Source organism: Streptomyces sp. NPDC003038, from assembly GCF_040611115.1.
Lineage (GTDB): Bacteria > Actinomycetota > Actinomycetes > Streptomycetales > Streptomycetaceae > Streptomyces.
Genome location: NZ_JBEXNN010000006.1, coordinates 170,716 through 285,699, shown reverse-complemented (window position 1 = coordinate 285,699; position 114,984 = coordinate 170,716). Strand labels below are relative to the sequence as shown.

Below are 114,984 nucleotides of genomic sequence, written 5' to 3'. Positions count from 1 at the left end.
GGCTCTCAAAGACGTGGCCGAGCGGGCGGGCCGGGACCTTGAGGACGCCTCCGCGCTGGAGATCCTGCGCTGGGCGGCCGACACCTTCGGCAAGAAGTTCGCCGTGACCTCCTCCATGGAGGACGCGGTCGTGGCCCACCTGGCCTCCCGCGTCTTCCCCGGCGTGGACGTGGTCTTCCTCGACACGGGCTACCACTTCGAGGAGACCATCGGCACCCGTGACGCGGTCGACGCCGTGATGGACGTCAACGTCATCACGCTCACCCCGCGCCAGACGGTCGCCGAGCAGGACGCCGAGTACGGCCCGAAGCTGCACGACCGCGACCCCGACCTGTGCTGCGCGCTGCGCAAGGTCAAGCCGCTGGAAGAGGGCCTGACCGGGTACGACGCGTGGGCGACGGGCCTGCGCCGCGACGAGTCCCCGACCCGGGCGAACACCCCGGTGGTCGGCTGGGACGAGAAGCGGCGGAAGGTCAAGATCTCGCCCATCGCCCGCTGGACGCAGGAGGACGTGGACGCCTACGTCACCGAGCACGGCGTACTGACCAACCCGCTGCTGATGGACGGCTACGCCTCCGTCGGCTGCGCCCCCTGCACCCGCCGCGTGGCGGAGGGCGAGGACGCGCGGGCCGGCCGCTGGGCCGGGCGGGGCAAGACCGAGTGCGGACTGCACGGCTGATGACACGGCTGACGGCGCATCACACAGAACCGACGGAGAAGAAGCAGATGAGCGTGAGCGACCAGGGCGCCACCGTGTGGCTGACCGGGCTGCCGAGCGCGGGCAAGACCACCATCGCCTACGCGCTGGCCGAGAGGCTGCGCGCCGAGGGCCACCGTGTGGAGGTCCTCGACGGCGACGAGATCCGCGAGTTCCTCTCCGCCGGCCTCGGCTTCAGCCGCGAGGACCGGCACACCAACGTGCAGCGGATCGGGTTCGTCGCCGAACTCCTCGCGAGCAACGGCGTCAAGGCGCTGGTGCCGGTGATCGCGCCGTTCGCGGACAGCCGGGAGGCCGTACGCAAGCGCCACGCCGCCGAGGGCACCTCGTACCTGGAGGTCCACGTGGCCACCCCGGTGGAGGTCTGCTCGGAGCGTGACGTCAAGGGCCTGTACGCCAAGCAGGCGGCGGGCGAGATCTCCGGTCTGACCGGGGTCGACGACCCGTACGAGGCGCCGGAGACCCCGGACCTCCGTATCGAGTCGCACACGCAGTCCGTGCGGGAGTCGGCTTCGGCCCTGCACGCGCTGCTCACCGAGAGGGGTCTGGCATGACCACCGTCGCCCACCTGCACGACGCCGCGGACAATTCCGCCGCCGCTCCGTACGCGCTGTCGCACCTCGACGCCCTCGAATCCGAGGCCGTGCACATCTTCCGCGAGGTGGCGGGCGAGTTCGAGAAGCCGGTGATCCTCTTCTCCGGCGGCAAGGACTCCATCGTCATGCTGCACCTGGCGCTGAAGGCGTTCGCGCCGGCGCCGGTGCCCTTCACCCTGCTGCACGTCGACACGGGCCACAACTTCCCCGAGGTGCTGGAGTACCGCGACCGCACGGTCGCCGAGCACGGACTGCGCCTGCACGTGGCGTCCGTCCAGGACTACATCGACGCGGGCAAGCTGCGTGAGCGCCCGGACGGCACCCGCAACCCGCTGCAGACCGTCCCGCTGACCGAGGCGATCCAGCAGCACAGGTTCGACGCCGTCTTCGGCGGCGGCCGCCGCGACGAGGAGAAGGCCCGCGCCAAGGAGCGGGTGTTCAGCCTCCGCGACGAGTTCTCGCAGTGGGACCCGCGCCGCCAGCGCCCGGAGCTGTGGCAGCTCTACAACGGCCGCCACGCGCCCGGCGAGCACGTGCGCGTCTTCCCGCTCTCCAACTGGACCGAGCTGGACGTGTGGCAGTACATCGCCCGGGAGTCCATCGAGCTGCCGGAGATCTACTTCGCCCACGAGCGCGAGGTGTTCTCCCGCAACGGCATGTGGCTGACGGCCGGCGAGTGGGGCGGCCCGAAGGAGGGCGAGACGACCCAGACGCGTCTCATCCGCTACCGCACCGTCGGTGACATGTCCTGCACCGGCGCCGTCGACTCCGACGCCGCCACGCTGGACGCCGTCATCGCCGAGATCGCCGTCTCGCGCCTCACCGAACGGGGCGCCACCCGCGCCGACGACAAGATGTCCGAGGCCGCGATGGAAGACCGCAAGCGCGAAGGGTACTTCTAAACATGACCAGCACCACCGAGCAGTTCGCCGATCTGTCGGCGACCACACTGCTGCGCTTCGCGACCGCCGGTTCCGTCGACGACGGCAAGTCCACCCTGGTGGGCCGCCTGCTGCACGACTCCAAGTCGGTGCTGACCGACCAGATGGAGGCCGTCGAGGCCGTCTCCGCCCAGCGCGGCCAGGACGCCCCCGACCTCGCGCTGCTCACCGACGGCCTGCGGGCCGAGCGGGAGCAGGGCATCACCATCGACGTCGCGTACCGCTACTTCGCCACCGCGCGCCGCCGGTTCATCCTCGCCGACACTCCGGGGCACGTGCAGTACACCCGGAACATGGTCACCGGTGCCTCCACCGCCGACCTGGCCGTGGTCCTGGTCGACGCCCGCAACGGCGTGATCGAGCAGACCCGCCGGCACGCGGCCGTCGCCGCCCTGCTGCGTGTCCCGCACGTGGTCCTGGCCGTCAACAAGATGGACCTCGTGGGGTACGAGGAGTCCGTCTTCGCGTCCATCGCCGAGGAGTTCACCGCGTACGCCTCGGACCTCGGCGTCCCGGAGATCACGGCGATCCCCATCTCGGCCCTGGCCGGGGACAACGTCGTGGAGCCGTCCGCGAACATGGACTGGTACGGCGGCCCGACGGTGCTGGAGCACCTGGAGACCGTCCCGGTCAGCCACGACCTCACCGCCTGCCCGGCGCGCTTCCCGGTGCAGTACGTGATCCGCCCGCAGAGCGCGGAGCACCCGGACTACCGCGGCTACGCGGGTCAGATCTCCTCCGGCGTGCTGCGCGTCGGCGAGGCCGTGACCGTCCTGCCCTCGGGCCGTACGAGCACCATCGTGGGCATCGACGCGCTCGGCGAGAGCGTGGACATCGCCTGGGCCCCGCAGTCGGTGACGCTGCGCCTGAAGGACGACATCGACATCTCGCGCGGCGACCTGATCGCCCCGTCCGCGAGCGCCCCGGCGACCACGCAGGACGTCGAGGCGACGGTCTGCCACGTGGCGGACCAGCCGCTGGCCGTCGGCGCCCGCGTGCTGCTCAAGCACACCACGCGCACGGTCAAGGCGATCGTCAAGGAGATCCCCTCCCGGCTGACCCTGGACGACCTGTCCCAGCACCCGAACCCGGGGCAGCTCGTCGCCAACGACATCGGCCGCGTGGTGGTCCGCACCGCCGAGCCGCTCGCGCTCGACGCGTACGCGGACTCGCGCCGTACCGGGTCCTTCCTGCTGATCGACCCGGCCGACGGAACCACCCTCGCGGCGGGCATGGCGGGCGAGTCCTTCGCCTCCACGGCCGAGACCACCGTTCAGGCGGACGAGGAAGGGTGGGACTTCTGATCATGCCTGCCGACATCTTTTCCACCTTCGCCAAGGAGGGCGGCCGCGTGGGCAGTGGCCGCCTCGGCAGCGGCCAGGGGGGAGTGGCGCGATGTGCGCGATGACCGAATTGCCGTCGGGATCCCGCCTACGCGCCCTCACCCCCCACGAGCCGTCCCCGCCCTTGTTTCACAGACGAAGACCTGCGCCGTGACTCCACGGCGCTTCGAGAGGAAGTCCTCCCGTGCCTGCCACCGGTACCACGCGTAACACTCTGCGCCGCAGCATCGTCGCCGCTGCCGCCCTCCCGCTCCTGATCGGCGCTCTCGCCTCTTGCGGCTACGGCTCGCAGGCCGCCGGGGACGAGAAGGCCGACGTCGCCGCGACCGACGGCAAGGCGCTCTCCGCCGCCGAGGTCCGCATCGGCTACTTCCCGAACCTGACGCACGCCACCGCGCTGGTCGGCCTCCAGGAGGGCCTGATCGCCAAGGAGCTGGGCGGCACGAAGCTCAAGCCGCAGGCGTTCAACGCCGGCCCGTCCGAAATCGAAGCCCTCAACGGCGGCTCTCTGGACATCGGTTTCATCGGCCCCTCGCCGGCGATCAACGGTTATGTGAAGTCAAAGGGCTCCAACCTGCGGATCGTCTCCGGTTCCGCTTCGGGCGGCGTCAAGCTCGTCGTGAACCCGGACAAGATCAAGACCCTGGACGACCTCAAGGGCAAGAAGATCGCCACTCCGCAGAAGGGGAACACGCAGGACGTCGCGTTCCTCAACTGGATCTCGGAGAAGGGCTGGCAGGTCGACCCGGAGTCCGGCAAGGGTGACGTCTCCGTCGTGCGTACCGAGAACAAGGTCATGCCGGACGCCTTCAAGCAGGGCTCGATCGACGGCGCCTGGGTTCCGGAGCCCACGGCCTCCAAGCTCGTCTCCGACGGCGGCGCCGTCCTCCTCGACGAGACCACCCTGTGGCCCGACCAGAAGTTCGTGATCACGAACGTCATCGTGTCCCAGAAGTTCCTCAAGGCGCACCCGGACGTCGTCGAGGCCGTGCTCAAGGGCACCGTGAAGACGAACGAGTGGATCAACGCCAACCCGGACAAGGCGAAGGCCTCGGCGAACGCGGCGCTGGAGAAGGAGGGCGGCAAGCCCCTCGAAGCCAAGGTCATCGACCCGGCGTGGCCGAGCATCGCGATCACCGACGACCCGCTGGCCGCGACGCTGAAGACGCAGTCCGAGTGGGCGGTCAAGGCCAAGCTCCTCGAGCAGCACGACCTGGCCGGCATCTACGACCTGACGCTCCTGAACAAGGTCCTGAAGGCCGTCGGCAAGCCCGAGGTCTCCGACGCCGGTCTCGGCGCCAAGTAACCCGTAGTTCAGCAACCCCCAGGAGGTGACGACCATGGCCACCACGCTTGCCAAGGCTGCCGAGGGCACCGTAGCGGAGCAGACGCACCCGCACGCCGCCCGCATCGAGCACGTCTCGAAGTCCTTCTCCGGCCCGGCCGGATCGCAGCTCGTCCTGGACGACATCAGCCTCGATGTCGCTCCCGGAGAGTTCGTCACCATCCTGGGGGCCTCGGGCTGCGGCAAGTCCACGCTCCTGAACCTGGTCGCGGGCCTCGACAAGCCGACCGCGGGGTCGATCGAGACCCCCGGCGGCCGTCCGGCGCTCATGTTCCAGGAGCACGCCCTCTTCCCGTGGCTGACTGCGGGCAAGAACATCGAACTTGCCCTGCGCCTGCGCGGAGTCCCCAAGGCGGAACGCCGTCCGGAGGCCGAACGGCTGCTGGACCTGGTCCGCCTCAACGGCGCCCACGGCAAGCGCGTGCACGAACTGTCGGGCGGTATGCGCCAGCGCGTCGCCCTGGCCCGCGCCCTGGCGCAGGACAGCCAGCTCCTCCTGATGGACGAGCCGTTCGCGGCGCTGGACGCCATCACGCGGGACGTGCTGCACGGCGAGCTCACCCGCATCTGGGAAGCTGCGAACACTAGCGGCTCCGCCGCGGGCAACCTGTCGGTCCTCTTCGTCACCCACAACGTGCGCGAGGCCGTCCGCCTCGCCCAGCGCGTGGTCCTGCTCTCCTCCCGGCCCGGCCGGGTCGCCAAGGAATGGACCGTGGGCATCCCGCAGCCGCGCCGCATCGAGGACGCGGACGTCGCGGAGCTGTCCCTTGAGATCACTGAACACCTGCGTGGGGAGATCCGCCGCCATGGCCAGCACTGACACCACCCCGAAGGTCGCGGCCAAGGGCAAGGGCGACGACCTGGCGGGCCTGGAGGCCGGCCTCGATGCCCTCGACGCGGTCGAGACCCACCGCACGCCGGTCGGCGAGGTCCTCGTCAAGAAGGTCCTGCCCCCGCTCGTGGCCGTCGGCCTCGTGCTTTTGACCTGGCAGATCCTCGTCTCCACCAACGTCACCGAGCAGACGAAGCTGCCCGCTCCGTCCGCCGTGTGGGACGGCCTGTCCGACATGTGGCTCAAGGGCACTCTGCTGGACGTCGTCTGGACCAGCGTCTCGCGCGGTCTGCTCGGCTTCCTGCTCGCCCTGGCCATCGGCACCCCGCTCGGCCTGCTGGTCGCCCGGGTCAAGTTCATCCGCGCCGCCATCGGCCCGATCCTGTCGGGTCTGCAGTCCCTGCCCTCGGTGGCCTGGGTGCCGCCGGCCGTCATCTGGCTCGGCCTGAACGACTCGATGATGTACGCGGTGATCCTGCTGGGCGCCGTCCCGTCCATCGCCAACGGCCTGGTGTCCGGCGTGGACCAGGTGCCGCCGCTCTTCCTCCGCGCGGGCCGCACTCTGGGCGCCACGGGGCTGCGCGGCACCTGGCACGTGGTCATGCCGGCCGCGCTGCCGGGCTACCTCGCCGGCCTCAAGCAGGGCTGGGCCTTCTCCTGGCGCTCGCTGATGGCCGCCGAGATCATCGCCTCCTCGCCCGACCTCGGCCTGGGCCTGGGCCAGTTGCTGGAGAACGGCCGCAACAACATCGACATGCCGGGCGTGTTCCTCGCGATCATCCTGATCCTGTTCGTCGGCATCGCCATCGACCTGCTGATCTTCAGCCCGGTCGAGCGGTGGGTGCTGCGCACCCGCGGCCTGATGGTCAAGAGCTGAGTCCCGTGTCCCGCGCACCCGCACTCCTCGTCATCGCCCACGGCAGCCGCGACCCGCGGCACGCCGCGACCGTGCACGCCCTCACCGGGCGCGCGCGGGCCCTGCGGCCCGGACTGCGCGTGGAGACGGCCTTCCTGGACTTCAACACCCCGTCGGTCGGGCAGGCCCTGTCCGCCCTGTACCTGTCCGGCGTCCGGGAGGTCGTGGCGCTCCCGCTCCTGCTGACCCGTGCCTTCCACGCGAAGTCCGACATACCGGCGGCCCTGGCCGAGTCGACGGCCCGCCTCCCCGGACTGTCCGTGCGGGTGGCGGAGGTCCTCGGCCCGTCCCCGCTCCTCCTCTCCGCCCTCGAACGCCGGCTCGCCGAAGCCGGCCTCACCCCGGCGGACCGCGCCACCACCGCGGTGGTGCTCGCGTCCGCCGGCTCCTCAGACCCGGAGGCGATCGCAGTGATCGCTGAAACCGCGCGGGAGTGGCGGCACACCGGTTGGTGCGCCGTGCGGCCTGCGTTCGCCTCCGGAGCCTTTCCCGTGGGGTTCTCCCGTACGGAGGACGCCGTACGGGCCCTGCGCGCCGAGGGTTTCCGGCGGGTGGCGGTGGCCCCGTACGTCATCGCCCCCGGCCGCCTCCCCGACCGCATCGCAGCGGGCGCCGAGGCCGCGGGCGCGGACATCGTGGCCGGCGTCCTGGGCGCGGCCCCGGAACTGGCCCGCCTCCTGCTGCGCCGCTTCGACGCAGCCGCCTCGGCCCCGGCCCTGGTCCCCGCCCTCACGGCCTGAGCCCGGGCGCCGCCTGGACCCATGGGGCTCCGCCCCGGACCCCGCGCAGAGCCCGGGAGGCCTGCGCGCAGCGGACCCGGCGTCCCCTACCCGCGGGCGGCGGCCTCGTCGGCCAAGGCCGTCAGGTCCGCGATCGACATCGCACCCGGCGGCAGCGACTCCCGCGCGAAGATGTTCGCCGCGTGCCGCAGGACATCGTTGACCGGCGTGGGGACACCGTGCAGGCGGCCCAGCAGCGAGATCTCCCCGTTGAGGTAGTCCGCCTCCACCGACCCCGTCCCCCGCGCCAGGCTCTGCCAGGAGGATCCGCCCCGTACGCCCGGCGGCTGGTCGACCTTGCCGTCGCGGGCCGCCGACTGCTCCGCCTCGGAGGCGTACGCGATGCCCGCGGCCTCGTAGGCCGCCTTCCCCTCGCGGATCGCCCGCAGGAGCAGCGCCGCCTTCGCCGGGTCCGGCTCCGGCCCGGTCGTCGCCTGGATCGCGTTGCCCAGATTCCCCAGCAGCTTGGCGTACTTCCACCGCATCACGTCCTCGACCACCGGCGCCTCGAACCCGGACTTCTCCAGGTCTGCCGCGATCCTGCGGGCGAGGCCGTCCGCGCCGCCCGCCGCCCGGCCCAGGTGCAGGATCCCGGTGAGCGGCGCGCACAGGGCCGAGACCACGCCGGGCTCCAGGAAGGTGGAGGGCAGCCATACGCACAGCCCGTACACCCGGGCGAAGCGCCGTAGGGCGAGCCGCTCGCTCTCCACGCCGTTCTGCGCGCACAGCACGGGCAGCCGTTGCGCCGCCGTGCCGCCGCCCGCGACCTCCGCATCGCCCCACGCGTCGAGCGCGGCGATGGCGTCCTGGGTCTTCACGGTGAGCAGCAGGACGTCGTCGGGCCGCAGTTCGCCCAATTCGGCCGGTCCACCGACCACGGGCAGCCGGTGGACCCGGGCCCCGTCGGCCGTCGTGAGCCGCAGACCGTCCGCCCGCAGGGCCTCCGCGTGCGTGCCACGTGCGACGAGTACGACGTCGCCGCCCGCCTCCGCGAGCCGTCCGCCGATGGTGGCGCCCACCGCGCCCGCGCCGATGATGATGTACCGCATGTCCGCGAGCCTGTCACATCCGGCGCCCTGCGTTACCGTCGGGGCATGGTGGAAGAGACGTTCAGCCTGGGTGGGGACCTGCCGGTACGGCGACTCGGCCTCGGCACGCGAGGCCTGGTCGGACCCGGCTACTGGGGCCCGCGCGGCGAGCGCGGCGAGGCCCGGGCGCTGCTGCGCACGGCGGTTGAGCGCGGAGTCACCCTCATCGACACCGCCGACAACTACGGACCCGAGCTCGCCGAGGAACTGATCGCCGAGGCCCTGTACCCGTACGGGGAGCAGCTCGTCATCGCCACCAAGGGCGGTGTGGTACGCACCGGGCCGGACCAGTGGCACCGGGCGGGGCGCCCGGAACAGTTGCGGGCGATGTGCGAGGCGAGCATGCGGCGGCTGCGCGTGGAGCGCATCGGCCTCTACCAGCTGCACCGCCTCGACCCTTCGGTCCCGATGGCGGAACAGCTGGGCGCGCTGGCGCAGTTGCAGGCGGAGGGCAAGATCCGGCACATCGGCCTGGACACCGTCTCCGCCGAACAGCTGCGTCTCGCCCTGGAGTTGATTCCGATCGCGTCGGTCCAGAACCCCTACAACCTGCTGGACCGGTCCTCGGCGGAGGTGCTCGCGCTGTGCGAGGCCCACGGGATCGCCTTCCTCCCGTACCACCCCTTGGGCAGCGGCGCCCTGACCCGTGAGAGCGCGGCCGCCGTCACGGCGGTGGCCACGGCGCACGGCGCGGGGCCGGGCCAGATCGCCCTGGCGTGGCTGCTGCACCACTCCCCCGTCCTGTGTCCCACGCCGGGCACCGGTTCCCCCGTACACCTGGCGGAGAATCTGGACGCGGCCACCGTCCACCTGACCCCGCGCGAACTGGCGCTCCTGGACGCGCTCGTGTGAACCGGGCCGCCCGGCACCGGGTCAGGCGCCGGTCAGCTCGACGAGCTTGACGACGGTGTTCCAGTTGCGGGTCGTCACATCGATGCCCCTGACGACGGCGGGCCTGGCGAGGGCCTCGGCCAGCTTGGAGCGACCGAGGCCGTTCGGGGCGTAGAGGTAGAGGACGCGGTCGCCGATCCGGTATTCCTCGGGAAGGAACGACGGCGCGTCGAGCGCGGCGAAACGGTCCTCGGCCGGCTGCTCGGAGAAGAAGACGGCGTGGAGCTGCCTGCCCTCCAGCTCGGCGGCCGGGAAGGGGCAGGCGTCGGCGACGGCGCGCAGGTAGTCCCCGTCCACGACCAGGCACGGCACCCGGAAGCCGAAGCGGGCCTCGATGGCCGCCTCCAGCTCCCGGGCGAGCACCGCCGGGTCCTTCTGCGTACTGCTGAAGACGGCATTGCCGCTCTGCAGGTACGTCTGTACGTCGCCGTGGCCGAGGCCCTCCAGCACGGAGCGCAGCTCCGCCATCGGAACCCTCTTGGCCCCGCCCACGTTGACGCCGCGCAGCAGCGCCGCGTATTTCATCATCACGGGCTTCACCGTCACGGCCTTCTTCGTCATGGACGCACCCTAGGCGTCGGCTACGACAGTTGGGCCTCGATGAGGTCGGCCGCCTGGCGGGTGCCGCCCTCGGTGGCCATCTGGGCGCGGACCGCTTCGCAGCGGGCGGCGACCCCGGGTTCGGAGGTCAGGGCGAGGACGGCTTCCCGCAGGGTCGCGGCGTCCGCTTCCTCCATCGGGACGTGCCGGGCCACGCCGAGCGAGGCCAGCATGTCGGCGTTGGAGAACTGGTCGACGGCCTGCGGGACGGCCACCATCGGGGTGCCGGTGGCCAGGCCCTCCTGGCTGCCGCCCGCGCCCGCGTGGGTGATGAAGGCGTCGGCCTGGCGCAGGACGTCCAGCTGGGGAACCCAGCGGTGGACCTCGACGTTGGCCGGGATCTCGCCCAGTTCGGCTTCGTCGGTGAACTTGCCGATCTGTAGGACCACATGCCAGTCGGGGAGGTCCCCGAAGGCCTCGACGCAGGCGCGGTAGAAGGCGGGCTGCTTGGTGAAGGTGGAGCCGAGCGAGACCAGCAGAAGCTTCCTCCCCTCGGCCGCCGGGGGGTGCGGCCAGCTGCCCCGGGTCGCCGTGCGGTCGCCCTGGCAGGCTCCGACGAAGGTGTAGACGGACTCGTCGACGCGGTCGGCGTTCGGCTGGAGGGCGCGCGGGATGAGCACGATGCTGCGGCGCGGGCGGCCGACGAGTCGGTCCGGGTGCTCGTCGATGCCGTTCTCGTCGAGCCAGGCGCGGAAGCGGGCGTAGTACGCCCGGCCGCGCTCGGAGGCACGCAGTGCGGCCGTCATCGGCTCGGCGACCTCCTCCTCGTATCCGGTCCAGGCGACGAGGTTCGGAGAGAGGGAGACGGCCGGGACGCCCCAGCGGCGGGCGAGGACGATCGCGGGGTAGGAGGTGATGTCGTGGATGACGAGGTCCGGCTGGTCGCCCTCGAAGGCGGCTGCGAGTTGCGGAAGCGCCTGGATGGCGTCGTCGAGGAAGGGTTCGATGTTGTCGATGAGTTCGGTGCCCCAGGCCTCGGGCTCGTCGTCGGTGGGGAGCGTGGAGTTCCAGATCACCGGGGTGGCGCCGGTTTCCGTGATCTTCTCGGCGAAGGAGGCGGGGATGGCGTAACTGACGCGGTGACCACGGGCGACGAGTTCCCGGATCACTTCGATGCTCGGGTTCACGTGCCCGTGGGCGGCGATGGAGAACATGGCGATGTGCGCGGGCTTGGCTGAGGTCATGATCCGACCCTAACGAGACGATACGTCTCGTGCAAGGTGTTTATCGTCGGTCATGGCTACGACCCTGGCGCCGGCCCTGCCGCCGACCTCTACCGCTGATACCGCGCCAGCACCCGGTTCCCGTCCACCACCAGGCGTTTCTCCAGCTCAGCGAGGTCGATCGCACCGCTGTAGTACTCCTGCAGGGCCGGGGTCGCGACCTTGTCCTTCCACTCCGGATAGCCGCGGACCGACTGCGCCGGCGCCGGACGCAGCCCGCCGGCCAGCGCCGCGCCGACGGCCCAGCCCCGTTCGGGGGTGCGCAGGGCCGGGTCGGCCAGCGCCCGGGTACCGGTCGGCAGCATCCAGTCGCCGAGGGCGAGGCGGACCATGTTGGCCGGGCTCAGCAGGAAGTCGATGAAGGCCGCCGCCTCCTTCTTGTGCGGGCTGTCCTGCGCGATCGACAGCGTCTGCGGGCTGACCCCCTGCAGCAGTCCGTCCGGGCCGCCCCCACCGGCCGGCGGCGGCAGGACCTGCCACGCGAAGCCGGGCGGGGCCTGCTGGACGATCTGCTGGCGGTACGAGAACCCGAGCGGCACCATCGCGTACTTGCCGCCGAAGAAGCCGGGCAGCGTGTCGGAGCCGCCCATGCCGAGGGTGGTGCGGGAGGCGCTGTGATCGGTGTCCGTCTGGGCCCGGATGGTCGAGGGGACGACGGCGTCGCCCTCGGCCCAGCGGATCACGGCTTTGCCGTCGGCCGCGCGGTGGAAGAGCCGGCCGCCCGCGGACAGGCCGAGGTTGAGGGTGGCGGAGACGGGGTCCTTGAGCGGCCAGGCCACCCCGTACCGGCCGTCGGCGGTCAGCTGCCGGGCGGCTGAGCGGAACTCGGCCCAGCTCCAAGGAGCTGCAGGGGTGGGGATGCGGACCCCGGAGGCCCGCAGCAGCTCGGTGTTGGCCATCAGGACCCGGGGCTCCTGGAGGAAGGGGACCCCGTACACCCCGCCGTCCGCCCCGAAGGTGGTGCTCTCCCAGCTGGCGGCGGGGATGTCTGTCTTGAGCCGGTCCGAGAGCAGCGGCCGCAGGTCGGCGAGGTAGCCCCCGTACGCGAAGTCGGCCAGGTCGTCGGAGGCGTCGTGGATGACGTCGGGCGCCTCGCCGCCCTCGAAGGAGGTCAGCAGCTGGTCGTGGACGCTGTTCCAGCTGCCCTGGACGTACTCGACCTGGATGCCCGGGTGGGCGGCGTTCCACTCGGCGACGAGGGACTTGTTGGCGTCGACGGACTCCTTCTGCCACGCGAGCGACTGGAAGCGGAGCCTGACCGGACCGGACTGCCCGGTGCCGCCGCCGTTGCCGTCCGGCGCCGAGCAACCGCCGAGGGTCCCGGCCGTCAGCGCGAGGCCGAGAGCCACCGCCCACCCGGCCGCGCGCGCCCGCCGCCGTCCGGGCCGGGACCCCGCGGTCCGGAGCGTCCCGGCCCACCCGGGGGCCGTACGGGCCACCCGGGCGCGGGCGCCCGCCGATCCGGGCCGCACCGCTGCGCACAACCGCCGCAGCGCGTCCGTGAGCACCTTCATCAGCTCTTCACCGCCCCTGCCAGCATGCCTCCGGTGATCCGCTTCTGGATGATCGAGAAGACCACCAGGGAGGGGAGGGTCGCGAGGAACGCGGCGGCGGCGAGCGGGCCGAGGTCGGCGGCTCCCTCCGCGCCCAGGAAGTGGGTGAGGACGACCGGCAAGGTCTGTTTCTCCGGGGTCTTGAGGAGGACCAGGGCGAAGAAGAACTCGTTCCAGGCGGTGATGAAGGCGAACAGCGCGGTGGCCACGATGCCGGGCGCCAGCAGGGGCGCGACCACCGAGACGAGCGTGCGCAGCCGCCCGGCCCCGTCCATCGCCGCCGCCTCCTCCAGCTCGGGCGGCACGGCCCGGACGTAGCCCACGAGCATCCACAGCGCGAAGGGCAGCGACCAGACGACGTAGACGAGGATCAGACCGGCCACCGAGTTGATCAGGTGCAGGCTCTTGAGCACCAGGAACAGCGGGATGATCACCAGTACGAAGGGGAAGGCCTGGCTGACGACGACCCAGCCGGTGGCGGCGGCCGACAGCCTGCCCCGCCGCCGGGCGAGGACGAAGGCCGTCGGGGTGGCGAGCACGACCGCGATCAGGGCGGCGCACAGGGCGGCGATCAGGCTGTTCGACGCGGCGATCAGCAGGGGCTGCTCGGCGAAGGCCTGGCGGAAGTTGCCGAGCGTGGGGTCCTTCGGGATCCAGGTGGGGTGCAGGCTGCCGAGTTCGCGCGGCGGTTTGAAGGCCGTGGAGAGCAGCCACAGGAACGGGAACGCGAGGAAGACGAGGTAGGCGGCGAGCGCCGCGTACTGTGCGGCACGGGCCGCGCGGGCGGTGGGACCCGGAGCCGTTCGGCGAGGGGTGGTCCGGCGCGGGGCGGTCCGGCGCGGGGCGGTCCGGCGCGGGGCGGTCCGGCGCGGGGCGCTGTTCACCGTGCCTCGCCTCCTTTCAGCCGTCCGGCGAGGTACACGGCGAGCAGGACCGAGATCACCGCGACCATCACGCACCCCATGGCGGCGGCGTAGCCGAACTGGCCGTAGCGGAAGGCCTCCTCGTAGGCGAAGAGCATGGGCAGCCGGGTGCGGCCGCCGGGCCCGCCACTGGTGAGCACGTAGACCAGCGCGAAGGAATTGAAGTTCCAGATCAGGTTGAGGGCGCTGATGGAGAGGGCCACCGGCTTGATCGCGGGCCAGGTCACGCTCAGGAAGCGGCGCCAGGCCCCGGCGCCGTCGAGGGCGGCGGCCTCGTGGAGTTCGTGCGGGGTGTTCTGCAGGCCGGCCAGCAGGGCGACCGTGGTCTGCGGCATGCCCGCCCAGATGCCGACGACGATGACGGCGGGCAGGGCGGTCGCGAGCCCGCTGAGCCAGTCGGTGTCCCCGGCGAGGCCGAGGCCGGACAGGGTCTCGTTGAGGACCCCCGCGTCCGGGTGGTAGACCAGCCGCCACAAGATCGCGACGACCACCTCGGGCATGGCCCAGGGAATGATCGCGAGCGACCGGGCCAGCCAGCGGAAGCGAAGGTTCTGGTTGAGCAGGAGGGCGAGGCCGAGGGCCAGCAGGAACTGCGGGACGGTCACCCCTACGGCCCACAGCAGGCCGATCCGGAAGGACTCCCAGAAGAGCCGGTCGTGCAGCAGGTCCTGGAAGTTGAGGAGCCCGGTCCACTGGGTGGCGGCGGTCCGGCCGGACTGGGAGTCGGTGAAGGCGAGGGCGATGCCGTAGAGCAGCGGTCCGACACTGAGCAGGAGGATGGGGATGAGCGCGGGCAGGACCAGGAACCAGGCCCCGTGGTCGGCCCGGCGGCGCGCCCGCCCCGAAGACGCCGGGGCCGTGACGGCAGAGGTCACCTTGTACCCGCCTTCCGGGTGGATCACCCGGATCCGGATCCGCCCCGGTCATCGTGCGCAGCCCCTGATGGCGCGTCAAGACACCGCACACCGCGATGCGAGACTTGGCGGATTCACGACGATCCGGCGAAGGACGAGACGAACGGCATGGACGAGGCGCAGGCCAGGGACGTACTGACGGCGGCGGGCCTCACGCGCGACCGGGATCCCGTCCTCCTCGCCTTCGGCGAGAACGCGGTGTTCGCGGTCGGCGAGCTGGTGGTCAAGGTGGGCCGGGAGACGGCACTGCTGGCGCGGGCCGAACGGGAACTCGCCGTGGCGCGCTGGCTCGCCGAGGCCGGGGTGGCGGCGGTCCGCCCGGCCGAGCCGAAGCCGCGGCTGGTGGCCGGACACCCGGTGACCCTGTGGCACCGGCTCCCGGACCCGGTCCGGCCCGCGGGCGCCGAGGACCTCGCGGTACTGCTCCGGCAGATCCACGCCCTGCCCGCGCCGCCGTTCGCCCTGCCCGCGCGGGATCTGCTGGGCGGGGTCGAGCGCTGGCTGCGGCTGGCCGGCGACGCCGTCGACCCGGCGGACGCCGCCTACCTGCGGGCCCGGCGCGATGCCTACGCCGACGAGGTGGCCGCGCTCACCCCGCACCTTCCCCCGGGGCCCATCCACGGCGACGCCCTGCCCCGCAACGTCCATGTGGGCCCGGACGGCCCGGTCCTGCTCGACCTGGAGACGGTATCGGCCGATCTGCGGGAACACGACCTGGTGGTGATGGCCCTCTCCCGCGACCGGTACGGACTGCCCCCCGAGCAGTACGAGGCCTTCGTGACGGCATACGGCTGGGACGTCCGCGACTGGGCCGGCTGCGCGGTCCTGCGCGGCGCCCGCGAAACGGCCGGCTGCGCCTGGGTCTCCCAGCACGCACCGGCCAGCCCGAAGGCACGCGCCGAATTCCGCCGCCGCGTCGCTTCCCTCCGCGACGACGACCGGGAAACGCGCTGGTACGCCTTCTGACCACCGGGGCCGGGCCCGTGTCCTCGCCGTGCGGACCCCCCGGCCGCCCGGCGGTGCGTGACGCCGCCTCATCTCAGGCCGGTACGAGCCCCCGCAACGGCCACGCCGTGTCGATCACCGCGTCCGGAGCGCCCTGGCGGCGCAGGTAGGACTGGAAGTCCCGGGCCCAGCGCGCGTGCCAGGTGCCCTGGCGGGTGTGCAAGTCGGCCGGGGTGAGGGCGGCCACTTCCGGGTGGCGCGCGGCTATCGCGCGGGCCACGTGGACCGCGGCCAGGGCGTCCGCCCCCGCGTCGTGGGCGTCGTCGAGGGTGACCCCGTACACCCCGCAGACCGCCTCCAGGGTCCGCTTGCCACGCCGGTAGCGGTCCACGGCCCGGTCGATGGTCAGCGGGTCGACCACCGGCCCGGTCTCCATCCCGCCGAGCCGGTCGGCCAGCGAGGGCAGCCCGTGCCGGGCCAGTTCCGCCGTGAGCAGGGTCAGGTCGAAGGCCGCGTTGTACGCGACGACCACCGCGCCCCGCCGCCAGTGCCCGACCAGCACCTGCGCGATCTCGTCCGCGACCTCACGCACCGGGCGGCCCTCGGCGACCGCCCGCTCCGTGCTGATCCCGTGGATCGCCGACGCCTGCTCGGGGATCGGTATCCCCGGATCCGCGAGCCAGCCGCGCCGCTCGCGCACCTCACCGCCCCGCACTTCGACCACCGCGGCCGTCACGATCCGCGACTCACCCGGCTCCGTGCCGGTCGTCTCCAGGTCGAACCCGATCAGCACACCGCCGTGCCAGTCCCCCATGCCGTGCCAGCCCTCCACCCCGTGCCCCTCCCCCGTGCGTACGTCAACGGCCTTCAGCCTGACACGGAGCACTGACAGCGGTGCGGCGGCCCCTCCCGGACTGTCAGGACACCGGTGGGGGCACCGGGCCGGGACCAGCGTCGGCACACCGGGGGGACGGCCGGCACGGACGACCCTCAGGACACGGGCCGGGAATCCTCCCACACCGACTCGAATTCCTCCCGGTACGTGCTGAAGAGCCCGTGGTCCGCGTCCTTGGGCACACCCCGCCCGCCGCCCCGCAGCACCAGTACCGGCGCCTCCATGCCCCGGGCCCGCCGCAGGTAGGACTGCACGACCGCGATGCCCGAGGACTCCCCCTCCACCAGATAGGCGGTGAAGCGCGGGGTCTCGTCGAAGACGTGGATCTCGAACCGCGAAGGGTCCCGCAGCCCCGCCCGCACCCGCCGCACGTGCAGGATGTTCATCTCCACCGAGCGGCTCAGCTCGCCCTTGCGCAGTCCGAGTTCCCGCTCGCGCCGTTTGACCGCGCTGCTCGCCGGGTTCAGGAACAGCAGCCGCACCCGGCAGCCGGCCTCCGTGAGCCGGACGAGTCTTCGGCCCGAGAAGTTCTGGACCAGCAGGTTGAGACCTATGCCGATGGCGTCGAGCCGCCGGGCGCCGCCGAAGAGGTCCTCCGCCGGAAGCTGCCGCTGGAGCCGTACCCGGTCCGGGTGGACCGAGATGACGTCCGCGTACCGGTCGCCCACCAAGTCCTCGACGGCGTCGATCGGCAGCCGGTCCGCGGACGGGCTGCCCGCGCCCCCGCCCAGTACCTCCAGCAGCCGCGCCGAGGCCCGCTCCGCCTGCTCCAGCACCGCGCGCGACAGCGCCCGGTTGCGGGAGACGACGTTGCGCGTGACCTCCAGCTCGTCCAGGGCCTGCTCGATCTCGCGCCGGTCGTCGAAGTACGGCTCGAAGCACGGCCAGTGCTGGACCATCAGTTCCCGCAGCTGCGGCAGCGTCAGGAAGCTCAGTACGTTGTCGTCGGCCGAGTCGAGCAGGTAGCCCTTGCGCCGGCTGACCTCGCGCACGGCCACGGCCCGCTGCACCCACTCCTGCCCGGCGGGTCCGGCCGCGGCGACGACCCAGTCGTCGCCGCCGTGCACCGGCTCGTAGATGGGCCGCAGCACCGCCCCGACCACCGACCGAAGCCGCTGTTCGATCAGATTGAGCCAGATGTAGGCCCGGCCCGCGCGCTGCGCCCGGGTGCGCACCTCGCTCCAGGCCTCCGCGCTCCAGTCCAGCTCGGCCCCGGCCCGTACGCCTCCGGCCGCCGCCGGGCCGCCCGCCAAGGAGACCGCCCCCGCCGCGACCCCCGGCGATGCCCCGCCGGGGGCACTCCCTGGGGAGTCCGCCGGGCCACCCTCGTGACCGCTGTCACCAGGGGGCAGCTCCAGACCTCCCGAGCTCACCCGTGCACCGCCTTCTGCGTCTGGACGCCCGTCTCCAGTGATCACGGAAGGGTACTCCGCGCGCGCGGCCCGATGCAGCCCGATGGCCCGTACACCGGCTGCCCGTTGACCCATTATCGGATGCGCGGACAGTCCACTGACCCGCATATCAGCTCTCCGGGTCACCCGGTAGGCGCATCCCATGTCCACGCGTGGCGCCCCTCTTTCGGGGAAGATCTGGCAGTGACGTGGTCCACGCCGGATCAAAGCCGGAGCAGGATGGGAAGAGTCGTTATCTATGCAGGTCTGGCCGGGACAGGCGTATCCGCTCGGCGCCACTTACGACGGCGCCGGCACCAATTTCGCGGTCTACTCCGAGGCCGCCCGACGCATCGAGCTGTGCCTTCTCCACGACGACGGCTCGGAGACCGCCGTCGAACTGCGTGAGACGGACGCCTTCGTCCGCCACGCCTACCTGCCCGGCATCATGCCGGGCCAGCGCTACGGATTCCGCGTCCACGGCCCGTACGCCCCCGAGCACGGGCTGCGCTGCAACGCGGCGAAGCTGCTGCTCGACCCGTACGCGCGGGCCATCAGCGGCAGCGTGGACTGGGGAGAGGAGGTGTACGGCTACCACTTCGGCCGGCCCGACTCGCGCAACGACATGGACTCGGCCCCGCACACCATGAGCTCGGTCGTGGTGAACCCGTACTTCGACTGGGCCAATGACCGGCCGCCGCGGCACGAGTACCACCACACCGTGCTGTACGAGGCCCACGTCAAAGGCCTGACGATGCGCCATCCGGACCTCCCCGAGGAGCTGCGGGGCACGTACGGGGCGCTCGCGCACCCGGCGGTCATCGGGCACCTCACCAAGCTGGGGGTGACGGCGCTGGAGCTGATGCCCGTACACCAGTTCGTCAACGACCACCGTCTCGTCGACGACGGCCTGAGCAACTACTGGGGCTACAACACCATCGGCTTCTTCGCCCCGCACAACGGCTACGCCTCGGGTGACCGGGGCCAGCAGGTGCTGGAGTTCAAGTCGGCGGTCCGGGCCCTGCACGAGGCGGGGATCGAGGTGATCCTGGACGTGGTCTACAACCACACCGCCGAGGGCAACCACCTGGGCCCGACGCTGTCCTTCCGCGGGCTGGACAACGCCTCGTACTACCGGCTGTCGGACGACATGCGGCACTACACCGACACCACCGGCACCGGGAACTCGCTGCTCATGCGCTCCCCGCACGTCCTCCAGCTCATCATGGACTCGCTGCGCTACTGGGTCACCGAGATGCACGTGGACGGCTTCCGCTTCGACCTCGCGGCGACCCTCGCCCGCCAGTTCCACGAGGTGGACCGGCTGTCCTCGTTCTTCGACCTGGTCCAGCAGGACCCGGTGGTCAGCCAGGTGAAGCTCATCGCCGAGCCCTGGGACCTGGGCGAGGGCGGCTACCAGGTGGGCAACTTCCCGCCGTTGTGGACCGAGTGGAACGGCAAGTACCGGGACACCGTACGGGACTTGTGGCGCGGGCAGCCGCGCACGCTCGCGGAGTTCGCGGGGCGGCTGACCGGCTCCTCCGACCTCTACCAGGACGACGGCCGAAGGCCACTGGCGTCCATCAACTTCACCACCTGCCACGACGGCTTCACCCTGAACGACCTCGTCTCGTACAACGAGAAGCACAACGAGGCCAACCGGGAGGGCAACCGGGACGGTGAGACGCACAACCGGTCCTGGAACTGCGGGGTGGAGGGACCGACCGAGGACCCGGAGATCGTGGAGCTCCGGGAGCGCCAGATGCGCAACTTCATCGCCACGCTGATGCTGTCTCAGGGCGTGCCGATGCTCAGCCACGGCGACGAGTTCGCCCGCTCCCAGGGCGGCAACAACAACGCGTACTGCCAGGACAACGAGCTCTCCTGGGTGTGCTGGCCCGAGCCGGGCAAACCGGCCCCCGCCCTGCTGGAGTTCACTCGGCGGATGGTGTGGCTGCGGCGCGACCACCCGGTGTTCCGCAGGCGCCGGTTCTTCCACGGGCGGCCGGTGGAGGGCACGCACGACGAGCTCTCCGACATCGCCTGGTTCACCCCGTACGGCGAGGAGATGCGGGCCCGCGACTGGCAGGCGCAGCACGCCCGGGCGCTGACGGTGTTCCTCAACGGGGAGGCGATCTCCGAGCCCGGCACGCGCGGGGAGCGGATCACCGACGACTCGTTCCTGCTGATGTTCAACGCGGGCGCCGAGCCGCAGGACTTCACCATCCCGGCCGGGCACGGCGCGCAGTGGCGGCTGGTCGTGGACACCGCGCGGGCGGACGTACTGGCACCCGGCACCGGGCCGCAGTATGCGGCCGGGGACCGGGTGGCGCTGGCGGGGAGGTGCCTGGTGGTCCTTCAGCGCCCGGCGTAGGCGGTGCTCTCCCCAGGGGCCCGGTCGGCAGCCGGGGAGGCCGTCGGCGGGGCCGCCGGGGAGGCCTCCGGCGAATCCGTCTGCCGTGCGGGGATGAAGGCCCCGGCATGCGTACGGGCGGCGGGCACCCGGGTGACGAGGGCGAGGGCCAGGCACAGCGCGGCCGCCCCCACCGCGACCGCGAAGGCCCCGGCGGGCCCGTACCGCTCGGCCAGGCGCCCCGAGACGGCGAGCGCGATGGCCTGGCCGGCGACCAGCGAGCTGGCGGCGAAGGCCATCGCCTCGGCGAGCCGGGCCGGTTCCACGGCCCGCTCGGTGAGGGCGAAGGCGGTGATCAGGTGCGGGGCGTAGGCGGCTCCGAGGACGGTGACGACCGCGTACAGCGGCGCCAGGGTGTCGGTGAAGAGGAGCGGCACCGAGAGCACCAGCGCGGCGCCGGTGGCGACCCGCCAGCGCAGCCGCAGCCCGAAGCGGGCCGGCAGCGCGCCGAGCCCGAGGCCCACGGCCGCGCTGACCACACCCATGGCGGCATAGACGATCCCGGCCTGGCCGGGGACGCCCAACTGGGCGGTGAGCGCGGCGATTCCGGCCTGGCAGGCGCCGAACATGGCGCCCTGGAGCGCGAGCGATCCGCGCACGGCGTACACGACGCGCGGGTGCCGGAGCCGGGCCGGGAGCTGGAGCCGGGCCGGGGTCCGGAGCCGGGCCGGGCCCTTGCCTTCCCCGCCCCGGACCCGGGCCGGGCCCTTGCCCTCCTTGCCGGCGGCCCATGCCCGCGTCCCGGCCGTGACGGCGGCGGTCGGGTGCAGCGCGTAGGCGGTGCCGAAGACGGCGACGAGTCCGGCGGCGCCGCCGAGGGCGACGGCCGGGTGCGCGATGAGCGCGGCGAGTCCGACGAGTGCGGGGCCGAAGACGAAGGAAACCTCGTCCAGGGTTCCCTCCAGGGAGTGGACGGCGCCCACGACGCTCTCGTCGGATTCGGCGCGGTGCGCCAGGGCCACGGAGCGGGTCCGGGCGAGGGGTCCGATCAGCGGTACGGAGGCCCCGGTGACAGCGGCGATCGCGGCGAGCGGGACGGTCGCGAGGCCGCCGAGGGCCCCGGCGACGAGGGCGGCGGTGGCGACGGCGTTGACCGCGGCGGCGCTCAGCACGACGGGCCGCTGCCCGTGGCGGTCGGAGATCCGGCCGAGGACGGGTCCGAAGACCACCTGACCGGCGGAGAGGGTGCCGCCGACGATGCCGGCGGTGGCGAGGGAGCCACTGGTCTGGGCGACCAGCAGGACGCTCCCGAACTGGGACATCGCGACGGGCAGTCGGGCGAGGAACGACACGAGCGGGAGTAGGGGCCCGGTCAGGGCGATGACTCTTCGATAGGTGTTGACGGTTCCAACCACCCGAGGGACGTTAACCCGGTGCAGTCACTCGGATGCATTGGGTAATGGCACGGAATCCGGCAGGCTGGGTACGTACGTTCTCATGAGCCAGCCGCAGTCAAACACGCAACCGGAATCCGATGCTCCGACTCCTGTCACTCCAGCGTCGACCTACCGCCTTCAGCTGCGTCCGGAGTTTCCCTTCGCGGCGGCCGAGGCAGCCGTACCGTACCTCGCCTCTCTGGGCGTGTCACACCTGCACCTCTCCCCCGTGCTGGAAGCGGTGCCCGGCTCGGCGCACGGGTACGACGTCACCGACCACTCCCGCGTACGCGCCGAGCTCGGCGGCGAACCGGGCCTGCGGTCACTCGCCGCGGCCGCCCGGGCCCACGGGCTCGGCGTGGTGCTCGACATCGTGCCGAACCACATGGCGGTGCCGACGCCGCTTCGGCTGAACCGGCCCCTGTGGGAAGTGCTGCGCGAGGGGCCCCGCTCGCCGTACGCCCGCTGGTTCGACATCGACTGGGAGGCGGGCGGCGGCCAGGTACTGCTGCCGGTGCTCGCCGGACCGCTTGATTCCAGCGCGCTCAAGGTGGACGGGGAGGTCCTGCGCCACGGGGAGCACGAGTTTCCGCTGCGGGAGGGGACGGCGGGGCTGGAGCAGTCCGCGCTGCTGGCCGCGCAGTGGTACCGGCCGGCCTGGTGGCGGGAGGCCCGGACCGCGCTCAACTACCGCCGGTTCTTCACCATTTCGGATCTGATCGGCGTCCGGGTGGAGGACCCGGAGGTGTTCACCGCCACGCACGCCAAGGTGCTGGAGTTGGTCCGGGACGGGGTCGTCGACGGGCTGCGGATCGACCATGTGGACGGGCTGGCGGACCCGGAGGAGTACCTGCGGCGGCTGCGGGCGGCGGCGGGACCGCACTGCTGGGTGGTGGTGGAGAAGATCCTGGCCCGCCACGAGGGGCTCCCGGCCGCCTGGCCCGTGGCCGGGACGACCGGGTACGACGCCCTGCACCGGGTGGACGGGGTGCTCACCGACCCGGCCGGCGCCGCCGAACTGGCGCGGCGGTATGCGCAGTCCACCGGCCTTCCGGGCTGGGAGGAGACCGCCGCCGCGTGCGCGCGTGAGGTGCTGACCGACGACCTGGCCGCCGAGCTGGCGGCGCTGGAGCGGCAGGCCGGGCCCGAACTGACCGAAGCGGTCCGCGAATTGCTGATCGCCTATCCGGTCTACCGGCCCTACCCCGGCGAGCCGGAGCCGGATCCGCAGGCGCAGGAGCGGGCGGCCGAGGTGGCCGGCCCGGGCGCGGTGGCCGGCGTACGGGAGCTGCTGCGTCGCGATCCCGCCTTCGCCGCGCGCTTCGCCCAGACCTCGGCGGCCCTGCGCGCCAAGTCCCTGGAGGACCGGGCCTTCTACCGGTACGCCCCCCTGCTCTCGGCCACCGAGGTCGGCGGGGAACCGGGCGGACCGGCGGTGTCGCCGGCGGAGTTCCACGCGTACTGCGCCGACCTGGCCCGCCAATGGCCCGGATCCGGGACCGTGCTGTCGACGCACGACACCAAGCGCAGCGCGGACGTCCGGGCCCGGATCGCGGCGCTGTCGCAGGCGCCCGAACTGCTGGAGCGGCCCGCGGGCCCGGATCCCCAGCTGGCGTGGGTGGCCGGGCAGACCGCCCTGGGGCTCGGGCACGCTCCGCAGGCCCTGCCCCGCCTGACACAGGCCCTGCTCAAAGCGGTCCGCGAAGCCGCCCTGCACACCAGCTGGACCGACCGGGACGAAGCGTACGAGGCGACCGTGCCGGGGTACGTCCCGGCCTCCCGGGACCTGCCGCCGGAACTCGCCGAGGCCGCTCGCGCCAACCTCCTCGGCATGACACTGCTGCACCTGGCGATGCCCGGCGTCCCGGAGATCTACCAGGGAGCCGAGACCGAGTTCCGGGCCCTGGTCGACCCCGACAACCGGCGCCCGGCCGTCTTCCCCCGGGAAGACCTGGCCCGCCTCGACGCGGGGGCCGCCCCGCACGGCCAGGCGGACGAGAAGCTGGCGCTCACCTCCGCCCTGCTGCGGCTGCGCCGGGACCGGCCCGGCCTCTTCACCGGCTACACCCCGCTCGCGGCCCGCGGCCCGGCCGCCGACCACTGCCTGGCCTTCGCCCGGTCACCCGGCCTGGTGGCGCTGACGACCAGGCTCTCCCACCGGCTGGCCGCCTCGGGCGGCTGGCGCGGCACGACCCTGCCCCTGCCGCCGGGCCGGTGGACTCCGCTCCTGGCAGCGCCGGGGACGCACGGCACCCCGTACGAGGGCGAGGCCGGACTTGACGAGCTCCTCTCCACCTGGCCGGTGGGTGTCCTGCTCCGGGACGACCAGAGCGTGGCTGTCCGGGGACCCCGGTGACCGGGTACGGCCGGTCACCACACCCGCCGGGCGCGCCCGCACGCCGGACCCGGCGCGGCTGACCGGAGCCGACGCCGCCGACGGACGGCGGCACCTCGGGGGCCGGAGCCCCTCTGGGCGGCGACCCGGCAGCTGCCCCTCCGGTGTGGGCCGCACCGGCGTTCCGGCCGTCATCCGAGGCTAGGCCGTAGCGATCAGCTCGGCGAAGGCCGCCGCCGCACCGGTCAGGGGCACCCGGGAGAAGACTGCCAGGGGCCGGTGCCACGGCGGGTCGAGGGAGAGCAGCACGCAGTCCTCGCCGAGGGCGCCCCGGACCATGTGGGCCGGGGCCACGACGACGCCGACTCCGGCGGCCGCCATCCGTACGGCCGTCGAGGTGTGCTCCGTACGCAGCACCGTGCGCGGGGTGAAGCCGACCGCGCCCGCCGCCCCATCGATGGCAAGTGCGGGGCGCGCGGAGCAGTAGGGGGCGGGCGCGGCGGGCATGGCATCCCATGTGACCCTCCTCCGTGACATGCGCTACCCCACCCCGCACGAACTCGCGCTGGCAGCCCGTGTGCTGGCGGACGCGCATCCCGGCCCGGTCCGGCTCCGCCAGACCGGCACCTCCCGGGCCGGGCAGCCCCTGTGGCTGCTGTCCGTCGCCGCCGCCGACGGCCCGCCGGGGCCGGGCCGCAACGTCCTGGTCGTGGCCGGGGCACACGCCAACGAGCCCGTCGGCGGCGCGACCGTCCTCTCCCTGGCCCGCCGCGTCATCCGCGACCCGGCGCCGCGCGCCGGGTGCGGCTGGCACTTCCTGCTCTGCGCGGACCCGGACGGCGCGGACCTGCACCGCACGCCCCACCCGTACTCGCTCCTCGACTACCACCGCAACTTCTTCCGGCCCCCCGGGCCCGAACAGCCCGAGTGGGCGCCGTCCTTACTGCCCCCGGACCGGCTGCCGCCCGAAACCCTCGCCCTGACCGCGCTCATCGACGAGCTGCGGCCCGTCCTCCAGGTCTCCCTGCACGCCACGGACCTCGGCGGTTCCTGGGTGCAGCTCACGCGGGACATCCCCGCCCTCGCCGAACCCTTCGCCACATCCGCCGCGGAGCTGCACATTCCGGTGGAGACCGGGGCCGCGGACGCGGCGGGCTGGCCCTCCCCCGGGCCCGGGATCTTCGTGATCCCGGAGCCGGGGAGCGAGGCCGCCGGGACCTTCCATCCGGAGGACACGCGGCTGAGCACCTGGTACCACGCCCACCGGTACGGCGGCACCACCGCCATCGTGGAAGTCCCCATGTGGGCCTCGGACCTGGTGGACGATCCGGCGCCGCACCCCGACCCGCGCGGCGTCCTGCGGATGCTGGCCGGGCGGCTCGACCGCGATGCCGCCCTGGTGGCCGGGGTGCGGGACGGGATCCGGCCCGCACCGCCGCTGTCGCCGTACGATGACCCGGCCGCGGCGCCGCTGCTGCGCGCGGTGGACTGGACGCTCGCGCTGATCCCGCGCATCAGCGCCGGGTGGACCGGCGCCGAAGCCCCCGCGGAGGCCACCACCGCGTACATCGCGGGCATCGACGCCTTCGGGCGCCGCCTGTCGCTGCGGGCCGCCGCGATGCTGCTGCGGGTGCTGCGCACGCAGGGACATGCGGCCGCGCCCGGACTGGACCGGCTCGTCACGGGATGGTGCGAGGAGTTCGCGGCCCGGTTCCAGGCACGCTGGGTGCCGGTGACCGCGCAGGTGGAGCACCAGTCCCGCACCGTACTGGCCGCGTACGAACGGCTCGTGGCGGCCGGCCGCTGACGGGGGCGGCGGGCGTGGCCGCGGGCGTCCTCGGTGAGGTGCAGGCAGTCCATGGGGGCCATCCTGCGCGGTGGCTCCCGGCAGCGCGCCGCCGCGTCCACCGCGTCCACCGCGCCCGCCGCGTCCACCGCGTCCGCCGGGCACGACATGCCCCCGCCCCGAGGGACCGCCCCGCCGGCCGTGCCCTCAGGCGGCGTCAGCTCGCCGACAGCCGGAAGCTCACCTTCCCGAAGCTGATCTGGTCACCGTCCCGGACCACGGCCGAGCCGGTCACCCGGCGCCCGTTGACCGTGGTCCCGTTGGTGGACCCGAGGTCCTTGAGCACCCACACCCCGTCCCGCAGTATGAGCTCCGCATGCGCCCGGGAGACGGTCTCGTGGGTGAGCCGCAGCCCGTTGCCGGGATCGCGGCCGATTCCCAGGGCCCCCACGCTCGGGTGCGGGAGCAGCAGCTTGGGCAGTCTCTCGACGGCCCACGCACGCCGGACACCGACGGTCACGGCGGAGGCCCGGCCGACCCAGCCGAACAGTCGTCGGACCCAAGGGTTTTCGGTGCTCTTCCGGCCTTCGAGGTCCGCGGTGAGGACGGCGAGGTCCTCGGGCCGGCGGGCGACCAGCGCCATTTCCATCCGGCGCATGAACGTGTCCTGCGACAGCTTGCCGACGGCCACGCCCTCCCTGAGCTGACCGAGCGCGTGGTCACGCTCCGCATCGGAGAGGCGCGGCACGGGGAAGGCGGGGAACTCGAAACTCGACGTCACAGGGTGATTGTCGGCCCGTCGGGGCCGGAGTGTCCAGAACTCCCGCGCGGTGCCCGGAATGATGGGCAGGATACGCATGCTGGACACCGCCGGAGACGAGGGGACCGTCCGTGCAGTTCGAGGTCTGGGCACCGCTGACAGGTCATGTCGCCATGCGACTCGACGACGCGACGTACGACATGGCGCGCGATCCGGACCGGGACGGCTGGTGGGTCGTGGCGGCCCCCGCCGCCGACGGGGCGCGGTACGGGTTCCTGCTGGACGGCGCCGACGCGGACGCCGTCGTACGGCCGGACCCGCGCGGGCGACGGCTGCCCGACGGGCCCGACGGGTTGTCCGCGGTGGTCGACTTCCGGGAACTCACCCCTCAGGGACCGCCACCGCGCACTCCGCTTCAGGACGCGGTCCTGTACGAGCTGCACATCGGCACCTTCACCCCCGAGGGCACCTTCGACGCCGCGGCAGCCCGCCTCGGGCACCTCAGCGCGCTCGGCGTCACGCACGTGGAGCTGATGCCGGTCTGCTCCTTCCCCGGCCGTCACGGCTGGGGGTACGACGGGGTCGCTCCCTGGGCGGTGCACGAGCCGTACGGCGGCCCGGCCGGCCTCGCCCGCTTCGTGGAGGCGGCCCACACCGCCGGGCTGGGGGTGGTGATGGACGTGGTCCACAACCACCTCGGGCCCTCCGGCAACCACCTCCCCGCCTTCGGCCCGTACTTCACCGACACCCACCACACCCCGTGGGGCACGGCGGTGAACCTGGACGCCCCCGGCTCCGACGAAGTGCGCGCCTACTTCCTCGGCAGCGCGCTGGCCTGGCTGCGCGACTACCGGATCGACGGGCTCCGCCTCGACGCCGTGCACGCGCTGGCCGACGGCCGGGCACTGACCTTCCTGGAGGAACTGGCCGCGGCCGTGGACGAACTGGCGGCCGAGACCGGCCGCCCGCTGTTCCTGATCGCCGAGTCCGACCGGTGCGACCCGCGCACCACCACCCCGCGCGCCGAGAACGGTCTGGGCCTGCACGCCCAGTGGAACGACGACTTCCACCACGCTCTGCACTGCGCGCTGACCGGCGAATCCCAGGCGTACTACGGCGATTTCGCCGCGGCCCCGCTCGCCGCCCTCGCCAAGACCATGACCCGGGTCTTCTTCCACGACGGGACCTGGTCCTCCTTCCGCGGCCGCAGCCACGGCCGACCGGTGGACCACCGACGCACCCCGGCCCACCGTTTCGTCGGCTACACCCAGACCCACGACCAGATCGGCAACCGGGCACTGGGCGACCGGCTCGCCGCCTCCCTCTCCCCCGGGCTGCTGGCGTGCGCCGCGACCGTGGCGCTGACCGGGCCGTTCGTGCCGATGCTGTTCATGGGCGAGGAGTGGGGCGCGGGCACGCCGTGGCAGTACTTCACGGACCATCCCGACCCGGAGCTCGCCGAGGCGGTCCGCACCGGCCGGCGCCGGGAGTTCGCCGCGCACGGCTGGAAGGCCGAGGAGATCCCGGACCCGCAGGACCCGGCCACCCGGGACCGGTCCTGCCTGGACTGGGCCGAGCCCGGGCAGGACGCGCACGCGCGGCTGCTGGCCTGGTACCGCACCCTCGTCGCGCTCCGCCGCACCCATCCGGACCTGCGCGACCCGGACCTGGCGTCGGTGCGGGTGGCCCACGACGAGGAGCGGCGCTGGCTCACCTTCCGCCGTGGTGACGTACGGGTGGTCGTGAACCTCTCCCCCGACCCGGCCACGATCGCCCTGGGGCGCAACGGTGTACGGGTGCTCGCCGCCTGGGAGCCCCTCGAACCCCCGAGTCCGGACGGGCGGATCCACGTACCGGGCGAGTCGGCGGTGATCCTCGGCCCCTAAGGGCTGTGGACGGGGGCCCGGACGGGGTCGGGGGCCGGCAGAAAGGAGCTGCGTTCGCCGGGCCGTGTCGTCACTCGACGACGGCGAGCTCGCGCCGGGCGTTGTTGAGGCGGCGCCCGCCGTGCTCGGTGACGGTCACGATGTCCTCGATGCGGACGCCGAACCGGCCGGGCAGGTAGACGCCCGGTTCCACCGAGAAGCACATGCCGGGGACGAGGGGCTGTTCCTCGCCCTCGACCATGTACGGGGGCTCGTGGGTCGTGACGCCGATGCCGTGGCCGGTGCGGTGGATGAAGCGGTCCCCGTAGCCGAACCCGGTGATCACCGCCCGGGCGACCCGGTCGACCTCCTGGCAGGCGATGCCCGGCCGGACCGCGGCGGTGGCCGCCTGCTGGGCCTCGCGGACGATGTCGTGGACACGCTGCTCCTCGGCGCTCGGCTCGCCGACGTGCACGGTGCGGGAGATGTCGGAGCCGTAGCCGTCGCGCAGGCCGCCGAAGTCGAGGACCACCATGTCGCCGTGCCGGATCACCCGGTCCCCGGCCTCGTGGTGCGGGTTCGCGCCGTTGGGGCCGGAGCCGACGACGGTGAAGTCGACCTGGGAGTGGCCGTGTACGCGCAGCAGGGCGGCCAGGTCGGCGGCGACGTCGGTCTCCCGGCGGCCGGCGAAGGGGACGTGGAGGATCTGCGCGTAGGCGGCGTCGGCGGCCGCGCCGGCCGCCGCGAGGCGTTCCAGTTCCCGCTCGTCCTTGACCGCGCGCAGCATGGGCAGGGCGTCGGTGAGCGGGACGTACGAGGTGGTCGGCAACTCCCGCTGGAAGCCCAGGAGATGCAGGGCCCAGGTGTTGTCGCTCACCCCGAACCGCCCGGCGAGGTCCAGCAGCGGGGCGGCCACCGTGTACGGGTTCTTCCCGTCGGCCCAGTCCCGCAGGGTGAGCGCCGGGGCACCCGGGGCCTTGGCGGCGTCGGGGGCCTCCAGCGTGGGCACGACGAGCACCGGCTCCTGCCCGGCGGCGAGCACGAGGACGGTCAGCCGCTCGGTCTCGGCGGTGGGACGGTAGCCGGTGAGGTGCGCGAGGTCGGGACCGGGGGCGATCAGCAGCCCGGCCAGTCCCGCGTCGGCGGCGCTCTGCGCGGCGGCCTCCATCCGCGCGGCGTAGTCGGCGGCGGTGAAGGGCGCGGGGGCGGGGTCGGAGGCGGACTCGGAGACGGGGTCGGCGACGGGGTCGGCGGGCACGAGGTCAGGGTCGGACGTCATGACGGGATCCTCCCGTAAGCCGTGCCGCCAGGGCAACGGCCGCGCCGGTCGGGGCGCCGGGCGAGAGGAGTTCCGTACGGTGCACCAGGCGCGGCGCGGACAGCGGTACGGCGACCCCCGCCCCGGCGGCCTCGGCGACGCGGCGCGGGAGCAGCACGAGGCCGTGCCCGGCGGCGGCCAGGGCGCAGAGGGCGCGCAGGTCCGTGCCGTCGTAGCGCACGGCGGTGCGGGCGGCGGTGAGCGGCAGGCCCACGTCGGGGGCGTCGAGCCAGCGCGCGTCGGTGAGGTCGTCCAGCCGGAGCGAGTCCCGGCCGGCGAAGGGGTGCCCGGCGGGCAGCAGCACGGCCAGCTCCTCCTCACCCACGCCCGTCACGGTGAGCGGGGCCACGTCGGGCAGCCGCAGCGGATCGCTGGGCGCGGCCAGGCCGTCGACGAGGCCGAGGTCGCAGCCCCCGGTGGCGACGGCTGCGGGCACCTCGGCCGGGGGCAGCACCCGCAGGGTGACGCCGGTGGCGGGCAGGGCCGCCAGCAGCCGGGGCCCGACGGCGAGGGGGGATGCGGCGAGGGTGACCCGCCCGGGCGGCGCGGCGGCCAGTCGCAGCACGTCGGCGCGCGCCGCGTCGAGCCGCAGCAGCAGCGGCCCGGCGTGTTCCAGCAGCCGTACCCCGGCCGGGGTCGGGGCCACGGGCCGGCGGGTGAGCAGTCCGGTCCGGAGGTCGCCCTCCAGCGCGGCGATGTGCTGCGAGACGGCGGACTGGGTGTACCCGAGCTCCCGTGCGGCCGCCGAGAAGGAGCCCAGCCGTGCGACGGCGACGAAAGTCCGGAGCAGGTGCGGATCCATACGGCTCAGCATGCATCAGTCCTGCTTATCGATACAGCAGGAACAATCGTTGGCGCTGAAGTGGAATCGGTCGCACGATGATCCACATGAGCACCGAACCCACCGCACACGCGGCACACGCGGCACACGCGGCACCCACCGCACCTGTCGCACGGCTCGCCCTCATCGGCGACCGCTCCCCGCACGTGAAGTCCCACACCCGGATCCCGATCCTCCTGGACTCGCTCGCCTCCCGCGACGGGCTCGTCCTGGACGCCTACTGGATCCCCACCGGCGACGCCGGGGCCGAGGCCGCCTCCGGGGCGCTGGCCCGCTTCGACGCCGTCTGGGTGCTGCCCGGGAGCCCGTACGCCAGCGAGGCGGGTGCGCTGGAAGCGATCCGCGTGGCCCGGGAGGAGGGCATTCCCTTCCTCGGGACCTGCGGTGGCTTCCAGCACACCCTGCTGGAGTACGGCCGGAACGTCTGCGGGATCGCGGGCGCCGCGCACGCCGAGAACGACCCCGCGGCCGAGGACCCGCTGATCGCGCCGCTCGCCTGTTCGCTCGTGGGGCACGAGGGCCTCGTACGGGCCGAGCCGGGATCGCTCGCCGAGTCCGCGCTCGGCGCGGAGCGGTCGATGGAGCGCTACCACTGCAACTACGGGCCCTCCCCCCGCCACCTGCCGGCCCTCACCGCGCACGGGCTGCGGCTGTCGGGTCACGACGAGGACGGGCAGGTGCGCATCGCGGAGCTGCCCGGGCACCCCTTCTTCCTCGCCACGCTGTTCCAGCCGGAACTCCACGGGGACGGGGCGAAGCCGCACCCCGTCGTGCGGGCCCTGGCCGCCGCCGCGGTCGCGCACGCTACGGCCGCGGCCGCCGTGGCGCGATAACGCGTCGCGGGACCACCCCGCTGATCGGCTATGCTGTGCATGCACATCGAACGGGTGGTCCGCCACCCTTCGTGGTGGGTGTAGCTCAGTTGGTAGAGCACCTGGTTGTGGTCCAGGTGGCCGCGGGTTCAAGTCCCGTCACTCACCCTTTCGGTCCCGTGGGGTACGAGGTCTTCCTCGTACCCCACGGGCCTTTCCACGTTCCCGGGGATGCACCGGCGATCTCCGGGGGCGCTCGCGGCAGCCGCCCCGGGGACCTGCCGGTCCCCGGAAGGGCGGCTGCCGCGCGCGGCGGGACCGCGTCAGACGGTCTTGATCGCCGGGTCCGAGACGCCCGGGGCACCCGTTTCGACGTGGCCCGCGAAGCGGCGGAGGAAGGCGGGGTCGGCGTCGGAGACGACCTTGACGTCGTACCAGCGGGCCGTGGCACGGAGGTCGACCGTGTGGGAGACCGTCCCGCCGGCCGGGACCTTGAAGGTCTGGGCCGCACCGCCGTAGGCGTTGGTCACCGTGAGGTTGACCGCGGCCGCGCCGGAGTTGGTCAGGGTGAGCGTCAGGTTGCCGGTGGCGGCGACGTGGCGGGCCGTGACCTCGGGGCCGGCCTTCTTCGCCGGGCCCTTCCAGGTTCGCAGGAAGCCGTTGGGGCCCCAGACCGTGAGGTTGATCTGGTTGCCGGTGGAGCCGCTGGTGCTCCAGGTGTCCGACAGGGTCTTGCCCGCCTCGACCGTGTAGGGCCAGGGGCCGTCCGTACGGTTGCCCGAGGTGATGTGGAAGTGGGCGCCGAGGGCGGGACCGCCGGCGAAGGTGAGGGTGAACTTGCCGGTCGAGACCGCCGCCTTGCCGTCCACGTACGGGTTGTAGCCCAGGGCGCGCGTCGGCTTGGAGCCCGCCTCCTGCTTCGGGAGGGTGCCCGTGGCCGGCACGGTCGGCACGTAGTCCGGGTGGCGGTTCTTGTCCGGCGGGACGTAGCCGGCGGTGGAGGGGAGCACGGCCGGGGCGGCGTCCGCCCGGCTGAAGTCGAACGCCGAGGTCAGGTCACCGCACACGGCGCGCCGCCACGGGGAGATGTTGGGCTCGCGCACGCCGAAGCGCTTCTCCATGAAGCGGATCAGGGAGGTGTGGTCGAAGGTCTCCGAACAGACGTACCCGCCCTTGCTCCACGGGGAGACGACGATCATCGGCACGCGCGGGCCGAGCCCGTAGGGGCCGGCCGCGTACCCGCCGCCTCCCGGGTACAGGTCGCCCGAGACGGGCGCCGTGGACAGGCCCCAGGCCGAGGAGGCCGGCGGGTACGGGGGGACCACGTGGTCGAAGAAGCCGTCGTTCTCGTCGTAGGTGATGAACAGGGCCGTCTTCGCCCACACCGCGGGGTTCGCCGTCAGGGCGTCCAGGACCTGCGAGATGTACCAGGCACCGAAGTTCGACGGCCAGTTCGAGTGCTCGCTGAACGCCTCCGGGGCGGTGATCCAGGACACCTGCGGGAGGGTCCCGTTCACCACGTCCGCGCGCAGGCGGTCGAAGTAGCCGTCCCCCGCTTTGGCGTTCGTGCCCGTACGCGCCTTCTCGTACAGGGGGCTGCCGGGCTGGGCGTTGCGGTAGGTGTTGAAGTACAGCAGCGAGTTGTCGCCGTAGTTGCCGCGGAAGGCGTCGTTGATCCAGCCCCAGTGGCCGGCCGCGTTCAGACCGTCGCCTATGTCCTGGTAGATCTTCCAGGAGACCCCGGCGGACTCCAGGCGCTCGGGGTACGTCTTCCAGCCGTAGCCGGCCTCCTGGTTGCCGAGGACCGGGCCGCCGCCCACGCCGTCGTTGCCCGTGTAGCCCGACCACATGTAGTAGCGGTTCGGGTCGGTGGCGCCGATGAAGGAGCAGTGGTAGGCGTCGCAGACCGTGAAGGCGTCGGCGAGCGCGTAGTGGAACGGGATGTCGTCGCGCTTCAGGTACGTCATGGTCGCGGCCGTCTTGGCCGGCACCCACTTGTCGTACTTGCCGTTGTTGTACGCCTGGTGGCCGCCGGCCCAGTCGTGGTTGAGCCCTTCGAGGAACTGCATGCCCAGGTCCTCGACCTGCGGGTTGAAGGGCAGGATGTCCTTCGACCCGTTGGACTGGTGGAAGATCGACTTGCCGTTGTCCTGCAGGACCGGCCTCGGATCGCCGAAGCCCCGGACGCCCTTCATCGCGCCGAAGTAGTGGTCGAAGGAACGGTTCTCCTGCATGAGGACGAGGATGTGCTCGATGTCCTGGATGGTCCCGGTACTGCCCTGCGCCGTGATGGCGGCCGCCCGCGCGATGCTCTCGTTCAGCATCGCGACGGCGGCGGTGCCGCCGGCGATCTGCAGGAACCTGCGGCGATTGAGTTCAGTCATGGAGTGACGACCTCTGGGGGGTGAGGGGAGGAGTCGAGGGGCGCCCCAAGAACAGCGGTCCCGGGGTACCGGACGGAGAGCGGTTCGTGACGGTGCGCCGTACAACCGGAGAACGAAGAGCGCGTGGCGGACGGCCGGGGCAGTCCCCCGGGAGGCTCCCGGCCTCTCTTCGGACCTGTCCTCGGGCATGTCCTCGGGCATGTCCTCGGGCATGCCGGCCTGCTGTCTCAGCGCGCTCTGCGGCCTGCTGCTGCCGCCGCTGGAGAAACGGTACGGGGAACCCCTCGCCGCGCAACAGACCCTGGAGCCCCGCTCGTTGAGGCGGACACCGATCGCGCCGGTGCGGATGCCCAGCGGTACTCGACCACGGGTACGACCCCGCTCCGACGGTGATGCGCCCTCCCCCACCGCTGCCGGCCCGCGCTCCTACTCACCACCCCGGGCACCGATCTGAGCATCCGTACTCAGGCCCGGGAGAACGCGGCTGTCATCATGTGAACATGTTCATTCAGCCGTGTGATCCGCCGCCGCGCGCCGGGATAACCGCCGTCGGCAGCCTGCTTCCCGAGGAGGTGCTGTCCTCGGACGGCCTCCAGCGGAAGGTGGCGCTCACCAGTGGACTGGCGCTGCCTCCGAGGCTGCTGACCCAGGCCACCGGGATCGTCTCCCGCCGCGTCGCGGGCGACGGCGTGTACGCCTCCACCCTCGCCGTGGGCGCCGGACGGCGGGCGCTCGCGGCCGCCGGGCTCAGCCCGCTCGACGTCGACCTGCTGCTGTTCGCCTCCGCCTCCCGCGACATGGTCGAGCCCGCCACGGCGCACATCGTGCAGGCGGAGCTCGGGTCGCGGGCCCACGCACTCGATGTCACCAACGCCTGCAACAGCTTCATCAACGGAATCGACCTCGCCCGGTCCATGATCCTCGCCGGGCGGGCGCGCCGGGCCCTCGTGGTCACCGGCGAGACCCCGAGCCGGGCCGTGCGGACCTCCCCGGCCGACTTCGCGGAGTTCCGCAGCGGCTTCGCCGGCTACACCTTCGGCGACGCGGGAGCCGCCGTCGTCGTGGAGGCGGTGGAGCGGGGCGGGATCCTCGACGTGGACACCGAGACCCACTCCGAGCACTGGGAGGTCGGGGGCATCCCGGGCGGCGGGTCACGGCACCCGCGCGGGGACGCGTACACCTACTTCCGCGGTGACGGACACGAACTGCGCGGCGTCTTCGAGAAGGTGGGCACCGCGGTCATCGACCGGACGCTGCACCGGACCGGGATGGACTGGGACGGCTTCGCCAAGGTGCTCGTGCACCAGGTGACGGTGCCGTACCTGGAGCGGTTCGCGGAGCTGACCGGGGTGCCGACGGAGAAGCTGGTGGTGACGGTGCCCGAGCTCGGCAACATCGCGAGCGCGAGCATCGGCGTACAGCTGGACCGGGTCTTCGGCCAACTGGCGCCGGGGGAACGGGTGCTGTTCGTGGGCCTCGGCGGCGGCATCAGCATCATGACGATGGTCTGGGAGAAGGCGTGAACCGGCGGATGTGGGTGGTCCTGCCCGCCCACCAGGAGGAGGCCCGGCTCGCGGGCACACTGCGGGCCCTCGCCGCCCAGCAGGACCGGGACTTCACGCTGCTGGTCGTCGACAACGCGTCGGCGGATGCCACCGGGGCCATCGCCCGGGAGTTCGCCGCGGCGGCGCCGTTCCCGGTGGAGGTGATCGACGAACCGGAGAAGGGCGTCGGCTCCGCCGTGGACACCGGATTCCGGTACGCGATCGAGCGGGGCGCGGTCCTGCTCGCCCGCACCGACGCCGACTGCCTGCCCCGGCCGGGCTGGACGCGCGCCGCGCGGGCCGCGCTCACGCGGAGCCCCGGGCTGGTGTGCGGGCGGATCACCGCCCGGCGCGACGAGCACGGGCCGCTCGGCCGGGCCGGCTTCGCCGCCCTCGTGGCCCTCGCCGCGCTCTTCGGCCGCCTGCGGCCCCGGCACGCCCGCAGGAACGGCTACCGGGCCCCGTACCGCATGCACGCGGGGAACAACATGGCCATCACCGCCGAGCTGTACCTCGCCGTGGGCGGCATGCCGCGGCGCCCCTCGCCGACCGACCGGCTCTTCCTCAACGCCGTACGCCGCCACACCGACCGGATCACCCACTGCCGGGAGATGGTCGTGGAGAACTCGACGCGACGACTGCGGGCGTACGGGATCACGGGCACCGCCCGCTGGTACCTCGACCAGGGCAGCGGTGCGAAGGGGGCTGATCCGCGCTGATGCTCGACCGCCTCGACCACGCGCTGCGCAGCCGCCCCGAGCGGCCCGCCGTCCTCACCACGACCCGTACCGGCGCGACCCGGGTCCGCGCCACCCGCGGCGAACTCGCCGAACTGGCCGACGCCTTCGCCGCCGCCCTGCACGCGCGCGGGCTGCGCGCCGGTGACACCGTCGGTGTCGCCGTACGGCCCGGGCCGCGGGCCCTCGCCGTCCTGCTCGCGCTGTGGCGGCTCGGGCTGCGCGGGGCGGTGCTCGACCCCGGCGCGGGTCCCGACGTGCTGCGCGCCCGCCTCGCCCTGGCCCGGCCCTCCCTCGTCCTCGCCGACGCGGCCGCGCAGGCGGTGGCCGGCTGGGCCCGGCCGCTGGCGCGCCGGGCCGGGCTGGCGCTGCCGGACCTGGCCGGGCTGGGTCCGGTGGCCACCGTCGGGCGCCGGCTGCCGGGCTGCGCGCCCTCGCTGGACCCGGCCGCGCCGCGGCAGGGCGTCCCCGTGCACGGTGACGCGGACGGCGACGCGGTGATCGTCTTCACCTCCGGGACCACCTCCCGGCCCCGGGCCGTGGTCCACACCCGGGCCGGCCTGGCCGCCGGGATGGCCACGGTCGCCTCCCTCTTCGACGCGCGGCCCGATCAGCCGGTCCTCGGCGGCACCTTCTTCGTCCTCGTCCCCTCGCTCACGGGCGGCGCCCCGGTGGCCCTCCCGGCCCGCAACCCGCGGGTCCTGTCCCGGCAGTTGCACCGGCTGCGTCCCCAGGACACCTATCTGACCCCGCCCCAGCTGCGGGACGCCCTCGGCGCGGGAGCGCGCTTCCACGGGCGGGTGTGGACGGGCTCGGCGCCCGCCGACGCCGGGCTGCTGGAACGGGTGCGCGCCGCGGGCGCCGAGCAGGCGTGGGGGGTGTACGCGCTCACCGAGCTGTTCCCGGCCGCCGCGGTGGAGGCCCGCGAGAAGGCCGCCTTCGAAGGCACCGGGGACCTGGTCGGAGCCCCGCTGCCGGGCGTCGTCGCCAAGCCCGACGCGGACGGGGAGCTGCTGCTCGCCGGAGCCGCGGCCCGCCACCGCTACCTCGGGGAGGAACCCGACCCGTGGGTGCGTACGGGCGACCGTGCGCGTCTGGACGGAGCGGGCCGGATCGTCCTCGAAGGCCGGTGCAAGGACATGGTGCTGCGGCGGGCGGAGAACATCTACCCGGGTCTGTACGAGCCCGCGCTGCAGGTTCCGGGCGTGGAGCTGGCCCTGCTCGTCGGAGTTCCGGCGGGCGACGGTGACGAACGGCTCGTGGCCGTCGTTCAGCCGCGGCGCGGCGCCGGCGAACCGGCCCTGCGCGCCGCCCTGTCGGGGCCGATCCGGCGGATGGGCACGGCCCGGCCCGACGCGCTGGTGTTCGCGGACATCCCGCTGTCGGGCCGGTCCCGCAAGCCGGACCGGGCGGCGGCGGCCGCCTTGGCGGCGCGGCGCCTCGGGGTACGGGTATGACGGGCGCGGGCTGCCGCGCCCGTATCCGCCCCGTCTCCCGGACCACCGTGCGGGACGCGTCCAGAACCCCGCCACCGGGCCGGCGCCGCCGGTCCGCCGACTTCACGGAGGTGCGCGCGTGACGCGTCCCGACCCCGCCCACCGACGGGCCCGCCGCCGGGACCGCCTGGTCTACCTGCGCAGCCATCCCCTGCTGTTCGGGCTGCTCGCCGCCACGCGGGGCAGGCCCGTGCGCAGACTCGGCCGGACCCTGCTCGTACACGACGCGGACGCCTACCGGGAGGCCCTGACCCGACTGCCGCTGGACCGGACGGCGGCGGGTACCACGGGCGCCGCGGCGCGCACCGCGCTCTCCGGTGGCACGGGGGCCGGGCGACGCGAGCCCGGCCTGATCGGCACGACACCTCCCGGGGGCGCCGGGGTGCTGTTCGACCAGGAGGGCGGCGGCCACCGGGCGGACCGGCGCGGCCTCGCGGACGGGCTCGGCTCGGCCGGGGTGGAGCAACTGCGGGCGGTGTGGCAGCCGTTGCTCGTCCGCCGGCTGGCGCCGCTCGGGCGGGGCGCCGAGGTGGACCTCGTGCAGCTCGCCCGGGAGCTGGCCGGTTCGGTGGTGTGCGCGCTGCTGGACTCCGCCGCCGATCCACTGGCCGTCGCGGACGCCGCCGCCGAGGCCGCGGCCGCGTCCGTCCGCAGCCATCTGCCCGGCCCGCGCCGCCCGCGCGCGGAGGCCGCCGCCGCACGGGCCGCCGACCGGCTCCGGCGGCTGCTGGGCAGCCCCGGCACGGCTGCCGCGGGCACGGCCTACGCAGGTACGGGCGAGGCGGGCACGGTCGACGCCTTGGCCGCGATGGTGGCGGTGGCCGCCGTCAACACCACCGTCGCCGCGCTGCCCCGGGCCGTGGCGTGGTGCGCCGACGCCGGCCTGTGGGACCAGGCCGCCGACGAAGAGCTGCGCCCGGCGCTGGCCGACGAGCTGCTGCGGGTCACCGCGGCCTCCCCGCTGCTGCCGCGGGTGGCCGCCGCTGACGGCGCCGTCGGCGGCTGTCCGGTGCGCGGCGGCGACCGGCTGCTGCTGGTGGCGCGGCACGCGGCCGAGGCACACCGGCGCGACCCCGACGCCCGCCGCCCGGCCGGCCCTGCCACGGCCCACCTGGTGTTCGGCGCCGGCCCGCACGTCTGTCCGGGGGCGCGGCTGGCCCGCGTACAGCTCGCCGACGTGCTGGGGGCGCTGGCCCCGCACCGGCCGGTGGTGACGCGGGCGCGCGTGGACCGCGGGGCCGCCCTGCCAGGCTGGCGCTGCCTGACGGTGAGGGCCGGCGCGTGACGGCCCGTACGGACCGTACGGACCGGCCGCGGATCGTCGTCACGGGGGCGAGCGGCTTCTGCGGCGGGCACGTGGCCCGCGCGGCCGCCGCCGGCGGGGCGGAGGTGGTGTGCGTGGGCCGCAGGCCCGGCCCCGCCGGAGAACACCGCTTCTGGGACGCCGCCCACGGTGAACCGGACCTCTCCGGCGCCGACCTCGTGGTGCACTGCGCGGCGGCGGTCGGCGATCCGGCGCCCGGCTCGGCGGCCGAGGCACAGATGCGCGCGGTCAATGTCGACGGCGCCGCCCGGCTGCTCGACGCCGCGGGCGGCCGGCCCGTGGTGTGGGTGAGCAGCGCCAGCGTCTACGATCCGCGCCGCAGCCGCGGGCTGATCGGCGAGGACCATCCGCGCACCGGGCAACTGAACGCCTACGGCCGTACCAAGGCGGCGGGCGAGGCCCTCGCCCTGGCCGCGGGCGCGGTGGTGCTGCGGCCGCGGGCCGTCTACGGCCCCGGCGACACCCAGCTGCTGCCCCGGCTGCTCTCCCGGGTACGGGCCGGGACCCTGGCGCTGCCGGGGCCGGACGTGCGGCTGAGCCTGACGGCGGTGGAGAACCTCGCCGACGCCGCTCTCGCGGCGGCCGGCTGGGCGCCGGGCGCGTACAACGTGGCCGACGCGGAGCCGTACGCCCGTGACGCCGCCGTACGGGAGGTCCTGCGGGCACACGGTGTCACCGCCCGCATTCGCCACCTGCCCCTGCCGGTGGCCCGTACGGCCGCCCGGGCGGCCGAGACCCTCGCCCGCCTCACCGGCGCCGAACCGGCCCTCAGCCGCTACGCGGTGGACCAGCTGGCCCACTCGGTGGTGCTGGACCTGAGCCGGGCCCGAGGCCAGGGCTGGGTCCCGCGCCGGACTCTGGCGGACTACACGGCCTCGGTGGTCCCGGCGGGCCAGGTCACCTGAACAGCGTGCCGGGCTTACCGGGAGGGAGGCCCTGCGGCGGCGTGGCCGGGCGGCGGCCGGAGGCGGACGCGCCGGCCAGGCGCATCGGTCACGAGCGTGCTGGACACGCGTGACCGATACCCGCGGCCGGCGCCGGTGGCAGGGGGTCAGCCGTAGGCAGGGGTCGCCGGGGCCGCCGGGGCCTCCGTCTTGGCGATGAGCAGGTCGAGAAGCGCGAGCAGCGAGCTGCGGACGTCCTCACGGGAGCGGGCGTCGAGCATGAGGACGGGCGTGTTCGGGTCACGCAGGTGCAGCGCCGCTCCGATCTCCTCCGCCGTGTACGGCTGTTCGCCGTTGAAGCAGTTCGCACCCACCACGAAGGGCAGGCCCCGGCTCTCGAAGAAGTCGACGGCCGGGAAACTGCGGTCGAGGCGTCGTGTGTCGACCAGCACGATCGCCCCCAGAGCCCCGTTCAGCAGGTCGTCCCACATGAACCAGAAGCGTTCCTGGCCGGGCGTGCCGAACAGGTAGAGGACGACTCCGGCGTCGGTGAGGGTGATCCGCCCGAAGTCCATCGCGACGGTGGTGAGCGTCTTGGACTCGATGCCGTCGAGGTCGTCGACGCCGACACCCGCGGCCGTCAGCCGCTCCTCCGTACGCAGGGGCTCGATCTCGGAGATCGTCTCCACCAGGGTCGTCTTGCCGACTCCGAATCCCCCGGCGATGAGGATCTTGAGGGGGGCCGCTTCCTGCGGGGCAGGAGTGTCATATCCGGGCAAGGTTGTCCCTGATTCTCATGAGCAGGTGGACATTGGTGGTCTCGGCCCCTTCCAGGGGCGGCCGGTGGTGGATCAGCCCTCGGTCGGCGAGTTCGCCGAGCAGAAGCGTCATCGGGGTGAGGCGGATGTGCATCCGCGCCGCTATCTCGGCGACCGCCCGGCCGCCCGGTTCCCCGCTCATGGCGAGGATGGCCTGCCACTCGCTGGGCAGGCCGCCCCAGGCGTCCTCGGCGACCGCCGCCGTGATCGTGGTGTCCATGGTGAGGACGGTGTGCGGAGCGGCCGTACGCCCGTCGGTCAGGGCGTACAGCCGCGTCCTGCGGCGGCGTACCGGCTGTGCCTCGTCGTCCGGCATTACGAGGTCGGCAGTTGGGCGCGCTCGGGGGTGCTCAGCCACTCACCGAGCGCCTGGGCGGTCCGCACGGCCTCGCCGCCGAGCTCGCCGAGGCGCGCCTTGCGGGAGGTCACCACGATGAGCGTGCTTCCCTCCCCGCACCCGACGATGCAGAGGTACCGGTCGTCCATCTCGACCAGCTGGCGGATGACCCGGCCGCCGTCGACCTCCCGGGATATCGCCTTCATCGTGGCCGCGATGCCGGAGGCCGCGGCGGCCATGCGCTCCGCCTGGGGCTGGTCGAGGAGGTAGGCACTGAGCTTGATGCCGTCGTTGGACAGGAGCACCGCGCCCTGGATGCCGGCGATCCTGCTCAGGTTGTTGTCGAGGACGCTGTAGATCACGCTGTTGGATGCCGCAGCGTTGGATGTCGCACTGCTGGATGTCGTAGTCATGGCTGATCCTGTCGGAGCTCTTCTTCCACTGTCTGGGTCCCCTGCTCGTAGTCCGCCCAGGCGTCGGCCACCTCTTCGGGTGTCGACTCGTCCTGGACGACGACTGTTTCCGGTACGCGTGGCGCGCGGAGCTGCTCGGCGATGTGGGTCTGCGGGACGCGCTCGGGCAGGGCCGGCCGCCCGCCGCCGCCCACTGCCGCCGGCCGAGTCGCCGGCGGGGTGTCCACCGGGCGCGCGGGCGTCCGTTCGTGAATCCGTTCGGGCGTCCGTTCGTGCGTCCGCTCCGGCGTCCGGCGGCTCGGCAGCCCGTCGCCCGTGTGCAGGACCAGCTCGGGCTTGCGCTCTTTGGAAAGGCGCTCTTCGGGCTTGCGCTCTTCGGCACGGCGCGGTGCGGGGAGGGGCGTCGCCTCCTCCTCGGTCTGCACCAGCAGTTCCCGGGGCAGGATCACCACGGCCGACGTCCCTCCGTACACGGAGCGGCGCAGGGTGACCGTGGCCTGGAGCTGGTCGGCGAGGTGGCCGACGACGAAGAGTCCCAGCCGGTGCGCGTTCTGCGCGAGGACGGAGAACGGCGGAGCGGAGTGCAGGCGCCCGTTCATCTCCTCGTAGCTCGCGGGGGTCACCCGCGGTCCACGGTCCTCGATCTCGACCGACAGCCCGTCCGCCACCATTTCGGCGCGGATGACCACCTTCGACCTCGGCGGGGAGAACCGGGTGGCGTTGTCCAGCAGTTCCGCCAGCAGGTGGCTGATCTGGCTGACCACGCGCGGTTCCACGCTCGCCTCGTCCAGGGCCTGCCGCTCGATGCGCCGGAAGTCCTCGACCTCGGCGGCGGCTTCGCGCAGCAGGTCGGCGACCCGCATGGGCTCGGTGTGCGGGTCGGGAACCTCACCGCCGGACAGGATGAGCAGGTTCTCGATCTGCCGCCGCATCCCCACCGTCAACTGGTCGGACCGCATCAACTGGGCGAGCAGCGCTTCGTCGTGGCCGAAGGTGTCCTGGAGGTCTTCGGTCAGGCTCAACTGCCGGCTGACGAGGTTTCCGGTGCGCGAGGCGATGCCCGCGGCGAACATGCCGAAGCCGTGGCGCTCGTCCGCGAGCTGCCTGTGCCCGTCGACGGACACGGCGACGACCCGCGCGAACGCGTCGCTGATGCGTCCGACCTCGTCCTGGTCCCCGCTCACCACCGGCAGCACCCCGGCGTCGACGGGCTTCCCGCGCTGGAGCCGGGCCACGACGGCGGGCAGCGTGTCCTCGGCCACGGTCACCGTGCGTTCGTGCAGCGCGCGCAGGCGGCGCAGCACCGAGCGGGTGGTGAGCACGACGACGACCACGACGATCAGCAGCGCGCCGCCGCTTCCCGCGATCAGCCAGGCGACCTCGGTCTCCAACTCCGCGGCCTTGGCGTCGCCGCGTTGGAGCACGCCCCGCGACCGCTCGACATTGAGCGTGCTCAGCTGGGCCGCGAACTTCTCGTGCGCGGCCCGCCAGCCGCCGACCTCGGCGGGCAGCTTGACGCCGGACTCGATGTCCTTGTGGTCGGAGACGATCGCGTTCTCGATGCGGGTCTTCGCCTGCCACTCGGGCGAGGCGGCCATCCGCTCGTAGAACTCCCTTTCCCGCGCGGGCAGATACGGCACGATCCACGTGTCGTACAGGTACCGGTGGGCCCCGACCGCGCTGATGAACTCGTCGAACCCCGAGGAGGTCAGTTCCCTGGACGGCCCGGCCAGCGCGAGGACCGTGTCCTCGCGCGCCACCATCTCGGACGCCGACAGCATGGCGACGACCGGCCGGCTCTCCTGGGTGAGCTCGGCGTCCTCCGCGTGGCTGAACTCCTCCTGGTACACGCGAATCACCTCGTCGATCACGCCGCTGTAGTAGCCGGTCGTGCTTTCGGGGCTTCCGCTGCGGGCGTCCGCGCGCTCGCGGTGGGCGGCCAGGTCGCCGAGGCGGCGGTTCACCTCCACGAGGTGGCGGTCCACTTGCGCGGTTCCCGCCGGACCGGTGGCCAGCCGGCGGAACTCGGCCACGGCCCCGTCCGTGGCAGCGCGCCGGTTGTGCAGGTCGTTGTCGGACCCGGAAGCACCCGACCAGCGTGCGGCGGTCGCCGCCCGCTCGGCCTGCATGTCGGTCATGAGCGTGTAGAGGGGCGGGCCGAGCCGCTCACCGGCGGCCACGTCGGCCCGCAGGTGCTGCGACTGCGCCAGCAACCGCTCGGCGGTCACCGCCACTTGGGCGCCCATCGCCACGGTGGGGACCACCGCCAGCCAGATGAGCAGCGTACGCAGGCGCACCGTACGCCGTCGACGGGTCGTCGACTGCCCTGGTGCACCTTCGGGTTCTATGGGAGACATCAGTCCTCGGGAGCGGGAGGAAGGCGGGGACGGGCCAACAGCCGGGACGGGTACGACCTGGGAGGGGTCGGGGGAACAACCGCTCCGGCTTCGGCGGGATGTGAGGGTGCCGATCATAACCAGCCACACCGAAGAAGCGGATAGGTGTCTTCCGCATGCCGAACGTGGTATCGGCGGCACAGTCTCGCAGGCCGGAGACCGTATCGGAACCCAACCGCGACATCCCTGACACCCTGCCGGTCACGGGCCCTTCACCGAGAGCGTCCGCACTTCCGGCGCCAAACCCAGCCCCGGAGCCAAACTCAGCCCCGCCGGCGTTTGAGGCGCGGGTCCGGGCGGAGCCCGGTGCCCGGCGGAGCCGGGTTTTCCTGCGGCCGCCCCCCGCCCAGCCCCTGCCGCAGCCGCAGCCGCAGGCGGGACGGTATCCCGGACCGACCGGGAAGATCGCTTCCGCCAGCCCGCGGGCCGCCGCTCCGTACCAGCGCGGCCGCACCTCCGGCGCCTACGGCGCCTCGACGGGGGTCAGCCGCAAGGAGATCGAGTTGATGCAGTAGCGCTGGTCCGTGGGGGTGGGGTACCCCTCGCCCTCGAAGACGTGGCCCAGATGCGAGCCGCACTTCGCGCACCGCACCTCGGTGCGGATCATGCCGTGCGAGGTGTCCGCGATCAGCTCGACCGCCTCGCTGTCCTTCGGGTCGTAGAAGGACGGCCAGCCGCAGTGCGACTCGAACTTCTCCGACGAGCGGAACAGCTCGGCCCCGCAGCCGCGGCAGGAGTAGACACCCTCCGTCTTGCTGTCGGTGTACTCACCCCGGAAGGCCGGCTCGGTGCCCGCGAGGCGCAGCACCTGGTATTCGGACGGCGTCAGCTCTGCCTGCCACTGCTCGTCCGTCTTCTCGACCTCGTACGCCATGACGTCCCGCTCCCTATTAGTTCGCCTCAGTTCGCCAGGCGGGCGAGGATGGCCGGACCGAGGTCCGTGACGTCGCCCGCACCCATGGTGAGAACGAGATCGCCGGGCTTGGCCATTCCCGCGATGACCTCGGCGACTGCGTCCTTGTCGTGCTCGGCGGCGACGTCGGCGCCCGTCGCGCGGGCGGCCGCGATGATGATCTCGCTGGTGACGCCCGGGAGCGGGTCCTCGCGGGCCGGGTAGATGTCCAGGACCACAGAGGCGTCGGCGAGGGCCAGTGACTGGCCCATCTCCTTGCCGAGCTCCTGCGTGCGCGAGAAGAGGTGCGGCTGGAAGACGACCAGGATGCGGGAGTCCCCGGCGGCCCCGCGGATGGCCTCCAGGTCGGCGGTCATCTCCGTGGGGTGGTGCGCGTAGGAGTCGATGACCTGGACGCCGGCCGCCTCGCCCTTGAGCTGGAGGCGGCGCTTGACGCCGGTGTACTTGCCGAGCGCGGAGGCCAGGTTGTGCGCCGGGATGCCGAGCGCGACGCCGGCGGCGAGGGCCGCGACCGCGTTGTGCGCGTAGTGGCGGCCGGGGACGGAGACGGTGAAGGTGAGCATCCGGCCACCGATGAGGACGGTGACCTCGCTGGTCAGGCCGCGTGGGGTGATCTTGGTGATCCGTACGTCGGCGCCGTCCTCCTCACCGTACGTGACGACCGTGAGGCCGGCGTTGCCCGCGACCCGGGCGGCGATCTCGGCGGCGCCGGCCTGGCTGTGGGCGACCACGAGGGTGCCGCCGGGCACGATCTTGGAGACGAAGGTCTCGAAGGACTCGTAGATCTCCTCCATCGACGCGTAGTTCGCGTGGTGGTCGAGCTCCGCGTTGAGGATGATCGCGACCTGCGGGCTGTACTTGTGGAAGCTGCGGTCGCTCTCGTCCGCCTCGGCGACGAAGATGTCGCCCTCGCCGTGGTGGGCGTTGGAACCGGGGGCGTCCAGGTCGCCGCCGATGGCGTAGGAGGGGTCCAGTCCCAGGGCCGACAGGGAGACCGCCAGCATGGAGGTGGTGGTGGTCTTGCCGTGCGTACCGGCGACGGCGATGGGCCGCAGGCCCTCCATCAGGCCGGCGAGGGCGTCGGAGCGGTGCACGACGGGAATCCCGAGCTCGGCGGCGCGGGCCAGCTCCGGGTTGTCGGCGCGGATCGCGCTGGAGACGACCACGCAGGTGGCGTCGGCGGCGAGGTGGCCGGCGGCGTGCCCGATGTGGACCGTGGCGCCGTGGGCGCGCAGCGCCTGGGCGGTCTCGGAGTCACGGGCGTCGCTGCCGGCCACCCGCGCGCCGCGCTGGGCGAGGATCTTCGCGATGCCGGACATGCCGGCGCCGCCGATGCCGATGAAGTGGGGCCGTTCCATGGCGGTCGGCAGGCCGGGCTTCATTCAGGTCGCTCCAGAGTCGATTGCTGTGCGGTGAGCTTGCGCTCTGACCGCCCCAGCCTATTCGTTGTGGGCGAAGAGCTTGAGCACCGGAACGCCGACCTTGTGCCGTGCGCGCGACGCCCAGTCGCGGTGGAAGAACTCCTCCACGAAGTGCGGGGCGGTCAGGACGATCACCTCGTCGGCGCCGGTCTCGTCCACGACGGCCTTGAGATGGTCGAGCGGGTGCTTCTCCACGATCTGCCCGACGGCCTTGGCGCCCTTCTTGCGCAGGGCCTCCAGCGAGTGTGCGAGGGCTTGCTCGGCGGGGCCGCGGGCGGCGGGGCCCTCCGGTTCGTCGGCCTCGCGAATGGCCTCGGGGAGCTCTCCAAGCGCTACGTCGTCGATGGCGCGCAGCAGTCGGTCCTGGTCGCCCCTGGGTTGCATGAGGACGATGAAGGAGACCGGGTCGTCTCCGTGCAGGGTGGTGACGAAGTCCACGTCCACCGTGGTCAGCGGCTGCTCGATCATCAATACGCTCGTGAACACGGACGCCCTCTCCTTCATGGGCCGAGGTCGGCTGGCCGACCCCTGCGGAAACCATCCTGCCCCGCTGTCGCACGGGGCTTGCGCAGGTATATGTGCCCAGCGGAAGCTAAGCGGAACGAGAAATTCCGCCCCTTGTCAGATCCGACGGTAGCTCGTGAAGAGGAAGCCGGCCTCCTCCAGTACGCAAGCAGGCGCCAGCCGGTGCGGAACCGCGACCGAGGGGCCGCCGGAGATCCGCTGGGCGTCGCCCGCGGTGAGCATCGGCGAGATCGTCAGGCACAGCTCGTCCAGCACGTCGGCGGCCACGAACTGGCCCAGCAGCCGGGGCCCGCCCTCGGTCAGCTGGCGGCGCAGCCCCCGCTCGGCCAGCTCGCGCACCGCGCGGGCCGGGTCCACGGCCGCCCCGTCGCCCGCCACCACGATCTCGGCCCCGGCCCTGGCGGCCGCGGCCACCCGGTCGGCCGGCGCGGCGGCCCCGGTGACCACCAGGGTGGGCACCAGGGGCGAGGTGAACAGGGGCAGAGAGAAGTCCAGGTCGAGGCCGGCGGTGACCACCGCGATGGCGGGGGCGGGCCCCTGCCCCGCGGCCTCACGGCGGGCCGCGAAGGCCTCCCGGGCGCGGGCCGGGCGGTAGCCCTCCTGGCGAACCGTTTCCGCGCCGACGACCACCACATCGGCCAACGCCCGCAGGGTGCCGAAGATCCGCATGTCCGTCGCGCCGGAGATGGGCTGCGAGCGCCCGTCGTGCTGGGCGGCGCCGTCCAGGGTGGAGACCATGTTCGCCCGCAGCCAGTGGGCGCCGCCGGGGAGCGCGGGGTACGCGTACGCCTCCGCGAGCTCGTCCAGCGACCACTCGCGGTCGTCCTGGTCCTGGCGCGGGGCTGATGTCTGATCGGTCACAGGGAACAGGCGTCGCATCGGTGCAGTGTGCCACGCCCCGTAGAGTTAAGAGCTGTGTCAACATCACTCTCCACCTCCGGCTCCGCCCCAGGTTCCGCCCCTGACCGGCCCTGGTCGGCCGACGCGGGCCCGCAGGCGCTGTGCGCCCGTGAGCCGCGGGTGCCCGCCGAACGGCTGGTGGCGGAGATGGTGCCGCCGCCGCGCTTCGACTCGGTCCGCTTCGACACGTACAACCCGGACCCGGCCCAGCCCAGCCAGGCCGAGGCCGTCACCGTGCTGAGCGGTTTCGCCGCCGGGCTCGGCGGCGCGCACGCGACCGGCGCCGGCAAGCGGCGATGGTTCTCCAGGACCCCGAAGAACACGGCCCCCACGGGCCCGCGCGGGGTCTACCTCGACGGCGGCTACGGCGTCGGCAAGACCCACCTGCTCGCCTCCCTGTGGCACGCCACCCCGGCCGAGCCCGCGCTCAAGGCCTTCGGCACCTTCGTGGAGCTGACCAACCTGGTCGGCGCGCTGGGCTTCCAGCAGACCGTGCAGACCCTGGGCGGGCACCGGCTGCTGTGCATCGACGAATTCGAACTGGACGACCCGGGCGACACCGTCCTGGTCTCCAGCCTGCTCAGCCGCCTCGTCGAGCAGGGCGTGGCACTGGCCGCCACCTCCAACACCCTGCCCGGCAAGCTCGGTGAGGGCCGCTTCGCCGCCGCCGACTTCCTGCGGGAGATCCAGGGGCTGTCGGCGCACTTCCGGCCGCTGCGGATCGACGGCCAGGACTACCGGCACCGCGGCCTGCCGGAGGCGCCGGCGCCGTTCTCCGACGAGCAGGTCGCCAAGGCCGCGTACGCGACCCCGGGCGCGAGCCTGGACGACTTCCCCGGCCTGCTGGACCACCTGGCCCGGGTGCACCCGAGCCGCTACGGCGCGCTGACCGACGGGATATCGGCGGTCTGCCTGACCGATGTCGGCCCGGTGCCGGACCAGTCGACGGCGCTACGGCTGGTGGTACTGGCCGACCGGCTGTACGACCGCGAGATCCCGGTCCTGGCCTCCGGGAGCGCCTTCGACCGGCTCTTCAGTGAAGACATGCTCAACGGCGGGTACCGGAAGAAGTACTTCCGCGCCATATCGCGGCTCACCGCGCTGGCACGCGACGCGAAGCCCCTGGTCTCCCAGTAGGTTTGGCAGCGCCGGGCTCCTTGCTCGCGCCCGGTCGTTTCCACTTCTGCGAAGGGATCCACCATGGCCGCCACACGCAACGCACATGCCGTCTGGGAAGGCGATCTGCTCCAGGGCAAGGGCGTCGTCACCCTCGACTCGTCCGACCTCGGCAGCTACCCCGTCTCCTGGCCCGCGCGGACCGACGAGGTGGCGAACGGGCGGACCAGCCCGGAGGAGCTCATCGCCGCCGCGCACTCCAGCTGCTTCAACATGGCCTTCTCGAACATCCTGGCGAAGGCAGGCAACCCGCCGGCCAAGCTGACCACCTCCGCCGCCGTCACCTTCGTGCCCGGCCAGGGCATCACCGGCATCCACCTCACCACCGAGGGTGACGTGCCGGGCATGGACGACGACGCCTTCGCCGCCGCGGCCGAGGACGCCAAGAAGAACTGCCCGGTCAGCCAGGCCCTGACGGGAACGACGATCACGCTGAGCGCCAAGCTCGTCTGACCGTCCTTCGTCCGGCCCCCGTCCGGCCTCTGCCGTCCGGCCTGCGGCCCGCGTTCCGGGCCTTCCGGGGGCCGGCCGCACCGGCGGTCGCGCACCCCGCCGGACGCCCCGGCGGGGTGTGCGGCTCAACTCCGCCGCCGTGGTCGGCCCCCGGCATGCCACGCCCCGAGCGGCGGGCCGCGCCCCCGTCGGAGTGCGCAACCGGACCGCGTACGGACACCCGGTGGTGTGACGGCCGGGCGGGCCCGCCCGCGCCGACGCCCCGGGGGCGGACACCCGTGGTACCACGAGCCGGTCACGCTCCAGTCGCGCCGCCGGGAGTCGCCGATGTCCCTCACCCGACGCAGCCTGCTCGCCGCCGGGGGGATCGCCTTCAGCGGGGCGCTCGGCGCGCTCTTCACCGGTCCCGTCGGCGCTGCCCGGGGGGCGACGGCCCGGGGGTACGGGCCGCTCGTGCCCGATCCGCGCGGACTGCTCGACCTGCCGGCGGGGTTCTCGTACCGGGTCCTCTCGCGCGCCGGCGAGCCCCTGCGCTCCGGGGAGGGGACCGTTCCGGCCAACTGCGACGGCATGGCCGCCTTCGACGCCGGCGGCGGTGGCCGGGTACGGCTGGTCCGCAACCACGAGAACCACACCACCGCGGCGCTGCGCGTCCCCGCCGTCACCGGACTGACGTACGACCCCCAGGCGCTCGGCGGCTGCACGGTCCTCGACCTCGATCCGGCCGGCCGCGTCACCGGCGAGCGCGTCGCCCTGGCGGGCACCGCCGTCAACTGCGCGGGCGGCCGGACCCCCTGGAACACCTGGCTGACCTGCGAGGAGACCGAGGAACGGGCGGGCACCTCCGGCTACACGCTGGACCACGGCTACGTCTTCGAGGTGCACCCCGCCGATCCGCGCCGCTGCGGCGCGGTCCCGCTCACCGCGATGGGCCGCTTCGCACACGAGGCCGTCGCCGTGGACCCGTACCGCGGGGTGGTCTACGAGACCGAGGACGCCTTCGTCGCGCCCTTCGGGCTCTTCTACCGGTTCCTGCCCGCGCGACCGCTTGCGGGACCCGGCTCGCTACGGGCCGGAGGCGCCCTGGAGGCCCTGCGCGTACCGGGTCTGGCGGACCTGGCGGCGGTGGACGAGCCCGGGGCGGAACTCCCGGTGGAGTGGGTGCCTGTACCGGATCCCTCGGCGGCCCGGACCCCGATCCGCCTCCAGGACTTCGGACCCGGCGGGATCACCCACGCGCAGAAGCTGGAGGGCTGCTACTGGGGCGGCTCGGGCGTCCACTTCGTCTCAAGCTACGCCCGCGGCCGGGAGGGCGCGGCCGCGGACCACTACGGGCAGGTGTGGTTCTACGACCCGCGGCGGGCGCGGCTCCGGCTGGAGGTGGTCTTCGGCCCGGCCACGGACGTCCGGCTGCCGGGCGAGTCCCCCGACAACATCTGCCTCGCCCCGGACGGCGGGCTGATGGTCTGCGAGGACGGCGGTGGCGCGCAGTACGTTCTCGGCGTGACGGTGGGCGGCGAGGTGTACCCGGTGGCGCGCAACGCGCAGGACACCGGCCGGCCGGGGGCGCCGGAGTGGGGCGAGTTCGCGGGAGTCACCTTCTCGCCCGACGGGCAGACGATGTACGTCAACGCCTATGCCCCGGGGACGACGTTCGCGGTGACCGGGCCCTGGCACTGACCTCGGGCCCGGGCGCGGGTGCGGATGCGGATGCGGATGCGGGTGCGGGCGTGTGACGGTCCACGGAATCGATGGGATTGGGGTGGACAGCGGTGGCGAAGGAACGCAGCGGGAAGCAGGACAAGGCCGGCCCGGAGCCCGGCGCGAAGCCCAGGGCGGGCCGGAAGGCCGCCGCCGGGCCGCAGGCCGAGCGGGGGGCCGCCGCCGGGCCGCAGGCCGAGCAGGAAGGGGCGGTGCGGGCGGCGCTGCGGGTGCCCACCGGCGAGCGCGTCGACCTCGGCGGCTTCGATCCCGCCGCGATTCCCGTCGGCCCCGCGGACAAGGCGGCCGGGCTGGCGGCCACCGCCCGGATGGCCGAGCAGCTCGGCTCCCTCCAGGAGCGGCTCTTCGCGGCGAGCACCGCCGGTGACCGCCGCCGCCTCCTGCTCGTCCTCCAGGGCATGGACACCAGCGGGAAGGGCGGCACCGTCAAGCACGTGATCGGCCAGTTCAACCCCTCCGGCTGCCGTATCAAGGGCTTCAAGTCACCCACGCCCGAGGAGCTGAACCACCCGTTCCTCTGGCGCATCACGAAGGCCCTCCCCCAGCCGGGCGAGATCGGCATCTTCGACCGTTCGCACTACGAGGACGTCCTCATCGCCCGCGTCCGCGCGCTGGTGCCCCGCAGTCGGCTCAGCCGCCGCTACGCCGAGATCAACCGCTTCGAGAAGTCCCTCGCCGACGACGGCGCGACCGTGGTGAAGGTCTTCCTCCACATCAGCTACGAGGAGCAGCGCAAGCGGCTGCTGGAGCGGCTCGACAACCCCGACAAGCACTGGAAGTTCAGCCCGGGCGACATCGAGGAGCGCTCCGCGTGGCCCGCGTACCAGGAGGCGTACGAGGTGGCGCTGGAGCGCTGCTCCACCGACGCCGCGCCGTGGTTCGTCGTCCCCTCGGACCGCAAGTGGTACCGCAACTGGGCGATCAGCAAGCTGCTGCTGGAACACCTGGAGGAGATCGGTCCGCAGTACCCGAAGGGTGACTTCGATGTCGAGGAGTGCCGTAGACGCCTACTTGTCACATAGTCATATATTTTGCGTACGTGACCATTTCTGTGCGTAAAGTGACGGCCGCAGCCGCTCTCAGTGCCGCCCTCGCAGGATGCGGAGGCGGCACCGGCACGTCGAACGCCGGCCGCGAAGCCCGCCTGAGCACCCCCGTGGCCTCCTCCGCCCCGTCCGCCGCCCCCCAGGCCGGCGCGCCCGCCAAGGCCCCGACCATGGCACCCGGACCCAACGGCCTGACCCCGGTCTTCGAGCGGGCGCGGCAGCGCAACGACAAGACCGTCGCGCTGACCTTCGACGCCGACATGACCTCCGACCAGGGACCGCGCGCCGCGAGCGGCGAACGCTTCGACAACCCCGAGCTGATCGCGACCCTGCGCGCCCTCCAGGTGCCCTCGACGATCTTCATGACGGGCCGCTGGGCCGAGGAGTATCCGGACCAGGCGAAGTCCATCGGCACCGACCCCAACTTCGAGATCGCGAACCACTCCTACAGCCACCACGCCTTCACGTCCCCCTGCTACGGGCTGCCCGCGCTCGACTCCGCCGCGGCCCGGGCCGACGTGGACCGGGCCTTCGCCGCCTTCCACAAGGCGGGCGCCGTCAACACCGTCCCGTACTTCCGCTTCCCCGGCGGCTGCTACGACGACCAGGCGCTGCGGGCCCTGTCCGCGGCCAAGGTCACGGCCGTCCAGTGGGACGTGGTCAGCGGTGACGCCTTCGCGACGGACCCGGACGCGGTGGCCGAACAGGTGCTCGCCGGGGTGAAGCCCGGCTCGGTGGTGGTCATGCACTGCACGCGCAGCGCCGCCCCGGTCACCGAGGTGGCCATCCGGAAGATCGTGCCGGAGCTGCGCGAGCGCGGCTACCGGTTCGTGAAGGTCTCCGACCTGATGGGCAAATAGGCGCGGGTACAGGGACTACAGGGGGTACAGCGAGTAGAGGGGCCGGCGCTAACCGGAGCAGGCCGTGCGCTCCGCGTCCTGCCATTCGCACACGGGGCAGAGCACCACGCCGGGGGTGGCGACCCCGTACTCGGTCGGCTTGCCGCACTCCACGCAGTCGGCGTACGGCGGCCCCTGCGCGGGTTCGGCCGGAGCCGCCGGAGCGGGACAGTACGACGGGGTTTCGTCCAGCTGGTCCATACATACGAGCGTACTCAGCCCCGCCGCGCGCTGACCAGGCAGGCGGTCGCGCCCGCCCCGCCGGCCAGCAGCAACGCACCCGCCAGGGCGGTCAGCGGCAGCGGTACGGTGCCCGAGCGGGCGGCGGCGACCAGCGCGGACACCGCGCTGCGGGCCGGCGAGACGGCGAGGGCCCAGGCCAGCAGGGAGCCGAGGCCGCCGGCCAGGACCGCGTAGCCCCGGCGCCGTATCAGCGGCCTGCTGCACAGCGCCCCCACGGCCGCGCCGGTCAGCGCGCACACGAGCACCGCGATCGCTCCGGCGAGGGCGGCCGGGGCGAGGCCCGGCCCGGTCCGGTCGCCCAGCAGCAGCGCCGTGGCCGCGCCGGCCGCGCCGGCGAGCAGTGCCCCGACCAGGGCGGTCAGCAGGGCCGCCGCGTGCACTCGTACCGGACCTGCCGCGGCAGCCGCGCAGTCGCGGGCCGCGTCGGGCTCGTCGGTCACGCAGATCCGCACCAGCCAGGCCGTCTGCGGGACCAGACCGGCGGCCGCGTAGCCGAGGGAGTCCAGCACCGGGTCGCCCGGCCGGAGGCCGATGGCCAGGAAGGCGGCGTACACGGTCAGCGGGGCGAGCCACCGCTGCGAGCGCAGCAGCAGCGCGCCCTGGTAGCGGAGCAGGGCGGTCACGGCAGTTCCTCCACGGCGCGGATGTGCCAGGGCGGGCGCGCGGTGAGCAGCTCGCGCAGCACCGCGTCGGAGCGGGCTCCGTCCACGGTCAGCACCACGCCGCCGTCCGGGGCGGGTTCGGCGGTGAGGCCGGCGGGCGGGGTACGGCCGGGCGGTCCGGCGGCGCGGATCCGGACGCGGCGCGCCGCTGCGGCCGGCCCGGGCGGCGCCGGATGTGAAGGCCGCTGCGGATGCGGCTGCGCGGGCACCAGCGCGACCCCTTCGACCCGGTAGTGCGCGTCGGCGGCCCCGCCGAGCCGCAGCGGATCGTGGTCGACGAACACCACGGTTCCCCCGGCCGCGGTGCGTTCGGCCACGGCGAGGTCCAGCTCCGCGCGGGCGGGCGCGTCCAGGCCGGTCCACGCCTCGTCGAGGACGAGGAGTCCGGGCTCGGCGAGCAGCGCCTGGGCCACGGCCACCTTCTGGCTCGTCCCCTTGGAGAGTTCGGCCATGGGGGTGCGGGCGTGCGCGGCGGCGCCGAACCGCTCCAGCCAGCCGGCGGCCCGCCCGGCCGCCTCGGCGCGCGACAGCCCGTGCACCCGCCCCATGTGGGTGAGGTAGGCCGACGCCGTGAGCGGCAGCGCCGCCGGGAAACGCTCGGGTACGTACGCCGTGCGGCGGGGGCGGCCGCTGACGCGCCCCTCGCTCGGGGCGTCGATCCCGGCGACGAGCCGCAGGAGCGTGGACTTGCCGCCGCCGTTTCGGCCTTCGATCCGTACCAGGGCGCCGCGCGGCAGTTCCAGCGAGATCCCGCGGAGCACCCACGGCCGCCGCAGTCCGTAGCGGCGGCCCACCGTGTGGAGGTTCAGCTCGCTGCCGCCGTCTCGGTGACCTCGCTCGGCCGGACGATGACGAAGCCCTCGCCGCGCAGCATCAGCTGGACGGCTTCGCCGGAGCCGCCCCGGATCATCGAGCCGACCGACTGGGAGCGGTGCAGGCCGGTCTCCAGCTGGGCGCTCCAGCCGACCACCGCGTCGGTGTCGACGTAGACGGGAGCCTGGGCGGTGACCGGGATGATGATCGGGCTGCCGTCGCAGACGACCGCCAGCTTTCCGGTGCCGGTGAAGAGGCTGTTGAAGAGGCCGCCGCCGGTCATGCCGGCGCCCTTCACCATCTTGATCTCGTAGGACAGGGTGGGGTCGAAGCAGAGCACGTTGCGGCCGTTGATGGTGAGGGCGTCCCCGGGCTCCATGTCGATGACGAAGCAGTTGGCGGCCTGGTGGGCGAACCAGGCCTCGCCCTGGCCGCGCACGGACATCAGCGCCAGGCCCTCGCCGGTGACGGCGCGCTTGAGCATGCCGCCGATGCCCTGGCCCTTGCGCTCGAACTGGAGGTTCCCGCGGTAGGCGACCATCGAGCCTTGGCGGGCGAGCACCTCACCGTTGACGGTGTACTTCACGGACTTGGCGTTCTGCAGTGTCATACCGGGCGCGGCAGGCGCCTGGGCCAGGTTCTCGGACGCGAAAAGGTCGCTCTTCATACCTCCGATCCTCGCCTGTGGCGAGCACCCTGGGCATCATCCTGAAGGCTGAGGCTGGCATCCTTGGCAGGATGAGCAGCCAGCACACGCACGAGGCCCAAGACGCCGCCGGGGCCCCGGCGGCCGCCGTCGCCCGCGACGAAGCCCCCCAGTTCGTCCTGCCGCTGGTGGTGCGGATCGAGAAGGCCGAGCCGCCCGCCCGTACGGACGCTCTGGAGACGGCGGCCCGCGCGGTGCTGGTCCTGCTGTCGGACGAGCGGGCGCACGGCGGGGGCGAGTGGGCCGAGGCGGTCCGGGACTGGCAGGACGCGCGGATCCGGAAGGTGGTCCGGCGGGCACGCGGGGCGGAGTGGCGCAAGGCGGGAACACTGCCCGGCGTCACCGTGCACGGTGACGTGTCGGAGGTACGGGTCTTCCCGCCGGTACCCCTCGACGGCTGGCCCAAGGAGCTCGCGAAGCTCCAGGTCTCGGGCACCGACCTGGACGACCCCGGACCGGTCGCCCCGCCCGAGCCCGGCGTCCCCGTGCTGTGGCTCAACCCCGGCCTCGACATGTCGGCCGGCAAGGCGATGGCCCAGGCCGGCCACGGAGCGCAACTGGCCTGGTGGGAGCTGACCGGCCCGGAGCGGGCCGCCTGGCAGGATTCCGGTTTCCGCCTGGCCGTACGGACGGCGGCGCGCGAGCGGTGGGCGGAGCTGCGCGGGAGCGGGCTGCCGGTGGTCCGGGACGCGGGCTTCACGGAAATCGCGCCGAATTCCGCGACGGTGATCGCGGATCACCCGGCGCTGCGTTCCCGCCTGCGGCGCGCGCTCCCGGAACCTCAAATGTTGCTCTGAACGTCCCTTCCGGCGGTTGGCCCGACTCCGCCGGGGCCATGACATCGGCACACGGTCCGATGAGAGGGGGCGAGGGGACATGAAGCCCATGGCACACCTGGGGGTGGGCATCGGCTGGCGGCCGGAGATCGCGGACGCCGTCGAGCGGCTTCCCGGCCTGGACTGGGTCGAGGTCGTGGCCGAGAACATCTGCCCGGGCCACCTGCCCGAGGCGCTGCTGCGGCTGCGCGAGCGGGGCACGCGCGTCGTGCCGCACGGCGTCTCGTTGGGCCTCGGCGGCGCCGACCGCCCCGCCCCGGCGAAGCTGGCGGCGCTCGGTGAGCGGGCGGTGGCGCTGGGGGCGCCGCTCGTCAGCGAGCACATCGCCTTCGTCCGGACCTCCTCTCCTGCCCTGGAGGCCGGGCACCTGCTGCCCGTACCGCGGACGCGGGACGCGCTCGACGTGCTGTGCGAGAACGTCCGGATCGCGCAGGACGCGCTGCCCGTACCGCTGGCGCTGGAGAACATCGCCGCGCTGATCTCCTGGCCGGACGAGGAGCTGACGGAGGCGCAGTTCCTGACCGAGCTGGTCGAGCGGACCGGGGTCCGGCTCCTCATCGACGTGGCCAACCTGCACACCAACCGCGTGAACCGGGCCGAGGACCCGCTGGCCGTGCTGGACGCGATCCCGCTGGAGGCGCTGGCGTACGTCCACGTGGCGGGCGGCGTCGAGCGCGGCGGCGTGTGGCACGACACCCATGCGCACCCGGTCCCGCCGGTGGTGCTCGACCTGCTGGCCGAGCTCCGCTCCCGGATCGACCCGCCGGGTGTGCTGCTGGAGCGGGACGACGACTTCCCGGCGGAGCCGGAGCTCGCGGGCGAGCTGGCGGCGATCCGGGCGGTGGTGACGGGCGGCGCGACCGCCGTCCGCACCGCCGCCGGTCGTCCCCGCACCGCCGGTCCAGGCACCCCGGCCCCGCGAGCCGCCGGTCCAGGCATCCCGGCCCCGCGGGCCGCCGGTCCAGGCACCCCGGTCCCGGCCCCGCGGGCCCCGGCCCGCGCCACCGAGAGCGCCCGGACCCGGGTCGGGCTCGGGCAGGCCGCGCTGTTGTCGGCGCTGGTGGCCGGGACGCCCGTGCCCGAGGGCTTCGACCGGCAGCGGATCCGGGTGCAGGGCCGGGCGCTGGCCGCCAAGCGGGCCGGGGTCGTGGCGCGGCTCGCGCCCGAGCTGCCCGCGATCCTGGGCGGCGACGGCCCGTACCGGGAGGCGTTCCTCGCATACGCCCGCCGCAGGCCCATGACGGGCGGATACCACCGCGACGCACTCGACTTCGCCGAGCACCTGCTGATCCAGGGCATGCCGGCCGACCCGGCCGCCCGACGCCGGCTCACCAGGTGGTGGCAGGACCGAGCCGGCGCACGGCCGCCCCGCCGGATCGTGCGCTGGGCCCGGGCGCTCGTGGGGAGGGCGGCGTGAACCTCCTCGCCCTCGGCCTCTGGATCGCCGTGCTCACCTCCAGCGTCCTGCTCGTCCACGGACTGCGCCGGGCCCGGCCGTCGCAGGCCGGACCGGAGCCGGGCCTCCACGACCTGTCCGAGGCCGCCTTCCTGGCGGGCGGCCCCGGCGCCGTCGTGGACGCCGCGCTCGTCTCGCTGCTCGGGGACGGCCGCATGGTGGTCGGCGGTCCGGGCATCGTCCACGTCCGGCCCGGGGCGCGGGCCGCGGACCCGGCCGAGCGCGCCGTGCTCCAGGCGTACGGAGGCGCACCGTCGGGCTCGCTGTACCAGGTGCGGTACGCCGCGATGCTCGACCCGGCCGTCCAGGAGACCGGGGACGCCCTGGCCGCCCGGGGGCTGCTCTCACCACCCGGATGGGGCCGGAGCCGGCGGCGCTGGGCGATCGTCCAGGCCGTGGTCTGCGCGGCCTTGATCCCGCTGTCGTTGCCGCTGAGCTTCCTCGCGTTCGTCCTCCAGCCCGGTTCTCAGGTGCCGTTCATCGTGAAGGTGCTGCCCGCTCTGCTGGCCGGGATCCTCGTGGGCTGGCTGTGCGCGGACCGGGCCGGGAACCGGCTCACCCCGGCGGGGACGCGGGCCCTGCGCGGGATCCGCGCCGCGTACGTCAACGACCCGGCCCCGCACGTGCAGACCGCGCTGTTCGGGCTGCGCGGTCTGCGGGACCCCTACCTGCGCGAGCAGCTGGTACCCGCCGCACGCGGCACCCGGCTGGCCGCGGCGCAGTCGTACGGGTCCTCCGCCGGGATCCTGCCGGTCCTCTGGTGCGCCGGGAGCGACGGCGGGAGCGGATCTGGCTGCGGCTCGTCCGGCAGCAGTTGCTCCGGCGGCGGGTCCAGCTGCTCCAGCGGTTCGAGTAGTTCGAGTAGTTGGAGTAGTTCGAGTTGCGGCAGCTCTTCGTCCGGTTCCAGCTGCTCCAGCAGCTCCAGCAGTTCCTGACGATCCCTCACCGCCCTGGGGCAACCGGGGCTACCGCGCCCGACACCGGCCGGTGATGCTTTACAGAGGCGCGGCCCCGGCATCTGATCGGCTCATCGGATCAGATGAAGGGGCCGCCATGCCGACGACGCCCGTACGCCGCGGAGCCGCCGCGGCGGCGCTCTCCCTCTCCCTGTGCGCTCCCCTCCCGGCGGCGAACGCCGCTGCCGCCCCCGCCCTGCCGGGCCCGCCGGCCGGCACGTCCGCCGAGGACGCCGGCGCCGCCCTCGCGGCCCATCGCGCCGCCGCGAGCGCGAGCGCGGGCACGGCCGGGACGGCTCTCGACTTCCGCGCCTGTCCCCGAGCCGAGCGCCTGCCCTCCCCCGTCCGCTGCGCCACCCTGCGGGTTCCGCTCGACTACGCCCGCCCCGACGGCCCGCAGATCTCCCTCACCGTCAGCCGGGTCCCGGCCACCCGCGCCCGCGCAACCGCCCGTCAGGGAGCCCTCGTCCACAACCCCGGCGGACCCGGCGGCTCCGGCATGTCCTTCCCGCTCGTCGCCGGCCTCCCCGAGTGGGAGCGCATCGCCGCCGCCTACGACCTGGTCGGCTACGCCCCCCGCGGCGTCGGCCGCTCCGCCCCGCTGTCCTGCCAGGATCCCGCCGACCGGGCCAAGGCCCCCACACAGGTCCCGGTCCAGCCCTCTCCCGCGTACAAGCGGCAGCGCATCGCCGCCGCCCAGGCCTACGCCCGCGGATGCGCGCGGCGGGCCGGCGCGGCCCTGCCGTACTACTCGACCCTGAACAACGTCCGCGATCTGCACGTGCTCCGCGCCGCGCTCGGCGAGCCGAAGCTGACCTTCATGGGCGCCTCGTACGGCACCTACCTCGGGGCGGTGTACGCGACGCTCTACCCGGGCCACGTCCGCCGGATGGTCTTCGACTCGGCGGTCAACCCGGACCCGCGCCGCGTCTGGTACCGCAACAATCTCGATCAGGCGGCCGGCTTCGAGCGCCGCTGGCACGACTTCCGCGCCTGGACGGCCCGGCACCACGGCACGTACGGCCTCGGCGCCACACCGGCAGCCGTGCGGGCGAGCTACGAGCGCGTCCGGGACGCGGTGGCCCGTACCCCGGCGGGCGGAACCGTAGGGACCGGCGAGCTCCAGGCGGCCTTCCTGCAGAGCGCGTACTACGACGACGTCTGGCCGGACCGGGCGGCGGCGCTGGCCGCGTTCCTGCGCGGCGACCCGGGGCCCCTGACCGAGCAGGCCGCACCCGACGCGGCAGCGGCGGCCGCGGCCGAGAACGCGACGGCGGTCTACACGGCGGTGCTGTGCAACGACGCCTCCTGGCCCGGGAACTGGGAGACCTGGGACCGCGACAACACCGAACTGGCCCGCACGGCCCCCTTCGAGACCTGGGCCAACGCCTTCCTGAACCTGCCGTGCGCGTACTGGCCGGTGCGCGAGCGCCGGCAGCCGGTGGCGGTCGGCTCGCAGCCGCTCCGGCTTCCCCCGACGCTCGTCGTCGCGGCGGAGCGGGACGGGGCGACCCCGTACGCGGGTGCGCTGGAGCTTCAGCGGCGGCTGGGCGGCGAGGCCGCGCTGGTCACGGAGAAGGGGGCCGGCAGCCACGGAGTGGTCGGCGGACGCAATGACTGCGTGGACCGTCACGTGGAGCGGTATCTGCTGACGGGTGACACCTCGGGCCGTCACGTCACCTGTGCGCCGCATCCGGAGCCCGCACCGGTGTCGCTGGACGACCGGGCAGCACGTGCCCCCAGGGCACTGCTGCCGCCAGTCGTCTGAACTTCCGGGCGGGATCTCCGGCTGCGTCGTTTCGGGGGCACTGCCTCCCGATCCACCGGAGGAGGCCACCTGACGGTAGCGCCTCCGGTTCCTTCCCCCCAGGGGAGGTATCAGGCGAGCCCGGCCACCAGGTCGGCGACGGACTTGCGGCGCCCGGTGTAGAAGGGCACCTCTTCACGGACGTACATGCGGGCCTCGGAGGCACGCAGGTGACGCATGAGGTCGACGATGCGGTAGAGCTCGTCGGCCTCGAAGGCCAGCATCCACTCGTAGTCGCCCAGAGAGAAGGAGGCGACGGTGTTGGCACGCACGTCCGGGAAGCCGCGCGCCATCTTGCCGTGGTCGGCGAGCATGCGGCGACGGTCCTCGTCGGGCAGCAGGTACCAGTCGTAACTGCGCACGAAGGGGTAGACGCTGACGTAGTCGCGGGCGGTCTCGTCGGCCAGGAAGGCCGGGATGTGCGACTTGTTGAACTCGGCCGGGCGGTGCAGGGCCATGTTCGACCAGACCGGCTCCAGCGAGCGGCCCAGCTTGGTGCGGCGGAACAGGTTGTAGGCGCTCTGCAGCTCGTCCGAGGTCTCGGCGTGCCACCAGATCATGACGTCCGCGTCGGCGCGCAGGCCGGAGACGTCATAGGTGCCGCGGACGGTGATGTCCTTGGCGGCCAGCTGGTCGAACAGCTCCTGGACCTCGTCGGCGTAGCCGGCGCGGTTCTCGGGCAGGACGTCCTTCAGCTTGAAGACGGACCACAGGGTGTAGCGGATGACCTCGTTGAGGTCCTTCGCCTTCTTCCCCGCGTTGGGAATCTTCTCTGGTGCAGTCATGTGCCTATTGTCCCGTGTGCTGATCAGTGGTCGGTGCCAGGGGTGCCGAACGCGGCGACGACCGCGTCCACGGCCTTGCCGGCGCTGGCGATGCACGCCGGAATGCCCACTCCGTCGTACAGGGCGCCGCAGACCGCGAGGCCGGGCAGGGCCGCGACGGCGGCGCGGATCCGGTCGACGCGGTCGAGATGCCCGACCGGGTACTGGGGCAGGCCGGCGTCCCAGCGGGTGACGGTGGAGGCGACCGGCCGGGCGGCCAGGCCCACGGCCTCGCCGAGGTCGGTGAGGGAGACGTCGACGAGTTCGCCGTCCGCCCGTTTCAGATCGGCCTCGTCGCCGTGGCGGCCGACGGAGGTCCGCAGCAGGAAGAGTTCCGGGTCCGCACCCGCCCAGGCCCACTTGTTGCTGGAGAAGGTGGAGGCCTTGATGGTCCGCCCGTCGACGGGCGGTACGAGGAACCCGCTGGCGCCGCCCCCGGTGATCGAGGCGGGCAGGTCGGAGCGCCGGAAGGCCATCGTGACCAGGGCCATCGAGGCATACTCGACCCCGCGCAGCTCGGCGGCGGCAGCGGGCGCGAGCAGGTCCAGCAGCCGGGCGGCGGGCCCGGCCGGGATGGCCAGGATCACGCCGTCGGCCTCGATGGCCTCGGGTCCGGCCACGACCCGCCAGCCTCCAGCCGTACGCATGACCTCGCGCGCGGGCGTATCCGTGAGGATGCGCGCCCCGGCCGACCGGCAGGCCTCGGCAACGGCGACCGGGAGCCGCCCGATACCGCCGTCGATGCCGGCGAAGACGGGAGCGGAGGCCTGCGGCTGCCGCGCCGCCCGGCGTTGCAGTTCCCGTACGCCCTCGCCCAGCGAGCGGTGCGTACGGGCGGCCTCGAAGAGCTGGGGTACGGCCGCCCGCATCGAGATGCGGTAGGCGTTGCCCGCGTAGACCCCGCCGAGCAGGGGTTCCACCAGCCGGTCGACGACCTCGTGGCCGAGCCGGGCGGCGACGTACTCGCCGACGGCGACGTCCTCGCCGATCGCGGCGGGCGGCAGCGCGCGCTCCGCCTCGATCCGGGCCAGGCCCTCCGCGGAGAGCACCCCGGAGGCCGCGAGCGGTCCCAGATCGCCGGGGACCCCCATGACATGCCCGCGCGGCATCGGGCGGAGCTCGCCGCGGGTCCACAGGTGGGCGGTTGCGGTGGCGGGCGGCTGCAGGGCGTCGCCGAGGCCCACGGCCCGGGCGAGGGCCACGGCCTCGGGGCGGCGGGCGAGCACGGACTCGGCGCCGAGATCGACGGCGGCTCCGGCGAGCTCACCGGCGTGCAGCTTGCCGCCGAGCCGGGGCCCGGCCTCCAGCAGCGTGACGCGGACACCCTCGGCGAGCAGCCGGTGGGCCGCCGCGAGGCCCGCGATGCCGCCGCCGATGACGACGACATGGCCGAGGGAGCCGGTGTGCTCCGGCCGGTCCGTACGCATGTCCGCTTCGTGCATGGACACATCGTCTCAGACCGATCACCGAGGCCGGACCGTGACCGCATCGGGATCGGCCCGGGACCCGGGAAGTGAAACCCGCGCCGGGGCTCAGGACGTCGAAACGGCAACACCAGCCGAATCTCGGGGGTTTACAGCGATGCGCACCTTGCACGGACACCGTTCCGCGGCGGCTCTGGCCGCCCTCTCCCTGGCCGGGGTGCTCGCCCTCACCGGCTGCGGCGCCGACGGCGGCCGCGCGGACACGAAGTCGGCCGACATAGCCGCCGAGCCCCAGGAGGGCGCGGCGCGGGCACCGGCCCAGGGCAAGCCCGGAGCCGGTGCGGCCGCCCCCTCGACCGCCCCCTCGGCCGCCGATGAGAACGCGCTGCCTCCGGCCGCCGTCCGCCCGAACGTGATCCGCACGGCGACGCTCGGCATCGAGACGGCGGACGCGCGGAAGGCACTCGCCGCGGCCCGCACGGCGGCCGACTCGGCGGGCGGCTACGTCGGCAACGAGTCCACCAAGCGCGGCCCGGACGGCCGGATGACCTCGACGGTGACCCTGCGCGTGCCCGGCGAGCGCTACGACGAGGTGCTCGGGGCCATGGAGGGCAGCGGGAAGCTCCTCCACCGCAAGGTCGACGCCCAGGACGTCACCGAGAAGGTCGCGGACATCGGCAGCCGCGTCGCGTCACAGCAGGCCAGTGTGGCCCGGGTACGGGACATGATGGGCAAGGCCACGGCCTTGAGCGAGGTGGTCATGCTGGAGAGCGAGCTCAGCCGCCGCCAGTCCGACCTGGAGTCCCTGCTGGCCCGGCAGACGGCGCTGAAGGACCAGACCTCGCTGGGCACGATCACCCTGGAGGTCTCGGAGCCGGCCCCGAAGCCGGCGGAGAAGAAGGACGAGGAGGAACCGGCCTTCACGGACGCCCTGCGCGGCGGGTGGGAACTCTTCACGAAGATCGTGCGCCTGCTGACGCTCGCGGTGGGCGCCGTGCTGCCGTTCGCCCTCACGGCGGTGCTGGTGGCGCTGGGGATCCGGCTGTACCGGCGGCTGCGTCCGGCGAAGCCGAGGAGCGGCCTGAGCGCGGAGAGCGGGCCGGCTCCGCAGCGGGTGCCGGTCCCGGCGGCCCGCCCCGCCGGATCCGCCGCCGGATCCGCCGCCGGAGCAGGGACCGGAGCAGGGACCGGAGCAGGGACCGGAGCAGGGGCCGCGGACGTGGAGGACTGACAGAACACCTCCTCAGCCCTTCGGCCTTTCGATCACCGGCCCGTAGCGTGGTCCCCCGAGCGACGGCGACGGTGGCGAAGGACGGTGCGGGCGATGGCGACGGAACGACTGGTGGTGGTCGGCGGTGACGCGGCGGGGATGTCCGCCGCGTCACAGGCCCGGCGGCTCAAGGGCCCGGCGGAGCTGGAGATCACCGCCTTCGAGCGGGGGCACTTCACCTCCTACTCCGCGTGCGGCATCCCGTACTGGGTCGGCGGCCTGGTCGCCGAGCGGGACGAGCTGATCGCCCGCACCCCCGAGGAACACCGGGCCCGCGACATCGACCTGCGCACCCGTACGGAGGTCGTGGAGCTGGACCTCGCCGGCTGCCGGGTCCGCGCCCGCGATCTGGACAGCGGATCCGAATCCTGGACGGGCTACGACAAGCTCGTCCTGGCGACGGGCGCCCGCCCCGTCCGCCCCCGGCTCCCCGGCATCGGCGCGCACGGGGTCCACGGCATCCAGACCCTGGACGACGGCCTGCGCCTCATGACCACCCTGGAGCGTACGGAGGGCCGCCGGGCGGTCGTGGTCGGCGCGGGCTACATCGGGGTGGAGATGGCGGAGGCCCTGGTCGGGCGGGGGTACGAGGTCACCGTCCTGCACCGCGGCGAACAGCCCATGGCCACGCTGGACCCGGACATGGGCGGCCTGGTGCACAGCGCGATGAACGGCATGGGCATCCGTACGGTGTCCCACGCCGAGGTCACGAAGATCCTCACGGACGAGGAGGGCCGGGCCCGCGCGGTGGCCACCGCGGCGGGCGACGAGTACCCGGCGGACGTGGTGGTGCTGGGCCTGGGCGTGGAACCCCGCACGGCGCTCGCGCGCGCCGCGGGTCTCCCGCTCGGGGACTCGGGCGGCCTGCTCACCGACCTGTCGATGCGCGTGCGGGGCCACGAGAACATCTGGTCGGGCGGCGACTGCGTGGAGGTGCTGGACCTGGTCGCGGGCCGCAGCCGGCACATCCCGCTGGGCACCCACGCCAATAAGCACGGCCAGGTGATCGGCACCGGCGTCGGCGGCGGCTACGCGACCTTCCCGGGTGTGGTCGGAACGGCGGTGAGCAAGGTGTGCGACCTGGAGATCGCCCGTACGGGCCTGCGCGAGCGGGACGCGCTGGAGGCGGGCCTGCGCTTCGTCACGGCCACCATCCGCTCCACGAACACGGCCGGCTACTACCCGGGCGCGGAGGAGATGACGGTGAAGATGCTGGCGGAACGCCGCACGGGCCGCCTCCTCGGGGTCCAGATCGTCGGCGGCGCGGGCTCCGCGAAGCGCGTGGACATCGCGGCGGTGGCCCTCACGGCGGGCATGACGGTGGACCAGATGGTCTCGCTGGACCTCGGCTACGCCCCGCCGTTCTCACCCGTGTGGGACCCGGTCCTGGTGGCGGCCCGCAAGGCGGTCTCCGCGGTCCGCTCGGCGGGGGTCTGAGACCCCCGCCGGGGCGGACGGGGTACTAACGGGCCGTGCGGGTGTGGACGTAGTCCACCAGCCGGGTCAGGGCGTCCGGGTCCGTGGTCGGGAGGACGCCGTGGCCGAGGTTGAAGACGTGGCCCTCCAGGCCGGCCGCGGCGGCGAGCACCTCGTCCGTCTTGGCCTCGACCGCCTCCGTGGTGGAGAAGAGCACGGCCGGGTCCAGGTTGCCCTGGAGCGCCTTGCCCGGTCCGACGCGGCGGACGGCCTCGTCCAACGGGATCCGCCAGTCGACGCCCATGACGTCCGCGCCGGCCTCGCCCATCAGGCCGAGGAGCTCGCCCGTACCCACACCGAAGTGGATGCGCGGGACTCCGTACGACGCGACGGACTCGAAGACCTTCGCCGAGGCGGGCATCACCGAGCGGCGGTAGTCCGCCGGGGCCAGCGCGCCGACCCACGAGTCGAAGAGCTGGACGGCGGAGACGCCCGCCTCGATCTGGACCTTCAGGAACGCCGAGGTGATCTCGGCGAGGCGGTCCAGCAGGTCCGCCCAGAGCTGCGGGTCGCCGTACATGAGCGCCTTGGTGTGCTCGTGGTTGCGGGACGGCCCGCCCTCCACGAGGTAGCTCGCGAGGGTGAAAGGCGCCCCCGCGAAACCGATCAACGGCGTGGAGCCCAGTTCACCCGTGAGCATGCCGATCGCCTCGGTGACGTACGAGACGTCCTCCGGGGTGAGGTCGCGCAGCTGTGCGAGGTCCGCGCGGCTCCGGATCGGCTGGGCGACGACCGGGCCGATGCCCGGCTTGATGTCCAGGTCGATGCCGATGGCTTTCAGCGGGACCACGATGTCCGAGAAGAAGATCGCCGCGTCCACCTTGTGGCGGCGCACGGGCTGCAGCGTGATCTCGGTGACCAGGTCCGGCCGCATGCAGGACTCCAGCATCTGGGTCCCCTCGCGCAGCTTGCGGTACTCGGGCAGTGAGCGCCCCGCCTGCCGCATGAACCACACCGGGGTGTGCGGCACCGGCTCGCGGCGGCAGGCCTTCAGGAAGGCGGAATCGTACGTCTGGCTCGGCTGGCCCGTGGAGGGGGTCTCCCCGGCTCGGGCGAAGCCTCGAGCGAGGGGAAGGTCGTTGGCGCTCACGTCCCGAATCTTCGCACGTATGAAGAAGTGCCCGGCCCGGCGCGGGTGTCCCTGCGCCGCACGGGCGCCCGTTCCGCCTAGTCTTCCCCGCATGGCTGCGGCTCAGGGACGATTTTCAGATGGCGCCGACGGTATGGACAGCGCGAAGGAGAGCTCCGTCCCGCTCCCGTTCCGGCGGGCGGTCGACGGCTTGAAGAAGGCGCGGCTGCGTCAGGGGATCGAGATCGACCCCACGAAGCCGCCCCAGAGACTGGCGCCGTACGCCTACGCGCTGGAGGCGGCGGTCGTGGAGGGGGAGGACGATCTGGCCGACGGCCGGCTCATCCTGCTCCACGACCCGGCCGGGCACGACGCCTGGCAGGGGACCTTCCGGCTGGTGACGCTCGTACGGGCGGAACTGGAGCCGGAGATGGCGGCGGACCCGCTCCTCCCCGAGGTGTGCTGGTCCTGGCTGACGGGTGCGCTGGACGCGCGCGGGCTGACGTACGGGGAGGCGAGCGGGACCGTGACCATGGCGGGCTCGCACTACTTCGGCGGGCTCGCGGAGCGGCGGCCGGCGACGCAGATCGAGATCAGAGCCTCGTGGACGCCGCGCGAGGGGGTGGGCGGCGTGCCGGACGCCTCGGCGCACCTGTCGGCCTGGTGCGAGCTGCTGTGCCAGGTCGCGGGGCTGCCGCCGGTGGGGCCGACGGACTCGGGCACGGGCGTGGTCTCGCTGCCTCAGCGGCGCGGTCCGCACCACCCGCACCACCCGTAGGACACCGCGTACACCGCGTACCCGCGTACACCGCGCCCGCGGATGCGTACGGCCGCGCCGGGAGGCGGCGACCGGGGCGCGCCGGGCGACGCGGCGGAGGACGCCGGGAGGCGCCGGGAGGTGCGGTGAGTGAGCCGCAGCGGGCGCCGAGCCCGTAACGCCGTGTCAGAACGGGGCGTCCCTTGCGGGCTTCTGATCAGCCTATGATCGATCGTGCGTCCGAATTGCCCGAATTGTTACTCACCAAATCGTGATCATTCCCTAAAGCCGGGCGGGTGACGTGCCGAAGGAGTCAGTGACCATCCGCACGGTTCGCACCGGCTTCCTTCCCCCAGCCGGCCGTCCCGCCACCCTCCCAGGAGGCCTAGGTGTCCGTTCTTCTCGAGCAGCCCGCAAGCCTGGTCGCCTACCGCCCGAACAAGCCGACGGCCATGGTCGTCGTGGCCGACCCGCGCGTCCGCTCCACCGTCACCCGCCATCTGTGGGCCCTCGGAGTACGTGACGTGATCGAGGCTTCGTCCATCGCGGAGGCCCGCCCCCGCGTCGGCAGCCCGCGCGACATCTGCGTGGCCGACGTACACCTGCCCGACGGTTCCGGTCTCACCCTGCTCTCCGAGACCCGCGCCGCCGGCTGGCCCAACGGCCTGGCCCTGTCCGCCGCCGACGATATCGGAGCCGTACGCAACGCCCTCGCGGGCGGAGTGAAGGGTTACGTCGTCACCGGCACGCGGACCAACATCGGGCTCCCCACCCGGCCCGGCGCCGCCCCCATCGGCGCTGCCGCCGCCCGCATGCACCGCCGCCCCCCGGGTTCCCCGAGCCACCCGGGCGGCTACCGAGAGCTCTCCGGCCGCGAGGTCGAGGTCCTGCGCCTCGTCGCGGAGGGCCAGTCCAACAAGGCCATCGGCGTCTCGATGGGCCTGTCCGCACTGACCGTCAAGTCCCACCTCGCCCGGATCGCCCGCAAGCTGGGCACCGGCGACCGGGCCGGGATGGTCGCCGTCGCCCTGCGGACCGGGATCATCCACTGACCCCGCCCGGCGGCTCCCGGGCGAACTCCCCCGACCACCTCCCCCGCACCTCCTCCGGGGAGGCCCCCTCGGGACGCCCCCGGCGACCCGGGGAACCGTCCCCGCCTCCGCCCCGTCTCCACCCCGCGCCCGTCGACGGAACGTTCCGGCGACGGGCGCGTCGCATCCACGGATACCCTTGACCGGTGACCGACGCCCAAGAGACCGCAGCAGACCTGCGCACCACCACCGGGGGCGGCCCCCCGGACGACGAATCTCCGTCCGATGGGCTGCCGATTCCGCTGCTGGAACCCCGTGAGGGGATCCCGCCGGTGGTCGCCGACGCGGACGCGCTCGCCCATGTGGTCGCGGCCTTCGCCGCGGGTACCGGGCCCGTCGCCGTCGACGCCGAACGAGCCTCCGGATACCGCTACGGCCAGCGCGCCTACCTCGTGCAGCTGCGCCGCGAGGGTGCGGGGTCCGCGCTGATCGACCCGGTGGGCTGCCCCGACCTGTCCACCCTCGGCGACGCGCTCTCCGGCACCGAGTGGATCCTGCACGCCGCCACGCAGGACCTGCCGTGCCTGCGCGAAATAGGCATGATGCCCACCTCCCTGTTCGACACCGAGCTGGCCGGCCGCCTCGCCGGCTTCCCGCGGGTGGGACTCGGCGCGATGGTCGAGAGCGTGCTCGGCTACGCGCTGGAGAAGGGCCACTCCGCCGTCGACTGGTCCACGCGCCCGCTTCCGGAGCCGTGGCTGCGCTACGCCGCGCTGGACGTGGAGCTGCTGGTGGACCTGCGGGACGCGCTGGAGAAGGAGCTGGACCGGCAGGGCAAGCTGGACTGGGCGCACCAGGAATTCGAAGCCATCGCCGCCGCGCCGCCCGCCCCGCCGCGCAAGGATCCGTGGCGCCGTACGTCCGGGATGCACAAGGTGCGCCGTCGCCGGCAGATGGCGGTCGTACGGGAGCTGTGGGAGTCGCGGGACCGGATCGCTCAGCGACGTGACGTGTCACCCGGCAAGGTGCTCGGTGATGCCGCGATCGTGGAGGCCGCACTCGCCCTTCCGGCGAATGTGCACGCCCTCTCCGCCCTGCCCGGTTACGGACAGCGCATGGGCCGGCGCCAGCTGGACCAGTGGATGGCCGCCGTGGACCGGGCGAAGGCCCTGCCCGATGACCAGCTGCCGCAGCCGGGTGCGACCCCGGCCGGCCCGCCGCCGCCGCGCTCCTGGGCCGACAAGGACCCGGTGGCCGCGGCCCGGCTGTCGGCGGCGCGCGCCCCCGTCTCGGCGCTGGCGGAGGCGCTGAACCTGCCCCAGGAGAACCTGATCAGCCCGGACACGGTCCGGCGGCTGTGCTGGGAGCCGCCGCAGCGGCTCGAAGCCGATGCGGTGGCCGAGGTCCTGGCGGGCTACGGCGCCCGCCCGTGGCAGATCGAACAGGTGACCCCGGCGCTGGTCACGGCGCTCGCCGCGACCGCCTGAGCAGGACCGCCGGAGCAGGACCGCCGGAGCAGGACCGCCTGAGGCGACCGTCCTCCTGGGCGTCCTCGCGGACCCCGAAGCCCCCGGCCACCGGCCGGGGGCTTCCGCGGTCGTCACGCCGTACTCCCGGACCGTGCGGCCTTGCGCACCCCCCGGGGTCAGCCGTCGTACCTTCGTCTCAGAGGTCCTGCGCCCGGCGTCGGCCACGGCCTCGCCGACGCCCGACGGCCCGGTCCCCGCACCGGCCGCGCCCGGTGCGACAGTGTGACCTTCGCCGCTCCTCCGGGAGGGGGTGTGCACATTGGTTACTCGCAAGTAGCATGGGCCGGGTGAGCGCGCGCTCAGCACCACATGCCGAGCGCACCGCCGCGCAGCAGTGCACACCCGCACCTGGAGGAGAGCCAACGTGCCTCGTACCGTCAGGGACGTCGTCTTCGTCGACGGCGTCCGCACCCCGTTCGGCAAGGCGGGCCCGAAGGGCATTTACCACGAGACCCGCGCCGACGATCTCGTCGTCAAGGCGATCCGGGAGCTGCTGCGCCGCAACCCGGACCTGGACCCCAAGAAGATCGACGAGGTCGCCATCGCCGCGACCACGCAGATCGGCGACCAGGGCCTGACGCTGGGCCGTACGGCCGGCATCCTCGCGGGCCTCCCGCAGTCCGTCCCGGGTTACTCCATCGACCGCATGTGCGCCGGCGCGCTGACCGCCGTGACCGCCGTCGCGGGCGGTGTGGCCTTCGGTGCGTACGACGTCGCCCTCGCCGGCGGTGTCGAGCACATGGGCCGCCACCCCATGGGCGAGGGCGTCGACCCGAACCCGCGCTTCGTCTCGGAGAAGCTGGTCGACGAGTCCGCCCTCTTCATGGGCATGACCGCCGAGAACCTGCACGACCGCTACCCGGCGATCACCAAGCTCCGCGCCGACGAGTACGCCGTGCGCTCGCAGGAGAAGGCCGCCAAGGCGTACGCCGACGGCAAGATCCAGCAGGACCTGGTGCCGGTCTCGGTGCGCAACACCAACGCGGAGATCGGTGAGACGGGCTGGGGCCTGGTCACCACCGACGAGCCGATGCGCCCGGGCACCACGCTGGAGAACCTGGCCGGCCTGAAGACCCCGTTCCGTACCCACGGCCGGGTCACCGCGGGCAACGCCGCCGGTCTCAACGACGGCGCCACGGCCGCGATCATCGCGTCCGAGGACTTCGCCCGCGAGAACAACCTCCCGGTCAAGATGCGCCTGGTCTCGTACTCCTTCGCGGGTGTCGAGCCGGAGGTCATGGGCTACGGCCCCATCCCGGCCACCGAGAAGGCCCTCGCCCAGGCCGGCCTGTCGATCTCCGACATCGGCCTGTTCGAGATCAACGAGGCCTTCGCCGTGCAGGTGCTGGCCTTCCTGGAGCACTACGGCATCGCCGACGACGACGCCCGGGTGAACCAGTACGGCGGCGCCATCGCCTTCGGCCACCCGCTCGCCTCCTCCGGCGTCCGCCTGATGACGCAGCTGGCCCGCCAGTTCGAGGAGCAGCCGCACGTCCGCTACGGCCTGACCACCATGTGCGTCGGCTTCGGCATGGGCGCGACGGTCATCTGGGAGAACCCGCACTTCGATGGAGGCACCAAGTGAGCACCACCACTGAGCTTCTGAAGGGCGCGGCCGAGCTGTTCCCGGACGAGGTCGTCACCTCGGCGCACGTACGCCACCTGGACCTGCCCTTCGGCGCCGGGCGCTTCGCGCTCGTCACGCTGGACAACGGCTTCGACCACACCAAGCCGACCACCTTCGGCCCGCAGTCGCTCGCCAACCTGAACGCGGCGATCGACCAGGTCGAGCAGGAGGCCGTCGCCGGCTCCATCGTCGGCGCGGGCATCACCGGCAAGCCGTTCATCTTCGCCGTCGGCGCCGACCTCAAGGGCGTCGAGCTGCTGAAGAAGCACGACGAGGCGCTCGCCATCGGCAAGGGCGGCCACGACGTCTTCAAGCGCCTCGCGGCGCTGGCCGTCCCCACCTTCGCCTACTACAACGGCGCGGCGATGGGCGGCGGTGTCGAGGTCGGTCTGCACTGCACCTACCGCACCGTCTCGAAGGCCATCCCGGCCTTCTCCCTGCCCGAGGTCTTCCTCGGCCTGGTTCCCGGCTGGGGCGGTTGCACCATCCTGCCGAACCTGATCGGCGCGGACCGCGCGGTCTCGGTCATCATCGAGAACTCGCTGAACCAGAACCGCCAGCTGCGGGGCAAGCAGGTCTTCGAGCTCGGCATCGCGGACGCGCTGTTCGAGGGCGCCGACTTCCTGGAGCAGTCGCTGATCTGGACCGCGAAGGTCCTGAAGGGCGAGACCGAGGTCGTACGGGCCGACGTGGACCGCGGCGAGGGCTGGGACGCGGCGGTCGCCCGCGGCCGCTCCATCGCGGACTCCAAGGTGCACGGCGCGGCCCCGGCCGCCTACCGCGCCCTCGACATCATCGAGGCGTCCAAGGACGGCGACCTGCAGAAGGGCTTCGACGCCGAGGACACGGCTCTCGCCGACCTCATCATGGGCGGCGAACTGCGCTCCGGCATCTACGCCTTCAACCTGGTACAGAAGCGCGCCAAGCGCCCGGCCGGCGCCCCGGACAAGAGCCTGGCGCGCCCGGTCACCAAGGTCGGCGTCGTGGGTGCGGGTCTGATGGCCTCGCAGCTGGCGCTGCTCTTCCTGCGCCGCCTGGAGGTGCCGGTGGTCCTCACCGACATCGACCAGGAGCGCGTGGACAAGGGTGTGGGCTACGTCCACGCCGAGATCCAGAAGCTGCTCGGCAAGGGCCGCATCAACCAGGACAAGGCGAACCGCCTGACCGCCCTGGTGACCGGTGTCCTGGACAAGGCCGAGGGTTTCGCGGACGCGGACTTCATCATCGAGGCCGTGTTCGAGGAGATGTCGGTCAAGCAGAAGGTGTTCGCGGAGGTCGAGGCGGTCGCCCCGGCGCACGCCGTCCTCGCCACCAACACGTCCTCGCTGTCGGTCTCCGAGATGGCCTCGAAGCTCCGGCACCCGGAGCGCGTGGTCGGCTTCCACTTCTTCAACCCGGTCGCGATCCTCCCGCTGCTGGAGATCGTCCGCGGTGAGCAGACCGACGACGCCTCGCTGGCCACGGCCTTCGGTGTCGCCAGGAAGCTGAAGAAGACCGCGGTCCTCACGAAGGACGCCCCGGCGTTCGTCGTGAACCGCATCCTGACCCGCTTCATGGGCGAGATCCAGAACGTCATCGACGAGGGCACCCCGGTGGCCACCGCCGAGAAGGCCATCGAGCCGCTCGGCCTGCCGATGTCCCCGCTGGTGCTCCTGGAGCTCGTCGGCCCGGCCATCGGCCTGCACGTCTCCGAGACCCTGAACCGCGCCTTCCCGGAGCGCTTCACCGTCTCCCCCAACCTGAAGCGGGTCGTCGAGGCCGGCAAGCGCGGCTTCTACGTCTATGACTCCGGTAAGCCGGAGCTCGACCCCGAGGTCGCCGCCCTCCTGGTGCAGGGCGACGTCGTCCTGACCGAGGAGCAGGTGCGCGACCGCGTCCTGGACGCGGTGGCGCAGGAGATCGGCCTGATGCTGGAGGAGGGTGTCGTGGCGGAGGCCCAGGACATCGACCTCTGCCTCATCACCGGTGCCGGCTGGCCCTTCCACCTGGGCGGCATCACGCCGTACCTGGACCGTGAGGGTGTCTCGGAGCGCGTGAACGGCAAGAAGTTCCTGGCTCCCGGGCTGGCGAGCGTCCCGGCGTAACTCGCCCCGCAGACAGGCTTCCAGAGCCTCGGCCCGCCCCTTCCGGGGGGCGGGCTTCGGCCGTTCGAATACCTGTCTAAGATTCACCCTCATGACGGACAAGCACGCGCGGCCCGGGCGCCGCGGCCGCCGCATTCTGCGGATCACCCTGCTCCTGGTCGCCGTGCTGATCCTGGGCGCCGCCGGGGCCGGCTGGTGGGCGTACAGCCACCTCAACGGCAACATCGACAGCGTCGACCTGGACCAGGCCATCGGCGACAACCGGCCTCAGAAGGTCGTCGCGGGGGCGCAGAACGTCCTCGTCCTCGGGTCCGATTCGCGGGCCGGGGCCAACGGTGACCTCGACCACGGCGATGTGGGCGGTGCCCGCTCGGACACCGCGATGCTGGTGCACATACCCGAGGGCCGGGCCAAGGCGACCGCGGTGAGCATCCCCCGCGACACCCTGATCACCCGGCCCGAGTGCAAGGGCAAGGACGGCAAGACCGTCCCGTCCGCGAAGCGGGCCATGTTCAACGGCGTCTACACGCTGGGTGGACCGGCCTGTGTGGTCAAGACCGTGGAGGAGATGTCCGGGATCCGCGTCGACCACTTCGTCGAGGTGGACTTCGCCGGCTTCAAGGGTCTGGTGGACGCGCTCGGCGGGGTCACCGTCACCCTGGACAAGCCGATGAGCGGAGCGAAGGGCGGCCTGAAGCTGGACGCGGGCACGCACCGGCTGGACGGCACCGACTCGCTCAAGTTCGTCCGGACCCGCTACGGCTACGGGGACGGCAGCGACCTCGGCCGGATCGGCCTCCAGCAGCAGTTCATGATGGCGATGCTGTCCGAGATCAAGAAGCAGGACGCCTTCGGCAACCCGGCGCGGCTGTACCAGCTCGCCGACGCCGGCACCAAGTCGCTGACCACCGACTCCGACCTCGCCTCGCTCACCGCGCTGTCCGACTTCGCGCGGAGCATGAAGGGCGTGGACCCGGATACCATGGAGACGATCATGCTGCCGGTCGCCTACGACAAGGTGGACCCCAACCGCGTGGTCGCCGCCGAGCCGCAGGCCACCCAGCTCTGGGAGGCCCTGCGCAAGGACGAGAAGATCCCCGCCTCCGCGAAGGAGTCCCCCGCCAAGGGCGGCCGGTGACGGTCGCCCGACGGAAGACCTGCCGACGGCAGACCTGCCAGCAGCAGCCCTGTCGGCAAAAGCCCTGCTAGCGGTCCTCGCGCACTGCCTCACCCACGCCGCTGCCCCTGCCCCGGCCCAGCAGGCTGTGCCGGCGGCCGTAGAGGAAGTAGACGACGAAGCCTGCCGCCATCCAGATCGCGAAGCGCACCCAGGTCTCGGCCGGCAGGTTGAGCATCAGCCAGACCGAAGCGGCGATCGAGAGGATCGGCACGAGCGGCACGAGCGGGGTGCGGAAGGACCGGGGCAGGTCGGGGCGGGTGCGGCGCAGGATCATCACGCCGAGGGCCACGACCACGAAGGCGAAGAGCGTGCCGATGTTCACCAGCGTGGCGAGCTCGTTGATGCTGGTGAAGCCGGCGACGATCGCGATGACCACGCCGAGCAGGATCGTCGGCCGGTACGGGGTACGGAACTTGGGGTGAGTCCGCGAGAAGAAGCGGGGCAGCAGACCGTCGCGGCTCATCGCGAAGAACACCCGGGTCTGACCCAGCAGCAGGATCATGCACACCGTGGTCAGGCCGACGGCCGCGCCGAAGCTGATGATGCCGCCGTACACCGGATGCCCGGCGGATTTGAAGGCGTCGGCCAGTGGGGCGCTCACCGACAGCTCCGAGTAGTGCTGCATGCCGGTGACCACGAGCGAGACCGCCACGTACAGCACCGTGCAGATGATCAGCGAGCCGAGGATGCCGCGCGGCATGTCCCGCTGCGGCAGTTTGGTCTCCTCCGCGGCCGTGGCGACGACGTCGAAGCCGATGAAGGCGAAGAAGACGACGGAGGCCGCGGTGAAGATGCCCATGATGCCGAAGTTGGTCGGCGCGTATCCGAAGATGAGCTGGACCAGGGGCGCGTCGAGCCCGGAGCCGCTCGGCTGGGGCTGCGCGTCGGGGATGAAGGGCTTGTAGTTGCTGGCTTTGACGAAGAACAGGCCGGCGAAGATCACGATGAGCACCACCGTGACCTTGATCGCGACGACGATCGCGGTGATCCGGGCGGACAGCTTCACGCCGACGACGAGGATCGCCGTGAGGACCAGCACCAGGATGAAGGCGAGCAGGTCGAAGGTGCCGCCCGGCAAGTCCGGGCCCTGGAGGCCGAGCGGCAGTTGGATGCCGGCGTTCTCCATCAGCGAGCGGACGTACCCCGACCAGCCGACGGCGACGACCGCGGTGCCGAGCGCGAACTCCAGTACCAGGTCCCAGCCGATGATCCAGGCGGGGAACTCGCCGATCGAGGCGTAGGAGAAGGTGTACGCCGAACCGGCGACGGGGACGGTCGAGGCGAATTCGGCGTAGCAGAGGGCGGCCAGCGCGCAGACCACACCGGCGGCCACGAAGGCGAGGGCGGTGGCGGGTCCGGCGGTCTCCTTGGCGACCTTGCCGGTGAGGACGAAGATGCCGGTGCCGATGATCACGCCGACGCCGAAGACGGTGAGGTCCCAGGCGGAGAGCGACTTCTTCAGCTGGTGTTCCGGCTCTTCCGTGTCGCGGATGGACTGTTCCACCGACTTGGTGCGGAAGGGACTGTTCAGATCCTTGCTCACCGACGCACCTCCGAGCACGTGCCGCACGCGAAACGGGCCGGGAGGCCACCCCTCAGGGATAACCTCCCGGCCCGTCGCGTGCAACCGCGCCGTCAGTCGACCGCGGTGGCCGGCTCGCTCTCGTAACGCCCGTCGAGCTTGGCCACCAGCCCGGTGACCTGCCGGGCGATGTCCGGGGCGGTCAGGCCGATCTCGGCCATGACCTCCTTGCGGGTGGCGTGGTCGAGGAAGCGCTGCGGAATGCCGAAGTCGCGCAGGGGTACGTCGACGCCCGCGTCGCGCAGCGCCTGGGAGACGGCGGATCCCACACCGCCGGCGCGGCTGTTGTCCTCCACGGTGACGACCACGCGGTGGGCGTCCGCCAGCGGGGCCAGGGCCTCGTCCACGGGCTTGACCCAGCGGGGGTCGACCACGGTCGCGGAGATGCCCTGCCTGTCGAGCAGGTCGGCGATCTCCAGGCACATCGGGGCGAGCGCGCCGACCGAGACGATCAGTACGTCCGGCCGGGTGACCTCGGGGGCCGGGGTGCGCAGCACGTCCATGCCGCCGATGCGGCCGACGGCCGGGACGGCCGGGCCGACGACGCCCTTGGAGAAGCGGACGACGGTCGGCGCGTCCTTGACCAGCACGGCCTCGTTCAGCTGGGCGCGCAGCTGCTCGGCATCGCGCGGGGCGGCGAGGCGCAGGCCGGGCACGACCTGGAGGATGGACATGTCCCACATGCCGTTGTGGGAGGCGCCGTCGGTGCCGGTGATGCCGGCGCGGTCCAGGACGAAGGTGACCCCGCACTTGTGCAGGGCCACGTCCATCAGGACCTGGTCGAAGGCGCGGTTGAGGAAGGTCGCGTAGACCGCGAAGACCGGGTGGGCGCCGCCGGTCGCCAGGCCCGCCGCCGACGTGGCGCCGTGCTGCTCCGCGATGCCGACGTCGAAGATGCGGTCCGGGAAGGCGTCCGCGAACTTCTTGAGGCCGACCGGCTGGAGCATGGCCGCGGTGATCGCGACGATGTCCTCGCGCTCCTTGCCGAGCTTGACCATCTCGTCGGCGAAGACGGAGGTCCAGCTGGCGGCGTCGGTGCTGACGGGCAGGCCGGTGTCGGGGTGGATCACGCCCACCGCGTGGAAGCGGTCCGCCTCGTGTTCCAGGGCCGGCGTGTAACCGCGGCCCTTCTGCGTGAGGCAGTGCACGATGACCGGGCCGCTGAAGCGCTTCGCGCGCTGCAGGGCGGACTCCAGGGCCTCCATGTCGTGGCCGTCGATGGGCCCGATGTACTTCAGGCCGAGGTCCTCGAACATGCCCTGCGGGGCGATGAAGTCCTTGAGGCCCTTCTTGGCGCCGTGCAGGGTCCCGTAGAGCGGCTTCCCGACGACGGGAGTCCGCTCCAGCAGGTCCTTGCCGCGGGCCAGGAAGCGCTCGTAGCCGTCCGTGGTGCGCAGGGTGGCCAAGTGGTTGGCGAGGCCGCCGATGGTGGGTCCGTACGAGCGCTCGTTGTCGTTGACGACGATCACCAGCGGGCGGTCCTTGGCGGCGGCGATGTTGTTCAGCGCCTCCCAGGCCATACCGCCGGTCAGCGCGCCGTCACCGATGACGGCGGCGACGTGGTGGTCCTCGCGGCCGAGCACCTCGTTGGCCTTGGCGATGCCGTCGGCCCAGCCGAGCACGGTGGAGGCGTGCGAGTTCTCGATCACGTCGTGGTCGGACTCGGCGCGCGAGGGGTAGCCGGAGAGGCCGCCCTTGGAGCGCAGGTTCCCGAAGTCCTGACGGCCCGTGAGCAGCTTGTGGACGTAGGCCTGGTGGCCTGTGTCGAAGAGGACCTTGTCCTTGGGCGAGTCGAAGACCCGGTGCAGGGCGATCGTGAGTTCGACCACCCCGAGGTTGGGGCCGAGGTGCCCGCCGGTCTTGGAGACGGCGTCGACGAGGAAGGACCTGATCTCGGCGGCGAGCTGATTGAGCTCCTCCTGGCTGAGCCGGTCCAGATCGCGCGGTCCCTTGATGCGGGTCAGCAGCACCCGTGCCTCCTTGCAGTTGCTTGCTGGTCTGTCGAGTCTAATGTTCCGCTGCCGCGCGCCGTCATCCGGCCGTCCCGAGCGGGTCACAGCTTTGTCATACGTGTACACACCGACGGACGGCCACACCTCACATACGGGCGTATACCCGTACAGGTGTACGTACCCGGACACGCACAGGTGCCCGGCGCCACACGAGGTGGCTCCGGGCACTGTGACCGGTCTTACCGCTGACGATGCTCCGGACGCGCGGTCAGGCGCGTCCGGCCGTCTTCTGGGTCTTGCGCGTGACCGAGTCGATCACCACGGTGGCCAGCAGCACCGCACCGGTGATCATGTACTGGATCGGCGTCGCGATTCCCTCCAGGGCCAGACCGTACTGGATGGAGGTGATGACCATGACGCCGAGGAGGGCGTTCCAGGTCCGGCCCCGGCCGCCGAAGAGGCTGGTGCCGCCGATGACGGCCGCCGCGATCACGTTCATCAGCAGGTCGCCGGCGCCGGCGCTCTGGTTGGCCGCCGCGATCTTGGAGGCCCAGAAGAGTCCGCCGATGGCGGCGAAGGTGCCGGCGAGGGCGAAGACCGTGATGCGGACCGCGTTGACGTTGATGCCCGCGCGGCGGGAGGCCTCGACGCTGCCGCCCAGGGCGAAGACGTTTCGCCCGAAGGTCGTGCGGCGCAGGAGGAAGTCCGTGCCGACCAGGGCCACCACGAAGAGCACCACCGCGAGCGGCAGCCCCTTGTACTGGTTGAACACCGTGGCAGGACCGAAGGTGAACACCGCCAGCAGGCCGGTGCGCAGCAGGATCTCGGCGAGCGGCCGGGAGGGGACCCCGGCGGCCTCGCGGCGGCGGGCGTCGAAGAAGGCGGCGAGGAAGTACCCGGCCACGGCGAGCGCGGCCAGCCCGTAGCCCGCGGCCACGTCCGAGAAGTAGTACGTGGTGAGCCGGCCGACCACGCCCTCGGAGTCGAGGTTGATCGTGCCGTTGCTGCCGAGGATCTGCAGCATGGCGCCGGACCAGAAGAGCAGGCCCGACAGGGTGACGGCGAAGGCCGGAGCCCCGATCCGGGCGAAGAAGAAGCCGTGGACGGCGCCGATCAGGGCGCCGCCGGCGATGGCCGCGAGGATCGCCAGCCACTCGTTGACTCCGTGCGTGACGGCGAGGACGGCGACGATCGCGCCCGAGACGCCGCTGACCGAGCCGACCGAGAGGTCGATCTCGCCGAGCAGCAGCACGAAGATGATGCCGACGGCCATCATGCCGGTGGCGACCATCGTGATCGCGATGTTGGTGAGGTTCTCCGGGGAGAGGAAGTTCGCGTTCAGCCCCTGGAAGATGCTCCAGATGATGATCAGGCCGAGGACGACCGGGATGGAGCCCAGGTCGCCGGCCTTGAGCTTGCGGCCGAACTCGTTCATGTACCCCGCGAAGCCCTGTTCGCGGACGAGCAGTCGGGGGTCGACCGCCGGAATGGCGTCGGGCGCGGCGGCCGGGTTGACCGGATCGACCGCATCGCCCCGCGTGTCGGCCGCCTTGCCCGCGGGGTCGGCGGCTGGGTTCTCGGTGCTCACTTGCGAGCCTCCCCGGTACGGGCCGCCCGGCGGGTCACGGCATTGTCCGTGGCTCCCGTGATGGCGGAGATGATCTCTTCCTGCGAGGTGTCGGCGACGTTGAAGACGCCGTTGTTGCGGCCCAGCCGCAGGACCGCCACCTTGTCGGCGACGGCCTTCACATCGGCCATGTTGTGGCTGATGAGGATGACGGCGTGGCCCCGCTCGCGCAGCCGCTCCACCAGGTCGAGGACCTGCGCGGTCTGCTCGACGCCGAGGGCGGCGGTGGGCTCGTCGAGGATGACGAGCTGGGGCTCGCCCAGCATGGAGCGGGCGATCGCCACCGTCTGGCGCTGACCGCCGGAGAGCGAGGCGATGGGGATCCGGACACTGGGAATCCGGATGGACAGGGTGGTGAGGAGCTCGCGGGCGCGGCGCTCCATCTCCACCTCGTCGAGGACACCGCGGCGCTTGAGCTCGCGGCCGAGGAAGAGGTTGCCGACGACATCGATGTTGTCGCACAGCGCGAGGTCCTGGTAGACCGTCGCGATGCCCAGGTTCTGGGCGTCGTGGGGCTTGGTGATCGAGACCGGGCGGCCCTCCCACTCGATGATTCCGTCATCGATGGGGTGCACGCCGGCGATCGTCTTGACCAGCGTGGACTTACCGGCGCCGTTGTCGCCGACGAGGGCGACCACCTCGCCGGAGTGGATCTCGAGTTCTACGTCGGTCAGGGCCTGAACGGCGCCGAACCGCTTCGAGACCCCTCGCAACGCCAGCACGGGCGCAGCGGACACATGAACCATCTCCTTCGCCGCCTGACCGGCGGGGATGTCGTGCAGAAAATGCAGGAGCGGGGTGAATGGGGGTGGAGTGGTGCGGGGTGGGGGTGGTACGTGGTGCGGGTGCTGCGGGGTGGGGAATCGTTTCCGTCCGGCGCCCCGCGGAGGGCGGGGTGAGAGGGGCGGGGCGCCGGACGGGCGGGGGGACCGCCTCGTAGGAGACCGGGTTGCGGACCGTTCCCTACGGAGGGAGGGCCTTACTTGAGGCCGAGGGCGGTGCAGGCCGCCGCGTACTTCTCGGTGCAGATCTCGTCGGCCGTGTAGACGCCGTCCTTGATGACGGTGTCCTTGATGTTGTTCTTGGTGAGCGAGACGACCGGGATCAGCACGGCCGGGACGCTCTTGGCGGTCGGGCTGTCGACCGTGGAGGTGGTGATGCCTTCGAGCTTCTCACCCTTGGCGAGGGCGACGGCCATCTTCGCGGCGGCCTCGGCCTCGGGGGCGTACGGCTTGTAGACGCTCATGAACTGCTCGCCCGCCACGATGCGCTGCACACCGGCGAGTTCGGCGTCCTGGCCGGTGACCGGGGGCAGGGGGGACATGCCGGCCGCCTTGAGGGCGGTGATGATGCCGCCGGCCATGCCGTCGTTGGCGGAGTAGACGCCGATGATGTTTTCCTTGCCGAGCGCCGAGAGCGCGCCGGCCATGTTGGTGTTGGCGTTCTCCGGCTTCCACTCCTTGGTGTCGTACTCCTTGCCGATGTTCACCTGGCCGTCGAGGACGGAGTGCGCACCCTGCTTGAAGAGCTTGGCGTTCGGGTCGGTGACCGAGCCGTTCATCATGACGATCTGGCCGTCCTTGGCCTTGTCGCCCAGCGCCTCCAGCAGCGCCTTGCCCTGGACCTTTCCGACCTCTTCGTTGTCGAAGGAGGTGTAGGCGTCGATCGGGCCCTCGGCCAGGCGGTCGTAGGCGACGACCGGGATGCCGGCGTCCTTGGCCTTCTTGACCGAGCCCGCGATGGCCTTGGCGTCCACCGCGTCGATGATGAGGGCGTTCACCTTGTTGGTGATCATGGTGTCGACCTGCGAGTTCTGCGTGGTCGCGTCCTGCTTGGCGTTGGCGTAGACCACCTCGGCCTTGCCGCCGGTGAGTTCGGCGATCTTCTTCTCGATCAGCGGCTTGTCGAACTTCTCGTAGCGCGCGGTCTGGTTCTCCGGCAGGAGGAGCCCGATCTTGACCGCGTCACCCTGGGCGGCGCCGGGCTCGTTCGTCTTGTCTCCGGCCTCCTTCGCGCTGCCACAGGCGGCAAGCGAAACGGCCATGGCGCCGGCGGCGACGGCTACGGCAGCTCTACGCATACGAGTGTTCATTACTTGAACCTCCCTGACGAGGCCGCAACGTTGCGGCCGAGGTGGATGTGAGTCAACCCCGGCCGCAAGTTTGCCGTCAAGGAGTGAATCCTTAACGAGATGACAACGGTGCCATCCGTTATCTACCTGAAGACAAGACGGCTGGAGCTCGCACGCCACCTCCATGATCCGACAAAAGCGTCGAATCGCCCATCTCGCTGAGCACGAGGGCCAGCGCGCCGAGCACCTCCGCACGCCCGCCCAGGGAGCCCGTGAGTACGGACAACTGCCGGGCCGCGCTCGGGATCGCGTACCTCCCCACCGATTCACGGATGGGGGCCAGGACGAGTTCACCCGCATCCGCGAGCGAGCCGCCCAGCACCACCCGGCTGGGGTTCAGGAGGTTGCAGAGGCTGGCCACGCCGCTGCCGATGTGGCGGCCCACGTCCGTGATCACCCGGCGGCAGCCCGGGTCCCCGCCGCGGGCCAGTTCGACCACCCGCTCCATCGTCAACCCCGGGCCGTGCGTCCCCTGGAGCAGGGGCAGGACGTACCGGGCCGCGGCGAAGGTCTCCAGGCAGCCGCGGTTGCCGCAGCGGCAGACCGGGCCGGACTCGTCGAGCGTGATGTGCCCGATCTCGCCGGCGGTGCCGCCCGGCCCCCGGTAGATCTGGCCGTTGATCACCAGCCCGGAACCGACACCGCTGGCCACCTTGATGTAGGCCAGATCCTTTACTCCGCGGCCGCTCCCCCACACCAGCTCACCGAGGGCTCCGAGGTTCGCGTCGTTGTCCACGTACACGGGCACGCCGAGGCGCTGCGAGAGCTCCTGGCGGGGGTTGATGCCGGACCAGCCGGGCAGGATCGCGGTCGAGCCGAGGGTCCCGGACTCCACGTCGATCGGGCCGGGGACGCCGAGCCCGACCCCGATGACCTTCTCCAGGCCGACTCCCACGGTCGCGATCAGCTGGCCGACCAGCGCTTCGGCCCGGTTGAAGCCGTCCATCCAGGAGGCGTCGACATCCAGCGGTTCCGACTCCTCGGCCAGCACCTGGTGCGCGAGGTTGCCGACGGCCACCCTCAGGTGCGTGTGGCCGAAGTCGACTCCGATGACGATGCCCGCGTCGCCGCTGAGCGAGACGCTGCGGGCCCGCCGGCCGCCGGCCGAGGTGTCCGTGACCTCGACGGTCCCGCCGTCCTTCAGTTCGCGGACGATGTTGGAGACCGTGGCCGCCGACAGTCCGGTGGTCCGGGCGATCTCCGCCTGGGTCAGCGAACCCGCGAGCCGCACCGCCCGCACGACCCGTTCGAGATTCGCGCGATGCAGCGAGGACTGCGATCCGGGAGTCTGCACGACTCATCCACTCCTGCCCATAAGCGACGGCCAGCGTCGCCCCCCGGCCGGGCCGTCGCGGTCGTCCGCTCCGAGACCCCGGCGTCTCTCCAACTTGTGAAGCTTAAGTCGAGCCTTTGGGCCTCCACACGTCAAGAGGCTGACACAGCACGAATCGGCTACTACCAGCCGGAAGGGGGAGGGAACGGTCTGGAAGATCGCGCTACGGGGAACCTCGGCTCTCGCGGTGCGGCGTCCCGGTGGACTGCGCTACTTGAGGGTGGCGGAGGTCAGGCCGGCCTGGATCTGGCGCTGGAAGGACAGGTAGACGACCAGCATCGGGATCATCGCGATGGTCACACCGGCGAAGAGCACGGGCAGGTCCGTCTCGTAGCCCATCTGGTACTGGAGCTGGATGAGCCCCTGGGTGAGCATGTACCGCTCGGGGTCGGAGCCGGTCTGGGGCTGCATCAGCACGGAGGGCAGGATGTACTGGTTCCACTGGCCCAGGACATTGAATATCCCGACGCTGATCAGGCCGGGCTTGGCCATCGGCAGCATCACCTGGAAGAAGATCCGGGTGTCGGAGGCCCCGTCGATCACCGCCGCCTCGTGCACCGCCGTCGGCAGGGTGCGGAAGAAGGAGTGCATGAAGAAGACGGTGAAGGGCATCGAGTAGGCGACGTACACCATGATCAGGCCCTGGTACGTGTTGAGCATGTCCAGGCGCTTGACCATGAAGAACAGCGGGACCAGCGCCAGGAAGACGGGGAACATCGCCCCGCTGACGAAGAAGTAGTAGACGAGCCGGTTGCCGCTGAAGGGGTAGCGGGCCAGGACGTACGCCGCCATCGAGCCGAGCAGCATGGTCAGCGGGACCGAGAAGGCCATCACGATCAGCGTGTTGGTGAAGTAGTCGCCGATGCCCTTGTCCCAGGCCCGGGCGAAGGCGTCGAAGTGCCAGTTCGAGGGCCAGCTGAGGGCCGAACCGCCGATCTGCGAGTCGGTCTTGAAGGAGCCGAGCACCAGCCAGGTCAGGGGCAGGACGATCAGTATCGCCCAGACGGCGAGGAAGCCGTGGGAGAAGACGTTGAGCGCCATGCCGTCGGAGCGGTTCTTCCCCCGCTCCCCCGGCCGGCCGGACCGGCCCGCACGCTCCGCGGCGGCCTCGCCCGGAGCCTTGATCACTGTGGTCATCGTGGTCTCCCGCTCAGAACTCGATGCGCTCGCGGCGCGTGGCTCGCAGCGTGATGACGGAGAGGATCAGGGTCAGGACGAGCATGACCACGCCCATGGCGCAGGCGTAGCCGCTCTTGCCGAAGTACAGGAAGTTGCGCATCAGAACCGTGGCCATGACCTCGCTGTGGTGGTCCGGTCCGCCGCCGAACTGGCCCGAGGTCATGGTCGACACCAGGACGAACATGTCCATCGCGGCGATGCCCAGATAGACCGCGGAGGTCTGCACAGAGTCCCACAGCAGGGGCAGCGTGACCTTGAAGAAGGTCTGGGCGCGCCCCGCGCCGTCCAGGAGGGCGGCCTCGTAGATGTCACGGGGTACGGACTGCATGGCGGCGGAGAAGAGAACCAGGTAGAAGCCGACGCCGTGCCAGACGACCACCAGCAGGAGGCACCAGAGCACGAGGTTGGGCTCGTTGAGCCATTCGACGGGGTGGGAGGGGTCGACGAGGCCGGTCTTGATGAGGAAGCCGTTGAGCAGGCCGCCCTCGTCGCTGCGGTACACGGCGCCGAAGAGGACCGCGAGGATGGCGAGGGAGAGGACCTGCGGGAAGAAGTAGACGACCTTGTAGAAGGCCGATCCCCCCACGCCCCGCACGCCGCCCGCGCCGCTGCGGCCGCCCGCGTTCAGCATGAAGGCGAAGAAGAGGGCGAGGAGGATGGTGATCACCGGGACGAACACCAGGAGCAGCAGGTTGTGCCACAGCGCGCCCAGGAAGACCTTGTCCTCCAGCAGGGTCGAGTAGTTCTCCAGGCCGACGAAGTCGAACGTCGGTGACTGACCCGACCAGTTGGTGAAGGAATAACCGAACGTCTGTACGTACGGCCAGATGACGAAGGTCAGATACAGCGCGAGAGGCAGGATGAGGAAACCGGCGATGAAGCCGCCCCGTCCTGTGCTCTGGCCTACTTGGCTCATGGTGTCCGTCCCTGATCGTTCCGGGTGACCGGTGGACGCGGTGTCAGCTGCGACGGTTGTTCTTGGCGTTCGGGTCCTTGGCCGCCTTGTCTACCGCAGCCTGGGCCCGCTTGATCCATTCCTTGGGCTGGATGCGCTTGGCCATCAGCTCATTGGACGCGTCCTGGATCTCGGTGTCCATCTCGCTGTACCAGTCGGGGTACCGGTAGTTGAAGGTGTTGTCCCCGGCCGCCTTGAGGGCCGCCACCGCCGACTGCGTGCCCGGCCGCAGCTTCACCCCCGGGTCGACGCCGTCCTTGACGACGGTCAGCGAGTTGGCCTGCTGGGCGAAGAGCGTCGACCACTCGCGGGAGAGCATCGACCGCAGGAACTCCAGGCCGCCGGGCTTGTTGGCGGCCTTCTCCGGGACGATGAAGGGCTCGTCGGCGCCGGCCCGGATGGCCTCGAAGGGCAGCTTGCTGTCGGGCAGCAGCGGCACCGGCAGGAACCGCATGTCGAAGTCTTCCGGCGTCTGCTTCAGCTGCTCGTTCTCCAGCCAGGAGCCGGAGGGGATGAAGGCCGCCTTGTACTGGTTCCAGGCGGTCTGCGACTCCGTGTGGGTGAGGCCGTTGGTGCCCGGCAGGAGCAGGCCCTTCTCGACGACCTCGTAGACCGCCTCGACGGCGGCGAGGGCGGCCGCGTTGCCCTCGAAGGCGGTGGGCTCCAGATTGTCGATCGCCTTCATGGCGTCCAGACCGCCCTTCTTGGCGATCAGGTCCATGATGACGACGTTGATGTAGTACGGGAACTTCCCCTGGTGGGCGAGGCCGCCGAGGCCGGCGTCCTTGGCCTGGGTGCAGACCGCCAGGAACTCGTCCCAGGTCTTGGGCGCCGTCCAGCCCTTCTCCTTGAAGAGCTTGCCCGAGTACCAGAAGCCGAAGACCGTGTACACGTAGTTCAGCGCGACGAACTTGCCGCCCTGCATACCCTGTTCGACGGTGCCGGGGATGAGCATGTCCCGGACCTTCTTGGCCGGGTCGTCGAGCGAGGGCGCGTCGAGCACCGGGGTGAGGTCGGCGAGCTGGCCGCCCTTGAAGAGGACGTCGAGCTTGATCTTCTGGGCGCCGGAGTCGTCGACGACGTCCGGCGGGTTGCCGCCGTTGAAGCGGACCTGGAGCTTGGCGGTGATCTCCTGGGTTCCGAGGTGGGAGCTGGTGGTGCCCCACTTCTTGTCGAAGGCGGCTTCCCAGGCCTTCGCGTAGTCGTCGCCGAACCCGCCCTTGAAGACGACGACGTCGAGCTTGCTGCCCTTGGCCACGCCGAACGGGTTCTCCGCACTCGTCGCGGCCTTGGAGGGGCCGTTGGTGGGCTCCCCGCCGCCGGAGGCGCAGGCGGACAGGAAGCCCATCGTCGGCACGGTGATCAGGCCGAGTGCCGCGGAGCGCTTGATCAGGTCCCGGCGGCCGAGGCCCTCGCCGTCGCTGTTCTCGTCGTGGGCGGAGGTGGATCCCATGCTCAAGTCCTCGCCTTCGTCAGAAGTGTGAAGGAGGAAGGGAAACACGGCAGTTGCCACGCGCGGACAACACCGCAGGTCCCTGCCACCCCCCGGTCCGGGGCCGCTCGTTCGCGAGGGTCCGGACGGGCACAGGTATAGTCCACTTCCGCTCGCATGAGCAAGATCGTGCACAAGGATGGCCCCCGGCTTTTCCGAGTTGAGACCTCTCCGACACCTGGCCCCGCCCGCCACGGGCGCCCCTGGGGCATACCCCGGAACACCCCGAAAAAGCGGAAGGGCCGTACCCCCTTAACGGGGATACGGCCCTATGGTGCCGATAAGCGGCGCATCGCCGCGCCTGGCGCGCCCTTAGCCGCGGATGAGGTTGCGCAGGACGTACTGAGACATGCTTCGATTGCCGTTCTTAACTCTAATCACCGCCGCCGTTTGACCATGCCTCTGAAGAACCGACCTCGGCGCAGCAGATCTCGGCCTACGCCTGCTCGCCGCCTGAACCACGTGGCACCCGACATTCCTGCATGGGGACCTGATCGAGCGGAATAGGGTTCGGGGCGTGGGGTGCCGCTGTATGCTGCCGCCCGCGAGGAACCGCGGGCGAAGGAAGACTGTCTCTCCCTTCGCCGGATAGAACCGAGCAGATGTCGGGCGGGGGAGCCATGGGAATGCAAGGGGCGAATTCGGAGGCGGAGTTAGGGACGGACGACGCGACCGTCGTGTTGCCCGCCGTCATCGGCCCGTACGTGGTGATGAGGCCGCTCGGCGGCGGTGGGATGGGCGTGGTCTCCCTCTGCCGGACCGGGTCGGGGCGGCTGGTGGCGGTCAAGCAAGTGCGGGAGGAGTACGCGGACGATCCCGCCTTCCGCAGCCGTTTCCGGCGGGAAGTGGCCGCGGCCCGCCGGGTCAGCGGCGTGTACACGGTGCCCGTGCTGGACGCCGATACGGACGGGCCTCGGCCGTGGGTGGCCACCGCGTACGTCCCCGGGCCGACGCTCGATCAGGCGCTGCGGATCTGCGGCACCTTCCAGGAGCCGGCCGTGCGGGCCCTGGGGGCCGCCCTCGCCGAGTCCCTTCAGGTCATCCACGCGGCCGGGCTGGTGCACCGGGACTTCAAGCCGGGCAACGTGCTGCTGTCCACCGACGGCCCGCGTGTGATCGACTTCGGTATCAGCAAAGCCCTCGGCGAGACCCGGCTCACGGTCACCGGCACGGTGATCGGCTCCCCCGCCTTCATGGCGCCCGAGCAGATCGCCTCGTTCCACGACGCCGGACCGGAGAGCGACGTCTTCGCGCTGGCCGGAGTCCTGGTCTACGCCGCCTGCGGGGAGGGGCCGTTCGGTCCCGGTGATCACGGAGTGCTGCACCGGATCGTCACGGACGAACCCGACTTGCACGCGGTCCCGTCCTCCCTGCACCCGCTCCTGTTGCGGTGCCTGGACAAGATGCCCTCCCGGCGGCCCTTCTCGATGCGGTGCTGGCCGGGCTGGCGCCCGCGCGCCCGCACGATCTACTGGTCCCGGCGCTCCAGAACGATTTGGCGGCGCGGGCCCGGGACGCCGAGCTGATGGCGGTGGCGCCGCCCCCGCCCCGCGCCGTGCTCGGCGGGGGCCGCCAGAGGTCCGGTCCCAGCCGTCGCACGGTCCTGCTCGGCGGACTCGCGGCCGCTGTGCTCGCCGGGGGCGGGGTGGCCGGTGCCCTGTGGAGGCCCTGGAAGGCCGAAGACGGCGGTGGCGAGAACGGTAGCCCCGCCCCGTCGCTCGGCCCGACCGCGCGCCCTGTGGTCCTGACCGATCCGCCCGCGCCGCTGTGGAACGAGCCGCTCCCCGACTCACCGACCGGGATGCCCCAGGTGCGGGCGACCGGCGGGACTCTGGTGCTGCAGGACTCCAGCTTCGGCGGCTACACGGTGGCCTTCGACCTCTCGAGCGGCAAGCTCCGCTGGAACCAAAGTTTCGCGACCGCGACGCAGCCGAACCAGCCCTCCGGCCCGCTCCCCCGAGGAACCCGAGTCCTCGGCGCCATCGCCGCGGGGCTGCTCGGAACTTCGATGAGCACGGCCCTGGAATCCTTGGGGCAGACGAACTTGACCGTGCTGGACTCGGCCACCGCCCGTGTGCGGTCCACCCTGTGGTTACCGAAGGACGACAGTGTGATCGCCCTGCTCTCCGCCCACGAGAACATGGCCTACTGCCTGGTGAACACCTTCAAGGGAAGCCTCCTGCCGGGCGCGCCGTCCCCCGAGGCCACTGCGAGTCTCGGTCTCAGCGAGACAGCCACCGCCATCGACCTGAGCGGTGGCGGCATCCGGTGGCGCAAGCCCGTCGTCCCCAACTCCATGCCGGGGGTCAGGTACGCCGCCGATCGCCACGGCTTCTACTACACCGAGAGCACCAAGACCGGCTTGACCCTGTACGCGCTGAACGCCGCGGACGGAACGCCGCGGTGGTCCGTGGACGTGGCCGCGGACCCCAGCAGCCAGCTCCCCCCCTATATGCAGGCGGGCGGAGGATCCCTCACCTCCTCGCTCATCGCCGTCGGCGACCTTCTGATCGCGATGCACACGAAGGCCGGAATGAGTGCCTACGACGCCGAGAGCGGGCAGCGGCGCTGGGCGGTTCCCATGGTCGGCGCTTCGGCCCCGGTCGCCGTCGGGGAACTGCTGCTGGTCAACGACTTCCGGAACGTGCACGCCGTGGACCTGCACACCGGGGAGATCCGATGGCGCGTCGAAAGCCCCGTTCCACTGTCCCCCCTTCCCGCGCTGTCGCCCACCCTGGCCGCGTCCACTCAGGTCACCGTGGTCCTGTTCAGCCCCGCGGTCAGCGGCCTCGGCATGGATCCGGGGCAATTCGCGTCCGGCTGCCTGGTGCTGCGGACCTCGGACGGCAAGCAGCTCTGGGCGCTGCGCGACAAGCCGGTGACCTCGACGGCTTCCGCCCCGGTCTCTCCAGCGCCGTCGCCTTCCGGCATCGGAGAGGTCACCCGCCTGGCGGAGGCGTTCTGGGGCGTGGGGGTACAGGACGATGTCGTGTTCGTCAGCGGCGGCGGACGCGTACGGGCCTACCGGGCGAACGCTGGATGAGCGTCCCACCGCCCGCTTCCTCCTCTTCCGCTTCCTCCTCGTCCACCACCTCCTCATCCGCCGTGCCCCTGCCGCCTCCGTCCACCGCGCCGCTCCCGGTGCGAATCGGTCCGTACCGTGTGGTCAGGCTGCTCGGGTCAGGCGGCATGGGCAAGGTGTACTTGGCCGCGACCCGGGCCGGGCGGCCGGTGGCGGTGAAGGTCGTCCGGGAGAGCTACGCGCAGGACCCGCGCTTCCGCGAGCGGTTCCGCGCCGAAACGGAGGCCGCCCTCAAGGTCAGCGGCGCCTTCACCGCCCCGGTGCTCGCCGCCGACCCGGATGCCGCGCAGCCCTGGCTGGCCACGGCCTATCTCCCCGCCCCCACCCTGAGCGAAGCCGTCGCCGCCCACGGGCCGATGCCCGAATCCACGGTACGGAGCCTGGCCGTCGGCCTGGCCGAGGCCTTGGCCGCCGTCCACGCCGCAGGGCTCGTACATCGCGATCTGAAACCGTCCAACATCCTGCTGACCGACGACGGGCCGCGCGTCATCGACTTCGGCATCGCCCGCAGCGTGGACGGCGCCGGCCCGACCGGCACCGGACAAGTGGTCGGCACCGCCGGCTACATGCCGCCCGAGCAGGTAGCCGGGCGCACCTGCACGGCGGCCGGCGACGTCTTCTCCCTCGGCGCCACCCTGCTGTACGCGGCTTCGGGCCACGGAGCCTTCGGGAACAGCGCACTGCACATCGTCCTGTACCGCACCGTCCACGAGGAACCGGACCTGGAGGACGTACCGGAAGCCCTGCTGGAGGCCCTGGGGGCATGCCTGGAGAAGGAGCCGTGGAAGCGGCCGAAGGTGGCGGACCTGGCGGTGCTGTTCGGCGGGCCGGACCTCCCGGGTGCGGGCTGGCTCCCTGAGGCCGTACGCCGGGAGGTGCGCAGGCGGGAGGAAACCGTTCGGGCGGCCCTGCCCACCGGCGGTTGGGCAGGGCGCCTGGACCGGCGCCAAGCCCTCGCGGCCGTCGGTGCGATCGCCGGGGCCGCGGCGTTCTCGGGCTGGTACCTCGCCGACTCCGGGGGCCCGTCCGTGGAACCGCCCAGGCAGCTGTGGCGAGAACCGCTCCCGGACGGATTCTCCACCGTGTGGAAGACTGCGCGGGGCCGGATCCTCGTCTCGGGCAGCAGCGGGTCGGGGGCGGCCGTCCTCGACGCGTACACGGGCGAGAGCCTGTGGCGGAGCGCACCGCTGGCCTCCGCGGCCTCCGCGACGGACGGGCGGACCGTGTACGTCATCGAAGTCGACGGCGCCGTCCACGCCCGCGACCTGGAAAGCGGCGAGGAGCGCTGGCGGTTCGTCCCGCCGGGCCTGGCTCAGCCGGAACTCACCGACCTGATCGTGCAGGCGGGCGAGAACGGATGGGTATACGTCACTTCGGTCCGGACCGGGAAGCTGTACGTCCTCGACGACGGGGGGAAGCCGCGCTGGGACCGGGACAGCCCGCTCACTGCCGTCCATCCGCGGGGCGGGGTACTGCTGTGCGTGGCGCGCAGGCAGGCCGGAGCGGACGACCGCCGTACGCTCTACGCCCTCGACCCGCACTCCGGGAAGGAACTGTGGCGCCATCCCTCCGACATCGTGGGCATCGGCGACAACCCGGGGGCGCGGCTCGTCCTCGCCGTGCTGCACGGCACCACTGAGCTGACCGCCCTGCAACTGGCCGACGGGCACCCGTTGTGGAGCGTCCCCAGCGGCCTGACCCCGGAGGACCGGCTGCAGAACGGGTTGCTGGCGGGCACGGCACGGCTCAGCGAGGACGGCGCGACGGTGCTCTTCGAGCAGAGCCTGGCGAACGGGTCCTTCGCGGCGGTGGACGCGGAGACGGGCAGGCCGCTGTGGCAGGAGCACACGGAGACGAGGCAGCAGCTGAGCCCGAGGGGCAACACCCTCTTCACCACCGCGTTCCCCCCGACCGGCGTCGACCTCACCGCCGGCCACGGGCCGCTGACGGCCTACGGGCTGCGCGACGGGCGGCGGCTGTGGCGCACCCCGGACCTAGGAAAGGGCCTGCACCAGGTGCTGGCGGCACAGGACGGCCTGGTCCTGATCGGAATCACCGGTGGCAGCCGGCCCGGCCTGTACGGGTACGCCCAGTCGGACGGGAAGGAGGTCTGGCGCCTGCCGCAGGAGGTCGACTCGCGCGCCCCGCTCAAAGCTGCTGTCACCTCCGGCAACCGCCTGTGGGTCTCCAGCGGTGGCCTGCTGTTCGCCTTCGCTCTGGGCAAGGAGTGAACGACCACCGGACCGGGATCGGCCGTCCGGTCATCCCGTCCGTTCCGTGCCGAGCGGCGTTGGCGGTCCCGCTGATCGGCGCTGGGAGCGCTCCGCCCACGTCCGTCTACGGAGCGACCCGTGGGGTCAGTACCGGTACCTTGGCGTCCTTCTTGCTGATGTCCAACCCGCGCAGCGTTCGTGGAGGACGTCCACGGCTCGCTATCACAGAGGCAACGGTTTCGGCCGGAACGACCACACCACGATCCCGAACCCGACCCAGCCCCTTTCAGGGCACACAGAAGCACGCCCGGCGCGCACCGAAGGTGCGCTGAGCTGATCTGCGGTGGAGCTTCTACTTTCGTGTCAGACCCGATCATCTGCCGCTACGGCGAAAGATCTCCGGACCGGGACACTAGCGGCGCTCGTTCGCCACACGCTCGCAAGGACAGAAGAACCCCGCACCTGGTACCAGGTGCGGGGTTCTTCGTCGTCGTAGGATGCGCAGCTCCGCTCCGGGAACAGATCGCCTGCGATCATGCTCGCAGGCGCGTCTTCCGCCCCGTCACGCGCGAGCGCCCTGCCTCCGCGCGCGAGATGCAGGGGCAGGGCGCTCGTTCACATCAGGTCAAGAACCGACAAGTTGGCGGAGCACGTACTGCATGATGCCGCCGTTGCGGTAGTAGTCCGCCTCGCCCGGCGTGTCGATGCGGACGACCGCGTCGAACTCCACACCCGTGTCGGTGGTCACCTTGACGGTGCGCGGGGTGGTGCCGTTGTTCAGCTCCTCCACACCGGTGAAGGCGAAGGTCTCCTCACCCGTCAGACCCAGGTTGGCCGCCGTGGCGCCCTCCGGGAACTGCAGGGGCAGGACGCCCATGCCGATCAGGTTGGAGCGGTGGATGCGCTCGTAGGACTCGGCGATGACGGCCTTCACGCCGAGCAGCGCGGTGCCCTTGGCAGCCCAGTCGCGGGAGGAGCCGGAGCCGTACTCCTTGCCCGCCAGGATGACCAGCGGGATGCCGGCGGCCTGGTAGTTCTGCGAGGCGTCGTAGATGAAGGAGACCGGCGCGCCGTCGCCCTCACCAGCACGAGTGAAGTCGCGGGTGAAGCCGCCCTCGGTGCCCGGCGCGATCTGGTTGCGCAGGCGGATGTTGGCGAACGTACCGCGGATCATGACCTCGTGGTTGCCGCGGCGGGAACCGTACGAGTTGAAGTCGCGGCGCTCGACGCCGTGCTCGGTGAGGTACTTGCCGGCCGGGGTGTCGGCCTTGATCGCACCGGCCGGGGAGATGTGGTCGGTGGTGACCGAGTCGCCCAGCTTCGCCAGCACGCGGGCGCCGGTGATGTCGGAGACCGGGGTGGTCTCCATCGTCATGCCCTCGAAGTAAGGGGGCTTGCGCACGTAGGTCGACTGCGGGTCCCACTCGAAGGTGTTGCCAGTCGGGATCGACAGCGCCTGCCACTGGGCGTCGCCCGCGAAGACGTCCTGGTAGGACTTGTTGAACATGTCCTCGCCGATGGCGTTCGCCACGACGTCGTTGACCTCGGCCTCGGAGGGCCAGAGGTCCTGGAGGTAGACCGGGTTGCCCTCGGTGTCGATGCCGAGCGCGTCCTTGGTGATGTCCACCTTCATGGAGCCGGCGATGGCGTACGCGACGACCAGCGGCGGGGAGGCCAGGTAGTTCATCTTGACGTCGGGGTTGATCCGGCCCTCGAAGTTGCGGTTGCCGGAGAGCACCGAGGTGACCGCGAGGTCGTGCTCGTTGATCGCCTTCGAGATCTCCTCGTCCAGCGGACCGGAGTTGCCGATGCAGGTGGTGCAGCCGTACCCGACGAGGTTGAAGCCCATCTTGTCGAGGTACGGGGTCAAGCCGGCCTTGTCGAAGTAGTCGGTGACGACCTTCGAGCCCGGGGCGAGCGTGGTCTTGACCCACGGCTTGCGGGACAGGCCCTTCTCGACCGCCTTCTTGGCCACGAGCGCCGCGGCGACCATGACGTAGGGGTTCGAGGTGTTGGTGCAGGAGGTGATCGCGGCGACGGTGACGGCGCCGTGGTCGATCTCGAAGGACGAGCCGTCGGCGAGGGTGACCAGGGTGGGCTTGGACGGGGCGCCGTTCGGGTGGTTCGCCGGGGCGTCGGAGGCCGGGAAGGACTCCTTGCCGGCCTCGTCCACGTCGTCGACGTAGTTGCGCACGTCCTGCGCGAACTGCTCGGCGGCGTTCGCGAGGACGATGCGGTCCTGCGGGCGCTTCGGACCGGCGATGGAGGGGACGACCGTGGAGAGGTCGAGCTCCAGCTTCTCGGAGAAGTCCGGCTCGGCGGCCGGGTCCAGCCACAGGCCCTGCTCCTTGGCGTACGCCTCGACGAGCGCGACCTGCTGCGCGTCACGGCCGGTCAGGCGCAGGTACTTCAGGGTCTCGTCGTCGATCGGGAAGATCGCGGCGGTGGAGCCGAACTCCGGCGACATGTTGCCGATGGTGGCGCGGTTCGCGAGGGAGGTGGCGGAGACGCCCTCACCGTAGAACTCGACGAACTTGCCGACGACACCGTGCTTGCGCAGCATCTCGGTGATGGTCAGCACCAGGTCGGTGGCGGTGGTGCCGGTGGGCAGCTCGCCGGTCAGCTTGAAGCCCACGACGCGCGGGATCAGCATGGAGACCGGCTGGCCGAGCATCGCGGCCTCGGCCTCGATGCCGCCGACGCCCCAGCCCAGCACGCCCAGGCCGTTGACCATCGTGGTGTGCGAGTCGGTGCCGACGAGGGTGTCGGGGTACGCCTGGCCGTTACGGACCATGACCGTGCGGGCCAGGTGCTCGATGTTGACCTGGTGGACGATGCCGGTGCCCGGGGGGACGACCTTGAACTCGTCGAAGGCGGTCTGGCCCCAGCGCAGGAACTGGTAGCGCTCCTTGTTGCGGCCGTACTCCAGCTCCACGTTCTGGGCGAACGCGTCGTTGGTGCCGAACTTGTCGGCGATGACCGAGTGGTCGATGACCAGCTCGGCCGGGGCCAGCGGGTTGATCTTGGACGGGTCGCCGCCGAGGGCCTTCACGGCCTCACGCATGGTGGCGAGGTCCACGACGCAGGGGACGCCGGTGAAGTCCTGCATGATCACGCGGGCCGGCGTGAACTGGATCTCCTCGCTGGGCTGGGCCTGGGAGTCCCAGTTGCCGAGCGACCGGATGTGGTCGGCGGTGATGTTCGCGCCGTCCTCGGTACGGAGCAGGTTCTCCAGCAGCACCTTCAGGCTGTAGGGAAGGCGGGCGGAGCCCTCAACCTTGTCCAGCCGGAAGATCTCGTACGACTCGTCGCCCACCTGCAGCGTGCTGCGGGCGTCGAAGCTGTTCGCCGACACGACAGTCTCCTTCATGCATGAATTCGCGCGTATGTAACCGCATCCTGCCGCCACGCCCCTTGGCCAATCCGCTAAGGTCAGGCTAAGTTAGGTAACCCTTACAGCGGGGGCGGCTGCGGTACGCCTTCGGCAGATATCTCGATGTCGAGATAACTCTAGTACATGTCCGCGGCGGGGACGAGGCACGCACCCGCTGACCGCTGTCATCCAATCGAGGCGTTTGACAGCGAACCCAGTCGTTTCGGCTTCCTTGCCAGCGAACCTAGTCGTACGAGGTGACGTGCTGGGGGGGGCTGGTGGCAATACCGGTCGGGGCGGAGTGTGCCGAGCCGTACATCGAGCTGTCGTACGTGGATGCTGTACGCGAGCGCCGGCGGCGTCCGCTGCTGGACTGCGTGACGGCCCAGTTCGAGGACATGGCCGCAGTACGGCCGTTTCGCTGGTCACGTGGTGAGCGTCACTTCTCTGGCTGGTACTGGGCGGCGACGACCGGCCGACACGTCGGTTTCGAGTCGTGGCTGGAGCGGGACCGGCTGCTGCTGATGGACTTCGATCCCAAGGTGATGGGGATCGCCTCGCAGCCGTTCTGGCTGCACTGGCACGACGGCGAGCGTGAGCGTCGGCACGCTCCGGACTACTTCGTGCGCCGCGTGGACGGCTCAGCGGAGGTCGTCGATGTCCGCGCCGACGAACGGGTCGGGCCGAAGGACGCGGAGGCGTTCGAGGTGACCCGCCTGGCCTGCGACCAGGCGGGATGGAGTTTCGAGCGGGTCGGAGTGCCGGAGGCGATGCTGCTGGCGAATGTCCGGTGGCTGTCGCGCTACCGGCATCCCCGGTGTCTGCGCGGGGCGGTCCGGGACGGGCTCCGGGAAGCTTTCGCGACCCCGGTCCCGTTGATGGCCGACGCGGATGCGGCTGGTGACCGGCTTGAGACGCTTCCCGCCTTGTTCCATCTGATCTGGCTCCAGGAAATGGCCGTCGAGGGGCTGGCGGTCGAGTTGCTGGGGCCGTCCACCATCGTGCGCCTGGCAGAGGGGGATGGCCGGTGAGGGTGGGGAACGGACGGCGGGTGCCTCCGACGGCCAGGCTGGCGGAGTTCCCGCGGACCGCTGCCGAACAGGCCCGCTGGTGGGAGAGGCACATTCTGGAGGTACTGGACGGCTTGCCGCCGGACGCTCCCGCGGGGACAGTGCCACGGCCGGAGTTCGACCCGGAACAGACCTCGCTGGCTCAGCGGGAGCGGGCCAAGGCTGCCGAGCTGACGGCGGCCGGGCACGCGATGACGGCCAGCGGGATCAAGCAGCGGCGCCAGCGCTACCAGCGCGACGGACTCGTCGGCCTGGCCGACGGCCGGTCGGCCAAGCAGATGCCGTCATTCGGCCGGGCTGCCCCGGCTGTGGTCGAGGCTATGCAGCAGGCGATCGACGAAACGGCCGAGGCGTCGTCGAAGACGATCGGCTTCGTGGTCTGGCGGGCGACACAGATCCTGGCCTCCCGCGAGGACGCGGAGAACATCGAGGTTCCCTCGCAGCGCACGCTTTACCGGCTGTTCGACAGGCTGGCTACCGGCACCCACGCGACAGGCTCGGCGATCACGCGCCGTTCGGTTAACGCGCGTCCAGCCGGGCCGTTCGGGGAGGTGCCAGCCTGCGCGCCGGGCGAGTGGATGCAGATCGACTCCACACCGCTGGATGTCCTGGTCCGGCTGGACGACGGCATTGCCGAGAAGGTCGAGCTGACCGCCATGATCGACTTGGCGACCAGGTCACTGGCCGCCGCGGTCCTGCGGCCGACCACGAAGGCGGCCGACGCCTCCGCTCTCCTGGCCAGAAGCATCACCCCTGAGACGATGCGTCCTGGCTGGCCAGAAGCTCTTCGGATGTCGAGATCGGTGCTGCCGCACCGGCGGCTGATGGCCTTGGATGAGCGGCTGGAGCACGCGGCTGGAAGGCCCGTGATCGTGCCGGACACGATCATCTGCGACCACGGCAAGGTCTTCATCTCGAACAACTTCCGCGCGTCCTGCCGCTACTTGGGCATCAGCCTCCAGCCGACTCACAAGGCGTCGCCCTTCGAGAAGGGCGCGATCGAGAAAACGCTGGGGTCGGTGGCAACGCTGTTCGCGCAGTTCGTCGCGGGTTACACCGGCAGGTCGGTGGACCGCCGGGGCCGCGGCCTGGAGCACGGACCGCTGTGGTCCCTGCCCGAACTCCAGGGCCTGCTGGACGAGTGGATCGTCATCTGGCAGAACCGCCCACACGACGCGCTGCGGGACCCGGACTCACCGAAGCGCGCGTTCACGCCGAACGAGAAGTACGCGATGCTGCTGGAGTCGTCGTGCGGCTACGTTCCGGCCCCGTTCAGCGGCGAGGACTACGTCGAGTTGCTGCCCGAACGCTGGCAGGCGATCAACTCCTACGGCATCCGGATCAACCACCGAACCTACGACGACGCCGAGCTGACCCCGTTGCGCCGCCAGCACTCCGGGGTGGCGGATAAAAGGGGGCTGTGGGAGATCCACTACGACCCCTACGACGTCTCCCGTGTCTGGGTACGTGACCGCCGCAATGAGCCGGTCCGGTGGATCACGGTGTTCTGGAAGCATCTGCACCGCGTTGGCGTCCCGTTCGGCGAGATGGCCTGGGATCACGCCCGCGATCAGGTCCCGGGCGGGACCGAGGAGCAGATCGCCGATGCCGCCGCTGCCCTGCTCCGGCGGGCACACGACGGACCGGCTCAGAGGAAAGGCCGTGCGTCGAAGCGGTCCCGACGCGTCGCCGCACGGACCCGGGCCACTACCCCCGACCGGGCGGCCCCCGATCCGCCCGCCCCCGGACCCGTTCAGGAAGACCCGGCGGACATGGAGACGGCGAAGGTCATCCCGCTGGGCCTGTTCGACCCGCTCGCCAACCCCTGGAGGCGACCGTGACCATTTCCGAACCAGCCGCCCGGCACACCTCTCTGGGAGAGGCCGATGCCGAGGCCAACCGGCAGTTGACCACCCTGGAGGGATGGCGAAGGTTCGCCGCCGGCCCGCGCCGGCCCCCGGTCCTGCTGACCCGCAATGATCTGGGGAAACTGTCTCCGTCCGAACGGATGCTCTATGACGAGGACCGGCTCGACCATCACGCCCGCATGTTGGTGGTCGCCACCTCGTTCGTCGAGAAGACGGTGGTCTGCGGCCGACGACTGGTCCTGCTCAACCGGCACGCGATCAGCGCCCGCCGCGGCCTGATGGTCTCCGGGCTGCCCAGCACAGGCAAGACCAGCGCCATCACCCAGCTCGGGCTCGCCCACGAACTCCTCGACCGGGCCCGCCACCCGAACGTCACCGACCGTATCCCGGTGCTCTACATCACCGTCCCGCCTGCGGCGACCGCCCGCATGGTCGCCGCCGAGTTCGCACGCTTCCTGGGGCTGCCGGTCCGAGGCAGGTCGAACATGACCGACATCATCGAAGCCGTGGTCGGCGTCTGCACGGACACCCGCACCAGCCTGGTCCTCGTCGACGAGATCCACAACATCTCGCAGGTCACACGGACCGGAGCCGAGGTCTCCGACACCCTGAAGTACTTCTCCGAACGCATCCCAGCGACGTTCGTCTACGCGGGCATCAACCTCGAAACCAGCGAGCTTCTGGCCGGCACCAGGGGCGCCCAGATCTCGGGCCGCTTCACCCTGGTCCCCACGCGGCCGTTTCCCTACGGCGAGGAGTGGAAGGCATTGGTCGCGACCCTGGAGCAGACCCTGCTGCTGCACGATCACCCGCCGGGAAGCCTGATCAAGCTGGACCGCTACCTCCACAACCGTGCCGACGGCATGATCGGAGCGTTGTCCCATGCCATCCGAGGGGCCGCGATCGACGCGATCCTGAGCGGCACCGAACGAGTGACCAAGGAAGCGATCGACGCGATTCCCCTGGACCACGCTGCGGAGTCCACCCGGAAGCCACCGAAGAAGACGGCCACGCGATGACCGAAGGACGGCTGGCCCGGCTCCCCGTCCAGGTCGCACCGCGGCTCGGAGAGGAAACCGACTCCTTCATCCGACGCCTCGCCCGCGCCAACCACCTCAAGCCCAGCTACCTGCACGGATACCTCTGCGGCCCGCCGTTCTGGTTCGGCAAGCCCCAACTGGACCGGCTCGCCGATGCCCCCGGCCGGTCTCCTCATGCGCTGGAGCGAGCCCTCTCCGACGCCAGCTCGCCCCGAGGCCGCGTCAAGCCCAACCCCCGATACCCCGGCAAGGATCCGTTCCCGGGCCGCGGCGAACTCTGCTTCCTTATCTCCGATGACGCCCGCGACGGCACCATGACCATCCGCGCGCTCGCCGAGCGCTACCAGGTCCCGAGGTGGTCAGTCCGGCTCGTGCTGGACACAGCACGGCCAGCCGCTCGCGATGTGAAGTTCCGCAAGGATCCGGTCATGGTCCCCGTCATCCTCCTGGTCGACGACATGCTCGCCCGAGGGGTTCGCGGCAGAGCCATCTGGGCCGAGCTGATGGACGAACACGATTACTCCGTGTCCTACTCGTCCCTGCTCTACTACGTTCACCGCGGCCGTCACATGAAGCGCGGCCGGCAGTCATGAGAGAGCAAGCCCCCCATGCCCCCGGCCGTTTGAATAGGCTGCCCATCCAGATCCGGCCCATTGCCGGCGAGGGACCCAAATCGTTCATCGAACGCCTCGCCGCAGCCAATCACCTCAAGCCCAGACATTTACGAACCTACCTCTGCGAACCTCCCTTGCACCGGGGACGTCCCACATGGGAGCGCTTGGCCGCCGCGAGCGGCCGCGAACCTGCCAACCTGCGAGAAGTCCTCGAAGCCGCACAGTGCCCCGAGTGCGGGCGCCCCCTCCCAGCCACCCGAACAGGACAAAAGAGACGGTGGTGCTCGTCAGCCTGTCGGCAGAAGAGCGCACGCAGATGGAACTACCAGGAGGATCGGGTGGCCGTCTGCGAAACGTGCGGCAGGAAGATGACCATCGCAGCACGCGGCCCAACGCCCATGTGGTGTTCACCAACCTGCTGCCAGGCAGCTCGCCGCACACGCAGGCAGAGCGAGACGGGAGCCGCGCAAAAACCCGCATGCGCCGCATGCGGCACCCCGCTCACCAAAGCACAGCAGCGCAATCCAACTCGCCGTTGGTGCTCGAGAAGCTGCAGGAACTGGGCATACACCCAGCGCAAACGACCCGAAGGATCATCCCCTTCGACCCCTCCACCGAGGCTGAAGCAGCCGACGAACTGCACAGTCTGCTCGACTCCCCTCAAGCACAAGGGCAGCGGACCTCGACGCCGGACGTGTTCCACGACCTGCCGCCAGAAAGCACTCCGCCTACGCAAACAGGCTCCGCTCGACGTCGAGGACAGACCGGCGCGGCAGTCTCGCTCAAGCCACGGTCCGTGAGGCGGCTTCCTCGCCAGCGAACCTGTGAATTCGAATCGACTTGGGACGCTGCGCGAGGGATCCTCGACGCGAACCGCACCGAGGAGACAAGTTGATCACGGAATACCAGCAACGGCTACGGGAGCGATACCTCGCTACCCCCGTCATGTCAGCCCCGACGCCCTGGCAACCGGTCCTGGACCACAGGGTCCCCATCGGCGGCCTGCTCGGCATCGGCTTCGCAGTACACCCGGACACCGGACACGACCTCGTCATGGTCGTATCCGGCGACGGACACGGACTCTTCGACGCGGTCACCGGCGAGAAGATCGCACGCGACCGGGACCCCGATCTCGCCACCAGCACCCCCGACGGGCACCCGGACCTCACCTGCCCCGGGCTCGGTCCCGTCGCAGGGACGCCGGTCCGCATCGCCGGCCTCTTCGGCGGCGGTCTGCACAGCACCACCCCGGACGGTTGGACGCTGGACATCGTCAGCCCCGAATGGCCCCACGACCGCGTCATCCTCTCCGCCGACGGCGGAGTAAACAAAGGGCCGGCCGGAGGCACCTGGTGGCACATCTTCCACTCCGAGTACTCGGAACTGCGCGCTGCCGGCTTTTCCCCGTCGGGTCGCACCCTGGCAGTCGCCACCAGCAGCGACCTCACCCTCTGGACCCGCCCGGAGCTCCATATCGAGGACTGAGCAGACGCCGGGATGTCAGGCTCGGACGTATTGCCATCCAACCTAGTCCACCCAGGTCAGGCAGGCTTCAACGACTAACTTGGATGACAAAGGACACCCGCGCACCCGCCGGGACCACTCGCCACCCGGCCGCTTCGGCATGTCCCGAATCCATGGTGCGCCGTCACGGCGGATGCCCGTCGGCCGCCCGGATCGCAGCCGCACGGGACCCCGCCGGAGAGCCCGGGGGCGCCGAGGTGGCCGGGCGGGCCCGCCGGGGGCGAGCGGCCAGGCCCCCGCCCGGTGGTGGGCACCACACCCCCTGCGAGGCCGAGCGTGTCGAACGGAGGATCCGGGCGGCGACTCGGGCCCGAAGTGTTAGGCGTCGCCCGGTTTGTCCGAGCAGCCGCGCGCACCGGAGCAAATCCCCCGCCCGGCCCGGGGGGCGAAGCCCCGCCGCCCCGGTCCGCCCCGGAGCGGGAGCAGTTCACCCACCCGCCCGGCCGCCCCGTCGTGCGCCATGCGCCCGCAGGCCCCACCATGGGAGCTGACGGTGCGTAACACCCGTCTGCCACACCCGGCGCGAGCGACATCTCATATGTGAGATACCGTGCCCCTATGGCAGACGACTACCTCGTACGCATCGGCAAGCTCATCCGTGACGCCCGGCAGCACCGGGGCTGGACACAGAGTCAACTCGCGGACGCACTCGGCACCAGCCAGAGCGCCGTGAACCGGATCGAGCGCGGCAACCAGAACATCAGCCTTGAGATGATCGCCCGCATCGGCGAGGCTCTCGACAGCGAGATCGTCTCTCTCGGCTACGCCGGCCCGATGCATCTGAGGGTCGTCGGCGGCCGCCGGCTCTCCGGCGCCATCGATGTCAAGACGAGCAAGAACGCGTGCGTCGCGCTGCTGTGCGCCTCCCTCCTCAACAAGGGCCGGACGGTGCTCAGGCGGGTGGCCCGCATCGAGGAGGTCTACCGCCTGCTGGAGGTTCTGAACTCCATCGGTGTCCGCACCCGCTGGATCAACGACGGCGTGGACCTGGAGCTGATCCCGCCGGCCCGCCTCGACATGGAGGCCATGGACGCCGACGCGGCCCGCCGGACCCGGAGCATCATCATGTTCCTGGGTCCCCTGCTGCACCGGATGGACCACTTCCGGCTCCCGTACGCCGGCGGCTGCGACCTCGGCACCCGCACCATCGAGCCGCACATGATCGCCCTGCGCCGCTTCGGCCTGGAGATCACCGCGACCGAGGGCATCTACCACGCGCAGGTCGCGGCCGGGGTGTCCCCCGACCGCCCGATCGTGCTGACCGAGCGCGGGGACACCGTCACCGAGAACGCGCTGCTGGCCGCCGCCCGGCACAACGGCGTCACGGTCATCCGTAACGCCTCCTCCAACTACATGGTCCAGGACCTGTGCTTCTTCCTGGAGGCGCTGGGCGTCAAGGTCGAGGGCGTCGGCACCACCACGCTCACCGTCCACGGTGTCCCGAACATCGACGTGGACGTGGACTACTCCCCCTCCGAGGACCCGGTCGAGGCGATGAGCCTGCTCGCCGCCGCGGTCGTCACGGAGTCGGAGCTGACCATCCGCCGGGTCCCGATCGAGTTCATGGAGATCGAGCTCGCGGTCCTGGAGGAGATGGGCCTCGACCACGACCGCTCGGCGGAGTACACGGCGGACAACGGCCGCACCCGTCTGGTGGACCTGACGGTCAGGCCGTCCAAGCTCGAAGCGCCGATCGACAAGATCCACCCGATGCCGTTCCCCGGGCTGAACATCGACAACGTCCCGTTCTTCGCGGCCATCGCGGCGGTCGCCCAGGGCCAGACGCTGATCCACGACTGGGTGTACGACAACCGGGCCATCTACCTGACCGACCTCAACCGCCTCGGCGGCCGCCTCCAGCTCCTGGACCCCCACCGCGTCCTGGTCGAGGGCCCCACCCGCTGGCGCGCGGCGGAGATGATGTGCCCGCCGGCCCTGCGCCCGGCGGTGGTCGTCCTCCTCGCGATGATGGCGGCGGAGGGCACCTCGGTGCTGCGCAACGTCTACGTCATCAACCGCGGCTACGAGGAACTGGCCGAGCGCCTCAACTCGGTGGGCGCCCAGATCGAGATCTTCCGCGACATCTAGGAACCTGGACACGGCCCAGCATTCTCAACCTTGGAATGCGCCCCCCAGCACGTCCTCTTCGGGCGGTTCGAGCACGGGTGGCGGAGGCAGCGGCACGATCACTACGGGCGCATACTGCTCGACGCCTGGCGCGACCGGCGTCAGCAAGAAGGGCACCGTCTACACCTGCAAGGGCCCCGATCCCGAGCGCTGGCGCCGCTGATCTTCCGGCCGGAGGCGACATCGGCCGCGCCGCCCTCGTCCTCGTCCTCAACGGAAGCTGAAAGTGATCACCGTCGTGAAACTCACTGGCGAGCCTTGGCTCTCACGGACGAGCATGGAACGCATGAGTGATCAACCCGCACGATGGAGCCGGTCGACCGTCTACCCCGACATGTGGGCTGACCCGGACGACGACCCCCGCAACAGCGAAGGAGCCAGTCCGGACGGCGAGCTTGCGACGCTGCAGGAGTTCCTGACGGACTACCGCCTGACCCTGCGGATGAAGTGCGAGGGTCTGGATGCGGAGCAACTGGCGCGTCGGTCGGTTCCGCCGTCGACGATGTCGCTGCTCGGCCTGCTTCGGCACCTCGCCGAGGTGGAGCGGGACTGGCGCAACTGGATCACCGACGGTGAGCCGCTGCCGAAGCTGTACGGGGAGCGTGACGCGGACTTCGGCGGAGCTGTCGCCGAGCAGGCCGTGGTCGAGGCCGCGTACTCCGATCTGGAGCGCGAGCAGGGCGCGACCGACGCCGCGCTGGCCGAGCACCCCGATCTGAGCGAGCGCCTGGGGAAGGACGGGATCGTGGTGCGGGAGCTGATGGTGCACAGGGTCGAGGAGTATGCCCGTCACTGCGGGCACGCCGACCTGTTGCGCGAGTGCATCGACGGAAGGGTGGGCCAGTAGTCCGGCATCCTGTCGCGGCTGCCGCCCCTACGTGTCGATGGCGCTGGACTGCCGTGCCGGCACTTGCTGCCTCGTAGGCCAAAGCGACGTCGGAATTCGGCCGCATGTCCGGTGGGTTCTCGCCCGGAGCGGTGGGGACCGGCAGAATCGGGCCATCGGTACGGACGAGGGGGCGGCCATGGCAGTCGGTACGAACACAGGCATCGGTACGGAGATCCCCGATCTCGCGGGGGTGCCGCTGCTCGGCTCGCTCTTCGACCTGAAATCGGACTCGCTCGGCACCTACTTGCGGGCCCAGCACCAGCACGGCGACATCGTACGGGTCACCGCCGGCCCGCCCGGTCTGCGCGCCGAGCTGTACTGCGTCTTCTCCGCCGAGGGCGCCCAGCAGGTCCTGGCCTCGGAATCGGCCAACTTCCGCAAGGACAACCCCTTCTACCAGGAGGTCCGCGAGTCCTTCGGCAACGGTCTGCTGACCAGTCAGGACGAGGACTACCTGCGCCAGCGCCGGCTGGTCCAGCCGCTGTTCACCCGGCGCCGGGTCGACGGCTACGCCGGAGCAGTCGCCGACGAAACCGAATCGACCCTCGCCGCCTGGCGGGAGGCGCCGGGCGGCATCGTCGACGTCTCCGACGAGATGATGCGGCTCGCTCTGCGCGCGGTCGCCCGGATCCTCTTCGGCACCGACGTGGACGCCACCGTCGATGTCGTGGACCGGTGTTTTCCGGTCATCACGGAGTACGTGCTGCGCCGCGGCTACTCCCCCGCCAACTTCCCGCGCACCTGGCCCACCCCGGCGAACAAGCGGGCCGCCGCCGCGATGGACGAGCTGTACGCCGTCTGCGACAGGATCATCGCCGAGCGACGCGGCGGCGGCGCCGCCACCCCCGAGGGTGGCGGCGAGGACCTGCTGACGCTGCTCGCCGCCGCCAAGAGCTCGGACGACGGGGAGTTCGACGTCTCCGAGCTGCGCGACCAGGTGCTGATCTTCCTGCTCGCCGGGCACGAAACGACCGCCACCTCGCTGTCCTTCGCCCTGCACCTGCTGGCCCGTCACCCGGAGCAGCAGAGCCGGGCCCGCGAGGAGATCTCCCGCGTCCTGGGCGACCGTACGCCCGAGGCCGCCGACCTGGACCGGCTCCCGTATCTCACCCAGGTCCTCAAGGAGGCCATGCGGCTCTACCCCGCCGCCCCCGTCATCGGCCGCAAGGCCGTCGCCGCCACCGAGATCGGCGGACACCTCATCCCCGCGGGCGCCAACGTGATACTCGCGCCGTGGGTGACGCACCGCCATCCGCGCTACTGGCCGGATCCCGATCGTTTCGATCCCGAGCGCTTCACCCCGGAGGCGGAGGCGGAGCGCCCCCGCTACGCCTGGTTCCCCTTCGGCGGCGGACCGCGCGCCTGCATCGGGCAGCACTTCTCGATGCTGGAGTCGGTGATCGCGCTGGCGATGATCCTGCGGTCGTACGCGTTCGAGCCGGTGGACACCGACATTCCGGTCAGCGCCGGCATCACGCTGCGCGCCGACGGCCCGGCGCGCTGCCGCGTCCTGCCCGTGGGCGGATAGTGGCCGTCCGCCCGGTCCACACCGGGCGGACGGGGCGGGCCCGGGCAGCCGGCGGGGCAGGCCCTTGGGGCCAAGCCCGGGCGGCTACTCCCGGACGGCCGTCGGCTTGTGGTTGCCCTGGAGCCGTTCGACGTCCGAGGGTCGGACCTGGATGGCGAGGAGCGCGATCAGCGCCGCGACCAGGGTGAACAGCGCTCCCACGACGAAGGCCGCGGAAACGCCGGCCGTGAGGACCTGGTCCGCCCACGGCTCGGGGAGTTGCCCGGTGCGCTCGAAGAAGGCCTTCTGCGCGGGGGTGGCCGAGCCGAGGAAGGACGGCACCAGGTCCTTGGCCTCGTTGCGGCTTTCCGTACCGAACACGGTCACCAGGATCGACAGGCCGAGCGAACCGCCCACCTGCTGCGTCGTGTTGAGCAGTCCGGACGCCGCGCCCGATTCTCGGTCGGCGACGTTCGACAGCGCCATCAGGGTCAGCGACACAAACTGCATGCCCATGCCGAGGCCGAAGATGAGCATCGGTCCCAGGATGCTGCCCAGGTAGGTGGAGTGGACGTCGGTCCGGGTCAGCCAGGCCAGTCCGGACGCCGTGCACAGCGCGCCCGTCACCATGAACGGCTTGGGGCCGTACTTCGGCAGCAGTTGTGAGGTGACGCCCGCGCCGACGGCGATGATCGCGCTGATGGGGAGGAAGGCCAGGCCGGCTCGGATGGGGCTGAACGCGAGCACGTTCTGTACGAACAGCGTCAGGAAGAAGAACATGCCGAACATCGCGCAGGCGAGGAAGAGCATGATGCCGTAGGTCCCGGCCCGGTTGCGGTCGGCGAGCATGTGGAGCGGGGTGATCGGCTGCCGCGAGCGCCTTTCGATCAGGATGAAGGACGTCAGCAGCAGCACGGCCGCGCCGAACGAGGCGAGCGTGAGACTGTCGCGCCAGCCGTCCTGGGAGGCGCGGATGAAGCCGTAGACGAGCGCGGCCATGCCCAGGGTGGACGTCAGCGCGCCCGTGAAGTCGAAGTGTCCCGGACGTCGTTCGGACTCGCGGATCACCTTGGCCGCCGCCAACGCGATCAGCAGCGCGATCGGGACGTTGACGAAGAGCACCCAGCGCCAGTTCAGCCACTCGACGAGGACTCCGCCCGCCAGCACCCGCCAGCAGGCCGATCGCGCCGCCTCCCGCCGAGACCGCCGCGAAGACGCCGAAGGCCCGGTTGCGCGCGGGGCCTTCGCGGAACGTCGTGGTGATCAGGGCCAGCGAGGTGGGGGACGCGATGGCGCCACCGACGCCCTGCAGGCCGCGGGCGGCCATCAACTGTCCCGCGTTCTGGGCGCATCCGCCGAGGAGGGAGGCCAGGCCGAAGAGCAGGACGCCGAAGATGAAGACCCGCCGTCGGCCGAGGATGTCACCGGCGCGGCCGCCGAGGAGCAGCAGTCCGCCGAAGGTGAGCGTGTAGGCGTTGACGACCCAGGAGAGGTCCTCGGTGGAGAAGTCGAGGGCGGTCTGGATGCTCGGCAGGGCGATGTTCACGATGGTGATGTCGAGAACGACCATGAGCTGGCAGGAGGCGATGACGAACAGCGCGAGCCCGTTCCCGCTCCCTCGGACCTTGCCGTCGGTCCCGTTTCCGCCTGGCCGAGTGTTCCGGTGCACCTTTTCGACGCTAGGCGGGGCCCTCTGGGGTCACCACTCGAACGGCCTAGTGTAGGTGACATTTCACATGTCACCCTACGATCGTGGATGATTTCATCAGGCTCTCCGTCGGCACGGCCCGCTTCACCCACGGCGCCCCGCATTGCTTCACCTTCGGGGACGACGGCCGACTGCTCTGGTTCCTCCGCTCCACCGGCCCCACCGACCCCTTCGACGGCCTCTGGGTCCTGGACACCACCACCGGCGCCGAGACCCGGCTCGCCGATCCGCGCGAACTGTGCCCCGAGCCCGGCACCCTCCCCCTCGGCGAGCGACGGCTGCGCGAGCGCATCCGCCTCGTCGCCTCCGGAATCGGCTCCTACGCCCTCTCCGGCGACGGCCGCCGCGCCGTCTTCCCGCTCTACGGGCGGCTCTACGGGGTCTCCTGCGACGGAGCCGGACCGGGGGCGGGACAGCCCGAGGAGATCCCGGCCGCCGGTCCCGCACTGGACCCCCGCCTCAACGCCGACGGCTCCCGCACCGCCTACGTCACCGGGGACGCCCTGTACGTCGCCCCGGGCGGCCGGGTCAGCCCCGCCGACGGGGCCCGCTGGGGCGTCGCCGAGTTCGCCGCCGCCGAGGAGCTGGGCCGCGCCCGGGGCCACTGGTGGTCCCCGGACGGAGTCACCCTGCTGGCAGCCCGCGTCGACGAATCCGCCCTTCAGCGACGCTGGTTCGCCGACCCCGCCCGCCCCGACACGGTGAACTGATCACCGCGGACGGGATTCAGGTCCGCCGCGTGGCCGGCGTCCACGAAGGCCGGCTGCTGATCGAGGCCGGGCTGCGCGACCCCGCCGAACAGCAGGTGCTCCTGCTCGATCCGGCCACCGGGGAGCTCGCGCTCGCCGACGGGCACGGGTGCACACCGTCCGCGCCTCCGCCGGGACCCTGCTGCTGATCTCGGCCGACGCCGACGGGATACGGCGCACCGTCCGCACCGCCGACGGCCGCGAGTTCACCCCCGCCGACCTCGCCGAGCCGCTGCCCTACCGGGTGACCCCGGTCCTGGAGCGGGTCACCGAGCACGGTGTCCCCACCGCCCTCGTGCTGCCCCGCGGCCACGTGCCCGGCCGGCGGCTGCCCGTACTGCTCGACGGGTACGGCGGTCCCTGCTACCAGGACGTCAGCGCCGAGCCCCGCCGCTGGCAGGCCAGGCAGTGGTGGGCCGACCAGGGCTTCGCCGTGGTGACCATCGACAACCGCGGCACCCCGTACGTCTCGCCCGCCTTCACCCACGCCATGTACCGCGGCTTCTCGGACGTCACCCTGGAGGACCAGGTCGCCGCGCTGCGGGCGCTCGGCGAGCGGCACCCCGACCTCGACCTCGGCCGCGTCGGGATCCGCGGCTGGTCCTACGGCGGCTACCTCTCCGCGATGGCGGTGCTGCGCCGCCCCGATGTCTTCCACGCGGCGGCCGCCGGGGCCGCGCCGACCGACTTCCGGACTACGACACGGCGTACACCGAGCGCTACCTCGGTCTGCCCCAGGAGCACCCGGAGGTGTACGAGCGCGACTCCCTCATCGCCGACGCCCCGGGCCTGACCCGGCCCCTGCTGCTCGTCCACGGCCTGGCCGACGACAACGTCCACCCCTCGCACACCCTGCGCCTCTCCCGGGCGCTGACGGACGCGGGCCGCCCGCACCAGCTGCTGGCGCTGCCCGGTGTCACCCACATGGCGCCGGGCGGGACCCGCGAGAAGGTGATGGCCATGGAGCTGGAGTTCTTCCGCCGCGAACTGGCCTGACGCGAGCCGCACGCGGACCGAAAAGACCGCTCAGCCCCGCGCGGAACCGCCCAGGCGGCTCGGCGGGCGCCCCACGGGCTCGTCCCGGCCCTGCGCCCAGAGCGAGCGCACATGGCCGAGATGGCGGAGCATGCACTCCTGCGCCGCCTCCACGTCCCCGCTCAGCATCACGTCGAGCAGCTCGATGTGCTCCTCGGCCGACGACACGAGCTTGCCGGCCTCGTCCAGGCCGGTCAGCCCGTACAGCCGGGACCGCTTGCGCAGTTCGCCGACCGTCTCGACCAGCCGGTCGTTGCCGGCCAGGCCCAGCAACGTGAGGTGGAAGCGGCGGTCCGCCTCCAGATAGGCGATGAGATTGTGCTCGCGCGCGCTGGTGACGATCTCCTCCGCGACGGGACGCAGGGCCTCCAACTGCTCCGCCGTGGCGGTCTTCGTGATCCGGCCGATGGTCGGCACCTCGATCATCGTGCGGAGTTCGGTGTACTGGTCCAGGTCGCGCTCACTGACCTCGGTGATCCGGAACCCCTTGTTGCGGACCGGCTCGACCAGGCCCTCGCGCGCCAGATCGAGCATGGCCTCGCGCACCGGCGTGGCCGAGACGCCGAGCTCGGCGGCGAGACCGGGGGCGGAATAGACGCTCCCGGGACGCAGCTCACCCGCTATCAGGGCTGCTCGCAGGGCATGGCCGACCTGGTCGCGGAGCCGTTCCTGGGCCTTGATGAGACTGTGCTGTTTCAGGTCACCCATTGCATTTCCTCCGAGACCCCCGACACCACGACGAGCAGAGCAACAGTGTACAATGTCACGTTGCGCTGCTCGTCCCGGCGGCCTGGAACACCGCGACCGCCACGGCAAGATCTTCCCAGGCCATGCCCACGCTCTTGAAGAGCTGTGGACGACTCCGCTCTCCCCCCGCCGGCATCCGCCCCGCCACCAGGTCGGCGAGGGTGCCGGTGATATGACCGGACCCGATCGTCCCCAGGCTGCCGCCGGCCGGACCCCCTGCCTCGGCCTCGGCCTCGGCCTCCGGGATCAGCAGGTCCCCCGCCTCGCGCAGCGCCGCCGCCCGCGACTCGACGTACACGGCCGCCCGCCGCACGAGGGCGGTGTCGGTCTCCCGCGCGTCCGGCTCGTGGGATCCGACGGCGACGACCGTGGCGCCGCGGCCGACGAGCCGCCCGTCGAAGAGCGGCTCGCGGGCGGTGGTGCAGCAGATGACCAGGTCGGCGCCGGCCACGTCCTCGGGGGTGCCCGTGCGGGCCGGCACCCCAAGGGTGCGGGCATGGGCGGCGAGGCGCTCCGCGCCGTCCGGGTTGCGGGCGACGACCACGGCCTGCGCCAACTCCCGTACCGCCAGGGCCGCTTCCAGATGCCCGTACGCCTGCGGCCCCGAGCCGAAGAGCACCAGCCGCAGCGGGCGCCCCGCCGGAGTGAGGTGACGCAGCGCGAGGGCGGAGACCGCCGGGGTGCGCAGGGCGGTCAGGGCCGCGCCGTCGAGCAGGGCCAGCGGGCTCAGGGTGGGTCCGTCCAGCAGCAGGTACGACCCGGTGATCCGGGGCAGGCCGCGGGCCGGGTTCCCGGGCGCGACCCCGGCGATCTTCACCCCGGCGTACGAGCCGAACGCGGCCGGCATCAGCAGCAACTCGCCGCCGGGCACGGCGAGTGCGGTGCGCTGCGGGCAGCTCTCGGGGTCCAGCCCGGCGCGCAGCGCCGCGGCTAGCGCATCGGCCGCCGCGGCCGGGGTGAGCAGAGCGGCCATGGTCCGCGCGTCGAGCTGCGGAAGCGCTGGCCCCGTCACGGCGCGCCCGGTCCGATCGAGAAGCCGGCGCCGAGGGCGTCGTGCGGGTCGGCTTGGAAGACGTGCTCGCCGGTGCGGTAGGCGGTGCCGGTGACCTCGGTGACCAGGCCGTCCGGGCCTTCGGGGAGGGCCCGGCCGGTGAACACCGTGCCGATGACCGACTCGTGCAGCAGGTCCTCGCCCGGCCCGAGCCGGCCGTCCTGCGCGAGCAGCGCCAGTCGCGCCGACGTGCCGGAGCCGCAGGGCGAGCGGTCGATCTGCCCGTCGGCGAAGACGGTGACATTGCGCTGGTGGGGCCCGAAGGGGGTGTCGGGCAGTTCCTCGTGGAGGATCACCCCGTAGACGCCGGACAGCAGCGGTCCCCCGGGGTGCCAGGCGGCCGGGTGCGTGGCGAGGGCCGCCCGGATCTCCTGCCCGGCCCGCACCAGGGCGGGCAGCGCGCCGGTGGAGACGTCCAGGCCGAGATCGCGTGCGGCGAGGGAGGCGTAACAGGCCCCGGCGTGTGCGATGTCGACCTCGGCGATCCCGAGTGAGGTGGCGACCGGGACCTTGCGGGCGCTCACCCCGGCCGGGACGTTGCGGAAGGTGACGCCGGTGGTGCGCCCGCCGGCCCGGTGGACGGTGGCGGTCACCCGTCCGGACGGCACGTCGATGCGCACCTGCGCCCGGCCGTCGTCCGGGGCGGCGACCCGGCCGGTGTCCACGGCCCATGCGCCGAGCGCCATGGTGCCGTGGCCGCAGGCGGTGGAGTAACCGTCCTGGTGCCAGAACAGCACGCCGAAGTGGGCGCCGTCGTCGTCGGGCGGGACGACGAAGCCGCCGTACATCCCGGCGTGCCCGCGCGGCTCCTGTACGAGGAGGCGCCGTACGTCGTCCAGGGCGCTCCGGCGCGGGGCCGTGCCGGATCCTCCCGGGCCGATGGCGGTCGCGCAGCGCTCGGCGACGGTGTCCCCGGGCACGGGGGCGATGCCCGCGGAGGCGACGTCGACGATCCGGAACGGCTCGCCGGCGGTGTGGTAGTCGGTGGTCCGCACCGATCTCACGGCGGTCACAGGAGGAACCCTCCGGGGAAGGGATCGGCCGGGTCGATGAAGTACTGGGCGGTGCCGGTGATCCAGGCCCGCCCGGTCACGGTGGGGACGACGGCGGGGAATCCGCCCACGGTGGTCCGCGCGATGAGCCGGCCGGTGAACTCGGTGCCGATGAAGGACTCGTTGACGAAGTCCGCGCCGATGTCGAGGAGGCCGCGGGCGTGCAGCTGGGCCATGCGCGCGCTGGTCCCCGTACCGCAGGGCGAGCGGTCGAACCAGCCCGGGTGGATGGCCATGGCGTGCCGCGAACGGCGGGCGTCGGAGCCGGGGGCGGCGAGGTAGACGTGCTTGACCCCGGCGATGGAGGGGTCCTCGGGGTGGACGGGCCGGTCACCTCCGGCGTTGATGGCGTCCATGACGGCGAGACCGGCGGCGAGGAGGTCGTCCTTGCGGGCCCGGTCGAAGGGGAGGCCGAGGGCGTCGAGTTCGACGAAGGCGTAGAAGTTGCCGCCGTAGGCGAGGTCGTAGGTGACCGTGCCGAGACCGGGGACGTCGGCCTTGAGGTCCAGGCCGGCGCAGAAGGAGGGGACGTTGGTGAGGGTGACGGCGGTGGCCGCCCCGTCCTCGACCCGGACGTCGACGCCGACCAGCCCGGCCGGGGTGTCGAGCCGGACGGTGGTGACCGGCTCGACGACGGGGACCATGCCCGTCTCGACCAGGACGGTGGCGACCCCGATGGTTCCGTGCCCGCACATCGGCAGCAGGCCGGACACCTCGATGTAGAGGACGCCGTAGTCGGCGTCGGGCCGGGTGGGAGGCTGCAGGATCGCGCCGCTCATCGCGGAGTGGCCGCGCGGCTCGTACATCAGCAGGGTCCGGACGTGGTCCGTGTGCTCGATGAAGTGGAGCCGCTTCTCGGCCATGGTGGCGCCGGGGATCACCCCGACTCCCCCCGTGATAACCCGGGTCGGCATGCCCTCGGTGTGCGAGTCCACCGCGTGGTAGATGTGGCGCGTGCGCATGGGGTCCCCCTCTGGCTGGTTAGCTGAGGCCCTCGGCGAGGGCCTTCTCGGTGGCCGCGCGGACGGCGGCCTCGGGCTCCGCGGTCAGCGGGAAGCGCGGCGGGCGGGTGGCGCCGCCGGGGCGGCCCGCCAGGTCCATGGAAAGTTTGATGGCCTGGACGAACTCCGTCTTGGAGTCCCAGCGGAGCAGGGAGTGCAGGGACTTGTACAGCGGCAGGGCGTTGGCGAGGTCGCCGGCGACGGCCGCGCGGTAGAGGGTGGCGCAGGACCGCGGCAGCGCGTTGGGGTAGCCGGCGATCCAGCCGACGGCGCCCGCGAGGGCGAGTTCGAGGAGGACGTCGTCGGCGCCGATGAGCAGGTCGAGGCCGGGAGCGAGTTCGGCTATCTCGTAGGCGCGGCGCACGTCCCCGCTGAATTCCTTCACGGCGACGATGTGGGCGTCGGCGTGCAGGCGGGCGAGGAGGGCGGGGGTCAGGTCGACCTTGGTGTCGACGGGGTTGTTGTACGCGACGACGGGCAGCCCGGCGCGGGCGACTTCGGCGTAGTGGGCGCGTACGGCGTCCTCGTCGGCCCGGTAGGCGTTGGGCGGCAGGAGCAGAACGGAGCCGGCGCCGGCATCGGCCGCCTGGTCGGCCCAGCGGCGGGCTTCGGCGCTGCCGTAGGCGGCGACGCCGGGCATGACGCGGTCGCCGTCGCCGGCGGCCTCGACGGCGGTACGGACGACGCGGGCCCGCTCCTCGTCGGTGAGGGTCTGGTACTCGCCGAGGGAGCCGTTGGGGACCACGCCGTCGCAGCCGTTCTCGATGAGCCAGGCGACGTGTTCGGCGTAGGCGTCGTAGTCGACGCTGAGGTCCTCGCGCAGGGGCAGGGCGGTGGCGACCATGATTCCGTGCCAGGGGCGGGTGCGGGGCGCGGGGGTGGGCGCGTGGGTCATGTGGGCTCCTCTTGTGGTGTGTGACATTTTACAGCTGGGTGCGACGCGGCCACAAGAGCCGGGGCGCCTCGTCGCGGGGCGAAGGGGGCAGGGGGCGAGGTCGAGCTCCGGTCCCGCCTCCTCCGGGCGGCGGGACCGGCCGGGGACGGATCAGCTGCGGAGCGGGCCCTCACAGCTGTAACTGGAGGTGGCCGACGCCTTGTTCTCCCAGATCTTCAGCGGACCGAAGGAGCAGTTCATGTCGGCGAGGTTGTTCGAGGCCGCTCCGGCCCGGTCGAGGATGAAGTAGTCGACCGTCTCGGACATGTCCTTGAAGTTCTGGTCGTCGCTGCGCCAGTTCTTCAGGTTCGCGGTGATCCTGCCGGTACAGGTGAAGCGCCGCTTGCCGGGGTCGCCGTTCTCCACGCAGTCGGGGGTGTTGTAGGTGGCCGTCGCGAAGGAGGACTTCACCGACGCGAGCGCCGTGTCCCGCAGCTGGTCGTTGGGGGTGAAGGTGGTGTTCGGCACGAACAGCTGGTCGACCTTGGCGATCTGCGCGTCCAGGAAACGGTCGTAGTCGCGCTGGAGGTAGGTGTCCGCTCCCATCCGGTGGCGCCAGGCGTCGTACGCCGCCACGTCGTTGCCCCGCAGGTGGGTGTACATCTCGCGCAG

Annotated in this window: 95 protein-coding genes, 1 tRNA gene and 3 pseudogenes (2 of these 99 cut by a window edge); 53 read left to right on the top strand and 46 right to left on the bottom strand. The window is 72.1% G+C overall.

Going from position 1 to position 114,984, the window contains the following annotated elements; genetic code table 11:
• The 8 genes from ABZX75_RS10900 to ABZX75_RS10865 form a co-directional block, all read left to right on the top strand.
• A protein-coding gene (locus ABZX75_RS10900; protein WP_355409819.1) for a phosphoadenylyl-sulfate reductase crosses the window boundary here: on the top strand, positions 1–679 show its 3' portion. It extends 38 nt beyond the left edge of the window; only the last 679 of its 717 coding nucleotides appear in the window; its start codon lies beyond the left edge, outside the window; its stop codon occupies positions 677–679.
• Positions 679–1,272: an adenylyl-sulfate kinase gene (gene cysC / locus ABZX75_RS10895; RefSeq protein WP_355409818.1), complete on the top strand. Its 594-nt coding sequence runs from the start codon at positions 679–681 to the stop codon at positions 1,270–1,272. The genes ABZX75_RS10900 and cysC overlap by 1 nt, the downstream gene beginning before the upstream one ends.
• A complete protein-coding gene (gene cysD, locus ABZX75_RS10890; protein ID WP_355409817.1) occupies positions 1,269–2,216 on the top strand; it encodes a sulfate adenylyltransferase subunit CysD in 948 nt (315 codons plus the stop codon). Before cysC ends, cysD begins: the two co-directional genes overlap by 4 nt.
• 2 nt (positions 2,217–2,218) lie before the next feature.
• Positions 2,219–3,559, top strand: coding sequence for a GTP-binding protein (locus ABZX75_RS10885; RefSeq protein WP_355409816.1), 1,341 nt, complete (start codon positions 2,219–2,221; stop codon positions 3,557–3,559).
• A gap of 223 nt (positions 3,560–3,782) precedes the next feature.
• Complete coding sequence (locus ABZX75_RS10880) at positions 3,783–4,904, top strand: aliphatic sulfonate ABC transporter substrate-binding protein (RefSeq protein WP_355409815.1); 1,122 nt, start codon at positions 3,783–3,785, stop codon at positions 4,902–4,904.
• Positions 4,905–4,938: 34 nt separating this feature from the next.
• Entirely contained in the window at positions 4,939–5,763 is an 825-nt protein-coding gene (locus ABZX75_RS10875) for an ABC transporter ATP-binding protein (RefSeq protein WP_355409814.1), read from the top strand.
• Positions 5,750–6,652: an ABC transporter permease gene (locus ABZX75_RS10870; RefSeq protein ID WP_355409813.1), complete on the top strand. Its 903-nt coding sequence runs from the start codon at positions 5,750–5,752 to the stop codon at positions 6,650–6,652. The genes ABZX75_RS10875 and ABZX75_RS10870 overlap by 14 nt, the downstream gene beginning before the upstream one ends.
• A 5-nt stretch (positions 6,653–6,657) precedes the next feature.
• Positions 6,658–7,431 carry a sirohydrochlorin chelatase gene (locus ABZX75_RS10865; RefSeq protein WP_355409812.1) on the top strand — a complete coding sequence of 258 codons (774 nt, stop codon included), beginning with the start codon at positions 6,658–6,660 and terminating at the stop codon, positions 7,429–7,431.
• A gap of 86 nt (positions 7,432–7,517) precedes the next feature.
• Here ABZX75_RS10865 and ABZX75_RS10860 read toward each other — a convergent pair whose 3' ends face one another.
• Positions 7,518–8,519 carry a 2-dehydropantoate 2-reductase N-terminal domain-containing protein gene (locus ABZX75_RS10860; protein ID WP_355409811.1) on the bottom strand — a complete coding sequence of 334 codons (1,002 nt, stop codon included), beginning with the start codon at positions 8,517–8,519 and terminating at the stop codon, positions 7,518–7,520.
• Between the two features lie 45 nt (positions 8,520–8,564).
• Here ABZX75_RS10860 and ABZX75_RS10855 point away from each other — a divergent pair, with 45 nt between their 5' ends.
• Positions 8,565–9,410 carry an aldo/keto reductase gene (locus ABZX75_RS10855; RefSeq protein ID WP_355409810.1) on the top strand — a complete coding sequence of 282 codons (846 nt, stop codon included), beginning with the start codon at positions 8,565–8,567 and terminating at the stop codon, positions 9,408–9,410.
• A 21-nt stretch (positions 9,411–9,431) separates the two neighbouring features.
• On the opposite strand, the gene ABZX75_RS10850 is transcribed toward ABZX75_RS10855, so the two are convergent.
• The 5 genes from ABZX75_RS10850 to ABZX75_RS10830 form a co-directional block, all read right to left on the bottom strand.
• The gene (locus tag ABZX75_RS10850) at positions 9,432–10,010 is read right to left on the bottom strand and encodes a DUF1697 domain-containing protein (RefSeq protein WP_355409809.1); all 579 of its coding nucleotides are present in this window, start codon (positions 10,008–10,010) and stop codon (positions 9,432–9,434) included.
• Positions 10,011–10,030: 20 nt separating this feature from the next.
• The gene (mgt, locus tag ABZX75_RS10845; RefSeq protein ID WP_355409808.1) at positions 10,031–11,233 is read right to left on the bottom strand and encodes a macrolide-inactivating glycosyltransferase; all 1,203 of its coding nucleotides are present in this window, start codon (positions 11,231–11,233) and stop codon (positions 10,031–10,033) included.
• Positions 11,234–11,322: 89 nt separating this feature from the next.
• Positions 11,323–12,786: an extracellular solute-binding protein gene (locus ABZX75_RS10840; protein WP_355409807.1), complete on the bottom strand. Its 1,464-nt coding sequence runs from the start codon at positions 12,784–12,786 to the stop codon at positions 11,323–11,325.
• The gene (locus tag ABZX75_RS10835; protein WP_355409806.1) at positions 12,786–13,709 is read right to left on the bottom strand and encodes a carbohydrate ABC transporter permease; all 924 of its coding nucleotides are present in this window, start codon (positions 13,707–13,709) and stop codon (positions 12,786–12,788) included. Before ABZX75_RS10835 ends, ABZX75_RS10840 begins: the two co-directional genes overlap by 1 nt.
• Positions 13,706–14,623 carry a sugar ABC transporter permease gene (locus tag ABZX75_RS10830; RefSeq protein ID WP_355409805.1) on the bottom strand — a complete coding sequence of 306 codons (918 nt, stop codon included), beginning with the start codon at positions 14,621–14,623 and terminating at the stop codon, positions 13,706–13,708. Before ABZX75_RS10830 ends, ABZX75_RS10835 begins: the two co-directional genes overlap by 4 nt.
• Positions 14,624–14,770: 147 nt before the next feature.
• Between ABZX75_RS10830 and ABZX75_RS10825 the strand changes: the two genes are divergently transcribed.
• Positions 14,771–15,628 carry an aminoglycoside phosphotransferase family protein gene (locus ABZX75_RS10825; protein WP_355409804.1) on the top strand — a complete coding sequence of 286 codons (858 nt, stop codon included), beginning with the start codon at positions 14,771–14,773 and terminating at the stop codon, positions 15,626–15,628.
• A gap of 73 nt (positions 15,629–15,701) precedes the next feature.
• Here ABZX75_RS10825 and ABZX75_RS10820 read toward each other — a convergent pair whose 3' ends face one another.
• Positions 15,702–16,421, bottom strand: a complete 720-nt coding sequence (locus ABZX75_RS10820) for a 3'-5' exonuclease (RefSeq protein ID WP_355409803.1) — start codon at positions 16,419–16,421, stop codon at positions 15,702–15,704.
• 176 nt (positions 16,422–16,597) lie between these two features.
• A complete protein-coding gene (locus ABZX75_RS10815; protein ID WP_355409802.1) occupies positions 16,598–17,875 on the bottom strand; it encodes an SAV2148 family HEPN domain-containing protein in 1,278 nt (425 codons plus the stop codon).
• Positions 17,876–18,152: 277 nt separating this feature from the next.
• Here ABZX75_RS10815 and glgX point away from each other — a divergent pair, with 277 nt between their 5' ends.
• Positions 18,153–20,267, top strand: coding sequence for a glycogen debranching protein GlgX (gene glgX, locus ABZX75_RS10810; protein WP_355409801.1), 2,115 nt, complete (start codon positions 18,153–18,155; stop codon positions 20,265–20,267).
• Here glgX and ABZX75_RS10805 read toward each other — a convergent pair.
• Positions 20,252–21,661: an MFS transporter gene (locus ABZX75_RS10805; RefSeq protein WP_355409800.1), complete on the bottom strand. Its 1,410-nt coding sequence runs from the start codon at positions 21,659–21,661 to the stop codon at positions 20,252–20,254. The two genes, glgX and ABZX75_RS10805, sit on opposite strands and share 16 nt — an antisense overlap.
• 82 nt (positions 21,662–21,743) lie before the next feature.
• Between ABZX75_RS10805 and treY the strand changes: the two genes are divergently transcribed.
• Complete coding sequence (treY, locus tag ABZX75_RS10800; protein WP_355409799.1) at positions 21,744–24,038, top strand: malto-oligosyltrehalose synthase; 2,295 nt, start codon at positions 21,744–21,746, stop codon at positions 24,036–24,038.
• Between the two features lie 180 nt (positions 24,039–24,218).
• Here the strand turns inward: treY and ABZX75_RS10795 are convergent.
• A pseudogene (locus ABZX75_RS10795) lies at positions 24,219–24,476 on the bottom strand (LysR substrate-binding domain-containing protein); the annotation flags it as partial.
• 58 nt (positions 24,477–24,534) lie between these two features.
• On the opposite strand from ABZX75_RS10795, the gene ABZX75_RS10790 reads away from it, so the two are divergent.
• Positions 24,535–25,824 (top strand): M14 family zinc carboxypeptidase, encoded by a 1,290-nt coding sequence (locus tag ABZX75_RS10790; protein WP_355409852.1) that lies wholly within the window; start codon positions 24,535–24,537, stop codon positions 25,822–25,824.
• A 196-nt stretch (positions 25,825–26,020) separates the two neighbouring features.
• Here ABZX75_RS10790 and ABZX75_RS10785 read toward each other — a convergent pair whose 3' ends face one another.
• Entirely contained in the window at positions 26,021–26,584 is a 564-nt protein-coding gene (locus tag ABZX75_RS10785; RefSeq protein WP_355409798.1) for a DUF1707 and FHA domain-containing protein, read from the bottom strand.
• Between the two features lie 110 nt (positions 26,585–26,694).
• Here ABZX75_RS10785 and treZ point away from each other — a divergent pair, with 110 nt between their 5' ends.
• Entirely contained in the window at positions 26,695–28,449 is a 1,755-nt protein-coding gene (gene treZ / locus ABZX75_RS10780; protein ID WP_355409797.1) for a malto-oligosyltrehalose trehalohydrolase, read from the top strand.
• 70 nt (positions 28,450–28,519) lie between these two features.
• Here the strand turns inward: treZ and ABZX75_RS10775 are convergent, their stop codons facing one another.
• Together ABZX75_RS10775 and ABZX75_RS10770 are read right to left on the bottom strand one after the other, a co-directional pair.
• Positions 28,520–29,596 carry an aminopeptidase P family protein gene (locus ABZX75_RS10775; protein ID WP_355409851.1) on the bottom strand — a complete coding sequence of 359 codons (1,077 nt, stop codon included), beginning with the start codon at positions 29,594–29,596 and terminating at the stop codon, positions 28,520–28,522.
• A gap of 94 nt (positions 29,597–29,690) precedes the next feature.
• Positions 29,691–30,548: a LysR family transcriptional regulator gene (locus ABZX75_RS10770; RefSeq protein ID WP_355409850.1), complete on the bottom strand. Its 858-nt coding sequence runs from the start codon at positions 30,546–30,548 to the stop codon at positions 29,691–29,693.
• An 86-nt stretch (positions 30,549–30,634) separates the two neighbouring features.
• Between ABZX75_RS10770 and ABZX75_RS10765 the strand changes: the two genes are divergently transcribed.
• The gene (locus ABZX75_RS10765; RefSeq protein WP_355409796.1) at positions 30,635–31,420 is read left to right on the top strand and encodes a hypothetical protein; all 786 of its coding nucleotides are present in this window, start codon (positions 30,635–30,637) and stop codon (positions 31,418–31,420) included.
• A gap of 74 nt (positions 31,421–31,494) precedes the next feature.
• Positions 31,495–31,567: transfer RNA gene (locus ABZX75_RS10760), tRNA-His, on the top strand.
• A 155-nt stretch (positions 31,568–31,722) separates the two neighbouring features.
• Here the strand turns inward: ABZX75_RS10760 and ABZX75_RS10755 are convergent.
• Positions 31,723–33,783 carry a phosphocholine-specific phospholipase C gene (locus ABZX75_RS10755; protein ID WP_355409795.1) on the bottom strand — a complete coding sequence of 687 codons (2,061 nt, stop codon included), beginning with the start codon at positions 33,781–33,783 and terminating at the stop codon, positions 31,723–31,725.
• Positions 33,784–34,283: 500 nt separating this feature from the next.
• Here ABZX75_RS10755 and ABZX75_RS10750 point away from each other — a divergent pair, with 500 nt between their 5' ends.
• From ABZX75_RS10750 to ABZX75_RS10730, 5 genes are all read left to right on the top strand, one after another.
• Entirely contained in the window at positions 34,284–35,306 is a 1,023-nt protein-coding gene (locus tag ABZX75_RS10750; RefSeq protein ID WP_355409794.1) for a 3-oxoacyl-[acyl-carrier-protein] synthase III C-terminal domain-containing protein, read from the top strand.
• Positions 35,303–36,046, top strand: a complete 744-nt coding sequence (locus ABZX75_RS10745) for a glycosyltransferase family 2 protein (RefSeq protein ID WP_355409793.1) — start codon at positions 35,303–35,305, stop codon at positions 36,044–36,046. The genes ABZX75_RS10750 and ABZX75_RS10745 overlap by 4 nt, the downstream gene beginning before the upstream one ends.
• Entirely contained in the window at positions 36,046–37,521 is a 1,476-nt protein-coding gene (locus tag ABZX75_RS10740; RefSeq protein ID WP_355409792.1) for a class I adenylate-forming enzyme family protein, read from the top strand. Before ABZX75_RS10745 ends, ABZX75_RS10740 begins: the two co-directional genes overlap by 1 nt.
• 118 nt (positions 37,522–37,639) lie before the next feature.
• Positions 37,640–38,845 (top strand): cytochrome P450, encoded by a 1,206-nt coding sequence (locus ABZX75_RS10735; RefSeq protein WP_355409791.1) that lies wholly within the window; start codon positions 37,640–37,642, stop codon positions 38,843–38,845.
• Entirely contained in the window at positions 38,842–39,789 is a 948-nt protein-coding gene (locus tag ABZX75_RS10730; RefSeq protein WP_355409790.1) for an NAD(P)-dependent oxidoreductase, read from the top strand. Before ABZX75_RS10735 ends, ABZX75_RS10730 begins: the two co-directional genes overlap by 4 nt.
• Positions 39,790–39,935: 146 nt before the next feature.
• Here ABZX75_RS10730 and ABZX75_RS10725 read toward each other — a convergent pair whose 3' ends face one another.
• From ABZX75_RS10725 to ABZX75_RS10690, 8 genes are all read right to left on the bottom strand, one after another.
• Positions 39,936–40,547 carry an ATP/GTP-binding protein gene (locus ABZX75_RS10725; protein WP_355409789.1) on the bottom strand — a complete coding sequence of 204 codons (612 nt, stop codon included), beginning with the start codon at positions 40,545–40,547 and terminating at the stop codon, positions 39,936–39,938.
• The gene (locus ABZX75_RS10720; RefSeq protein WP_355409788.1) at positions 40,534–40,902 is read right to left on the bottom strand and encodes a DUF742 domain-containing protein; all 369 of its coding nucleotides are present in this window, start codon (positions 40,900–40,902) and stop codon (positions 40,534–40,536) included. The genes ABZX75_RS10725 and ABZX75_RS10720 overlap by 14 nt, the downstream gene beginning before the upstream one ends.
• On the bottom strand, positions 40,902–41,336 hold the full coding sequence (locus ABZX75_RS10715) for a roadblock/LC7 domain-containing protein (protein WP_355409787.1): 435 nt from the start codon (positions 41,334–41,336) through the stop codon (positions 40,902–40,904). The genes ABZX75_RS10720 and ABZX75_RS10715 overlap by 1 nt, the downstream gene beginning before the upstream one ends.
• Positions 41,333–43,633: a sensor histidine kinase gene (locus ABZX75_RS10710; protein ID WP_355409786.1), complete on the bottom strand. Its 2,301-nt coding sequence runs from the start codon at positions 43,631–43,633 to the stop codon at positions 41,333–41,335. Before ABZX75_RS10710 ends, ABZX75_RS10715 begins: the two co-directional genes overlap by 4 nt.
• A gap of 562 nt (positions 43,634–44,195) precedes the next feature.
• On the bottom strand, positions 44,196–44,606 hold the full coding sequence (gene msrB / locus ABZX75_RS10705; protein ID WP_355409785.1) for a peptide-methionine (R)-S-oxide reductase MsrB: 411 nt from the start codon (positions 44,604–44,606) through the stop codon (positions 44,196–44,198).
• Between the two features lie 26 nt (positions 44,607–44,632).
• Positions 44,633–46,027 (bottom strand): UDP-N-acetylmuramate--L-alanine ligase, encoded by a 1,395-nt coding sequence (murC, locus tag ABZX75_RS10700; protein WP_355409784.1) that lies wholly within the window; start codon positions 46,025–46,027, stop codon positions 44,633–44,635.
• 57 nt (positions 46,028–46,084) lie between these two features.
• Positions 46,085–46,552: an indole-3-glycerol phosphate synthase gene (locus ABZX75_RS10695; protein ID WP_355409783.1), complete on the bottom strand. Its 468-nt coding sequence runs from the start codon at positions 46,550–46,552 to the stop codon at positions 46,085–46,087.
• A 135-nt stretch (positions 46,553–46,687) separates the two neighbouring features.
• Positions 46,688–47,470: a pyrimidine reductase family protein gene (locus tag ABZX75_RS10690; RefSeq protein ID WP_355409782.1), complete on the bottom strand. Its 783-nt coding sequence runs from the start codon at positions 47,468–47,470 to the stop codon at positions 46,688–46,690.
• Between the two features lie 36 nt (positions 47,471–47,506).
• On the opposite strand from ABZX75_RS10690, the gene zapE reads away from it, so the two are divergent.
• The 5 genes from zapE (at position 47,507) to ABZX75_RS10665 (ending at position 52,748) form a co-directional block, all read left to right on the top strand.
• Complete coding sequence (gene zapE, locus ABZX75_RS10685) at positions 47,507–48,628, top strand: cell division protein ZapE (RefSeq protein WP_355409781.1); 1,122 nt, start codon at positions 47,507–47,509, stop codon at positions 48,626–48,628.
• A gap of 63 nt (positions 48,629–48,691) precedes the next feature.
• Complete coding sequence (locus ABZX75_RS10680; protein ID WP_355409780.1) at positions 48,692–49,120, top strand: OsmC family peroxiredoxin; 429 nt, start codon at positions 48,692–48,694, stop codon at positions 49,118–49,120.
• A 327-nt stretch (positions 49,121–49,447) separates the two neighbouring features.
• Positions 49,448–50,800, top strand: a complete 1,353-nt coding sequence (locus ABZX75_RS10675) for an alkaline phosphatase PhoX (RefSeq protein WP_355409779.1) — start codon at positions 49,448–49,450, stop codon at positions 50,798–50,800.
• Positions 50,801–51,033: 233 nt separating this feature from the next.
• Positions 51,034–51,864 carry a PPK2 family polyphosphate kinase gene (locus tag ABZX75_RS10670; RefSeq protein ID WP_355409849.1) on the top strand — a complete coding sequence of 277 codons (831 nt, stop codon included), beginning with the start codon at positions 51,034–51,036 and terminating at the stop codon, positions 51,862–51,864.
• 17 nt (positions 51,865–51,881) lie between these two features.
• The gene (locus tag ABZX75_RS10665; protein WP_355409778.1) at positions 51,882–52,748 is read left to right on the top strand and encodes a polysaccharide deacetylase family protein; all 867 of its coding nucleotides are present in this window, start codon (positions 51,882–51,884) and stop codon (positions 52,746–52,748) included.
• Between the two features lie 48 nt (positions 52,749–52,796).
• On the opposite strand, the gene ABZX75_RS10660 is transcribed toward ABZX75_RS10665, so the two are convergent.
• Genes ABZX75_RS10660 through ABZX75_RS10645 form a run of 4 tightly spaced genes read right to left on the bottom strand, consistent with a single transcriptional unit; the run spans position 52,797 to position 55,172 of the window.
• Positions 52,797–52,988 carry a hypothetical protein gene (locus ABZX75_RS10660; protein ID WP_355409777.1) on the bottom strand — a complete coding sequence of 64 codons (192 nt, stop codon included), beginning with the start codon at positions 52,986–52,988 and terminating at the stop codon, positions 52,797–52,799.
• Positions 52,989–53,002: 14 nt separating this feature from the next.
• Complete coding sequence (locus tag ABZX75_RS10655; RefSeq protein WP_355409776.1) at positions 53,003–53,653, bottom strand: ABC transporter; 651 nt, start codon at positions 53,651–53,653, stop codon at positions 53,003–53,005.
• Complete coding sequence (locus tag ABZX75_RS10650) at positions 53,650–54,501, bottom strand: ATP-binding cassette domain-containing protein (RefSeq protein WP_355409848.1); 852 nt, start codon at positions 54,499–54,501, stop codon at positions 53,650–53,652. The genes ABZX75_RS10655 and ABZX75_RS10650 overlap by 4 nt, the downstream gene beginning before the upstream one ends.
• Positions 54,498–55,172: an AIM24 family protein gene (locus ABZX75_RS10645; RefSeq protein WP_355409775.1), complete on the bottom strand. Its 675-nt coding sequence runs from the start codon at positions 55,170–55,172 to the stop codon at positions 54,498–54,500. The genes ABZX75_RS10650 and ABZX75_RS10645 overlap by 4 nt, the downstream gene beginning before the upstream one ends.
• A 71-nt stretch (positions 55,173–55,243) precedes the next feature.
• Here ABZX75_RS10645 and ABZX75_RS10640 point away from each other — a divergent pair, with 71 nt between their 5' ends.
• From ABZX75_RS10640 to ABZX75_RS10625, 4 genes are all read left to right on the top strand, one after another.
• A complete protein-coding gene (locus ABZX75_RS10640; protein ID WP_355409774.1) occupies positions 55,244–56,008 on the top strand; it encodes an aminoacyl-tRNA hydrolase in 765 nt (254 codons plus the stop codon).
• A gap of 79 nt (positions 56,009–56,087) precedes the next feature.
• Positions 56,088–57,464 carry a DUF692 family multinuclear iron-containing protein gene (locus ABZX75_RS10635; protein WP_355409773.1) on the top strand — a complete coding sequence of 459 codons (1,377 nt, stop codon included), beginning with the start codon at positions 56,088–56,090 and terminating at the stop codon, positions 57,462–57,464.
• Positions 57,461–58,438, top strand: a complete 978-nt coding sequence (locus ABZX75_RS10630; protein WP_355409772.1) for a TIGR04222 domain-containing membrane protein — start codon at positions 57,461–57,463, stop codon at positions 58,436–58,438. The genes ABZX75_RS10635 and ABZX75_RS10630 overlap by 4 nt, the downstream gene beginning before the upstream one ends.
• Before the next feature lie 118 nt (positions 58,439–58,556).
• The gene (locus ABZX75_RS10625) at positions 58,557–60,227 is read left to right on the top strand and encodes an alpha/beta hydrolase (RefSeq protein ID WP_355409771.1); all 1,671 of its coding nucleotides are present in this window, start codon (positions 58,557–58,559) and stop codon (positions 60,225–60,227) included.
• A gap of 110 nt (positions 60,228–60,337) precedes the next feature.
• On the opposite strand, the gene hemQ is transcribed toward ABZX75_RS10625, so the two are convergent.
• Entirely contained in the window at positions 60,338–61,051 is a 714-nt protein-coding gene (hemQ, locus tag ABZX75_RS10620; RefSeq protein ID WP_355409770.1) for a hydrogen peroxide-dependent heme synthase, read from the bottom strand.
• A 23-nt stretch (positions 61,052–61,074) separates the two neighbouring features.
• On the bottom strand, positions 61,075–62,532 hold the full coding sequence (gene hemG / locus ABZX75_RS10615; protein WP_355409769.1) for a protoporphyrinogen oxidase: 1,458 nt from the start codon (positions 62,530–62,532) through the stop codon (positions 61,075–61,077).
• A gap of 139 nt (positions 62,533–62,671) precedes the next feature.
• Between hemG and ABZX75_RS10610 the strand changes: the two genes are divergently transcribed.
• Positions 62,672–63,745: a DUF4349 domain-containing protein gene (locus tag ABZX75_RS10610; RefSeq protein ID WP_355409768.1), complete on the top strand. Its 1,074-nt coding sequence runs from the start codon at positions 62,672–62,674 to the stop codon at positions 63,743–63,745.
• A 93-nt stretch (positions 63,746–63,838) separates the two neighbouring features.
• Entirely contained in the window at positions 63,839–65,221 is a 1,383-nt protein-coding gene (locus tag ABZX75_RS10605; protein ID WP_355409767.1) for an FAD-dependent oxidoreductase, read from the top strand.
• A gap of 25 nt (positions 65,222–65,246) precedes the next feature.
• Here ABZX75_RS10605 and hemE read toward each other — a convergent pair whose 3' ends face one another.
• Positions 65,247–66,254 carry a uroporphyrinogen decarboxylase gene (gene hemE, locus ABZX75_RS10600; protein WP_355409847.1) on the bottom strand — a complete coding sequence of 336 codons (1,008 nt, stop codon included), beginning with the start codon at positions 66,252–66,254 and terminating at the stop codon, positions 65,247–65,249.
• A 187-nt stretch (positions 66,255–66,441) separates the two neighbouring features.
• Here hemE and ABZX75_RS10595 point away from each other — a divergent pair, with 187 nt between their 5' ends.
• From ABZX75_RS10595 to ABZX75_RS10570, 6 genes are all read left to right on the top strand, one after another.
• On the top strand, positions 66,442–67,107 hold the full coding sequence (locus tag ABZX75_RS10595) for a DUF3000 domain-containing protein (protein ID WP_355409766.1): 666 nt from the start codon (positions 66,442–66,444) through the stop codon (positions 67,105–67,107).
• Between the two features lie 368 nt (positions 67,108–67,475).
• Complete coding sequence (locus ABZX75_RS10590) at positions 67,476–68,138, top strand: response regulator transcription factor (protein WP_355409765.1); 663 nt, start codon at positions 67,476–67,478, stop codon at positions 68,136–68,138.
• Positions 68,139–68,323: 185 nt separating this feature from the next.
• Positions 68,324–69,604, top strand: a complete 1,281-nt coding sequence (locus ABZX75_RS10585; RefSeq protein ID WP_355409764.1) for a ribonuclease D — start codon at positions 68,324–68,326, stop codon at positions 69,602–69,604.
• 406 nt (positions 69,605–70,010) lie between these two features.
• Positions 70,011–71,231 carry an acetyl-CoA C-acyltransferase gene (locus tag ABZX75_RS10580; protein WP_355409763.1) on the top strand — a complete coding sequence of 407 codons (1,221 nt, stop codon included), beginning with the start codon at positions 70,011–70,013 and terminating at the stop codon, positions 71,229–71,231.
• Positions 71,228–73,357 carry a 3-hydroxyacyl-CoA dehydrogenase NAD-binding domain-containing protein gene (locus ABZX75_RS10575; RefSeq protein WP_355409762.1) on the top strand — a complete coding sequence of 710 codons (2,130 nt, stop codon included), beginning with the start codon at positions 71,228–71,230 and terminating at the stop codon, positions 73,355–73,357. Before ABZX75_RS10580 ends, ABZX75_RS10575 begins: the two co-directional genes overlap by 4 nt.
• 91 nt (positions 73,358–73,448) lie before the next feature.
• Positions 73,449–74,495 (top strand): LCP family protein, encoded by a 1,047-nt coding sequence (locus tag ABZX75_RS10570; protein WP_355409761.1) that lies wholly within the window; start codon positions 73,449–73,451, stop codon positions 74,493–74,495.
• A gap of 67 nt (positions 74,496–74,562) precedes the next feature.
• Here the strand turns inward: ABZX75_RS10570 and ABZX75_RS10565 are convergent, their stop codons facing one another.
• The 9 genes from ABZX75_RS10565 to ngcE all read right to left on the bottom strand — a co-directional run bounded on the left by ABZX75_RS10565 (position 74,563) and on the right by ngcE (position 86,749).
• The gene (locus ABZX75_RS10565) at positions 74,563–76,080 is read right to left on the bottom strand and encodes an amino acid permease (RefSeq protein WP_355409760.1); all 1,518 of its coding nucleotides are present in this window, start codon (positions 76,078–76,080) and stop codon (positions 74,563–74,565) included.
• A 92-nt stretch (positions 76,081–76,172) separates the two neighbouring features.
• On the bottom strand, positions 76,173–78,089 hold the full coding sequence (dxs, locus tag ABZX75_RS10560) for a 1-deoxy-D-xylulose-5-phosphate synthase (RefSeq protein WP_355409759.1): 1,917 nt from the start codon (positions 78,087–78,089) through the stop codon (positions 76,173–76,175).
• Positions 78,090–78,339: 250 nt separating this feature from the next.
• Positions 78,340–79,560 carry a sugar ABC transporter permease gene (locus tag ABZX75_RS10555; RefSeq protein WP_355409846.1) on the bottom strand — a complete coding sequence of 407 codons (1,221 nt, stop codon included), beginning with the start codon at positions 79,558–79,560 and terminating at the stop codon, positions 78,340–78,342.
• Positions 79,561–79,655: 95 nt separating this feature from the next.
• Complete coding sequence (locus tag ABZX75_RS10550) at positions 79,656–80,444, bottom strand: ATP-binding cassette domain-containing protein (RefSeq protein WP_355409757.1); 789 nt, start codon at positions 80,442–80,444, stop codon at positions 79,656–79,658.
• Between the two features lie 233 nt (positions 80,445–80,677).
• Positions 80,678–81,790 carry a substrate-binding domain-containing protein gene (locus ABZX75_RS10545; protein WP_355409756.1) on the bottom strand — a complete coding sequence of 371 codons (1,113 nt, stop codon included), beginning with the start codon at positions 81,788–81,790 and terminating at the stop codon, positions 80,678–80,680.
• 118 nt (positions 81,791–81,908) lie between these two features.
• Entirely contained in the window at positions 81,909–83,123 is a 1,215-nt protein-coding gene (locus tag ABZX75_RS10540) for an ROK family transcriptional regulator (RefSeq protein WP_355409755.1), read from the bottom strand.
• Positions 83,124–83,372: 249 nt separating this feature from the next.
• Positions 83,373–84,299, bottom strand: coding sequence for a carbohydrate ABC transporter permease (locus ABZX75_RS10535; RefSeq protein WP_355409754.1), 927 nt, complete (start codon positions 84,297–84,299; stop codon positions 83,373–83,375).
• Positions 84,300–84,312: 13 nt separating this feature from the next.
• A complete protein-coding gene (locus ABZX75_RS10530) occupies positions 84,313–85,257 on the bottom strand; it encodes a sugar ABC transporter permease (protein ID WP_355409753.1) in 945 nt (314 codons plus the stop codon).
• Between the two features lie 43 nt (positions 85,258–85,300).
• Entirely contained in the window at positions 85,301–86,749 is a 1,449-nt protein-coding gene (gene ngcE / locus ABZX75_RS10525) for an N-acetylglucosamine/diacetylchitobiose ABC transporter substrate-binding protein (protein ID WP_355409751.1), read from the bottom strand.
• A 665-nt stretch (positions 86,750–87,414) separates the two neighbouring features.
• Here ngcE and ABZX75_RS10520 point away from each other — a divergent pair.
• The 3 genes from ABZX75_RS10520 to ABZX75_RS10510 all read left to right on the top strand — a co-directional run bounded on the left by ABZX75_RS10520 (position 87,415) and on the right by ABZX75_RS10510 (position 92,101).
• Positions 87,415–88,314, top strand: a complete 900-nt coding sequence (locus ABZX75_RS10520; RefSeq protein ID WP_355409750.1) for a serine/threonine-protein kinase — start codon at positions 87,415–87,417, stop codon at positions 88,312–88,314.
• Positions 88,314–89,831, top strand: coding sequence for a PQQ-binding-like beta-propeller repeat protein (locus tag ABZX75_RS10515; protein ID WP_355409845.1), 1,518 nt, complete (start codon positions 88,314–88,316; stop codon positions 89,829–89,831). Before ABZX75_RS10520 ends, ABZX75_RS10515 begins: the two co-directional genes overlap by 1 nt.
• 62 nt (positions 89,832–89,893) lie before the next feature.
• Positions 89,894–92,101 (top strand): serine/threonine-protein kinase, encoded by a 2,208-nt coding sequence (locus tag ABZX75_RS10510; protein WP_355409749.1) that lies wholly within the window; start codon positions 89,894–89,896, stop codon positions 92,099–92,101.
• 607 nt (positions 92,102–92,708) lie between these two features.
• On the opposite strand, the gene acnA is transcribed toward ABZX75_RS10510, so the two are convergent.
• Positions 92,709–95,438, bottom strand: coding sequence for an aconitate hydratase AcnA (gene acnA, locus ABZX75_RS10505; RefSeq protein ID WP_355409748.1), 2,730 nt, complete (start codon positions 95,436–95,438; stop codon positions 92,709–92,711).
• A 395-nt stretch (positions 95,439–95,833) separates the two neighbouring features.
• Between acnA and ABZX75_RS10500 the strand changes: the two genes are divergently transcribed.
• From ABZX75_RS10500 to ABZX75_RS10460, 9 genes are all read left to right on the top strand, one after another.
• Complete coding sequence (locus ABZX75_RS10500) at positions 95,834–96,487, top strand: TnsA-like heteromeric transposase endonuclease subunit (protein ID WP_355409747.1); 654 nt, start codon at positions 95,834–95,836, stop codon at positions 96,485–96,487.
• 359 nt (positions 96,488–96,846) lie between these two features.
• Positions 96,847–98,367 carry a Mu transposase C-terminal domain-containing protein gene (locus tag ABZX75_RS10495; RefSeq protein WP_355409844.1) on the top strand — a complete coding sequence of 507 codons (1,521 nt, stop codon included), beginning with the start codon at positions 96,847–96,849 and terminating at the stop codon, positions 98,365–98,367.
• Complete coding sequence (locus ABZX75_RS10490; protein WP_355409746.1) at positions 98,364–99,413, top strand: ATP-binding protein; 1,050 nt, start codon at positions 98,364–98,366, stop codon at positions 99,411–99,413. Before ABZX75_RS10495 ends, ABZX75_RS10490 begins: the two co-directional genes overlap by 4 nt.
• Positions 99,410–100,027, top strand: a complete 618-nt coding sequence (locus ABZX75_RS10485) for a hypothetical protein (RefSeq protein ID WP_355409745.1) — start codon at positions 99,410–99,412, stop codon at positions 100,025–100,027. The genes ABZX75_RS10490 and ABZX75_RS10485 overlap by 4 nt, the downstream gene beginning before the upstream one ends.
• Before the next feature lie 301 nt (positions 100,028–100,328).
• Positions 100,329–100,943 (top strand): hypothetical protein, encoded by a 615-nt coding sequence (locus ABZX75_RS10480; RefSeq protein WP_355409744.1) that lies wholly within the window; start codon positions 100,329–100,331, stop codon positions 100,941–100,943.
• Positions 100,940–101,533: a hypothetical protein gene (locus ABZX75_RS10475; protein ID WP_355409742.1), complete on the top strand. Its 594-nt coding sequence runs from the start codon at positions 100,940–100,942 to the stop codon at positions 101,531–101,533. Before ABZX75_RS10480 ends, ABZX75_RS10475 begins: the two co-directional genes overlap by 4 nt.
• 597 nt (positions 101,534–102,130) lie before the next feature.
• The gene (locus ABZX75_RS10470; protein WP_355409741.1) at positions 102,131–103,660 is read left to right on the top strand and encodes a UDP-N-acetylglucosamine 1-carboxyvinyltransferase; all 1,530 of its coding nucleotides are present in this window, start codon (positions 102,131–102,133) and stop codon (positions 103,658–103,660) included.
• Between the two features lie 316 nt (positions 103,661–103,976).
• Positions 103,977–104,546, top strand: coding sequence for a DinB family protein (locus ABZX75_RS10465; RefSeq protein WP_355409740.1), 570 nt, complete (start codon positions 103,977–103,979; stop codon positions 104,544–104,546).
• A 178-nt stretch (positions 104,547–104,724) separates the two neighbouring features.
• The gene (locus tag ABZX75_RS10460) at positions 104,725–106,116 is read left to right on the top strand and encodes a cytochrome P450 (RefSeq protein ID WP_355409739.1); all 1,392 of its coding nucleotides are present in this window, start codon (positions 104,725–104,727) and stop codon (positions 106,114–106,116) included.
• A gap of 84 nt (positions 106,117–106,200) precedes the next feature.
• Here ABZX75_RS10460 and ABZX75_RS10455 read toward each other — a convergent pair.
• Positions 106,201–107,665, bottom strand: a pseudogene (locus ABZX75_RS10455) (MFS transporter).
• Positions 107,666–107,847: 182 nt separating this feature from the next.
• Between ABZX75_RS10455 and ABZX75_RS10450 the strand changes: the two are divergent.
• The 3 genes and pseudogenes from ABZX75_RS10450 (at position 107,848) to ABZX75_RS10440 (ending at position 109,548) form a co-directional block, all read left to right on the top strand.
• Complete coding sequence (locus ABZX75_RS10450; RefSeq protein ID WP_355409738.1) at positions 107,848–108,513, top strand: DPP IV N-terminal domain-containing protein; 666 nt, start codon at positions 107,848–107,850, stop codon at positions 108,511–108,513.
• A 29-nt stretch (positions 108,514–108,542) separates the two neighbouring features.
• Positions 108,543–108,701 carry a hypothetical protein gene (locus ABZX75_RS10445; protein ID WP_355409737.1) on the top strand — a complete coding sequence of 53 codons (159 nt, stop codon included), beginning with the start codon at positions 108,543–108,545 and terminating at the stop codon, positions 108,699–108,701.
• Positions 108,662–109,548: pseudogene (locus ABZX75_RS10440) on the top strand (prolyl oligopeptidase family serine peptidase). The gene ABZX75_RS10445 and the pseudogene ABZX75_RS10440 overlap by 40 nt, the downstream one beginning before the upstream one ends.
• A 30-nt stretch (positions 109,549–109,578) precedes the next feature.
• On the opposite strand, the gene ABZX75_RS10435 reads toward ABZX75_RS10440, so the two are convergent.
• From ABZX75_RS10435 to ABZX75_RS10410, 6 genes are all read right to left on the bottom strand, one after another.
• Positions 109,579–110,295, bottom strand: a complete 717-nt coding sequence (locus ABZX75_RS10435) for a GntR family transcriptional regulator (RefSeq protein WP_355409736.1) — start codon at positions 110,293–110,295, stop codon at positions 109,579–109,581.
• A gap of 55 nt (positions 110,296–110,350) precedes the next feature.
• A complete protein-coding gene (locus ABZX75_RS10430; protein ID WP_355409735.1) occupies positions 110,351–111,346 on the bottom strand; it encodes an ornithine cyclodeaminase family protein in 996 nt (331 codons plus the stop codon).
• Positions 111,343–112,398, bottom strand: coding sequence for a proline racemase family protein (locus ABZX75_RS10425; RefSeq protein ID WP_355409734.1), 1,056 nt, complete (start codon positions 112,396–112,398; stop codon positions 111,343–111,345). Before ABZX75_RS10425 ends, ABZX75_RS10430 begins: the two co-directional genes overlap by 4 nt.
• Positions 112,395–113,399, bottom strand: a complete 1,005-nt coding sequence (locus tag ABZX75_RS10420; protein WP_355409733.1) for a proline racemase family protein — start codon at positions 113,397–113,399, stop codon at positions 112,395–112,397. Before ABZX75_RS10420 ends, ABZX75_RS10425 begins: the two co-directional genes overlap by 4 nt.
• Positions 113,400–113,418: 19 nt before the next feature.
• The gene (locus ABZX75_RS10415) at positions 113,419–114,333 is read right to left on the bottom strand and encodes a dihydrodipicolinate synthase family protein (protein ID WP_355409732.1); all 915 of its coding nucleotides are present in this window, start codon (positions 114,331–114,333) and stop codon (positions 113,419–113,421) included.
• A 150-nt stretch (positions 114,334–114,483) separates the two neighbouring features.
• Positions 114,484–114,984, bottom strand: partial view of a collagenase gene (locus ABZX75_RS10410; RefSeq protein ID WP_355409731.1) — the final stretch only. The gene runs 1,890 nt beyond the window's last position; only the last 501 of its 2,391 coding nucleotides appear in the window; its start codon lies beyond the right edge, outside the window; it ends in the stop codon at positions 114,484–114,486.

What these genes read in the sequence shown, in the direction of transcription:
- cysC (WP_355409818.1), top strand. Translation starts at nt 679, where the DNA reads ATGACACGGCTGACGGCGCATCACACAGAACCGACGGAGAAGAAGCAG.
- cysD (WP_355409817.1), top strand. Translation starts at nt 1,269, where the DNA reads ATGACCACCGTCGCCCACCTGCACGACGCCGCGGACAATTCCGCCGCC.
- ABZX75_RS10885 (WP_355409816.1), top strand. Translation starts at nt 2,219, where the DNA reads ATGACCAGCACCACCGAGCAGTTCGCCGATCTGTCGGCGACCACACTG.
- ABZX75_RS10875 (WP_355409814.1), top strand. Translation starts at nt 4,939, where the DNA reads ATGGCCACCACGCTTGCCAAGGCTGCCGAGGGCACCGTAGCGGAGCAG.
- ABZX75_RS10870 (WP_355409813.1), top strand. Translation starts at nt 5,750, where the DNA reads ATGGCCAGCACTGACACCACCCCGAAGGTCGCGGCCAAGGGCAAGGGC.
- ABZX75_RS10860 (WP_355409811.1), bottom strand. Translation starts at nt 8,519, where the DNA reads ATGCGGTACATCATCATCGGCGCGGGCGCGGTGGGCGCCACCATCGGC.
- ABZX75_RS10855 (WP_355409810.1), top strand. Translation starts at nt 8,565, where the DNA reads ATGGTGGAAGAGACGTTCAGCCTGGGTGGGGACCTGCCGGTACGGCGA.
- ABZX75_RS10850 (WP_355409809.1), bottom strand. Translation starts at nt 10,010, where the DNA reads ATGACGAAGAAGGCCGTGACGGTGAAGCCCGTGATGATGAAATACGCG.
- mgt (WP_355409808.1), bottom strand. Translation starts at nt 11,233, where the DNA reads ATGACCTCAGCCAAGCCCGCGCACATCGCCATGTTCTCCATCGCCGCC.
- ABZX75_RS10840 (WP_355409807.1), bottom strand. Translation starts at nt 12,786, where the DNA reads ATGAAGGTGCTCACGGACGCGCTGCGGCGGTTGTGCGCAGCGGTGCGG.
- ABZX75_RS10825 (WP_355409804.1), top strand. Translation starts at nt 14,771, where the DNA reads ATGGACGAGGCGCAGGCCAGGGACGTACTGACGGCGGCGGGCCTCACG.
- ABZX75_RS10820 (WP_355409803.1), bottom strand. Translation starts at nt 16,421, where the DNA reads ATGGGGGACTGGCACGGCGGTGTGCTGATCGGGTTCGACCTGGAGACG.
- glgX (WP_355409801.1), top strand. Translation starts at nt 18,153, where the DNA reads ATGCAGGTCTGGCCGGGACAGGCGTATCCGCTCGGCGCCACTTACGAC.
- treY (WP_355409799.1), top strand. Translation starts at nt 21,744, where the DNA reads ATGAGCCAGCCGCAGTCAAACACGCAACCGGAATCCGATGCTCCGACT.
- ABZX75_RS10775 (WP_355409851.1), bottom strand. Translation starts at nt 29,596, where the DNA reads ATGGAGGCCGCCGCGCAGAGCGCCGCCGACGCGGGACTGGCCGGGCTG.
- ABZX75_RS10770 (WP_355409850.1), bottom strand. Translation starts at nt 30,548, where the DNA reads ATGGATCCGCACCTGCTCCGGACTTTCGTCGCCGTCGCACGGCTGGGC.
- ABZX75_RS10765 (WP_355409796.1), top strand. Translation starts at nt 30,635, where the DNA reads ATGAGCACCGAACCCACCGCACACGCGGCACACGCGGCACACGCGGCA.
- ABZX75_RS10755 (WP_355409795.1), bottom strand. Translation starts at nt 33,783, where the DNA reads ATGACTGAACTCAATCGCCGCAGGTTCCTGCAGATCGCCGGCGGCACC.
- ABZX75_RS10750 (WP_355409794.1), top strand. Translation starts at nt 34,284, where the DNA reads ATGTTCATTCAGCCGTGTGATCCGCCGCCGCGCGCCGGGATAACCGCC.
- ABZX75_RS10740 (WP_355409792.1), top strand. Translation starts at nt 36,046, where the DNA reads ATGCTCGACCGCCTCGACCACGCGCTGCGCAGCCGCCCCGAGCGGCCC.
- ABZX75_RS10720 (WP_355409788.1), bottom strand. Translation starts at nt 40,902, where the DNA reads ATGCCGGACGACGAGGCACAGCCGGTACGCCGCCGCAGGACGCGGCTG.
- ABZX75_RS10715 (WP_355409787.1), bottom strand. Translation starts at nt 41,336, where the DNA reads ATGACTACGACATCCAGCAGTGCGACATCCAACGCTGCGGCATCCAAC.
- msrB (WP_355409785.1), bottom strand. Translation starts at nt 44,606, where the DNA reads ATGGCGTACGAGGTCGAGAAGACGGACGAGCAGTGGCAGGCAGAGCTG.
- murC (WP_355409784.1), bottom strand. Translation starts at nt 46,027, where the DNA reads ATGAAGCCCGGCCTGCCGACCGCCATGGAACGGCCCCACTTCATCGGC.
- ABZX75_RS10690 (WP_355409782.1), bottom strand. Translation starts at nt 47,470, where the DNA reads ATGCGACGCCTGTTCCCTGTGACCGATCAGACATCAGCCCCGCGCCAG.
- ABZX75_RS10680 (WP_355409780.1), top strand. Translation starts at nt 48,692, where the DNA reads ATGGCCGCCACACGCAACGCACATGCCGTCTGGGAAGGCGATCTGCTC.
- ABZX75_RS10675 (WP_355409779.1), top strand. Translation starts at nt 49,448, where the DNA reads ATGTCCCTCACCCGACGCAGCCTGCTCGCCGCCGGGGGGATCGCCTTC.
- ABZX75_RS10660 (WP_355409777.1), bottom strand. Translation starts at nt 52,988, where the DNA reads ATGGACCAGCTGGACGAAACCCCGTCGTACTGTCCCGCTCCGGCGGCT.
- ABZX75_RS10645 (WP_355409775.1), bottom strand. Translation starts at nt 55,172, where the DNA reads ATGAAGAGCGACCTTTTCGCGTCCGAGAACCTGGCCCAGGCGCCTGCC.
- ABZX75_RS10640 (WP_355409774.1), top strand. Translation starts at nt 55,244, where the DNA reads ATGAGCAGCCAGCACACGCACGAGGCCCAAGACGCCGCCGGGGCCCCG.
- ABZX75_RS10635 (WP_355409773.1), top strand. Translation starts at nt 56,088, where the DNA reads ATGAAGCCCATGGCACACCTGGGGGTGGGCATCGGCTGGCGGCCGGAG.
- ABZX75_RS10625 (WP_355409771.1), top strand. Translation starts at nt 58,557, where the DNA reads ATGCCGACGACGCCCGTACGCCGCGGAGCCGCCGCGGCGGCGCTCTCC.
- hemQ (WP_355409770.1), bottom strand. Translation starts at nt 61,051, where the DNA reads ATGACTGCACCAGAGAAGATTCCCAACGCGGGGAAGAAGGCGAAGGAC.
- hemG (WP_355409769.1), bottom strand. Translation starts at nt 62,532, where the DNA reads ATGCACGAAGCGGACATGCGTACGGACCGGCCGGAGCACACCGGCTCC.
- ABZX75_RS10610 (WP_355409768.1), top strand. Translation starts at nt 62,672, where the DNA reads ATGCGCACCTTGCACGGACACCGTTCCGCGGCGGCTCTGGCCGCCCTC.
- ABZX75_RS10605 (WP_355409767.1), top strand. Translation starts at nt 63,839, where the DNA reads ATGGCGACGGAACGACTGGTGGTGGTCGGCGGTGACGCGGCGGGGATG.
- ABZX75_RS10595 (WP_355409766.1), top strand. Translation starts at nt 66,442, where the DNA reads ATGGCTGCGGCTCAGGGACGATTTTCAGATGGCGCCGACGGTATGGAC.
- ABZX75_RS10570 (WP_355409761.1), top strand. Translation starts at nt 73,449, where the DNA reads ATGACGGACAAGCACGCGCGGCCCGGGCGCCGCGGCCGCCGCATTCTG.
- ABZX75_RS10550 (WP_355409757.1), bottom strand. Translation starts at nt 80,444, where the DNA reads ATGGTTCATGTGTCCGCTGCGCCCGTGCTGGCGTTGCGAGGGGTCTCG.
- ABZX75_RS10545 (WP_355409756.1), bottom strand. Translation starts at nt 81,790, where the DNA reads ATGAACACTCGTATGCGTAGAGCTGCCGTAGCCGTCGCCGCCGGCGCC.
- ABZX75_RS10535 (WP_355409754.1), bottom strand. Translation starts at nt 84,299, where the DNA reads ATGACCACAGTGATCAAGGCTCCGGGCGAGGCCGCCGCGGAGCGTGCG.
- ABZX75_RS10530 (WP_355409753.1), bottom strand. Translation starts at nt 85,257, where the DNA reads ATGAGCCAAGTAGGCCAGAGCACAGGACGGGGCGGCTTCATCGCCGGT.
- ngcE (WP_355409751.1), bottom strand. Translation starts at nt 86,749, where the DNA reads ATGGGATCCACCTCCGCCCACGACGAGAACAGCGACGGCGAGGGCCTC.
- ABZX75_RS10520 (WP_355409750.1), top strand. Translation starts at nt 87,415, where the DNA reads ATGCAAGGGGCGAATTCGGAGGCGGAGTTAGGGACGGACGACGCGACC.
- ABZX75_RS10515 (WP_355409845.1), top strand. Translation starts at nt 88,314, where the DNA reads ATGGCGGTGGCGCCGCCCCCGCCCCGCGCCGTGCTCGGCGGGGGCCGC.
- ABZX75_RS10495 (WP_355409844.1), top strand. Translation starts at nt 96,847, where the DNA reads ATGCAGCAGGCGATCGACGAAACGGCCGAGGCGTCGTCGAAGACGATC.
- ABZX75_RS10485 (WP_355409745.1), top strand. Translation starts at nt 99,410, where the DNA reads ATGACCGAAGGACGGCTGGCCCGGCTCCCCGTCCAGGTCGCACCGCGG.
- ABZX75_RS10470 (WP_355409741.1), top strand. Translation starts at nt 102,131, where the DNA reads ATGGCAGACGACTACCTCGTACGCATCGGCAAGCTCATCCGTGACGCC.
- ABZX75_RS10465 (WP_355409740.1), top strand. Translation starts at nt 103,977, where the DNA reads ATGGAACGCATGAGTGATCAACCCGCACGATGGAGCCGGTCGACCGTC.
- ABZX75_RS10460 (WP_355409739.1), top strand. Translation starts at nt 104,725, where the DNA reads ATGGCAGTCGGTACGAACACAGGCATCGGTACGGAGATCCCCGATCTC.
- ABZX75_RS10435 (WP_355409736.1), bottom strand. Translation starts at nt 110,295, where the DNA reads ATGGGTGACCTGAAACAGCACAGTCTCATCAAGGCCCAGGAACGGCTC.
- ABZX75_RS10420 (WP_355409733.1), bottom strand. Translation starts at nt 113,399, where the DNA reads ATGCGCACGCGCCACATCTACCACGCGGTGGACTCGCACACCGAGGGC.
- ABZX75_RS10415 (WP_355409732.1), bottom strand. Translation starts at nt 114,333, where the DNA reads ATGACCCACGCGCCCACCCCCGCGCCCCGCACCCGCCCCTGGCACGGA.